The 115,343-nt window shown below is 70.5% G+C and carries 91 protein-coding genes, 2 tRNA genes, 1 pseudogene and 1 riboswitch; of the genes and pseudogenes, 49 read left to right on the top strand and 45 right to left on the bottom strand.

Translation table 11 applies throughout. The annotated features are described in order from the left end of the window. Positions 1-2: 2 nt before the first annotated feature. Both ACZ7L1_RS10925 and ACZ7L1_RS10920 read left to right on the top strand, forming a co-directional pair. Positions 3-893, top strand: a complete 891-nt coding sequence (locus ACZ7L1_RS10925; protein ID WP_471436058.1) for an NAD(P)-dependent oxidoreductase — start codon at positions 3-5, stop codon at positions 891-893. A gap of 89 nt (positions 894-982) precedes the next feature. Continuing rightward, a complete protein-coding gene (locus tag ACZ7L1_RS10920; RefSeq protein ID WP_471436057.1) occupies positions 983-1,264 on the top strand; it encodes a DUF1876 domain-containing protein in 282 nt (93 codons plus the stop codon). Between the two features lie 93 nt (positions 1,265-1,357). On the opposite strand, the gene ACZ7L1_RS10915 is transcribed toward ACZ7L1_RS10920, so the two are convergent. The 6 genes from ACZ7L1_RS10915 to ACZ7L1_RS10890 form a co-directional block, all read right to left on the bottom strand. Further along, a complete protein-coding gene (locus tag ACZ7L1_RS10915) occupies positions 1,358-2,515 on the bottom strand; it encodes a serine hydrolase domain-containing protein (RefSeq protein WP_471436056.1) in 1,158 nt (385 codons plus the stop codon). A gap of 88 nt (positions 2,516-2,603) precedes the next feature. Next, complete coding sequence (locus ACZ7L1_RS10910) at positions 2,604-3,050, bottom strand: organic hydroperoxide resistance protein (protein WP_471436055.1); 447 nt, start codon at positions 3,048-3,050, stop codon at positions 2,604-2,606. A 106-nt stretch (positions 3,051-3,156) separates the two neighbouring features. Continuing rightward, a complete protein-coding gene (locus tag ACZ7L1_RS10905) occupies positions 3,157-3,618 on the bottom strand; it encodes a MarR family winged helix-turn-helix transcriptional regulator (protein WP_471436053.1) in 462 nt (153 codons plus the stop codon). Continuing rightward, entirely contained in the window at positions 3,615-4,373 is a 759-nt protein-coding gene (locus tag ACZ7L1_RS10900; RefSeq protein WP_471436052.1) for an energy-coupling factor ABC transporter ATP-binding protein, read from the bottom strand. The genes ACZ7L1_RS10905 and ACZ7L1_RS10900 overlap by 4 nt, the downstream gene beginning before the upstream one ends. Beyond that, the gene (cbiQ, locus tag ACZ7L1_RS10895; RefSeq protein ID WP_471436051.1) at positions 4,361-5,122 is read right to left on the bottom strand and encodes a cobalt ECF transporter T component CbiQ; all 762 of its coding nucleotides are present in this window, start codon (positions 5,120-5,122) and stop codon (positions 4,361-4,363) included. The genes ACZ7L1_RS10900 and cbiQ overlap by 13 nt, the downstream gene beginning before the upstream one ends. 1 nt (position 5,123) lies before the next feature. After that, positions 5,124-6,203, bottom strand: a complete 1,080-nt coding sequence (locus ACZ7L1_RS10890; protein WP_471436049.1) for an energy-coupling factor ABC transporter permease — start codon at positions 6,201-6,203, stop codon at positions 5,124-5,126. A 185-nt stretch (positions 6,204-6,388) separates the two neighbouring features. On the opposite strand from ACZ7L1_RS10890, the gene ACZ7L1_RS10885 reads away from it, so the two are divergent. Further along, positions 6,389-6,733: an SsgA family sporulation/cell division regulator gene (locus ACZ7L1_RS10885; protein ID WP_471436047.1), complete on the top strand. Its 345-nt coding sequence runs from the start codon at positions 6,389-6,391 to the stop codon at positions 6,731-6,733. Between the two features lie 68 nt (positions 6,734-6,801). Here ACZ7L1_RS10885 and ACZ7L1_RS10880 read toward each other — a convergent pair whose 3' ends face one another. The 3 genes from ACZ7L1_RS10880 to ACZ7L1_RS10870 all read right to left on the bottom strand — a co-directional run bounded on the left by ACZ7L1_RS10880 (position 6,802) and on the right by ACZ7L1_RS10870 (position 12,216). Further along, the gene (locus ACZ7L1_RS10880) at positions 6,802-8,472 is read right to left on the bottom strand and encodes a penicillin-binding transpeptidase domain-containing protein (RefSeq protein WP_471436045.1); all 1,671 of its coding nucleotides are present in this window, start codon (positions 8,470-8,472) and stop codon (positions 6,802-6,804) included. A gap of 94 nt (positions 8,473-8,566) precedes the next feature. Next, a complete protein-coding gene (locus ACZ7L1_RS10875) occupies positions 8,567-10,195 on the bottom strand; it encodes a penicillin-binding transpeptidase domain-containing protein (protein ID WP_471436044.1) in 1,629 nt (542 codons plus the stop codon). 281 nt (positions 10,196-10,476) lie between these two features. Beyond that, entirely contained in the window at positions 10,477-12,216 is a 1,740-nt protein-coding gene (locus ACZ7L1_RS10870; protein WP_471436043.1) for a dolichyl-phosphate-mannose--protein mannosyltransferase, read from the bottom strand. A 170-nt stretch (positions 12,217-12,386) separates the two neighbouring features. On the opposite strand from ACZ7L1_RS10870, the gene rsmI reads away from it, so the two are divergent. The 6 genes from rsmI (at position 12,387) to ACZ7L1_RS10840 (ending at position 18,410) form a co-directional block, all read left to right on the top strand. After that, a complete protein-coding gene (gene rsmI / locus ACZ7L1_RS10865) occupies positions 12,387-13,262 on the top strand; it encodes a 16S rRNA (cytidine(1402)-2'-O)-methyltransferase (protein WP_471436042.1) in 876 nt (291 codons plus the stop codon). A 472-nt stretch (positions 13,263-13,734) separates the two neighbouring features. Next, positions 13,735-14,190, top strand: a complete 456-nt coding sequence (locus ACZ7L1_RS10860; RefSeq protein WP_471436040.1) for a hypothetical protein — start codon at positions 13,735-13,737, stop codon at positions 14,188-14,190. 57 nt (positions 14,191-14,247) lie between these two features. Next, positions 14,248-15,138: a TatD family hydrolase gene (locus ACZ7L1_RS10855; RefSeq protein ID WP_471436039.1), complete on the top strand. Its 891-nt coding sequence runs from the start codon at positions 14,248-14,250 to the stop codon at positions 15,136-15,138. Between the two features lie 129 nt (positions 15,139-15,267). Then, positions 15,268-16,587 carry a ubiquitin-like domain-containing protein gene (locus tag ACZ7L1_RS10850; protein ID WP_471436037.1) on the top strand — a complete coding sequence of 440 codons (1,320 nt, stop codon included), beginning with the start codon at positions 15,268-15,270 and terminating at the stop codon, positions 16,585-16,587. Between the two features lie 47 nt (positions 16,588-16,634). Beyond that, positions 16,635-17,516: a 16S rRNA (adenine(1518)-N(6)/adenine(1519)-N(6))-dimethyltransferase RsmA gene (gene rsmA / locus ACZ7L1_RS10845; RefSeq protein WP_471436035.1), complete on the top strand. Its 882-nt coding sequence runs from the start codon at positions 16,635-16,637 to the stop codon at positions 17,514-17,516. Then, entirely contained in the window at positions 17,517-18,410 is an 894-nt protein-coding gene (locus ACZ7L1_RS10840; protein WP_471436033.1) for a 4-(cytidine 5'-diphospho)-2-C-methyl-D-erythritol kinase, read from the top strand. Between the two features lie 9 nt (positions 18,411-18,419). Here the strand turns inward: ACZ7L1_RS10840 and ACZ7L1_RS10835 are convergent, their stop codons facing one another. After that, positions 18,420-18,572 carry a hypothetical protein gene (locus tag ACZ7L1_RS10835; protein WP_471436031.1) on the bottom strand — a complete coding sequence of 51 codons (153 nt, stop codon included), beginning with the start codon at positions 18,570-18,572 and terminating at the stop codon, positions 18,420-18,422. Between the two features lie 228 nt (positions 18,573-18,800). Between ACZ7L1_RS10835 and ACZ7L1_RS10830 the strand changes: the two genes are divergently transcribed. From ACZ7L1_RS10830 to ACZ7L1_RS10815, 4 genes are all read left to right on the top strand, one after another. Continuing rightward, positions 18,801-20,606, top strand: coding sequence for an ABC-F family ATP-binding cassette domain-containing protein (locus ACZ7L1_RS10830; RefSeq protein WP_471436029.1), 1,806 nt, complete (start codon positions 18,801-18,803; stop codon positions 20,604-20,606). A gap of 221 nt (positions 20,607-20,827) precedes the next feature. Then, complete coding sequence (locus ACZ7L1_RS10825; RefSeq protein WP_471436028.1) at positions 20,828-22,654, top strand: outer membrane protein assembly factor BamB family protein; 1,827 nt, start codon at positions 20,828-20,830, stop codon at positions 22,652-22,654. Positions 22,655-22,715: 61 nt separating this feature from the next. Then, positions 22,716-24,533, top strand: a complete 1,818-nt coding sequence (locus ACZ7L1_RS10820) for an outer membrane protein assembly factor BamB family protein (RefSeq protein ID WP_471436027.1) — start codon at positions 22,716-22,718, stop codon at positions 24,531-24,533. Between the two features lie 253 nt (positions 24,534-24,786). Continuing rightward, positions 24,787-25,497 carry a helix-turn-helix transcriptional regulator gene (locus ACZ7L1_RS10815; protein ID WP_471436026.1) on the top strand — a complete coding sequence of 237 codons (711 nt, stop codon included), beginning with the start codon at positions 24,787-24,789 and terminating at the stop codon, positions 25,495-25,497. A 158-nt stretch (positions 25,498-25,655) separates the two neighbouring features. Here ACZ7L1_RS10815 and ACZ7L1_RS10810 read toward each other — a convergent pair whose 3' ends face one another. Together ACZ7L1_RS10810 and ACZ7L1_RS10805 are read right to left on the bottom strand one after the other, a co-directional pair. Next, complete coding sequence (locus ACZ7L1_RS10810) at positions 25,656-25,964, bottom strand: hypothetical protein (RefSeq protein ID WP_471436024.1); 309 nt, start codon at positions 25,962-25,964, stop codon at positions 25,656-25,658. Between the two features lie 20 nt (positions 25,965-25,984). Further along, on the bottom strand, positions 25,985-27,664 hold the full coding sequence (locus ACZ7L1_RS10805; protein ID WP_471436023.1) for a sodium:solute symporter family protein: 1,680 nt from the start codon (positions 27,662-27,664) through the stop codon (positions 25,985-25,987). Positions 27,665-27,841: 177 nt separating this feature from the next. Between ACZ7L1_RS10805 and galT the strand changes: the two genes are divergently transcribed. Genes galT through galK form a run of 3 tightly spaced genes read left to right on the top strand, consistent with a single transcriptional unit; the run spans position 27,842 to position 31,011 of the window. Beyond that, entirely contained in the window at positions 27,842-28,903 is a 1,062-nt protein-coding gene (galT, locus tag ACZ7L1_RS10800; protein ID WP_471436021.1) for a galactose-1-phosphate uridylyltransferase, read from the top strand. Next, complete coding sequence (gene galE, locus ACZ7L1_RS10795) at positions 28,900-29,868, top strand: UDP-glucose 4-epimerase GalE (protein ID WP_471436020.1); 969 nt, start codon at positions 28,900-28,902, stop codon at positions 29,866-29,868. Before galT ends, galE begins: the two co-directional genes overlap by 4 nt. Then, the gene (gene galK / locus ACZ7L1_RS10790) at positions 29,869-31,011 is read left to right on the top strand and encodes a galactokinase (protein ID WP_471436018.1); all 1,143 of its coding nucleotides are present in this window, start codon (positions 29,869-29,871) and stop codon (positions 31,009-31,011) included. It begins immediately after the preceding gene. Here the strand turns inward: galK and ACZ7L1_RS10785 are convergent, their stop codons facing one another. After that, positions 31,012-31,479, bottom strand: a complete 468-nt coding sequence (locus tag ACZ7L1_RS10785) for a GNAT family N-acetyltransferase (protein ID WP_471436016.1) — start codon at positions 31,477-31,479, stop codon at positions 31,012-31,014. A 251-nt stretch (positions 31,480-31,730) separates the two neighbouring features. Between ACZ7L1_RS10785 and ACZ7L1_RS10780 the strand changes: the two genes are divergently transcribed. After that, a complete protein-coding gene (locus ACZ7L1_RS10780; protein WP_200420679.1) occupies positions 31,731-32,498 on the top strand; it encodes a LuxR C-terminal-related transcriptional regulator in 768 nt (255 codons plus the stop codon). Here ACZ7L1_RS10780 and tamR read toward each other — a convergent pair. Then, positions 32,457-32,954, bottom strand: a complete 498-nt coding sequence (tamR, locus tag ACZ7L1_RS10775; RefSeq protein ID WP_103837595.1) for a MarR family transcriptional regulator TamR — start codon at positions 32,952-32,954, stop codon at positions 32,457-32,459. The two genes, ACZ7L1_RS10780 and tamR, sit on opposite strands and share 42 nt — an antisense overlap. Positions 32,955-33,159: 205 nt before the next feature. Here tamR and ACZ7L1_RS10770 point away from each other — a divergent pair, with 205 nt between their 5' ends. Further along, on the top strand, positions 33,160-33,966 hold the full coding sequence (locus ACZ7L1_RS10770) for a trans-aconitate 2-methyltransferase (protein WP_471436014.1): 807 nt from the start codon (positions 33,160-33,162) through the stop codon (positions 33,964-33,966). A gap of 3 nt (positions 33,967-33,969) precedes the next feature. Beyond that, positions 33,970-34,356, top strand: coding sequence for a VOC family protein (locus ACZ7L1_RS10765; protein WP_471436012.1), 387 nt, complete (start codon positions 33,970-33,972; stop codon positions 34,354-34,356). Positions 34,357-34,536: 180 nt separating this feature from the next. Here the strand turns inward: ACZ7L1_RS10765 and ACZ7L1_RS10760 are convergent, their stop codons facing one another. Together ACZ7L1_RS10760 and ACZ7L1_RS10755 are read right to left on the bottom strand one after the other, a co-directional pair. Next, a complete protein-coding gene (locus ACZ7L1_RS10760) occupies positions 34,537-35,139 on the bottom strand; it encodes a TetR/AcrR family transcriptional regulator (protein WP_236041747.1) in 603 nt (200 codons plus the stop codon). Between the two features lie 84 nt (positions 35,140-35,223). Next, positions 35,224-36,216, bottom strand: coding sequence for an acyl-CoA desaturase (locus ACZ7L1_RS10755; protein ID WP_471436010.1), 993 nt, complete (start codon positions 36,214-36,216; stop codon positions 35,224-35,226). 310 nt (positions 36,217-36,526) lie between these two features. Between ACZ7L1_RS10755 and ppc the strand changes: the two genes are divergently transcribed. After that, a complete protein-coding gene (gene ppc, locus ACZ7L1_RS10750) occupies positions 36,527-39,259 on the top strand; it encodes a phosphoenolpyruvate carboxylase (RefSeq protein WP_471436008.1) in 2,733 nt (910 codons plus the stop codon). Positions 39,260-39,329: 70 nt separating this feature from the next. On the opposite strand, the gene ACZ7L1_RS10745 is transcribed toward ppc, so the two are convergent. From ACZ7L1_RS10745 to ACZ7L1_RS10710, 8 genes and pseudogenes are all read right to left on the bottom strand, one after another. Then, positions 39,330-40,025 carry an LPXTG cell wall anchor domain-containing protein gene (locus ACZ7L1_RS10745; protein WP_471436007.1) on the bottom strand — a complete coding sequence of 232 codons (696 nt, stop codon included), beginning with the start codon at positions 40,023-40,025 and terminating at the stop codon, positions 39,330-39,332. A 133-nt stretch (positions 40,026-40,158) separates the two neighbouring features. Continuing rightward, positions 40,159-40,662, bottom strand: a complete 504-nt coding sequence (locus ACZ7L1_RS10740; protein ID WP_471436005.1) for a hypothetical protein — start codon at positions 40,660-40,662, stop codon at positions 40,159-40,161. 42 nt (positions 40,663-40,704) lie between these two features. Further along, on the bottom strand, positions 40,705-41,307 hold the full coding sequence (gene pth, locus ACZ7L1_RS10735) for an aminoacyl-tRNA hydrolase (RefSeq protein ID WP_471436004.1): 603 nt from the start codon (positions 41,305-41,307) through the stop codon (positions 40,705-40,707). Positions 41,308-41,376: 69 nt separating this feature from the next. Further along, positions 41,377-41,973, bottom strand: a complete 597-nt coding sequence (locus ACZ7L1_RS10730; protein WP_471436002.1) for a 50S ribosomal protein L25/general stress protein Ctc — start codon at positions 41,971-41,973, stop codon at positions 41,377-41,379. A gap of 201 nt (positions 41,974-42,174) precedes the next feature. Continuing rightward, positions 42,175-43,155: a ribose-phosphate diphosphokinase gene (locus ACZ7L1_RS10725; RefSeq protein WP_471436001.1), complete on the bottom strand. Its 981-nt coding sequence runs from the start codon at positions 43,153-43,155 to the stop codon at positions 42,175-42,177. A 146-nt stretch (positions 43,156-43,301) separates the two neighbouring features. Then, positions 43,302-44,747: a bifunctional UDP-N-acetylglucosamine diphosphorylase/glucosamine-1-phosphate N-acetyltransferase GlmU gene (gene glmU / locus ACZ7L1_RS10720; RefSeq protein WP_471435999.1), complete on the bottom strand. Its 1,446-nt coding sequence runs from the start codon at positions 44,745-44,747 to the stop codon at positions 43,302-43,304. Between the two features lie 111 nt (positions 44,748-44,858). Continuing rightward, a tRNA-Gln gene (locus ACZ7L1_RS10715) sits at positions 44,859-44,933 on the bottom strand. A gap of 246 nt (positions 44,934-45,179) precedes the next feature. Beyond that, a pseudogene (locus tag ACZ7L1_RS10710) lies at positions 45,180-45,372 on the bottom strand (hypothetical protein); the annotation flags it as partial. A 108-nt stretch (positions 45,373-45,480) separates the two neighbouring features. Here ACZ7L1_RS10710 and ACZ7L1_RS10705 point away from each other — a divergent pair. Then, positions 45,481-46,800, top strand: a complete 1,320-nt coding sequence (locus ACZ7L1_RS10705; protein ID WP_471435998.1) for a sensor histidine kinase — start codon at positions 45,481-45,483, stop codon at positions 46,798-46,800. Position 46,801: 1 nt separating this feature from the next. Here ACZ7L1_RS10705 and ACZ7L1_RS10700 read toward each other — a convergent pair whose 3' ends face one another. Both ACZ7L1_RS10700 and ACZ7L1_RS10695 read right to left on the bottom strand, forming a co-directional pair. Next, positions 46,802-47,296, bottom strand: coding sequence for an SUKH-3 domain-containing protein (locus ACZ7L1_RS10700; RefSeq protein ID WP_471435996.1), 495 nt, complete (start codon positions 47,294-47,296; stop codon positions 46,802-46,804). 25 nt (positions 47,297-47,321) lie between these two features. Beyond that, positions 47,322-47,822, bottom strand: a complete 501-nt coding sequence (locus tag ACZ7L1_RS10695; protein ID WP_471435994.1) for a YwqJ-related putative deaminase — start codon at positions 47,820-47,822, stop codon at positions 47,322-47,324. 259 nt (positions 47,823-48,081) lie between these two features. Here ACZ7L1_RS10695 and ACZ7L1_RS10690 point away from each other — a divergent pair, with 259 nt between their 5' ends. From ACZ7L1_RS10690 to ACZ7L1_RS10680, 3 genes are all read left to right on the top strand, one after another. Then, on the top strand, positions 48,082-49,089 hold the full coding sequence (locus tag ACZ7L1_RS10690) for an SMI1/KNR4 family protein (RefSeq protein WP_471436395.1): 1,008 nt from the start codon (positions 48,082-48,084) through the stop codon (positions 49,087-49,089). Between the two features lie 9 nt (positions 49,090-49,098). Continuing rightward, positions 49,099-51,765, top strand: coding sequence for an SUKH-4 family immunity protein (locus tag ACZ7L1_RS10685; protein ID WP_471435992.1), 2,667 nt, complete (start codon positions 49,099-49,101; stop codon positions 51,763-51,765). Between the two features lie 204 nt (positions 51,766-51,969). Further along, the gene (locus ACZ7L1_RS10680; RefSeq protein ID WP_471435991.1) at positions 51,970-52,854 is read left to right on the top strand and encodes a cellulose-binding protein; all 885 of its coding nucleotides are present in this window, start codon (positions 51,970-51,972) and stop codon (positions 52,852-52,854) included. 27 nt (positions 52,855-52,881) lie between these two features. On the opposite strand, the gene ACZ7L1_RS10675 is transcribed toward ACZ7L1_RS10680, so the two are convergent. Both ACZ7L1_RS10675 and ACZ7L1_RS10670 read right to left on the bottom strand, forming a co-directional pair. Next, entirely contained in the window at positions 52,882-54,519 is a 1,638-nt protein-coding gene (locus tag ACZ7L1_RS10675) for a sodium/solute symporter (RefSeq protein ID WP_471435990.1), read from the bottom strand. Then, positions 54,516-54,959: a DUF485 domain-containing protein gene (locus ACZ7L1_RS10670; protein ID WP_471435988.1), complete on the bottom strand. Its 444-nt coding sequence runs from the start codon at positions 54,957-54,959 to the stop codon at positions 54,516-54,518. The genes ACZ7L1_RS10675 and ACZ7L1_RS10670 overlap by 4 nt, the downstream gene beginning before the upstream one ends. Before the next feature lie 226 nt (positions 54,960-55,185). On the opposite strand from ACZ7L1_RS10670, the gene ACZ7L1_RS10665 reads away from it, so the two are divergent. Beyond that, positions 55,186-55,485, top strand: coding sequence for a YciI family protein (locus tag ACZ7L1_RS10665; protein ID WP_471435986.1), 300 nt, complete (start codon positions 55,186-55,188; stop codon positions 55,483-55,485). A gap of 214 nt (positions 55,486-55,699) precedes the next feature. Here the strand turns inward: ACZ7L1_RS10665 and ACZ7L1_RS10660 are convergent, their stop codons facing one another. Further along, on the bottom strand, positions 55,700-57,670 hold the full coding sequence (locus ACZ7L1_RS10660; protein WP_471435984.1) for a ricin-type beta-trefoil lectin domain protein: 1,971 nt from the start codon (positions 57,668-57,670) through the stop codon (positions 55,700-55,702). A gap of 319 nt (positions 57,671-57,989) precedes the next feature. Then, complete coding sequence (locus ACZ7L1_RS10655; protein WP_471435983.1) at positions 57,990-59,492, bottom strand: MFS transporter; 1,503 nt, start codon at positions 59,490-59,492, stop codon at positions 57,990-57,992. A gap of 503 nt (positions 59,493-59,995) precedes the next feature. Here ACZ7L1_RS10655 and ACZ7L1_RS10650 point away from each other — a divergent pair. The 5 genes from ACZ7L1_RS10650 (at position 59,996) to ACZ7L1_RS10630 (ending at position 79,660) form a co-directional block, all read left to right on the top strand. Beyond that, positions 59,996-60,784, top strand: a complete 789-nt coding sequence (locus tag ACZ7L1_RS10650) for an ABC transporter ATP-binding protein (RefSeq protein WP_471435981.1) — start codon at positions 59,996-59,998, stop codon at positions 60,782-60,784. Continuing rightward, entirely contained in the window at positions 60,781-63,351 is a 2,571-nt protein-coding gene (locus tag ACZ7L1_RS10645) for an ABC transporter permease (protein WP_471435979.1), read from the top strand. The genes ACZ7L1_RS10650 and ACZ7L1_RS10645 overlap by 4 nt, the downstream gene beginning before the upstream one ends. Positions 63,352-63,609: 258 nt before the next feature. Continuing rightward, entirely contained in the window at positions 63,610-67,167 is a 3,558-nt protein-coding gene (gene mfd / locus ACZ7L1_RS10640; RefSeq protein ID WP_471435977.1) for a transcription-repair coupling factor, read from the top strand. 290 nt (positions 67,168-67,457) lie between these two features. Further along, positions 67,458-68,174 carry an HNH endonuclease family protein gene (locus ACZ7L1_RS10635; protein ID WP_471436393.1) on the top strand — a complete coding sequence of 239 codons (717 nt, stop codon included), beginning with the start codon at positions 67,458-67,460 and terminating at the stop codon, positions 68,172-68,174. Positions 68,175-68,563: 389 nt separating this feature from the next. After that, positions 68,564-79,660 carry a LamG-like jellyroll fold domain-containing protein gene (locus ACZ7L1_RS10630; protein WP_471435975.1) on the top strand — a complete coding sequence of 3,699 codons (11,097 nt, stop codon included), beginning with the start codon at positions 68,564-68,566 and terminating at the stop codon, positions 79,658-79,660. Between the two features lie 73 nt (positions 79,661-79,733). Here the strand turns inward: ACZ7L1_RS10630 and ACZ7L1_RS10625 are convergent, their stop codons facing one another. The 4 genes from ACZ7L1_RS10625 to ACZ7L1_RS10610 all read right to left on the bottom strand — a co-directional run bounded on the left by ACZ7L1_RS10625 (position 79,734) and on the right by ACZ7L1_RS10610 (position 83,485). Next, the gene (locus tag ACZ7L1_RS10625) at positions 79,734-80,618 is read right to left on the bottom strand and encodes a hypothetical protein (protein ID WP_471435973.1); all 885 of its coding nucleotides are present in this window, start codon (positions 80,616-80,618) and stop codon (positions 79,734-79,736) included. Between the two features lie 618 nt (positions 80,619-81,236). Further along, positions 81,237-81,764 carry a helix-turn-helix domain-containing protein gene (locus tag ACZ7L1_RS10620; protein WP_471435972.1) on the bottom strand — a complete coding sequence of 176 codons (528 nt, stop codon included), beginning with the start codon at positions 81,762-81,764 and terminating at the stop codon, positions 81,237-81,239. A gap of 468 nt (positions 81,765-82,232) precedes the next feature. Further along, positions 82,233-82,613 carry a hypothetical protein gene (locus tag ACZ7L1_RS10615; RefSeq protein ID WP_471435971.1) on the bottom strand — a complete coding sequence of 127 codons (381 nt, stop codon included), beginning with the start codon at positions 82,611-82,613 and terminating at the stop codon, positions 82,233-82,235. Positions 82,614-82,732: 119 nt separating this feature from the next. Then, entirely contained in the window at positions 82,733-83,485 is a 753-nt protein-coding gene (locus tag ACZ7L1_RS10610) for a hypothetical protein (RefSeq protein WP_471435970.1), read from the bottom strand. 433 nt (positions 83,486-83,918) lie between these two features. On the opposite strand from ACZ7L1_RS10610, the gene ACZ7L1_RS10605 reads away from it, so the two are divergent. From ACZ7L1_RS10605 to ACZ7L1_RS10540, 14 genes are all read left to right on the top strand, one after another. Continuing rightward, positions 83,919-84,746, top strand: coding sequence for a glycoside hydrolase domain-containing protein (locus tag ACZ7L1_RS10605; protein ID WP_471435968.1), 828 nt, complete (start codon positions 83,919-83,921; stop codon positions 84,744-84,746). Between the two features lie 34 nt (positions 84,747-84,780). Next, a complete protein-coding gene (locus ACZ7L1_RS10600; RefSeq protein WP_471435966.1) occupies positions 84,781-85,098 on the top strand; it encodes a hypothetical protein in 318 nt (105 codons plus the stop codon). 79 nt (positions 85,099-85,177) lie between these two features. Then, on the top strand, positions 85,178-85,813 hold the full coding sequence (locus ACZ7L1_RS10595) for a type 1 periplasmic-binding domain-containing protein (RefSeq protein ID WP_471435964.1): 636 nt from the start codon (positions 85,178-85,180) through the stop codon (positions 85,811-85,813). A 151-nt stretch (positions 85,814-85,964) separates the two neighbouring features. Next, positions 85,965-86,618 carry a SurA N-terminal domain-containing protein gene (locus ACZ7L1_RS10590; RefSeq protein ID WP_471435963.1) on the top strand — a complete coding sequence of 218 codons (654 nt, stop codon included), beginning with the start codon at positions 85,965-85,967 and terminating at the stop codon, positions 86,616-86,618. 114 nt (positions 86,619-86,732) lie between these two features. Then, positions 86,733-87,740, top strand: a complete 1,008-nt coding sequence (locus tag ACZ7L1_RS10585) for a nucleoside triphosphate pyrophosphohydrolase (RefSeq protein WP_471435961.1) — start codon at positions 86,733-86,735, stop codon at positions 87,738-87,740. Further along, a complete protein-coding gene (locus tag ACZ7L1_RS10580; protein WP_471435959.1) occupies positions 87,737-89,038 on the top strand; it encodes a cytochrome P450 family protein in 1,302 nt (433 codons plus the stop codon). Before ACZ7L1_RS10585 ends, ACZ7L1_RS10580 begins: the two co-directional genes overlap by 4 nt. Before the next feature lie 182 nt (positions 89,039-89,220). Then, positions 89,221-90,219, top strand: a complete 999-nt coding sequence (locus ACZ7L1_RS10575) for a LysM peptidoglycan-binding domain-containing protein (RefSeq protein WP_471435958.1) — start codon at positions 89,221-89,223, stop codon at positions 90,217-90,219. Positions 90,220-90,417: 198 nt separating this feature from the next. Beyond that, positions 90,418-90,584: riboswitch (cyclic di-AMP (ydaO/yuaA leader) on the top strand. Positions 90,585-90,588: 4 nt separating this feature from the next. After that, positions 90,589-91,284 carry a transglycosylase family protein gene (locus ACZ7L1_RS10570; protein ID WP_471435957.1) on the top strand — a complete coding sequence of 232 codons (696 nt, stop codon included), beginning with the start codon at positions 90,589-90,591 and terminating at the stop codon, positions 91,282-91,284. 393 nt (positions 91,285-91,677) lie between these two features. Then, positions 91,678-92,964 (top strand): phosphopyruvate hydratase, encoded by a 1,287-nt coding sequence (eno, locus tag ACZ7L1_RS10565; protein ID WP_200420638.1) that lies wholly within the window; start codon positions 91,678-91,680, stop codon positions 92,962-92,964. 119 nt (positions 92,965-93,083) lie between these two features. Then, on the top strand, positions 93,084-93,593 hold the full coding sequence (locus ACZ7L1_RS10560; protein WP_471435956.1) for an FtsB family cell division protein: 510 nt from the start codon (positions 93,084-93,086) through the stop codon (positions 93,591-93,593). Positions 93,594-93,667: 74 nt separating this feature from the next. Continuing rightward, positions 93,668-94,204, top strand: a complete 537-nt coding sequence (locus tag ACZ7L1_RS10555; RefSeq protein WP_471435955.1) for a DUF501 domain-containing protein — start codon at positions 93,668-93,670, stop codon at positions 94,202-94,204. Further along, positions 94,201-95,166, top strand: coding sequence for a Ppx/GppA phosphatase family protein (locus ACZ7L1_RS10550; protein ID WP_471435953.1), 966 nt, complete (start codon positions 94,201-94,203; stop codon positions 95,164-95,166). Before ACZ7L1_RS10555 ends, ACZ7L1_RS10550 begins: the two co-directional genes overlap by 4 nt. Before the next feature lie 617 nt (positions 95,167-95,783). Beyond that, positions 95,784-97,166, top strand: coding sequence for an NAD(P)/FAD-dependent oxidoreductase (locus ACZ7L1_RS10545; RefSeq protein ID WP_471435952.1), 1,383 nt, complete (start codon positions 95,784-95,786; stop codon positions 97,164-97,166). Positions 97,167-97,371: 205 nt separating this feature from the next. Next, positions 97,372-98,667 (top strand): class I SAM-dependent methyltransferase, encoded by a 1,296-nt coding sequence (locus tag ACZ7L1_RS10540; protein ID WP_471435951.1) that lies wholly within the window; start codon positions 97,372-97,374, stop codon positions 98,665-98,667. Positions 98,668-98,733: 66 nt separating this feature from the next. On the opposite strand, the gene ACZ7L1_RS10535 is transcribed toward ACZ7L1_RS10540, so the two are convergent. After that, the gene (locus tag ACZ7L1_RS10535) at positions 98,734-101,265 is read right to left on the bottom strand and encodes an ABC transporter permease (RefSeq protein WP_471435949.1); all 2,532 of its coding nucleotides are present in this window, start codon (positions 101,263-101,265) and stop codon (positions 98,734-98,736) included. Between the two features lie 178 nt (positions 101,266-101,443). Further along, positions 101,444-102,262 (bottom strand): ABC transporter ATP-binding protein, encoded by an 819-nt coding sequence (locus ACZ7L1_RS10530; protein ID WP_471435948.1) that lies wholly within the window; start codon positions 102,260-102,262, stop codon positions 101,444-101,446. A 366-nt stretch (positions 102,263-102,628) separates the two neighbouring features. Between ACZ7L1_RS10530 and ACZ7L1_RS10525 the strand changes: the two genes are divergently transcribed. Next, positions 102,629-102,712: transfer RNA gene (locus tag ACZ7L1_RS10525), tRNA-Leu, on the top strand. A gap of 112 nt (positions 102,713-102,824) precedes the next feature. Here the strand turns inward: ACZ7L1_RS10525 and ACZ7L1_RS10520 are convergent. Beyond that, positions 102,825-103,307, bottom strand: coding sequence for a hypothetical protein (locus ACZ7L1_RS10520; protein ID WP_471435946.1), 483 nt, complete (start codon positions 103,305-103,307; stop codon positions 102,825-102,827). Between the two features lie 316 nt (positions 103,308-103,623). Between ACZ7L1_RS10520 and ACZ7L1_RS10515 the strand changes: the two genes are divergently transcribed. Then, positions 103,624-104,799 carry a 4-hydroxybenzoate 3-monooxygenase gene (locus ACZ7L1_RS10515; RefSeq protein ID WP_471435944.1) on the top strand — a complete coding sequence of 392 codons (1,176 nt, stop codon included), beginning with the start codon at positions 103,624-103,626 and terminating at the stop codon, positions 104,797-104,799. Between the two features lie 285 nt (positions 104,800-105,084). Next, entirely contained in the window at positions 105,085-105,987 is a 903-nt protein-coding gene (locus ACZ7L1_RS10510; protein ID WP_471435942.1) for a Bax inhibitor-1/YccA family protein, read from the top strand. A 91-nt stretch (positions 105,988-106,078) separates the two neighbouring features. Here the strand turns inward: ACZ7L1_RS10510 and ACZ7L1_RS10505 are convergent, their stop codons facing one another. Further along, on the bottom strand, positions 106,079-106,306 hold the full coding sequence (locus ACZ7L1_RS10505) for a DUF4287 domain-containing protein (protein ID WP_200420627.1): 228 nt from the start codon (positions 106,304-106,306) through the stop codon (positions 106,079-106,081). A gap of 101 nt (positions 106,307-106,407) precedes the next feature. Here ACZ7L1_RS10505 and ACZ7L1_RS10500 point away from each other — a divergent pair, with 101 nt between their 5' ends. Continuing rightward, on the top strand, positions 106,408-106,719 hold the full coding sequence (locus ACZ7L1_RS10500) for a hypothetical protein (RefSeq protein WP_471435940.1): 312 nt from the start codon (positions 106,408-106,410) through the stop codon (positions 106,717-106,719). 117 nt (positions 106,720-106,836) lie between these two features. Here ACZ7L1_RS10500 and ACZ7L1_RS10495 read toward each other — a convergent pair whose 3' ends face one another. The 3 genes from ACZ7L1_RS10495 to ACZ7L1_RS10485 form a co-directional block, all read right to left on the bottom strand. Next, positions 106,837-107,634, bottom strand: a complete 798-nt coding sequence (locus ACZ7L1_RS10495) for a hypothetical protein (RefSeq protein WP_471435938.1) — start codon at positions 107,632-107,634, stop codon at positions 106,837-106,839. Positions 107,635-107,902: 268 nt separating this feature from the next. After that, positions 107,903-109,123 (bottom strand): acetyl-CoA C-acetyltransferase, encoded by a 1,221-nt coding sequence (locus ACZ7L1_RS10490; RefSeq protein ID WP_471435936.1) that lies wholly within the window; start codon positions 109,121-109,123, stop codon positions 107,903-107,905. A gap of 443 nt (positions 109,124-109,566) precedes the next feature. Beyond that, complete coding sequence (locus tag ACZ7L1_RS10485; protein ID WP_471435935.1) at positions 109,567-110,601, bottom strand: SGNH/GDSL hydrolase family protein; 1,035 nt, start codon at positions 110,599-110,601, stop codon at positions 109,567-109,569. A gap of 198 nt (positions 110,602-110,799) precedes the next feature. On the opposite strand from ACZ7L1_RS10485, the gene ACZ7L1_RS10480 reads away from it, so the two are divergent. After that, on the top strand, positions 110,800-112,188 hold the full coding sequence (locus ACZ7L1_RS10480; RefSeq protein WP_471435933.1) for a cystathionine beta-synthase: 1,389 nt from the start codon (positions 110,800-110,802) through the stop codon (positions 112,186-112,188). A gap of 468 nt (positions 112,189-112,656) precedes the next feature. Here the strand turns inward: ACZ7L1_RS10480 and ACZ7L1_RS10475 are convergent, their stop codons facing one another. From ACZ7L1_RS10475 to ACZ7L1_RS10460, 4 genes are all read right to left on the bottom strand, one after another. After that, the gene (locus ACZ7L1_RS10475; protein ID WP_471436391.1) at positions 112,657-113,082 is read right to left on the bottom strand and encodes a hypothetical protein; all 426 of its coding nucleotides are present in this window, start codon (positions 113,080-113,082) and stop codon (positions 112,657-112,659) included. A 250-nt stretch (positions 113,083-113,332) separates the two neighbouring features. Beyond that, positions 113,333-114,124 carry an ABC transporter permease gene (locus ACZ7L1_RS10470; protein WP_471435932.1) on the bottom strand — a complete coding sequence of 264 codons (792 nt, stop codon included), beginning with the start codon at positions 114,122-114,124 and terminating at the stop codon, positions 113,333-113,335. After that, on the bottom strand, positions 114,121-115,083 hold the full coding sequence (locus ACZ7L1_RS10465) for an ATP-binding cassette domain-containing protein (RefSeq protein ID WP_471435931.1): 963 nt from the start codon (positions 115,081-115,083) through the stop codon (positions 114,121-114,123). The genes ACZ7L1_RS10470 and ACZ7L1_RS10465 overlap by 4 nt, the downstream gene beginning before the upstream one ends. A gap of 31 nt (positions 115,084-115,114) precedes the next feature. Beyond that, a partial coding sequence (locus ACZ7L1_RS10460) for a DUF4097 family beta strand repeat-containing protein (RefSeq protein ID WP_471435929.1) occupies positions 115,115-115,343 on the bottom strand: 229 nt, incomplete at its 5' end.

Below are 115,343 nucleotides of genomic sequence, written 5' to 3'. Positions count from 1 at the left end.
TCATGACAGACAAGCTCACCGTGAGCGTCCTCGGTACCGGCATCATGGGCGCCGCGATGGCCCGCAACGTCGCCCGCGCCGGGCACACCGTCCGCGCCTGGAACCGCACCCGCGACAAGGCCGAGCCGCTCGCCGCCGACGGCGCGCAGATCGCCGGCACCCCCGCCGAGGCGGTGCGGGATGCCGATGTCGTCCTGACCATGCTCTACGACGGCGCCACCGTCCTGCAGGTCATGCTGGAGGCCGCCGACGCCCTGCGCCCCGGAACCGCCTGGGTGCAGTCCACCACCGCCGGGATCGAGGCCACGGGCGAGCTGGCCGCCTTCGCCCGGGAGCACGGCCTGGCCTTCTACGACGCCCCCGTGCTCGGCACCCGCCAGCCCGCGGAGGCCGGGCAGCTGACGGTCCTCGCAGCCGGGCCCGTCGAGGGGCGTGAGGCGGTGACGCCCGTCTTCGACGCCGTCGGCGCCCGCACGCTGTGGACCGGTCAGGACGGTGCGGCGGGCAGCGCCAGCCGGCTGAAGCTGGTGGCCAACAGCTGGGTGCTCGCCGCCACCGCCGCGACCGGTGAGGTACTGGCCCTGGCCAAGGCCCTGGACGTGGACCCGCAGAAGTTCTTCGACATCATCGCGGGCGGCCCGCTGGACATGGGCTACCTGCACGCCAAGGCCGATCTCCTCCTGAACGGCACGCTGAGCCCGGCCAGTTTCGCCGTGGCGACGGCCGAGAAGGACGCCCGTCTGATCGTCCGGGCCGGGGAGGAGCACGGAGTCCGCCTCGACGTGGCCGAAGCGACCGCCGAACGCCTCGCCCGCGCCGCCGCCCAGGGCCACGCCGACGAGGACATGGCCGCCGCGTACTTCGCCAGTTTCGACGAGAAGTCCGGTTCCTGAAGGTTCCGGAGGATTCCGAAGGCGCCCGCGCCGTGCATCAGGGGACGAGGAGGAGCACCCTGGAATCAGCGGTTCCGGAGGTGATCGTCATGTCTATGCACACCGCGGTCGGATGGCATGTGGAACTCGAGTTCGAGGAGGACGAGCAGCGGACGCGGGCGGCGGCGCTCGTCCGGCTCCCCGACGGCAAGGAGTTCCGGGCGCGCGGATACGCCAGCCGCCACCGCTCCGACTCGAATCAGCCGCGCGTCGGTGAGGAGATCGCGGGGGCGCGTGCGCTCAACGAGCTGGCGATGCAGCTGCTCACCAAGGCGCACGAAGAGATCGACGAGGTGTCGGGGCGGACGTCGCACCCGCTGACGTTCCACTGACGCCCACAGCGAGACAGAGGAGTACGGGCAGTACGGGTCCGCCCGCGGTGCCCGCACGTCGAGGCGTGCGGGCACCGGCGTAGCCGGGCCCGGCTACGCCAGGGCCGTACACACCGCCCTTACCAGCGCCTGTGCCCGGGGGTCCGCCGTCACGCTCTTGTGGAAGCCGTTCGTCACATAGCCGAAGGCGATGCCCGACTCCGGGTCCGCGAAACCCAAGGCGCCGCCGCGGCCGGGGTGGCCGAAGGAACCGGGGGCGAGCAGCGGGGACGCGCTGCCGTGGAGCATGTAGCCGAGGCCGAAGCGGGTGGGGACCACCAGCACGCGGTCCGGCCCCGCCGAGGCTTCCTGGCGCGCCAGCTCCACCGTCGCGGGGGAGAAGAGGCGCACGCCGTCCACCTCGCCGGTCAGCGCCGCGTAGAACCGGGCCAACGCGTCGGCCGTCGCGATGCCGTTCGACGCGGGCAGCACCGCCGCCCGGTAGGCGGGGTCGTTCTCGTCGGGCAGCGGGGTGATCGCCGCGAAGGCACGGCGGGTCAGGCTCGCCGGGTCCGCGTACGCGTCGGCGACCGCGCGTTTGGGGCGGGTACGCAGGGCGCCCTCCCTGGCCGGGGCTTCGATGGGGCCGACGCGGCCCACCCGGTGCGCCTCCGCCTCCGGCAGGCCCACCCACATCTCCAGGCCCAGCGGCCCGGCGATCTCGGTGGCGATCCACTCGCCGATCGAACGGCCCGTGGCCCGGCGGAGCAGCTCACTTGTCAGCCAGCTGTACGTCTGCGCGTGGTAGCCGTGGTCCGTGCCCGGCTGCCAGACGGGGGCCTGCCCGGCCAGCACCGAGGCCGCCAGATAGGGGTCGGCGGCCTCGGCCGGGGTGAGCGGGCGGTCCAGGACCGGTACGCCCGCCCGGTGCGCCAGGACGTGCCGCACCGTCGTGTGTTCCTTGCCCTGCGCCTTGTACTCGGGCCAGTGGTCGCCGACCGGCGCGTCCAGGTCCAGCTCTCCGCGCTCGGCCAGCATCAGCAGCACGGCCGCCGCGACGCCCTTGGTCGCCGAGCGCACGATCTGCGCCGTATCCCGCCGCCAGGGCGCCGTGCCGTCGACGTCCTTCGTGCCGCCCCACAGGTCCACGACCTTGCGGCCGTCCCGGTAGACGGCGACCGCCGCTCCGCGCTCGCCGAGCGCCTCGAAGTTGTGTACGAACGCCTCCCTGACCGGCTCGAAGCCCTCGGCCACAGCGCCGTTCACGTCCACGTCCGCACTCCCGTCCCGATCCTCGATGGTCGATCGCCTGCGACTATGGGCGTAACACGTGCCTCGAGCCTGTGATTCCTGGGGTTCCTCAGCCCAGCACAATCGTTACATCGATGTTCCCGCGGGTGGCGTTCGAGTAGGGGCACACCTCGTGGGCCGCCTCCACGAGCCGGGCCGCGACCTCCTGGTCGAGGACGGGCAGCGAGACGGTCAGGGCGACCGCGAGACCGTAGCCGCGCTGCTTGTTGGGGCCGATGCCGACCTTGGCGGCGACGGTGGAGCCGGTCAGGTCGTAGCCCTCACGGTTGCCGACGAGGATCAGCGCGTTGTGGAAGCAGGAGCTGTAGCCGGCCGCGAACAGCTGCTCGGGATTGGTGCCGCTGCCGTCGCCGCCCAGCTCCGGCGGCATGGCGACCTTCAGCGCGATGTGGCCGTCCTGGCTGGTCACGTACCCCTCCCGGCCGCCGTGCGCGGTGGCCTCGGCGACGTACATGATCTTCGTTGGACGGGTGTCGACAGCGGTGCCGTCGGACATGGTCGGCCTCCCCCGGAACAAGTGCGCACAAGTACATCGCGCACAAGGTACCGACTGGTAGGTGGACTGCCGTTGCCAGGGGGTGCCAACCGTCGGTAACCCGAGTTCAGCGGGTACGGGCCGCCGCGGCCTCCGCCTTCTCCGCCAGGCGCCACAGCTCCTCGCGCAGCCGGGCGGTCTCCGGGCCGTCGAGCCCGGTCGCCGTGAGCAGGGCGCCGGGCACGCGCGCCGCGCGCTCCCGCAGCTCCTCGCCACGCGCGGTGACCGCGACGAGCACCGACCGCTCGTCCCGAGCCGACCGCTCACGCCGGACCAGGCCCGCCGCCTGAAGGCGCTTCAGCAGCGGGGAGACGGTGCCGTAGTCGAGGCGCAGGGCGGCCGCCAGCTCCTTGACCGTCGTCTCGCCGCGCTCCCACAGGACCAGCAGGACGAGGTACTGCGGGTACGTGAGACCGAACTCATCGAGGAGCGGGCGGTACACGGCCGTCACCGCGCGCTGGGCCGCGTACAGCGCGAAGCACAGCTGGTCGTCCAGGAGCAGTGAGCCGTCCATCTCCGCGTTCGTCACGCGCCCATTGTCACGGACCGCGGATCGAAGCCGAAGGGCAGTTCCAGGCGGTGGGCGCGCATCAACTCGTCGTCGGCGAGCAGCTCGGCGGTCTTGCCGTCCGCGGCGATCACACCGTCGCTCAGGATCAGGGAGCGGGGACACAACTCCAGGGCGTACGGCAGGTCGTGCGTGACCATGAGCACCGTCACGTCCAACGACCTGAGGATGTCGGCGAGCTCGCGGCGCGAGGCCGGGTCGAGGTTGGAGGACGGCTCGTCCAGGACCAGGATCTCGGGCTCCATGGCGAGGACGGTCGCCACGGCCACCCGGCGGCGCTGACCGAAGGAGAGGTGGTGCGGCGGGCGGTCCTTGAACTCCGCCATGCCGACCCGCTCGAGGGCGCGGTCGACGCGCTGCTGAAGTTCCGCGCCCTTCAGCCCGGCCGCCGCCGGTCCGAACGCGACGTCCTCGCGGACCGTCGGCATGAACAACTGGTCGTCCGGGTCCTGGAAGACGATGCCGACCCGGCGGCGGATCTCCGCCATGTGCCGCTTGCCGACCGGCAGTCCCGCGACCGTCACCGTGCCCGTGCCGCCGGTCAGGATGCCGTTGAGATGCAGCACGAGCGTGGTCTTCCCGGCGCCGTTCGGCCCGAGCAGCGCGACCCGTTCGCCGCGCTCGATGCGGAAGTCGACACCGAACAGGGCCTGGTGGCCGTCCGGGTAGGCGAAGGCCAGCCCGGCCACTTCGAGTGAAGGTGTCACAGGGTCCATCCCAGCAGGCAGACGACGAGGGCGGCGAGGGGCAGGGCGAGAGCGTACGACCACTGCGTACGGGACGCGGTCACCTCGTCGATGACCGGCATCGAGCCGGAGTAGCCCCGGCTGACCATGGCCAGGTGCACGCGCTCGCCCCGTTCGTAGGAGCGGATGAACAGCGCGCCCGCCGACTTCGCGAGCACGCCCCAGTGGCGGACGCCCCGCGCCTCGAAGCCGCGCGACTCCCGCGCGATCCGCATCCGGCGCATCTCGTCGGTGATGACGTCGCCGTAGCGGATCATGAAGGAGGCGATCTGCACGAGCAGGGGCGGGAGCTTCAGGCGCTGCAGGCCGAGGAGCAGTTCGCGCAGTTCGGTGGTGGCGGCGAGCAGGACGGAGGCGGCGACGCCGAGGGTGCCCTTGGCGAGGACGTTCCACGCGCCCCACAGGCCGTTCACGCTCAGCGAGAGCCCGAGGACCTCGACGCGCTCGCCCTCCGCCACGAACGGCATGAGCACCGCGAACGCGACGAACGGCACCTCGATCAGCAGCCGCCGCAGCAGAAGACCGGCGGGCACGCGGGCCGTGCGGGCGACGAGGGCGAGGAGTACGGCGTACAGCGCGAACGCCCACATCGCCTCGCGCGGGGTGGAGACCACGACCACCACGAAGGCGAACGCGGCGGCGAGCTTGGTGTGCGGCGGCAGCGCGTGCACGGGGGAGTGCCCGTGCCGGTAGAGCCGATGGGCGTGGCCGGCGCCCATGTCAGCTCGCCTGTGAGGGTTCGGCCGTCCGCCGCCTGCGGACGGCCCGGAAGACCACGCTGCCCGCGACCACGGTGACCCCGACGCCGATCACTCCCGCGAGGCCGCCGGAGAGGCGGGCGTCGGCGATGTCTCTGACCCCGTAGTCGGCGAGCGGGGAGTCGGCCGCCGCGTGCGGCTCGGTCTTCCGGTCGATGCCCTGGTCCTTGGCGACCTTCTCCAGGCCGTCCGGGCTGGCGGAGGCGTAGAAGCTGACGAAGCCGGCGAGGACGAGAGAGGTGACCAGGCCGGTGACCCACAGCTTGCGGTGGTGGGGGTACCTCCCTGCTCGAGCGGAGTCGAGAGTTTGGGGGAGGGCGGCGGCCACCGGGACGGCGGGATCGGCGGCGGGCGCGTCGACCAGCTGACCGTTCACCCGCAGTTTGAGCTTCTGCTCCAGGCCCCGCGCGCCGTACACCAGGTCGGGCCGTACGGCGATGACGGCGCCGACCGTGAGCGCGGTGATCGCGGCCTCGCCGATGCCGATGAGGACGTGGACGCCGATCATCGCGGTGGCGACCTTGGACATGGCCACGTCGGTCGTACCACCCACGGCGTAGATCAGCGTGAAGGCGACCGCGGCGGCCGGCACCGAGACCAGCGCGGCGACGAAGGAGGCGACGGTGACCGAGCGCCGTCTGCGCGGCAGCACCTTCACCAGGCCCCGGAAGACGGCGTACGACACGACGGTCGTCACCACCGCCATGTCGGTGATGTTCACGCCGAGCGCGGTCAGACCGCCGTCCGCGAAGAGGATGCCCTGCATGAGCAGGACGACCGAGACGCACAGGGCCCCGGTGCAGGGCCCGACGAGTATCGCGGCCAGCGCGCCGCCCAGCAGATGCCCGCTGGTGCCCGCGGCGACGGGGAAGTTCAGCATCTGGACCGCGAAGATGAACGCGGCCACCAGGCCGGCCAGCGGGGCGGTGCGCTCGTCGAGCTCACGACGGGCGCCTTTCAGGCTGACGGCCAGGGCGCCGGCGGCGAGGACACCGGTCGCGGCGGAGGTGGGGGCGTTGATGAATCCGTCCGGGACATGCACCGTTCGAGGATAGCGGCTTATTGCGACCTCTTTGCAAGAGCTTGGGCGTCGTGAAAAGCGCACCGAAGCGCGCACTGTGGCAAGCGACACTCGCATCGGAGGCCGCTGGCGCCCATATGTGCGACATTGGATGGGTAGCGGATTCACAGCTTCTGCTCGGGTGACGCAGCGTGAGGAGTGGTCCGATGTCCGTGGTGGAACAGTACGCGCGAGCCCATGTCGTCACCGACTCCCCGGAAACTCCTGACGCCGTCCCCGTCGTCCTGCGCTACGACCCGGAGGCCGACCCCCGCTCGGTGCGCATCGGCCTGCCCGGCCCGCATGAGTGGGCCTTCTCCCGGGACCTCCTGGAGCAGGGCCTGAGCGCTCCGGCGGGTACGGGCGAGGTCCGCATCTGGCCGTGCGGCCGGGTCCAGGCCGTGATGGAGTTCCACTCGCCGCAGGGTGTGGAAGTGGTGCAGTTCGAGTCGAAGGCCCTGATGCGGTTCCTGCGCCGGACGTACACCGTCGGGGCGGGGCCGGGGCGGTAGGGCGTCCGCCGAGGGATCGGCAGCTCCCCGGGGGCAGCCTCCTGTGGCGGGACAGCTCCCCCCGGAACTCAGCTTCCCGCGCGCAGGAGCGCCGCCACGATGGGGCCCGCCGTGTCGCCGCCGTGGCCGCCTGCCTGGACCACGCCCGCGGCGGCCAGGTCGCCCTTGTAGGCCGTGAACCAGCCGTTCGGCTTCTTCTGGCCGTCGACCTCCGCCGAACCCGTCTTCGCGCCCGAGTCCGGGCCAAGCCCCGCCATCGCCTTGGCGGCCGTGCCGTACGCCGCCGTGTACTGCATGACCTCCTTCAGCTCGGCCTGGGTCTTCGCGGACATGGTGCGCGAGGCCTTCGCGAGCGTCCGGTCGTCCACCGTCGGGGACACCAGGTACGGCTGGTGGAAGACGCCGGTCGCCACCGTCGCGGCCACCGACGCCATGTTCAGCGGGTTCATGCGCACCCCGCCCTGCCCGATCAGCGACGCGCCCATCTGTGCGCCGCTCTGCACCGGGATCGAGCCGTCGAAGGTGGGGACGCCGATGGACCAGTTGTCCATGCCGAGGCCATAGACCTGCTGGGCCTCCTCGGTCAGGTCGCTGTTGGACAGCTTCGGCGCGAAGTTGATGAAGGCGTTGTTGCAGGAGGCCGCGAAGCTCAGCTTGAACGAGCCCTGCTTGATCTCGGAGTCGTCGTCGTTGTGGAACGTCCAGCCGGCCAGCTTGTACGTCTTGGGGCAGGGGTGCGACGCCTGGGGGGTGACGAGCCCCTTCTCGAACAGCATCGTCGACGTGATGATCTTCATCGTGGACCCGGGGGCCAGCGAGCCCTGGAAGGCGACGTTGAAGCCGTGGCTGGTGTTGGCGACGGCGAGGATCTCGCCGGTCGACGGGCGCATGACGACGACCGAGGCGTTCGCCTGCTTGGCGACCTGCTGCTCGGCGGCCGCCTGGAGCGTCGGGCTCAGCGTCGTCTTCAGCGTGCCCGGCGTGCCCTTGCTCAGCGTCACCAGCGTCTTGTCGGGCGTCTTCTCCTTGCCCTTCGCCGCCGCCCGGCGCACGATCCGCAGCTCGATGCCCGCCTTGCCGCCGGCCTTCTTGCCGTACTTCTCGCGCAGGCCGTCCAGCACCGTGCCCAGCGACGGGTACTTGGCCGCGGTGATCTCGCCACCGTCGCGGTCGGTCGCCTTGACCGGGGGAGTGCCCGCCTCGCCGGTCACCAGGCGGTCGCCGTCCGTCAGGTCCGGGTGCACCACCGACGGCTGCCACCGCACCAGCGGCACGCCGTCGTTCGCCCGCCGCACCACGGTCAGCTTCGAGTCGTACGTGAACGGCTTGCTCACGCCCTGGTACGACACCGTGGCCTTGACGGAGAACGGGAGCGTCGCCCCGGCGGCGGTGCCGGGGGTCAGCGTGACGCCCGTGATGTGCGCGTCCTTGCGGTAGCCGGTCAGCGCCGCGGTCGCGGCGGCCGAGTCGTCCGTGGCACCCGCCGCCTTCGCCACGTCGCCCCGCTGCCAGGCCGTGAGGAACGCGGTGGCCGTCGCATGGACCTCGGAGGCGGACGGCGGCCCGATCCTCACCAGCTTCCGGTGGCCCGAGGCCGCGTTGCGGTCGTCGGCCGCCGCGCCGCCGCCCAGCAGGCTGTAGGCGCCGACGGCGCCGCCCAGCCCGACGACGGCGATCAGCCCGCCGATCACCAGCGGCCGGCTGTTGTTGCGCCCGGCGACGCGCCTTCTCTTGCCCACAGCTCCCGGTCCTCCGCAGTCCCCAGGTCCCCCAGTGCCCTCACAGTCCTCAACGAGAACACCACACTAGAGTCCCGCGGTGACACGGGTGACTTCAGCTGCCCGTTCGTAGCACAGCTGCGACAATAGGACCGGCCGCGTCGCCGCCGTGCCCGCCCTCCTGGGTCATGGCCGCCGCCGCGATGTCGCCCCGGTAGCCGGTGAACCAGCTGTTGGACTTCGCCTGCCCGTCGACCTCCGCGGACCCGGTCTTCGCGCCGATGTCCCCGCTGAGCCCCGCCATCACCTGCGCGGCGGTGCCCTGGGTCGCCGTCAGCCGCATCATCGCCCGCAATTGCGCGACCGTGCTCGCGGACAGCCCCTTGGCGGTGGCCAGTTCGCGGTGGTCGAGGTCGGGGGAGACCAGGTACGGCTGCCGGAACGTGCCCGTGATCGCGGTCGCCGTGACCGACGCCATGTTCAGCGGGCTCATCTGGACCTGCCCCTGGCCGATCATGTTGGCCGCGGTGTCCGGGCCGCCGGAGGCGGGCACCGAGCCGTCGAAGGAGACGATGCCGGTCTTCCAGTTGTCCTGTCCGAGCCCGAAGCGGTCCTCGGCCTCCCGGGTGAGCGAGTCGACCTTCACCTCGTCCGCGTACTTCACGAACGCCGTGTTGCACGACCGCATGAAACTGTTCGCCAGCGTCGCCTTCTCGTTGGGGGCCATGTTCTTGAGGTTGTGGAACGTCTGGCTCTGCCACACGGCCGTGTCGGGGCAGGGAGCGGGGCCGTTCATGGCGGTGATGCCGTTGTCGATGAGCGTCGCCGCACTGATGATCTTCATGGTGGAACCCGGGGCGAGCCGCCCCTCGAACGCCGCGTTGAACTCGTCCCGGCGGTGGTTGGCGACCGCGAGCACCTCACCCGTGCTCGGCTTGACCGCCACCACGGACGACTCCGCGTACTTCTGGACGGCCCCCTCGGCGGCGGCCTGCGCGGTGGCGCTGAGCGTGGTGTGGAGCTTGCCGGGCTTGCCCTCGACAAGCGTCAGCAGGGTCTTGCCGGGCGTGTTGGCGTCGGCGCGCTCGACGGACAGCTCGATGCCGGGCGTGCCCCCGGCCGCGTCGCCGTACTTCTCACGCAGGGCGTCCAGGATCGGACCGAGGGAGGGGTACTTGTCCTTCGTCAGCACCGCCCCGTTGCGGTCCACCGCCTCGATCGGCGGGGCCTTGGCCTCCCCGGTGACGAGCGTGTCGCCCTTCTGCAGGGACGGATGGACGACGGACGGCTGCCAGTCGACCAGCGCCCGCCCGGTGGTCACGCCGCGCACGACGGACAGCCTGCTGTCGTAGGCGAGCGGCTTGGACTTCCCCTCGTAGGACACGGTCGCCTTCACGGAGAACGGCACCGTGTCCCCGCTGGGCGCGCCCGGCGTGATGTGCACACCGGTGATGTGCGCGCCGGCCCCGTAGGCGCTGAGCAATTGCCCCGCGGCCCCGGCGTTGTTCGTGTACGAGGCCGCGGTGGTCGCGTCACCCTTCTCCCAGGCGGCGAAGAACTTGCCGGTCGCCTCCTTGACCTCACCGGCCGACGGCGGCCCGGTCCTCACCTGTGCGGCCCCTTGGGAACCGCCCCCCGGACTCTCGTTCAGTGCACTCAGCACGTTGTAGGCGCCGTATCCGGCCCCTCCGACCATCACCGCGAACGCCCCGCCCACGATGACGACCTTGACCCCCTTGCGCATGGCAGACAGCCCCCTCCCCGTAGGTTTGGCACTGTAGGCAGCCCGAGGGACGGTTGGGGGCTGAGTGGTCGTTCGTTGTCCAAGAGTGATCAGAAATATGACCTGAACCCCTGTATTCAGCCACGTACGTGAATGCCGGATACGGGAGCGGGGCGGCGTGATCAACGACGCCGATGGGTGGACTCAGGGGCCGTCCGGCGGAGCCGGCGGCACCGTCGACGCCCGGCGACGACGACGAGGGCGCGGCCGGCCGGCCGCGCCCTCGTGATGCATCTACGCAGCTAGACCCAGGTATCCAGCCACATCCGCGCCCGCCACGAGTCCATCGGGATCGCCGTGCCCGTGTACAGGGGCCAGAAGTAGATGAAGTTCCACGCGATCAGCAGGACCAGGACGCCCGCGCCCGCCGCTCCCGCGATCCGTCGGCGTTCGTCCGCGCCGGGTGGGCCGAGGAGGGCGCCGATCATCATCGCGACCGCAAGGCACAGGAACGGCACGAAGACGACCGCGTAGAAGTAGAAGATCGTGCGCTCCTGGTACAGGAACCACGGCAGGTAGCCGGCCGCGACACCGCACGCGATGGCGCCCGCGCGCCAGTCGCGGCGGAACGCCCAGCGCCACAGCACGTACATGAGCGCGAAGCAGGACGCCCACCACAGCAGCGGGGTGCCGAGGGCGAGGACCTCGCGGGCGCACTTCCCGCCCGCGTCCGTGGGGCAGCCCGCCTCACCCGGGTTCGGGGACTCGTAGAAGTACGAGACCGGGCGGCCCACCACGATCCAGCTCCACGGGTTCGACTGGTACGTGTGCGGCGACGTAAGGCCCACGTGGAACAGGTAGACCTCGTGCTCGTAGTGCCACAGGCTGCGCAGCCAGTCGGGCAGGAAGGTCCAGTTGCCGCCCTTGCCGTCGGTGGCCGCCCAGTTGCGGAAGTAGCCGCCGGAGCCGTTGGCCGGGGACAGGATCCAGCCGGTCCAGGAGACCAGGTACACCGCGAGCGCGACCGGGACCGTCGCCAGGAAGGTCAGGCCCGTGTCCCGCTTGAGGACCGTGACGTACGGGCGGTGGGCGCCCGCGACCCGGCGCGCGCCGACGTCCCACAGCAGGGCCATCACGCAGAACGCGGCCAGGAAGTACAGGCCGTTCCACTTCGTGCCGATCGCGAGGCCGAGCATCAGACCCGCCAGCCAGCGCCACGGGCGCCACCCCAGGCGGGTGGTCTCGGCGGTGTGGGCGTCCGGGCGCACCCGGCCGTCGACGTCCGCCGGGAGGGCCGCCGCCAGCTTGGCCCGCGCTCTGTCCCGGTCGACGAGCAGGCATCCGAAGGCCGCGAGCACGAAGAACTCCAGCACGCCGTCGAGCAGCGAGGTGCGGCTCATCACGAACTGCAGCCCGTCCACCGCCAGCAGCCCGCCCGCCAGACAGCCCAGGAAGGTGGACCGGAACAGGCGGCGGCCGATACGGCACAGCAGCAGCACCGCCAGCGTGCCGAGCAGAGCGGTCATGAAGCGCCAGCCGAACGGGTTGAGGCCGAAGACCAGCTCGCCCAGGCCGATGACGTACTTGCCGACCGGCGGATGCACGACGTACGCGGCGTCCGTCGGGACCGGCACATGGCCGTGGTGCTGAAGGATGAGGTCGTTGGCGTCCTTGGCCCAGTTCGCCTCGTACCCGTTGTGGACGAGCGCCCACGCGTCCTTCGCGTAGTACGTCTCGTCGAATATCACCGCCCTGGGGCTGCCCAGGTTCCAGAACCGCATCAGCCCCGCGATCAGCGTCACGAGCAGCGGGCCGCCCCACGCCGACCAGCGCGTGATCCGGTCGGCGACGTCCTGCCGCAGGCCGATCGACGCCCAGATGCGCGGGCTGGGCCGGTTGTACGGCGGCACAAGCCGGTCGCGGACGTCGCTTCTCGCGCGCGCCGCGTAACCGAAACGGCGCAGCCGCTGCTGCCACGACGGCCGCGGCTCTTCGGTGGCCTGGCCCTGCCGGGTGTCCGTGGAGGACGCGGTACTGGTCACCGCGCCATCGTAGGGAACACGTCTGTGTGAGTCCCGCGCTTGGGCCCTACCCGATCGGCCGTGCCGGGTTTCCGGCGCTCCACCAGGCACGGCGCCCCGCGGCGGCAGCCGCTGGCGTCGACGTCGTCCCGGCCGATCGGGTAGGGGCCCGCGCCTGCGAGGATGGACAGGTGACAGTTGCACCTGGGACTACGACCGGAACCCTGGTCCTCGCCGGAACCCCCATCGGGGACATCGCCGACGCGCCGCCGCGGCTCGCCGAGGAGCTGGCCACCGCGGATGTGATCGCCGCCGAGGACACGCGCCGGCTGCGCAGGCTCACCCAGGCGCTGGACGTCCAGCCTGCCGGGCGTGTCGTGTCGTACTTCGAGGGCAACGAGTCCGCCCGGACACCGGAGCTGGTGGAGGCCCTGGTGGGCGGGGCGCGGGTGCTGCTCGTCACCGACGCGGGGATGCCGTCCGTGTCGGACCCCGGGTACCGGCTGGTGGCCGCCGCCGTGGAGAAGGACATCCGGGTGACCGCCGTGCCGGGGCCGTCCGCCGTGCTCACCGCGCTGGCGTTGTCCGGGCTGCCGGTGGACCGGTTCTGCTTCGAGGGGTTCCTGCCGCGCAAGGCGGGGGAGCGGCTGTCGCGGCTGCGGGAGGTCGCCGAGGAGCGGCGCACGCTGGTGTACTTCGAGGCCCCGCACCGGCTCGACGACACGCTCGCCGCGATGGCGGAGGTGTTCGGGACCGAGCGGCGGGCCGCGGTGTGCCGCGAGCTGACCAAGACGTACGAGGAGGTCAGGCGCGGCTCGCTGGGGGAGCTGGCGGCGTGGGCCGCCGAGGGCGTACGGGGCGAGATCACGGTCGTGGTGGAGGGCGCCGGCGAGAAGGCCCCCGGGGAGCTGGACGCGGCCGAGCTGGTGCGCCGGGTGCGCGTCCGCGAGGAGGCCGGGGAGCGCCGCAAGGAGGCCATCGCGGCGGTCGCGGCGGAGGCCGGCCTGCCGAAGCGAGAGGTCTTCGACGCGGTGGTGGCGGCGAAGAACGCGACCGCGACGGGCTGAGCCCGGGCGCTCCCCGCTGCCGGTCGGCGGGCGGTCCCGCTCCCCGCTGCCGGTCGGCGGGCGGTCCTGCTTCCCGCTGCCGGTCGGCGGGCGGTCCCGCTTCCCGCTGCCGGTCGGCGGTTCCGGCCCCTCGGCGCGGCGTTTCGGCGACGCCCGCCGCCATGATCGCCGGCCGCCCCTGTGAGGGGGCTCATACCCTCTCTGAGCAGGGCGCATCTCTCCTGAGCGTGCGCCCCATAGGGCGGCAAAGGGCTGTCGTCGAAGGCAAAGCCGGAGCGGGGCGATCGGGTGAGTTTGGCAAGCGAAGTCCAAATCGCCCCCAACACTCGACAGGTCCGCTCCCGCTCCCGCTCGTGAAGGCGTCCACTGGGGACAGGGACGCACCCGTCCCTCGCCACCGTGGGACCGCGCGGGGTTCCGGGGGGAAGCCCGCACCGCGGGGGCGCTTGTCCAGCGGACAAGAGGAGCTGGAATGAGTGAGATATCAGGGCGGACCGGCCAGGCCACGGCGGCCGGCCAGGTCACAGGGCAGCCCGACCGCAGCGCGGCGACCGCCGTCGTCCACGAGTCCTACTCCTTCGCGTGCATGCGCTGCGGGCACGGCTGGGAGCAGTCCTACGAGATAGAGCACCACCTCGACGCGGACGGCAACGAGTTCGTGATGTACGTGGCGAACGGCCGCGTCGTCCCCTCGCCGCTGAGCCGCCCGGCCTGCCAGAACTGCGACAGCCACGTGGTGCGCATCATGCGCCCGGGCCAGGTGTCCTCCGTGCAGAACTCCCTGCACCGGCACCACGCCCCGGGTTCGCAGGCCGACGGCGAGGACCGTGAGGCGCCGCGCACGCAGCCGGAGGCCACCGACGGCCACCACCACTGGCACCTGTCGGACCTGCTCCACCCGTTCCAGAACCACCGCAGGGCGGGCTGACGGCTCCTGCCGAAAGGCAGCTCCAGGCGCGGCATGCCCCTTTCGTAGGATCGGGGCATGCCTTCCCGAGCCTCCGACCAGTCCGCCAAGAACGCGCCGCCGCCGCTTCCCGCGCCCCTCGGGGTGCCCGTCGCCGACTCGCACACCCACCTCGACATGCAGTCCGGCACGGTGGAGGAGGGCCTCGCCAAGGCCGCGTCGGTCGGCGTGACGACGGTCGTGCAGGTCGGCTGCGATGTGCGGGGCTCGCGCTGGGCCGCCGAGATCGCCGCCGCCCACGACTCCGTGCACGCGGCGGTGGCCCTGCACCCGAACGAGGCCCCGCGCATCGTGCACGGTGATCCCGACGGCTGGTCCCGGCAGGGCGCGCGGGAGCCGGGCGGGGACGCGGCGCTGGACGAGGCACTCGCCGAGATCGACCGTCTCGCCGCCCTGCCGCAGGTCAAGGGGGTGGGCGAGACCGGGCTCGACTACTTCCGCACCGGGCCCGAGGGCAAGGCCGCCCAGGAGCGCTCCTTCCGCGCCCACATCGAGATCGCCAAGCGGCACGGCAAGGCGCTGGTGATCCACGACCGCGAGGCCCACTCCGACGTGCTGCGCATCCTCAAGGAGGAGGGCGCGCCGGAGCGGACCGTCTTCCACTGCTACTCGGGTGACGCCGAGATGGCCGAGGTCTGTGCGCGGAACGGGTACTTCATGTCGTTCGCCGGCAACGTGACCTTCAAGAACGCCCAGCCGCTGCGCGACGCCCTCGCCGTGGCGCCCCTCGACCTCGTCCTGGTGGAGACCGACGCGCCGTTCCTGACGCCCGCGCCGTACCGCGGACGGCCGAACGCGCCGTATCTCATTCCGGTCACGGTCCGCGCCATGGCCGCGGTGAAGGGCGTCGAGGAGGAGGCGCTGGCGGCGGCCGTCGCACGCAACACGGCCCGCGCGTTCGCGTACTGACCGGCCCGCCCGGCCGGGGTGTCCACGGGGGCCCGTGTCGCGACACCGAGTAACGGCGTTGCTTTGGAGAGTGACGGCCAGCCGCTAGGTTCTGGTCGCCGTGTCGGAACCTCTCTGGAGCGTGTCGTCGTGAGCAACCGGCAGTACTCGCCGTACGGGGCGTACCAGGACCGTGAGGCCCCCGGTCGCGCCCACCCGGACACCTACCGGCCCGCGTACGAGGCGCGCGCACGCGTGGCCGCGCGCGCCACGGAGATAACGGCCCGCCCGCCCCGTCGGCAGCCGGAGGCCACCCCGCGCCCCTCGGGACGCGCCCAGGCCCGGCACGCGGCGCGCGGCAGAAAGGGCGGCGCACGCCCCGACTCCATGCGCCGCCTGATCCCGCAGGCGCTCGTCGTCGCGTTCCTCGCCGGCGGCACCACCGCGTTCGTCGCCAACGACAAGGCCGTCGAGCTGACCGTGGACGGCCGCACCCGTACGCTGCACACCTTCGCCTCCGACGTCGGTGAACTGCTGGCCCAGCAGGGCGTGAAGGTCGGCGATCACGACCTCGTCGCCCCCGCGCCCGGAACACCGCTCATGAGCGGTGACGAGGTCGCGGTGCGCTACGGCCGCCCCGTACGGCTCGCCATCGACGGCATCCAGCGCGAGGTGTGGACGACGGCGCCCACGGTGGAGGCCGCGCTCCGGCAGCTCGGGGTGCGCGCCGAGGGCGCCTACGTATCGACCTCGCGCTCCCAGGGGATCGGCCGCGGCGGGCTCGAACTGGACGTCCGCACCGAGCGCACCGTGACGGTCCTCGCGGACGGGCAGGCCCGCACCATCCGGACCAACGCGGCGACCGTCCGCGAGGCCGTCGCGCAGGCCGGGGTCGTGCTCTACCGGCGGGACACGACGTCCGTGGCACCGGACAGCTTCCCGCGCGACGGGCAGACGGTGACCGTGCTGCGGGTGACGGGCTCCCAGGAGGTCCGTGAGGAGCCGATCCCGTTCGACGTACGGCGCACCAAGGACCCGAACCTGCTCAAGGGCACCGAGGTGGTCGCGCGCCCCGGGCAGGCGGGCGCGCGCCGGGTCACGTACGCCCTGCGCACCGTCAACGGCGTGAAGGAGAGACCGCGGCGGATCAGTGACGAGGTGGTGCGGCAGCCACAGGCCCAGCTCGTCCGGATCGGCACCAAGCCGCGCCCGGACCTGCTGAAGGGCGCGGAGCACCTGAACTGGAGGGGGCTCGCGGCGTGCGAGTCAGGCGGCCGCGCACACGCGGTGGACCCCTCGGGCACGTACGGCGGCCTCTACCAGTTCGACCGGCGCACCTGGCGCAGCCTCGGCGGCTCGGGCCGGCCGCAGGACGCGCCCGCGGACGAGCAGACGTACCGGGCGAAGAAGCTGTTCACGCGCCAGGGGACCAGCCCGTGGCCGCACTGTGGGTCACGGCTGTACCGGTGACGGTGCCACCGGCCGGGGGCCCGGGCGCCGCCCCGTAGGCTTGCCCCGTGAGCAGCCCCACCCCCGACGCCCTGCTGGGCCCCGCCGACGTCCGTGAGCTGGCGGCGGCCCTCGGCGTACGCCCCACCAAACAGCGCGGCCAGAACTTCGTCATCGACGCCAACACCGTGCGCCGCATCGTCCGCACCGCCGAAGTGCGGCCCGACGACGTCGTCGTGGAGGTGGGACCCGGGCTCGGCTCGCTGACGCTGGCGCTCCTCGAGGTCGCCGAGCGCGTCACCGCCGTCGAGATCGACGACGTGCTGGCGGCGGCGCTGCCCGCCACCATCGCGGCGCGCATGCCGGAGCGCGCCGAGCGGTTCGCGCTGGTGCACTCCGACGCGCTGCACGTCCGTGAGCTGCCGGGCCCCGCGCCCACCGCGCTGGTCGCGAACCTGCCCTACAACGTCGCCGTCCCCGTCCTGCTCCACATGCTCGACACCTTCCCGAGCATCGAGCGGACGCTGGTGATGGTGCAGTCCGAGGTCGCCGACCGGCTCGCCGCCCCGCCCGGGTCCAAGGTGTACGGGGTGCCGTCCGTCAAGGCCAACTGGTACGCCGAGGTCAAGCGCGCCGGAGCCATCGGGCGCAACGTCTTCTGGCCCGCGCCCAACGTCGACAGCGGGCTGGTGTCGCTGGTGCGGCGCGCCGAGCCGATCAAGACCGCCGCGTCGAAGGCCGAGGTGTTCGCGGTCGTGGACGCGGCGTTCGCCCAGCGGCGCAAGACGCTGCGGGCCGCGCTCGCCGGATGGGCGGGGTCGGCCGCGGCGGCGGAGGCCGCGCTCGTGGCCGCCGGCATCTCACCGCAGGCGAGGGGCGAGTCGCTGACGGTGGAGGAGTTCGCGCGTATCGCGGAGGCGGCGAAAGATGCGACAGGGGAGTCCGAGTAAGTGAGTGTCAGGGTTCGCGTCCCGGCCAAGGTGAACGTGCAGCTCGCGGTGGGCGGTGCCCGCCCCGACGGCTTCCACGACCTGGCGAACGTCTTCCTGGCCGTCGGCCTGTACGACGAGATCACGGTGACCCCGGCCGACGAGCTGCGCGTCACCTGCTCCGGGCCGTACGCGGAACAGGTGCCGCTCGACCGTACGAACCTGGCGGCGCGGGCGGCGCTGACGCTCGCGCAACGCCGTGGCCTTGATCCGGCCGTGCACATCCACATCGCCAAGGACATCCCGGTCGCCGGGGGCATGGCGGGCGGCAGCGCGGACGGGGCGGGCGCGCTGCTGGCGTGCGACGCGCTGTGGGGCACGGGAGCCGAGCGTGAGGAACTGCTGGAGATCTGCGCCGAGCTGGGCAGCGATGTGCCGTTCAGCCTGGTGGGCGGGGCGGCGCTGGGCACCGGGCGGGGCGAGAGGCTGACGGTGCTGGAGGTCGGGGGCACGTTCCACTGGGTGTTCGCGATGGCCGGGCGGGGCCTGTCCACCCCGGCGGTCTTCCGGGAGTTCGACCGCCTGAACGAGGGGCTGCCGATCCCCGAGCCCGTCGCGTCCCAGGAACTGCTGGAGGCGCTGGCGAAGGGTGACACGGCCGCGCTGGCGGCGGCGGTGTCGAACGACCTGCAGCCGGCGGCGCTGTCCCTGTTCCAGGAGCTGGCGGACACGCTGGAGGCGGGGCGCGCGGCGGGGGCGCTGGCCGCGCTGGTCTCCGGGTCCGGCCCGACGACCGCCTTCCTCGCGCGCGACGCCGAGTCGGCGGAGAAGGTGGCAGCAACCCTGCGGGTGTCCGGCACGTGCACGTCGGTGCGGACGGCGGCCGGGCCGGTGGCGGGGGCGACGGTCGTCTGAGGGCAGGGCTCAGAGGTTGTCGATGGCGGTCAGGTCGATGTCGATGTCGTAGGGCACGCTGACCTTGACGTGGTCGTGATAGATGCCGGTCCGCGTATAGGTGCCGGTGGCCTCGCCGCGTTCGTACAGCTGGACCACAGGGTGGTCGTCCCCTCCCGCCATCTCGACCAGCCGGAAGTGGGGAATGCCTGCTGCGGCGTACTTGTGCGGTGCTCTACGGACTCGGCACTCATGGTTCCTCCCCTGGACGGGATCCTGCGGCCTGCCTTCCCACCGTAGCCGTCGATCATGAACCACATCACCACAAAGAGTGACGACCCCCACGCGCCCCGCCCCCTCCCCCGGAGGCCCTACGCTTGAAGGCTGATCGATCCCCGCGTCAGGAGTGAAATGGCCGTCAACCTGGTCAATGTCGAGAACGTCAGCAAGGTGTACGGCACCCGTGCCCTGCTCGACGGCGTCTCGCTCGGCGTGTCCGAAGGGGACCGGATCGGGGTCGTCGGGCGCAACGGCGACGGCAAGACCACCCTGATCCGGATGCTCGCCAAGCTGGAGGAGGCCGACACCGGCCGCGTCACCCACTCCGGCGGGCTGCGCCTGGGCGTGCTCACCCAGTACGACTCCCTCGACCCGGCCGCCACCGTCCGTCACGAGGTCATCCGGGACATGGCCGACCACGAGTGGGCGGGCAACGCCAAGATCCGCGACGTGCTCACCGGCCTCTTCGGCGGGCTCGACCTGCCTGGGTTCCCCCAGGGTCTCGACACCGTCATCGGCCCCCTCTCCGGCGGCGAGCGGCGCCGTATCGCGCTCGCCAAGCTGCTGATCGCCGAGCAGGACCTGATCGTCCTCGACGAGCCCACCAACCACCTCGACGTCGAGGGCATCGCCTGGCTCGCGGCGCACCTGCGCGAGCGCCGCTCCGCGCTCGTGTGCGTCACCCACGACCGCTGGTTCCTCGACCAGGTGTGCACCCGCATGTGGGACGTGCAGCGCGGCGAGGTCTTCGAGTACGAGGGCGGCTACTCCGACTACGTCTTCGCCCGCGCCGAGCGGGAGCGCATCGCCGCCACCGAGGAGGCCAAGCGGCAGAACCTGGTCCGCAAGGAGCTGGCGTGGCTGCGGCGCGGCGCCCCCGCCCGTACCTCCAAGCCCCGCTTCCGCGTCGAGGCCGCCAACGAGCTCATCGCGGACGTGCCGCCGCCCCGCGACAGCAGCGAGCTGATGAAGTTCGCCTCCTCACGGCTCGGCAAGACCGTCTTCGACCTGGAGGACGTCACCGTCCAGGCCGGCCCGAAGGTGCTGCTCAAGCACGTCACGTGGCATCTCGGCCCGGGCGACCGGATCGGTCTCGTCGGCGTGAACGGCGCCGGAAAGACGTCCCTGCTGCGCGCCATGGCCGACGCCGCCCGCAGCGAGGGCGAGCAGCAGCCCGCCGGGGGCCGCATCGCCGTCGGCAGGACCGTCAAACTCGCCTACCTCTCCCAGGAGGTCGCCGAACTCGACCCCACCTGGCGGGTCCTCGAAGCCGTGCAGCGGGTCCGCGAGCGCGTCGACCTCGGCAAGGGGCGCGAGATGACCGCCGGGCAGCTGTGCGAGACGTTCGGCTTCACCAAGGAGAAGCAGTGGACGCCGGTCGGCGACCTGTCGGGCGGTGAGCGGCGGCGGCTGCAGCTGTTGCGCCTCCTCATGGACGAGCCCAATGTCCTCTTCCTCGACGAGCCCACCAACGACCTCGACATCGAGACGCTCACCCAGCTCGAGGACGTCCTCGACGGCTGGCCCGGCTCGATGATCGTGATCTCCCACGACCGCTTCTTCATCGAGCGCACCACCGACAAGGTCTACGCCCTCCTCGGCGACGCCACGCTGCGGATGCTGCCCCGCGGCATCGACGAGTACCTGGAGCGGCGCCACCGCATGGAGGAGGCCGCCGCGGCGGCCGCGGCACCGGCACCCGCCGTGGCCAAGCCCACCGCCTCCGCCGCCGACGCCCGGGCCGCGAAGAAGGAACTCCAGCGGATCGAGCGGCAGTTGGACAAGATTTCCGAGCGGGAGTCCAAGCTCCACGGGCAAATCGCGGAGAACGCCACGGACTTCGAGAGGGTCGCCGGACTGGACGCGGAGCTGCGTGAGTTGGCCGGTCAGCGCGAGGAGCTGGAGCTGCGCTGGCTCGAACTCGCCGAGGACGCCTAGGCGTCGGCGGGCGCCGAACGCGCCGTGAGCGGTGCGGGAAGGCGCGTAACGAGGGCATCACGGACCGGTCCTCCCTTGGGAACAGGGGCAGGACCGGTCCCGTGTTCGAGGACGTCCCAGTGATAGAAAGGTCCGTCTGAGAACAGCCTGAGTACCACCGGCGTGGCGGAAACGAGCACCACGGGCGTGGGGACACATCAGTTTTGAGGGGGAAAGCGCTGATGACTCAGCCGCCCAGCCGCCCGCCCCAGGGCGGCAGTTTCGGGGCACCGCAGAATCCGCCGCCACAGGGTGGTTTCGGCGCCCCGCAGGACCCCCGGCAGGCGACCCCGCCACCGCCCGTCCAGCCCCCGGCGACCCCACCGCAGCCCGGGTACGGCTACCCGCAGCCGCAGCCTTCCGGGCCGTACCAGCAGCCGGGCGCGTATCCGCAGCCGGGCCCGTACGGCGGGCCGGGTCCCTACGCCCAGCAGCCCGGCCAGCCAGGTCCGTACGCCCAACAGTTCGGCCCCTACCCGCAGCAGCCCGGCCCCTACGCCGCTCCCCACCCCGGCTACGGCTACCCGCAGCAGCCGCCCCGGTTCCCCGGCGCGCCCGTCCCGCCCCCCGGCGGCGGCTCCAGGAACCCTTTCAAGGGCAAGCCCGCGCTGGTCGTGGGCGCCGCCGTCGCCGCGCTGCTCCTCATAGGCGGCACCGTGTACGCGGTCGGCAGCGGTGGCGGGGACAAGAAGCCCACCGCCGACAGCGACCAGAGCTCCGTGCCGTCCTCCACCGCCTCCGCCCCGGCCGACGCGAGCGGTGGCAGCGGCGACGGCGGCGCGGACCCGGAGAACCTCAACCAGGACCGCAAGTCGGGCGAGGACAGGGTCCTTTGGTACCGGCAGGCGCCCGACGCGCCCGGTCACGGCGCCGACGCCCCCGGCATGTGGATCACCGGCAGGACGGCGGTGAAGGCCGCGTACAAGCAGGTCTTCGCCTACGACGTCGCGGGCGGCAGCCCCACCTGGAACCCGATCTCCTTCCCGCAGAAGATCTGTGCGGTCACTCCGCAGAAGACGGCGGACGACAAGGTCGTGGTCGCCTACATGAGCGGCGTGAGCGACAGCGCCAAGTGCAACCACATCCAGGAGATCGACCTCGACACCGGCAAGAAGGGCTGGAGCGCGCAGATCGCCGACGGTGCCCTCTTCGACAGCGCGCTCGCCGTCGACCTGACCATCACCGGCAGGACCCTGCTGGTCGCCCGCGCGCAGTCCGGCCTGGCGTACGACGTGGCCACCGGCAAGAAGCTGTGGGAGAAGCAGCGGTACGGCGCGGCCTGCTTCCCGACCGCGTTCGCGGGCGGCGCCAAGCTCCTCTCGGTCGCCTCCTGCGGCGCCGGCGGCTCGGACGCGCACGACGAGGTGCAGGAACTCGACCCCACGACCGGCAGGGCCAAGTGGACCAAGAAGATCCCCAAGGGCTGGTCGGTCGTCCACGCCTACTCCGTCGACCCGGTCGTCCTCTACCTCACCAACGAGGACAAGACGCGGTGGAACGTCTCCACGCTGAAGGGCGACGGCAGTCTGCGCTCCCAGCTGAACGTCGACGAGTCCTTCGCACCCCGGTGCGGCTGGGCCATCCTCAACCGTGACCTGCAGGGCTGCACGGGCGCCGTGGCCGACGCGAGCACCCTCTACCTGCCGACCGACGCGAAGAGCGGCCCGAACGAGATCGTCGCGATCAGCCTGGACACCGGCAAGGAGAAGTGGCGGGTGAAGTCCCCGGCGGACGAGTCGATGCTCCCGCTCAAGATGGACGGCACCCATCTGATCGCGTATGTCGAGCCGTCGTACGACACGGGCGGCCAGGTCGTCTCCATCGCGACGGCCGGCGGGAACCACACCGCGGCGAAGCTGCTGCAGAACCCGGCGGGTGCCGCGCAGGTCGAGAGCGGCTTCTTCGCCAAGGCGATCGACTACGTGGACGGGCGCCTGTACCTCTCCACGACCCGGCTGACGGGCGGTACCCGGTCCAAGGAGAAGCTGATGCTGGCCTACGGCAAGTGAGCGGTCCGCCCAGCCGCCCCTCCCCGCCCACTGTTCCTGTGTCCTTCGAGGTCCTCACGCCATGAGCCAGCCACCGCCCCCTCCCCACCAACCGCCCCCACCGCCCCACCAGCCGCCGCCGGGCGGTGGTTTCGGCGCCCCGCAGCCCCCGGCCCCAGGCGGTGGTTTCGGCGCCCCGCAGCCCCCGCCGCCCGGCGGCTTCGGCGCACCCCAGCCCCCGCCGCCCGGCGGCTTCGGCGCACCCCAGCCGCCGCCCCAGGCGCCCCCACCGCCCGCCCAGAGCCCGGGCCACGGCTACCCGCAGCCGCCGGCCCCGCCGCAGCCGGGATACGGGTATGCCCAGCAGCCCGGTTACGGCTACCCGAACCAGCACCTTGGCTACGGCCATCAGCAGCCGCCGATGGTTCCCGTACCGCCGCAGGGCGCCCCGGGCGGCGGCCCCAAGGGGCCGAGCGCCACGGTGTGGATCGTCGTCGCGGCGGTGGCGGCCATCGCGCTGATCGTCGGCGTCGGGGCCTGGTACGCGAACAGCTCTTCCGGCAGCGACACGGGCGGCGGCTCCGCGTCCCGCGCCGACAGCGGCAACGGCGGCCAGGGGAGCGGCACCGGCGGCTCCGGTTCCGGCAAGGAGAAGGTGCCGGCCGACCCCAGCGCCAAGGTCCTCTTCCAGATCCCGGCGCCGCGGATCACGGACAGACAGGAGCTCGACAACGTCGCGGGCTCCTGGCTCACCGACTCCGTCTACGCCAAGGCCGGCATCAACAAGATCGTGGGCTACGACCCGGACACCGGCGCGACCAGGTGGACGCTGCCGCTGAACGGCCAGACCTGCGCGGGATCCCCCGAGATCAGCTCCTCGGGGATCGCCGCGGTGGTCTCCGAGTCGGGCAAGCGGGCGAACGTGCGGGACCGCAAGCCGTGCAGCGACGTCACCGCGTTCGAGGTCGCCACCGGGAAGAAGCTGTGGACGAAATCGGTCAGCACCGGTGGCGCAGCGGTCCCGTTCGGTGAGGTCTCGATCAGCGGCACGACGGTCGCCGCCGGCGCCGGCCTCTACGGCGGTGCCGCGTTCGACCTGGCCACCGGCAAGGTGCTGTGGCAGCACGAGAGAGGCTCCTGCGCGGACGTCGGCTACGCGGGCGGCGATCAGCTCGTCGCGGTGCGCAGGTGCGGCCCCTTCGGCAAGGAGCTGTACGAGGTGCAGCTGCTCGATCCGAGGACGGGTGGCGCCAGGTGGAGCTACAAGCTCCCCCAGGGCATCGACAACGCCAAGGTGATCTCCACCAGGCCGGTCGTGTTCGGTGTGGACTCGGGCGGCATCACGGCCTCCGGCGCCACGGACGTCTTCTCGCTGGACGACACCGGCGAGCTGCGGACGAAGATCACGCTGGAGGACGGCAAGTACGAGCACCACTGCGGCGTCGGCAAGGTGCACGGCTGCCAGGCGATCACGGTGGGCAACGACAAGCTGTACGTCCCGACCAACGACCACGACGGCTCGGCCCAGGGCTCCCGGACCAACGAGATCATCGCGTTCTCGCTGGCCACCGGGAAGACCACCGGCGACCGGATCGACGCCGGCGACGGCTACGACATCTTCCCGATCCGCATGGACGGCGGGAACGTGCTGGCGTACAAGAGCGGCCCGTACAACAAGGGCGCCCAGGTGGTCTCGGTCGACGGCGAGTCCCTGAAGCAGACCCGACTGCTGGAGACCCCGGCCTCCCGGGAGGTGCTGGGCGCGATCATGAGCATGGTGCCGAAGACGTCCGAGCTGCTCTACACCGACGGCCGGCTCTTCCTCGGCAAGGACCTGGTCAGCAAGCCGTTCACGGCCGACCAGAAGTCGTACACCGCGCTCGGCTTCGGCGCGAAGTAGCGCGTACGCGGCGCACGGCGAAGGCCTCGCTCCTGTTCGGGGGCGGGGCCTTTCACGTACCCGTCATCAGCCGCCATTGGGCGGGATTTCGGTAATCCGGGGCACTTCTGGCCGGTAGGGGAAGCGCGATGTCGAACAAGCGTGTAGCTTCCGGGGGCATGAAGGGCGGGGGTTGCGCCGGGGGGCTTCTGTCCATGCGGGCCAGTGGGCATCCATAGTGGGCATCCACGGGGGGGGACTGGGGGGTTGCTCGATGGGAGTGCGGCTCATGGTGGTCGACGACCACCGATTGCTCGCCGAGGCGCTGGCCTCGGCTCTGAAGCTGAGGGGGCACCGGGTGCTCGCCGCGGCGGCGCCCGCCGCGGGGGCGGCGGACCTGGTGATCAGCAGGGCGCCCGAAGTGTGCCTGCTGGGCACGGCGGCACCCGCGGAGCCGGGTGCCTTCGACCCGGTGGTGCGCATCAAGCGGGAGCGCCCGCAGGTGGCGGTGCTGGTGCTCGGCCCGGTGCCGAGCCCGCGCGGGATAGCGGCCGCGTTCGCCGCCGGCGCCTCGGGCTACGTACGGCACGACGAGCGCATCGAGGGCGTCGAGCGGGCCATCATGAAGGCGCGGGCGGGTGAGGCTGCCGTGGCGCCGCAGCTGTTGCAGGGCGCGTTCGACGAACTGCTCAATCCGGCGGCGCAGCCGGACGACGAGGGCCAGCGCCTGTTGCAGATGCTGACCCCGAGGGAGGTCGAGGTCCTGGTCCGGGTGGCCGACGGCGAGGACACCCGCCTGATCGCGGCGGGCATGGGCATCGCCCCGTCCACGGCCCGCACCCACGTCCAACGCGTCCTGATGAAACTGGGCGTGGGCTCCCGCCTGGAGGCTGCCGCCCTGGCGGCACGGACGGGCCTCTTGGACCGGGCGGGGCCCGTCAAACCCGGGAGCGAGCAGCCGGGAGTGGGCGAGCGCCCGGCGTAGCTGCAGGCAGTCATGCCTCCCCCGGAGCCTCAACGACCTGGGGCACCCCCAGGGCGGCGGCACGGGTGGGCGCTGGGACTCCCCCCCCCGGCTCGAAGAGCTTCGGGGAGGCACCCGGTAGCCGCCGGGTCGCGCAGCCCACCCCGCCCGGCCGGGCGTTACTCCGGCTTCTCCCCCGCCCCCCCGTCAGCGGCCGGCGGAGCCATCGGCCTCAGCTTCAGCCAGAGCAGGAACAGCAGGCCCAGGATCAGCATCCCGAGGCCCGTCCACAGGTTGATGTTGACGCCCTCCGCCTTGCGGATCGCCGCGTCGGACGCCGTGAACCCGGCGATCATCACAATGACGCCGTAGAGCACGAACAGGCCGCCGATGATGCGGCGCAGATCGAAGATGCGTGCCGCGGTGGCGGACTTGCCTTCCAGCTCGGTGACTTGGCGCTGGGCGTCGTGTTCGGAGTACTCGGACATGGTCGGTCAATCCTCCGCGGTCAGAGCGAGAACGGGATGTAGCAGGCGGCGGCGAGGACGACCGCGCCCCAGCCGAGCAGGGCGGGCCTGCGGTACCAGGCGTCGTCGCCCGCGGAGGGCGGCTCGGCCATGCCGGGCGAGCGGGTGCCGTAGACGAGGCCCTGCAGCTGCTCAGCCGGCTTGGGCTTGGTGAACAGCGAGACCACGACCATCACGACCGCGCCGGCCACGAAACCGGCGATCGCGGAGACGAAGTTGGCACCCTGGTCGGTGGGGATGCCGATGATGCCGTGCTTGTAGATGACGAAGTAGTTGACCATCGCGGTCACCGTGCCGGCGAGCAGGCCCCAGAAGCCGGACTTCTTCGACGCGCGCTTCCAGAACATGCCGACGATGAACACCACGAACATCGGCACGTTGAAGAAGGAGAACAGCGTCTGCAGGTAGCTCATGATGTTCGAGAACGACGACGCGAGGAACGCCGTGCCGATCGACGCCAGCACGCCGATCGCCGTGATGAGGCGGCCGAAGCGGACGTAGTACGCGTCCTCGCGGTCCTTGACGATGTACCGCGCCCAGATGTCGTTGGTGAACACCGTGTTGAAGGACGACACGTTGGCCGCCATGCCCGCCATGAAGGCCGCCAGCAGACCGGTGACCGCGATGCCGAGGACACCGTTGGGCAGCAGCTCCTGCATCAGGTACGGGATCGCGTCGTTGTACTGCAGGGAGGAGCCGGGCGTGCCGATCTTCGGGACCAGGACGGCGGCCACCAGGCCCGGGATCATCACCAGGAACACGATGAAGATCTTCGGGAACGCGGCGATCAGCGGGGTGCGCTGGGCGGCGGAGAGGTTCTTCGCGGACAGGGCGCGCTGCACCTCGGCGAAGTTGGTGGTCCAGTAGCCGAAGGACAGCACGAAGCCGAGGCCGAGGACGATGGTCAGCCAGTTGGCGCCCAGCGGGTTGGCGTGCCCGATCCCGGTGCCGCCCCAGGCGGTGACGAAGTCGTGGCCGTGGGTCTTGGTGAGCTTGTCGGTCAGCCCGCCCCAGCCGCCGACCTTCTTCAGGCCGAGCACGGTGATCGGGATGAGCGCCGCGAGGATCACGAAGAACTGCAGCACCTCGTTGTAGATCGCCGACGACAGCCCGCCGAGGGTGATGTACGCGAGCACGAAGAAGCCGGCGACCACGATCGCCACCCACTGCGGCCAGCCCAGCAGCGCCTCCACGACGATCGCGAGGGCGTAGAGGTTCACGCCCGCGATGAGGATCGCGGCGAAGGCGAACAGGATCGAGCTCAGCAGGTGCGCTCCCTTGTCGAAGCGCAGCAGCAGGAACTCGGGCACGGAGCGGACCTTGGAGCCGTAGTAGAACGGCATCATCACGAGGCCCAGGAAGACCATGGCCGGGATGGCGCCGATCCAGTACCAGTGCACGGTGTAGGCGCCGTACTGGGCGCTGTTGGCGGCCATGCCGAGGATCTCGGTGGCGGCCAGGTTGGCGGAGATGAACGCGAGACCGGTGATCCAGGCGGGCAGGGAGCGCCCGGACAGGAAGAAGTCGAGGCTGGTCTTCACCGAGCGGCGGGCCGCGAAGCCGATGCCGAGGACGACCGCGAAGTAGATCCCGAGGATCGCGTAGTCGAGCCCGTTCGTGGGGAGTCGTAGCTCGGCTGCCAGATATGTGGGGGTTTGCATGAATACTCGCTTCGTTGCGTAAACCAATCAGTGCGGAACCGTACGCCCCCGCGTTCGATATTTGAACACTTCTGATGATGGTCTTTGTTGGATTGTGACGTTGACGCAGGTGGTGACTTGTGTTTTGGTGTGTTGGGTTATGTTTGAAGGGTGAGTGGCTCGAATGGAGAGTCGAACGTGAAGAAGACCTCGACCCGGCTGGCCGACGGTCGTGAGCTCATCTACTACGACCTGCGCGACGACGTCGTGCGGGACGCGGTCGACCGTCGGCCGCTCGAGCGGACCGTCACGACCTCCGAAATCCGCCCGGACGTGCTGCTCGGCGACTCGGTGGCCATCGCCTCGCACCGTCAGGGCCGCACCTACCACCCGCCCGCCGACGAGTGCCCGCTGTGCCCCTCCAGGGACGGCAGGCTGAGCGAGATCCCCGACTCGTCCTACGACGTCGTCGTCTTCGAGAACCGTTTCCCCTCGCTCGCCGGCGACTCCGGCCGCTGCGAGGTCGTCTGCTTCACCTCCGACCACAACGCCTCCTTCGCCGACCTGACCGAGGAGCAGGCGGGCCTGGTCCTGGACGCCTGGACCGACCGCACCGCCGAGCTGTCCCACCTGCCGGCCGTCGAGCAGGTCTTCTGCTTCGAGAACCGCGGCGCGGAGATCGGCGTGACCCTCGGCCACCCGCACGGGCAGATCTACGCGTACCCCTTCACCACACCCCGCACCGCCCTGATGCTCCGTTCGCTGGCCGCCCACAAGGAGGCGACCGGCGGGGAGAACCTGTTCGACGCCGTCCTGGAGCGCGAACTCGCCGACGAGCGGATCGTCCTGCAGGGCGAGCACTGGGTGGCGTTCGTGCCGTACGCCGCGCACTGGCCCTACGAGGTCCACCTCTACCCCCGCCGCCGCGTCCCCGACCTGCTCGGGCTCGACGAGGCCGCACGCACAGAGTTTCCCAAGGTCTACCTGGAACTCTTGAAGCGCTTCGACCGGATCTTCGGCGAGGGTGAGCCTCCGACGCCGTACATCGCCGCCTGGCACCAGGCGCCGTTCGGCACATTGGACGAGTTCGACGGCGTGACCAGGGACGACTTCGCGCTCCACCTCGAGCTTTTCACCATTCGCCGCACTTCCGGCAAGCTGAAGTTCCTCGCGGGTTCCGAGTCCGGCATGAACGTGTTCATCAACGACGTGCCGCCGGAGGCCGCGGCCCGGAGACTGCGAGAGGTAGCGAGTTCATGAGCGGGAAGTACCTGGTCACCGGCGGCGCCGGCTATGTGGGCAGCGTGGTCGCGCAGCACCTGCTGGAGGCCGGCCACGAGGTCGTCGTCCTCGACAACCTCTCCACCGGTTTCCGCGAGGGCGTGCCGGCCGGTGCCTCCTTCGTCGAGGGAGACATCCGCGACGCCGCCAAGTGGCTCGACGCCTCCTTCGACGCGGTCCTGCACTTCGCCGCGTTCTCGCAGGTCGGCGAGTCGGTCGTGAAGCCGGAGAAGTACTGGGACAACAACGTCGGCGGCACCATGGCCCTGCTCGGCGCCATGCGCGAGGCCGGTGTGCGCAGGCTCGTCTTCTCCTCCACGGCGGCCACCTACGGCGAGCCGGTGAACACCCCGATCACCGAGACCGACCCGACCGCGCCGACCTCCCCCTACGGCGCCTCCAAGCTCGCCGTCGACCACATGATCACCGGTGAGGCGGCCGCGCACGGCCTGGGCGCCGTCTCCCTGCGCTACTTCAACGTCGCCGGCGCCTACGGCGCCTACGGCGAGCGCCACAACCCCGAGTCCCACCTCATCCCGCTCGTCCTCCAGGTCGCGCAGGGCAGGCGCGAGGCCATCTCGATCTTCGGCGACGACTACCCGACGCCGGACGGCACCTGCATCCGCGACTACATCCATGTCGCCGACCTCGCCGAGGCCCACCTGCTCGCCCTGGACGCCGCCACCCCCGGCGCACACCTGATCTGCAACCTCGGCAACGGCAACGGCTTCTCGGTGCGCGAGGTCATCGAAACGGTGCGCCAGGTCACCGGGCACCCGATCCCCGAGGTCGTGGCCCCGCGCCGGGGCGGCGACCCGGCTGTCCTGGTCGCCTCCGCGGCCACGGCCCGCGAGAAGCTCGGCTGGAACCCGTCCCGCGCGGACCTCGCGGGGATCGTCGCGGACGCGTGGCAGTTCGCACAGAACATCGCAAGGGAGCAGTAGGTGGGCGTACGCGAGGGCTTCGGGGAGATCTACGGGACGGCTCCCGAGGGCGTCTGGGCGGCACCGGGCCGGGTCAACCTGATCGGCGAGTACACGGACTTCAACGAGGGCTTCGTGATGCCGCTCGCGCTGCCGCACACGGCGGTCGCGGGGGTGTCGCGGCGCACCGACGGTGTCCTGCGGCTGCACTCGGCCGACATCGAGGGCCCGGTCGTCGAACTGCACGTCGACGAACTGCAGCCGCTGACCAACACCAGCTGGGCCGCCTACCCGGCGGGTGTCGTCTGGGTGCTGCGCGAGGCCGGCCACCCGATCACCGGCGCGGACGTGCACCTGTCCTCGACGGTGCCGACCGGCGCCGGCCTGTCCTCCTCGGCGGCGCTGGAGGTGGTCGTCGCCCTCGCGCTGGACGACCTGTACGAGCTGGGTCTCACGGGCCCCGAGCTGGCCAGGATCGCGCAGCGCGCCGAGAACGACTTCGTGGGCGTGCCCTGCGGGATCATGGACCAGATGGCGTCGGCGTGTGCCACGGACGGCTACGCGCTGCACCTGGACTGCCGTGACCTGTCCATCCGGCAGATCCCCTTCGACCTGGCCTCGAAGGGTCTGACGCTGCTGGTCGTCGACACCCGCGTGAAGCACGCGCTGGGCGACGGGGCGTACGCCGAGCGGCGCGAGGGCTGCGAGGAGGGCGCACGGCAGCTGGGCGTCTCGCATCTGCGGGACGTGGCATACGAGGAGCTTGACGCCGCGCTCGCGCATCTGTCCGACGAGCGGGTGCGCCGCTATGTGCGCCATGTCGTCTCGGACGACCACCGGGTCGACCAGGTGGTCCGGCTGCTGGACGCGGGCGAGGTCCGGGCGATCGGCCCGGTGCTGACCGAGGGTCATGTCTCACTCCGCGACGACCTGCGGATCTCCTGCCCGGAGCTGGACCTGGTGGTGGACACGGCGAACGCCGCGGGCGCGCTGGGGGCACGGATGACGGGCGGCGGCTTCGGCGGCTCGGCGATCGTCCTGGTGGAGGCGTCGGACACGGACACGATCACCAAGGCGATCGAGGAGGCGTTCACCTCCGCCGGCTACACGGCACCTCGGGTGTTCCCGGCGGTGCCGTCGGCCGGGGCGCGCCGCCTGGGCTGATCACGCCCTGCCTCGGCCCAGCCGTTTCGTCAACGTGTACTCCGTGATCCCCGGCGGATAGTCGGGGATCACACACACCACCTCGTAGCCCTGCTTCCGGTAGAACTCCGGGGCCTGGAAGTCCCACGTCTCCAGGCGGCACGCCGTGCAACCGCGGTCCTCGTGGGCCGTCCGCTCCGCCTGCGCGAGCAGCCGGGTGCCGACGCCCGCGCCGCGGTGCCGGTCGTCCACCCACAGGTACGCGACGTGCAGCCACGTCGTCCAGGTGTGCCCGACCAGCCCGCCCGCCACTTCCCCCGCCGCGTCCAACGCCCACACATGGAGCGGAACATCGCGCTCCGCCGGTGTTCCGCGCAGGGCGCGCAGCACCGGGGACGCCGCCGAGTTCGTCTCGCGCAGCCGAGCCCGGAGCAGATCCCGCCGCTCCTTGTCGACTTCTGTCTCGATACGAAACATGGGCCTCACCATAAACGCGTCGGCCGACCAGTTCTGCAAATCGCCTTCCGCTCCAGGCCGGCGGCCCTACCCTGTGAAACAGCGCCGGTGGGGGCCGGTGCTGATCAGGGGGCGAGACAGTCGGGTACGGCGCCCGGGGCGGGGGTAGCAGTTCCAGCACGGCGGCGGCCGTGCCGCTGCGTTACCCGTCCCAGGTGAAAATCCGGGGAGCGCTCCGGGCGCCGTATCCGCGCCGGGCCGTCCCCCGAACAGTGGGGGTATCAGTGGTTCGCATCCGAGTTCTGGTCGTCGACGATCACCGCATCTTCGCCGAGTCCCTCGCCGCCGCCCTGGCGGCCGAACCGGACGTCGACGTGTCCGCGGCCGGCAGCGGCCCGGCCGCGCTGCGCTGCCTGGAGCGGGCGGCCGCGGAGGGCCGCAGATTCGACGTGATGCTCGTCGACGCGGACCTCGGGGGCAACGTCCTGGGCTCGCGCCCGGCGGTCCCCGTCCAGGACGGCGACGAGGACGGCCTCGTCGACGGCATCTCCCTCGTCGCCGGCGTCCGCTCCGGCCAGCCGAACGTGCGGACCGTCGTCCTCGCCGAGAAGGACGACCCGCGCCGCGCCGCCCTCGCCCTGCAGGCCGGCGCCTCCGGCTGGGTCGCCAAGGACTGCTCGCTGCAGCGGCTGCTCACCGTCATCAGGGGCGTCCTGCGGGACGAGACGCACCTGCCGCCCGCCCTGCTCACCGGGGTGCTGCGCGAGCTGACCGCGGCCCGCAAGCACCGCACCGAGAGCGAGCGTCTGGTGGAGTCCCTCACGCCCCGGGAGCGGGAGGTGCTGCGGTGCATGGTCGCCGGACTCGGCCGCAAGGCCGTCGCCGAGCGGCTGTTCCTGTCCCCGCACACCGTTCGCACGCACATGCAGAACGTGCTGGGGAAGCTGGGCGTCCACTCCACGCTCGCCGCCGTCGCCCTCGCCCGCCGCGCCGGGGTCGGCCCGGTCGACCTAGCCGGGGATGTTGTCGAACGGGGCGGTCAGCTGGCGTAGCAGCGCGGCCAGCTCACCGCGCTGGGCCGAGCTCAGCTCGGAGAGGATCGCGCGCTCCTGGTCGAGGAGTCCGGCGAGAGCCTGGTCGGCCCGGTCCCGGCCCTCGTCCGTGAGCCGCACCAGCACACCCCGGCGGTCGCTCGGGTCCGGGAGCCGCTCGACCAGGCCCTTTTTCGCGAGGCGGTCGATGCGGTTGGTCATCGTGCCGGAGGTGACCAGTGTCTGGGTGAGCAACTGGCCGGGGGAGAGCTGATAGGGGCTGCCGGCCCGGCGGAGCGCGGTGAGGACGTCGAACTCCCAGGGCTCCAGGCCGTGTTCCGAGAACGCCAGCCGGCGTGCGCGGTCCAGATGCCGGGCCAGTCTGCTGACCCGGCTGAGCACCTCGAGCGGTTCCACGTCGAGGTCCGGGCGTTCCCTGCGCCACGCCGCGACCAGCCGATCGACCTCGTCCTCCATGCGATCAGTGTAGTGGTTGTGTCGATGTGAAGTCTCTTGATGCGAGACATCTTGATATTGAGTCTCTTGACGTCGAGATAGTTGCGGTACGAGGATGGTGAGCCGTACGGAGGCGGCGTCAAACGGGGGCGACGCCTCCGTATGGCGGCGCCGTCCGCGCCGCGGCGCCCACTCGCCCCCCAGCCCGCCCCGAGGAGGCCCCGCCATGCCCGCCACCGGCCCCACCTGGGACCCCGCCCAGTACCTCCGCCACGCGGACCACCGCGCCCGTCCCTTCACCGACCTGCTCTCCCGCGTGCCCGAACTTCCCGGCGACCCGCCCCGCGTCGCCGACCTGGGCTGCGGACCGGGCAACGTCACCGTCCTGCTCGCCGAGCGCTGGCCCACCGCGCACATCACCGGCTACGACAACTCCCCGGAGATGCTCGCGAAGACCGACGCCTACGCGGGCCCCACGGTCGGCGGCGGCCGCCTGGACTTCGCGCACGCCGACGCCCGCACCTGGGCGCCGAAGGAGCCGTACGACCTGATCATCAGCAACGCCACCCTGCAGTGGGTACCCGGACACGCCGGGCGTTTCGCCGAGTGGGTGACAGCCCTGAAGCCGGGCGGCACATTCGCCTTCCAGGTCCCTGGCAACTTCGCCTCCCCCAGCCACCGGCTGATGCGCGAACTCGCCCACTCCGCCCGCTGGAAGGACCGCCTCGCCGAAACCCTGCGCCACGACGACGCGGTCCTCACCCCGGAGGCGTATCTGCACCACCTCACCGCGCTCGGCTGCGCGGCGGACGTCTGGGAGACGACGTATCTGCATCTGCTGCAGGGCGAGGACCCGGTCCTCGACTGGGTCAAGGGCACCGGACTGCGGCCGATCCTCACCGAGCTGGGGGAGGAGGCCGAGGAGTTCGTCGCCGACTACCGTGCGGCGCTGCGCGAGGCGTACCCGGCGACCGAGCACGGCACGGTGTTCCCGTTCCGCCGCATCTTCGCCGTCGCGACGAAGGGAGCCTGACCGGTGCTGACCGCCGTGGACCACGTCCAGCTCGCCGCCCCGCCCGGCTCCGAGGACCGGCTGCGCACGTACTACGTGGACGTCCTGGGCATGACGGAGATCCCCAAGCCGCCGGTGCTCGCCGCGCGCGGAGGCTGCTGGTTCCAGGCGGGGGCCGTGCAGCTGCACCTGGGGATCGAGGATGACTTCCGCCCCGCGAAGAAGGCCCATCCCGGGCTGCGGGTCACGGGGATCGAGGCGTACGCGGCGCGGCTCGCCGAACGCGGGGCGCCGGTCACCTGGGACGCCGACCTGCCGGGGCACCGGCGCTTCTACTCGGAGGATCCGGCGGGGAACCGGCTGGAGTTCCTGGAGCCGCTGGTCACGGCTCGTCGAGTGCGGCAGAGGTGATGTCGATCTCGAAACGGCTCGGCGAGTTCCAGCTCGTCGTGGTGGATGCCGGTGAGGGTGTAGCCGTTGCCGACGACCGGGTCCATGAACGGGATTCAACGGCCTGGGCACCCACGCCAGCCGCCGGAACCGGCAAAGGTCATCACGAAGGTCATCACAACGGGTGATCGGCTCCCGGCCTCAGCTCTTGCGGTGACCTATCAGCCGCGGCTTCGGCTCCAGCCCGTCCAGCCCGTGCCACGCCAGGTTCACCAGATGCGCCGCCACCTCGGCCTTCTTCGGGCGGCGCACGTCCAGCCACCACTGGCCCGTCAGCGCGACCATCCCCACCAGCGCCTGCGCGTACAGCGGGGCCAGCTTCGGGTCGAAGCCGCGGCTCTTGAACTCGCGGCCCAGAATGTCCTCCACCTGCGTCGCGATGTCGGAGATCAGCGACGCGAAGGAGCCCGTCGACTGCGGGATGGGGGAGTCCCGGACCAGGATCCGGAAACCGTCCGTGTACTCCTCGATGTAGTCCAGCAGCGCGAACGCGGCCTGCTCGCACAGCTCACGCGGGTGCCCGGCCGTCAGGGAGCTGGTCACCATGTCCAGCAGGCGCCGCATCTCGCGGTCCACCACCACCGCGTACAGCCCCTCCTTGCCGCCGAAGTGCTCGTACACCACCGGTTTGGACACCCCGGCCTTGGCCGCGATCTCCTCCACCGACGTGCCCTCGAAGCCTTTCGCGGCGAACAGCGTGCGACCGATCTCCAGCAGCTGCTGGCGGCGCTCAGCACCGGTCATCCGAGTACGGCGTGCGCGCCGCGGCTTGTCGCTGCTGGGGGTGCTGGAGTCGGTCGCCACCCCGCCATCATGCCGTGCCGGCGGTCACCTTCCCGAGTCGGGAGCCACTCCCGTCACCGTACGACGCGAATCGATACGCGAGCGTGACGGCCAGCGCACGTCGTACGCCCACCCCAGCTGCTCGAACCAGCGGATGATCCGCGCCGAGGAGTCCAGCTGGCCCCGCTCCACACCGTGCCGTGCCGACGTCGGGTCCGCGTGGTGCAGGTTGTGCCACGACTCGCCGCACGACAGGATCGCCAGCCACCACACGTTGCCCGAACGGTCGCGCGACTTGAACGGCCGCTTGCCCACCGCGTGACAGATCGAATTGATCGACCACGTCACGTGGTGCAGCAGAGCCACCCGTACGAGCGACCCCCAGAAGAACGCGGTGAACGCGCCCCACCAGGACATCGTGGCCAGCCCGCCGATCAGTGCGGGCAGCAGCAGCGACACGGTCGTCCACAGCGCGAACTGGCGGGAGATCGCCCGCATCGTCGGGTCCTTGATCAGGTCCGGGGCGTACTTGTCCTGCGGCGTCTGCTCCTCATCGAACATCCAGCCGAGATGGGCCCACCACAGGCCCTTCATCAACGCCGGAACCGTCTCCCCGTACCGCCACGGGGAGTGCGGGTCGCCCTCCGCGTCGGAGAACTTGTGGTGCTTGCGGTGATCGGCCACCCAGCGCACCAGCGGCCCTTCCACGGCCATCGACCCCGCGATCGCCAGCGCGATCTTCAGGGGCCGCTTCGCCTTGAACGAACCGTGCGTGAAGTGACGGTGGAAACCGATCGTGATGCCGTGGCAGCCCAGGTAGTAGAAGAAGACCAGCAGGCCCATGTCGAGCCAGCTCACGCCCCATCCCCACGCTAGCGGCACCGCCGCGACAAGCGCCAGGAACGGGACGGTGATGAACAGCAGCAGCGTGATCTGCTCGATCGAGCGCTTCTGCTCGCCGCCCAGCGTCGCGGAGGGCAGCGAAGAGTCGTCGTTCGCCTTCGGGGCGTCTTCGATCACATCGGAGCTCGTGGTCATGGGGCGTCCCCTGTGGGGTCGAGGGTCGAGGCAAATGCCCGGATTACGGCACCCAGCGTGCTCCCGCCACCTGACGGGAAACCCTACGGTTCCGTAACCTACGGCGTCGTAAGTATGGCAGTGCGTCGCCCGGCGGCAAGAGCCCGAAAGCCGACGCGTCCGCATCGCCACCTATCCTTGGAGTCGGTCGGACAGCGCGGTCCGCTCTGATTTCTTCCCGGATGCCCGGACCGTATGCGGCACCCGCCGCGCACGGCACCCATCCGGGTCCCCTCCCAGACGAGCTTCAACACTGCAAGGAGCCGCACCTGTGAGCAGTGCCGACGACCAGACGACGACGACCAGCAGTGAACTGCGCGCCGACATCCGCCGACTGGGCGACCTGCTCGGCGAGACCCTCGTCCGCCAGGAAGGCCCCGAGCTCCTGGAGCTGGTCGAAAGGGTCCGCCGGCTGACCCGCGAGGACGGTGACGCCGCCGCGGAACTGCTGCGCGGAACCGAACTGGAGACCGCCGCCAAGCTGGTGCGCGCCTTCTCCACCTACTTCCATCTGGCCAACGTCACCGAGCAGGTGCACCGCGGCCGCGAACTGCGCGCCAAGCGCGCCGCCGAGGGCGGCCTGCTCTCCCGCACCGCCGACCGCCTCAAGGACGCCGACCCCGACCACCTGCGCGACACCGTCCGCAACCTCAACGTGCGCCCCGTCTTCACGGCGCACCCCACCGAGGCCGCGCGCCGGTCGGTCCTCAACAAGCTCCGGCGCATCGCCGCACTCCTGGAAACCCCCGTCATCGAGTCCGACCGCCGACGCCTCGACACCCGGCTCGCCGAGAACATCGACCTCGTCTGGCAGACCGACGAGCTGCGCGTCGTGCGCCCCGAACCCGCCGACGAGGCCCGCAACGCCATCTACTACCTCGACGAACTCCACGCCGGCGCCGTCGGCGACGTCCTGGAGGACCTCACCGCGGAACTCGAGCGCGTCGGCGTCAAGCTCCCCGACGAGACCCGCCCCGTCACCTTCGGCACCTGGATCGGCGGCGACCGCGACGGCAACCCCAACGTCACCCCCCAGGTCACCTGGGACGTCCTCATCCTCCAGCACGAGCACGGCATCAACGACGCCCTGGAGATGATCGACGAGCTGCGCGGCTTCCTGTCCAACTCCATCCGCTACACCGGCGCCACCGAGGAACTCCTCGAGTCCCTCAAGACCGACCTGGACCTCCTGCCGGAGATCAGCCCCCGCTACAAGCGCCTCAACGCCGAGGAGCCCTACCGGCTCAAGGCCACCTGCATCCGCCAGAAGCTCGTCAACACCAAGCAGCGCCTCGCCAAGGGCACCCAGCACGAGCCCGGCCGCGACTACCTCGGCACCGGCGAACTCCTGCACGACCTCAGAGTCATCCAGACCTCCCTGCGCGCCCACCGCGGCGGCCTCTTCGCCGACGGCCGCCTCGCCCGCACCATCCGCACCCTGGCCGCCTTCGGCCTCCAGCTCGCCACGATGGACGTCCGCGAACACGCCGACGCCCACCACCACGCCCTCGGCCAGCTCTTCGACCGGCTCGGCGAGGAGTCCTGGCGCTACGACGACATGCCCCGCGAGTACCGCCACAAGCTGCTCGCCAAGGAACTCCGCTCCCGCCGCCCCCTCGCCCCCACCCCGGCACCGCTCGACGCGGCAGGCGCCAAGACCCTCGGCACCTTCGAGACCATCAAGCGCGCTCTGAAGGTCTTCGGCCCCGAAGTCATCGAGTCCTACATCATCTCCATGTGCCAGGGCGCCGACGACGTCTTCGCCGCCGCCGTCCTCGCCCGCGAGGCCGGCCTCCTCGACCTCCACGCCGGCTGGGCCAAGATCGGCATCGTCCCCCTCCTGGAGACCACCGACGAGCTCAAGGCCGCCGACACCATCCTCGAGGACATGCTCTCCGACCCCTCCTACCGGCGCCTGGTCGCGCTGCGCGGAGACGTCCAGGAGGTCATGCTCGGCTACAGCGACTCCTCCAAGTTCGGCGGCATCACCACCTCCCAGTGGGAGATCCACCGCGCCCAGCGCCGCCTGCGCGACGTCGCCCACCGCTACGGCGTCCGCCTGCGCCTCTTCCACGGCCGCGGCGGCACCGTCGGCCGCGGCGGCGGCCCCACCCACGACGCCATCCTCGCCCAGCCCTGGGGCACCCTCGAAGGCGAGATCAAGGTCACCGAACAGGGCGAGGTCATCTCCGACAAGTACCTCATCCCGTCCCTCGCCCGCGAGAACCTCGAACTGACGGTCGCGGCCACCCTGCAGGCCTCCGCCCTGCACACCGCCCCCCGCCAGTCCGACGAGGCCCTCGCCCGCTGGGACGCCGCCATGGACGTCGTCTCCGACGCCGCCCACGCCGCCTACCGCAAGCTCGTCGAGGACCCCGACCTGCCGACGTACTTCCTCGCCTCCACGCCGGTCGACCAGCTCGCCGACCTGCACCTGGGCTCGCGGCCCTCCCGCCGCCCCGGCTCGGGCGTCTCGCTCGACGGCCTGCGCGCCATCCCCTGGGTGTTCGGCTGGACCCAGTCCCGGCAGATCGTCCCCGGCTGGTTCGGCGTCGGCTCCGGCCTCAAGGCCCTGCGCGAAGCCGGCCTCGACAGCGTGCTCACCGAGATGCACGAACAGTGGCACTTCTTCCGCAACTTCATCTCCAACGTCGAGATGACCCTCGCCAAGACCGACCTGCGGATCGCCCAGCACTACGTCGACACGCTCGTCCCCGACAACCTCAAGCACATCTTCGACACCATCCGGGCCGAACACGAGCTCACCGTGCGCGAGGTACTCCACGTCACCGGCGAACAGGAACTGCTCGACGCGCATCCCGTCCTCAAGCAGACCTTCGCCATCCGCGACGCCTACCTCGACCCCATCTCCTACCTCCAGGTCGCCCTCCTCAAGCGCCAGCGCGACGCGGCCGCCACAGGCGAGGAACCCGACCCGCTGCTCTCCCGCGCCCTGCTCCTCACCGTCAACGGCGTCGCAGCCGGCCTGCGCAACACCGGCTGACACCGCCCCGGACACGACGGTGCCCCCGAGTCCGTACAGGACTCGGGGGCACCGTCACATCCCGCGGACGTCAGCCCCGGGCGGCCCTGCGGCGCCAGAGCACCAGACCACCACCGGCGGCCACCAGCGCCGCCGCCGCACCGGACAACAGCTCCACCGGAGCACCACTGCCCGTCTCGGCCAGGTCACCGCTGCCACCCTGCGCCGAAGGGGACGCGGAGGCCGACACCGACGCCCCCGCACCCGACGACGAACTCGGCGAGGCGCTCGCGCCGACCGTGCCCGACGCGGAGGCGGACGCGGAGGCCGACACGGAGACCGAGGGGGAGCCGGACGGCGTCGTACCGCCCCCGCCGGAGCTCTCGCACTCCGTCCAGAACACCTTGTGCTTGGCGGCACCCTTCTCGCCGTCGAAATTCCAGAACAGCTTGTAGTGCCCGTCGGGCAGCGTCATGTCGGCCGTCCGGCCGTGGCCGTCGGCGTTCAGGGTGACCGCACCGCTCTTCACGGTCTCACCCTTCGTGGCGGCGGTCGGGGCCCACGCCTCGATGTGCCAGTCCACCTGCTGCCGGCCATCGAAATTGAAGGCGTCCAGGTAGAACGAGCACACGTGCGGCTCGTTGCGCTGGTCGTACTCGTCCGTGGCGGACTTGTGGATCTTCACGTCGCCGTTGTCGCCCCGAGCCGAGGCATGGGCGGAGGGAGCGGTCAGCAACGCTGCTGAGGCGACGGCGACGTAAGCGCCGGCGCGCATGAGGGTACGCATGGGCAGTCCATCTTCGAGGAACGGAACGGAAGATGTGGAGGGGGCGGCTCAGCATCCGGCCCGCGAACACCGCAGGTCAATCACGAAGACGCAACAGACACTACATTCACAAACGCCAGGCAAACGCCAGGAGTCACAGCGCCACGAAGGCAGCCGTCATCAGCGCCACCCCCGACCCCGCCAGCACCCACCCCGCCCGCCTCAGCCGCAGCCCGCCCGCCACCACCACCGACGCCATCAACAACGCCCCGGCCAGCGGAAGCCACGCATACAGAACCCCCGCGGGACCCGAACGGACCACCTCGTCCGTGCCCGGCCTCACCACCACGGCGTACGTCCGCCCCCGCCGCACCGCCACCGTCTGCTCGATCGTCACACGGTCACGCGCCGCCGCCCCCGCCGACAACGGCCTGAACGGACCACTGCACACTTCCGCCCCACACCGCGTCACCTCGATCGTGCCGCGCTCACGACCCTTGGTCAGCATCACCAACTGCGCCGTACCCCAGGACCCCCACACCCCACCGACCAGAATCAGCAGGGCGACCGCCCCCATCACCACCACCCGCACCGACCGGAACGCAGCGGACGAGGCCCGGCGAGAGCGGGCGGCGGTGGCAGACATGGCGGGGATCATGGGACATCCCCACACACCCGGTCAACCCCGCAGGGCGGCACATCACGAGTTGTACGTACCCTGCGCCCGCTCCAGCCCATCGATCACCAGACACTCCACCGCATCCGCCGCCCGGTCCACGAAGTAGTCCAGCTCCTTGCGCTCCGCAGAGGAGAAATCCTTCAACACGAAGTCCGCCACCTGCATACGCCCCGGCGGACGCCCGATCCCGAACCGCACCCGGTGATAGTCCGACCCCAACGTCTTCGTGATCGACTTCAGCCCGTTGTGACCGTTGTCACCACCACCGAGCTTCAACCGCAGCATCCCGTAATCGATGTCCAGCTCGTCATGCACCGCGACGACATTCCCCACCGGCACCTTGTAGAAATCCCGCAGAGCGTTCACCGGGCCACCCGACAGGTTCATGTACGACATCGGCTTCACCAGGACCACCCGACGGCTCCCCGGACCCGGCGGCCCGATCCGGCCCTCCATGACCTGCGCCTGTGCCTTCCCGGCCCGCTTGAACTTCCCCCCGATCCGCCCCGCCAGCAGATCCGCCACCATGAACCCCACGTTGTGCCGGTTCATGGCGTACTCGGGCCCGGGATTACCGAGCCCCACGATGAGCCAGGGCGCACCTGGATCGGTCGTCACGTCCATGTCTCCTCGATACGCGCCAGCCGCCACTCCCGAAGGAGCAGCGGCTGACGAAACAGTGCCGGTGAGGGATCAGGCCTCGGCAGCGGCCTCTTCGCCCTCGGCCTCGCCCTCAGCGGCCTCCTCGGCCTGCGCGGCCAGCACCTGCAGGACCACCGTGTCCTCGTCCACGGCCAGCGTGGTGCCGGACGGGAGCGGGATGTCCTTGGCGAGGATGGAGGCACCGGCCGCCAGACCCTCGATGGAGACGGTGACCGACTCGGGGATGTGCGTGGCCTCGGTCTCGACGGGCAGCGTGTTGAGAACGTGCTCCAGGAGGTTGCCGCCCGGCGCAAGCTCGCCCTCGGTGTGGACGTAGACCTCGACGGTGACCTTCTCGCCGCGCTTCACCAGCTGCAGGTCGACGTGCTCCAGGAAGCCCTTGATCGGGTCACGCTGCACGGACTTCGGGATCGCCAGCTCGGTCGACTTGCCGTCGATGTCCAGCGAGATCAGAACGTTCGGCGTACGCAGCGCCAGCAGCAGGTCGTGACCCGGGAACGTCAGGTGCAGCGGGTCGGAACCGTGCCCGTACAGCACGCCCGGAACCTTGCTGTCACGGCGGATACGACGCGCGGCGCCCTTGCCGAACTCGGTGCGCGTCTCGGCGGCGATCTTCACCTCGGACATCTCTCACTCCTCGTAGTAGTACGTAGGACAAACGGTCGGGGTCACCCGGCCACGAACGGCCTGCTACGAAGAGCGCGTCGATAACGGACCGCCGCAATCGAAGAACGAGTGCGGCCTCCCTCGCCGAGCAACTGCAGCAGTTTACTCGCAGAAGGAGGCCGCACCCAAAACGATCTCCACCAGCCCCAGGGCCGGCAGGTACTACTGCTCGTCGAACAGGCTCGTCACCGAACCGTCCTCGAACACCTCACGCACCGCACTCGCGATCGTCGGAGCGATCGACAACACCGTGATCTTGTCCAGGTCCCGGCCCAGCTCACCCGGCGTCGGCAGCGTGTCCGTGAAGACGAACTCACTCACCCGCGAGTTCTTCAGGCGATCCGCCGCAGGACCCGACAGCACACCATGCGTCGCCGTCACGATGACATCCTCCGCACCGTGCGCGAACAACGCGTCCGCCGCCGCACAGATCGTGCCACCCGTGTCGATCATGTCATCGACCAGGACACACACCCGGCCCTTGACCTCACCCACGACCTCGTGCACCGTCACCTGGTTGGCGACGTCCTTGTCCCGCCGCTTGTGCACGATCGCCAGCGGCGCACCCAGCCGGTCGCACCAGCGGTCCGCGACCCGCACCCGGCCGGCATCCGGCGACACCACGGTCAGCTTGTCCCGGTCCACCTTCCCGCCCACGTAGTCCGCCAGCAGCGGCAGCGCGAACAGGTGATCCACCGGACCGTCGAAGAAACCCTGGATCTGGTCCGTGTGCAGGTCCACCGTCAGAATCCGGTCCGCACCCGCCGTCTTCATCAGATCAGCGATCAGACGCGCCGAAATCGGTTCACGCCCCCGGTGCTTCTTGTCCTGCCGCGCGTAACCGTAGAACGGCACAATCACGGTGATGGAACGCGCCGACGCACGCTTCAGCGCGTCGATCATGATCAACTGCTCCATGATCCATTTGTTGATCGGAGCCGTATGGCTCTGGATCAGGAAGCAGTCGGCACCCCGCGCCGACTCCTGATAACGCACATAGATCTCACCGTTCGCGAAGTCGAAGGCCTTCGTCGGGACAACCCCGACACCCAACTGCTGGGCGACCTCCTCGGCAAGCTCGGGGTGGGCGCGGCCGGAGAAGAACATCAACTTCTTCAGGCCGGTCGTCTTGATCCCGGTCACGACACTGTCTCCTCAGAGGTCATAACTCAGCTGGGCATCCAGAGGCCGCCACAGCCACAACGGCTGGAAACGGACGACCGTCTCAGCTGGTGGGGTGCGGGTGTGCACTTATCACGGTACGCCGTCACAGACGCACCTGATTCCGGTCAGTCCTCGCCATCCGACTCCCGGGAAGCCGCCTCCGCCGCCTTCGCGGCCGCACTCCCCGGACGCTTACGAGCCACCCAACCCTCGATATTCCGCTGCTGGCCACGGGCCACAGCCAGCGAACCGGGCGGCACATCCTTCGTGATCACAGAACCGGCCGCGGTGTACGCGCCGTCCCCGACCGTGACAGGCGCCACAAACATGTTGTCCGAACCGGTACGGCAATGGGACCCCACCGTGGTGTGGTGTTTGTCCTGTCCGTCATAGTTCACGAAGACGCTCGCGGCACCGATGTTCGTGTACTCACCGATCGTCGCATCACCGACGTAGGAGAGGTGCGGGACCTTCGTCCCCTCACCGATCGAGGCGTTCTTCGTCTCCACGTACGTACCGACCTTGGACTTCAGCCCAAGACGCGTGCCCGGGCGGAGGTAGGCGTACGGACCGACGGAAGCCTGCGGCCCGACCACGGCGCTGTCCGACACGGTGTTGTCGACCCGCGCCCCCGCACCGACCTCGGTGTCCTTCAACCGCGAATTCGGACCGACCTCGGCACCCTCACCGACGTGCGTCGAACCCAGAAGCTGCGTACCCGGGTGCACCACGGCGTCCTGCCCGAAGGTCACGGTGACGTCGACCCAGGTGGTCGCCGGATCCACGACGGTCACCCCCGACAGCATCGCAGCCGTCAGCAACCGGTCATTGAGGATGCGGCGCGCCTCCGCCAACTGCACCCGGTTGTTGATGCCGGAGATCTCACGATGATCGACCGCGACGGACGCCCCCACCCGGTGCCCGGCCTCCCGCAGGATCCCCAGCACATCCGTCAGGTACTCCTCACCCTGACTGTTGTCCGTTCGGACCTGCTTCAGCGCCTCGGCCAGCAACCGGCCGTCGAAAGCGAAGACACCCGAGTTGATCTCACGAATCGCCCGCTGCGCGTCGCTGGCGTCCTTGTGCTCGACGATCGCGGTGACGGCACCCGAGTCGTCCCGCACGATCCGGCCGTAGCCCGTGGCATCCGGGACCTCGGCCGTCAGTACGGTGACGGCGTTGCCGTCCGCACCGTGGGTCGCGGCGAGCCGCCGCAGCGTCTCACCGGTCAGCAGCGGGGTGTCACCGCACACGACCACCACGGTTCCCTCGACGGACCCGCCCAGCTCCTCCAGAGCCATCCGCACGGCGTGCCCCGTGCCGTTCTGCTCGGCCTGCACGGCCGTACGCACATCCGGGTCGATCTCGGTCAGGTGCGCGGTGACCTGCTCCCGGGCATGGCCCACGACGACGACGAGATTCTCGGGCTTCAACTCGCGCGCGGAGGCGAGCACATGCCCGACGAGGGAACGACCACAGAGCTCGTGCAGAACCTTGGGTGTGGCCGACTTCATACGGGTGCCCTCACCCGCTGCAAGAACAACGACGGCGGCCGGGCGGTTGGCGCTCACGGGGATGCCCTTCGGCTTCAAGGGGTGGGGTGGACATCCGCAGAATACCGGGACGTTTCTTGGGGGACATGCGAGCGGGCCCTGACGGGGATGTCAGGGCCCGGGTGCGCTTGGCTCCCCTGCCAGGACTCGAACCTGGAACAAATCATCCAAAGTGACCCGTGTTGCCAATTACACCACAGGGGAGTGCACGGATGGCCTAAACGGACATTTTGCTAGTCCCTTGCGGCCGCGGCACCTACTATGCCGCACCACCAGCCTTCGATGCGACGGTACAGCTCGGCGCTCTGGCGATGAACAACTCGCGGTCGGACGGCTCACCGATCTCCTGGGCGGCGGCCGCCTTCGTCTGTTGCCGCCTGTCGTCCCGGATTGCCGGCTCGTGCTCCCGGCGCTTCCGGGCTGCCGGCTTTGCTTGCCCCATCGGGTCGCGGCGCCCCGGTCTCGGTAGGTCCCGCACCCAAAGCGACACCGAGTTCCGGGAACACCCCGACTCCGCCTCGCTCTGGTCGTATGTCCAGCCCTGGAGCCGGAGCTCCCGTGCCCTCGCTCTGTGCCTGTGCCGTGGGCATAACCTCTGGGCGGAATCCGGCCTTCCGGGGTCGAACGGTGTGCGATTCAGCAGTTCGAGGGATTCCGGGGCGTTTCGCTTCTGTTCGGTTACGGGGTGTGGTGTGGCGCGGTCGTGGAAACTCGCCGGAAAAGCCGTGTGGGGCGCCCGTAGGCTGGAGCCATGACCACGTCGGGGGAAGTGCACACCGCGGCCGGGGGGCCGTGGTGGTGGGTGCGGTGGCGTAGTGCCGTGCTCGATATCGGGCTCGCGGTGGTGTCCGCCGTGGAGTGTGCGGTGGAGGGGCTTCAGTTCTCGCGGGATGCCGGGTTGCCGGCTCCGGTGGGGATGGTGTTCGGGCTGTTCGCGGGGCTGACGTTGTTGTTGCGGCGGCGGTGGCCCGTTGCTGTCGTGCTGGTGAGCATCGCCGTCACGCCGGCGCAGATGGGGTTCCTGATGGGGCTCGTCGGGTTGTACACCCTCGCGGCTTCGGAGTTGCCTCGGCGGATCATCGGTGCGTTGGCGGGGATGTCGTTCGTGGGGATGTTCGTCGTCACGTATGTGCGGGCGCATCAGGGGATGGTGCGGGGGGATCTGTCCATCGCTGGTGGGTTCATTCCTTTTCTGTCCGTCACCACGGCTCTTGGTATGACCGCCCCTCCCGTGCTCCTCGGTCTGTATGTCGGTGCCCGGCGGCGGCTGATGGAGAGCTTGCGGGAGCGGGCGGATTCGCTGGAGCGGGAGCTGATGCTGCTCGCGGAGCGGGCGGAGGAGCGTGCGGAGTGGGCGCGGAACGAGGAGCGGACGCGGATCGCGCGGGAGATGCATGACGTTGTCGCGCATCGGGTGAGTCTGATGGTGGTGCATGCGGCGGCGCTTCAGGCTGTCGCGCGGAAGGATCCCGAGAAGGCGGTGAAGAACGCTGCTCTGGTCGGGGACATGGGGCGGCAGGCGCTGACCGAGTTGCGGCAGATGCTGGGTGTGCTGCGGAGCGGGGAGGGGGCCGTGGCGCGGCCGGCTCGGGCTGCTGTGTCTCTTGCGACCGTAGGGGCGGCGGCTGCCGCTGCGGCGTTCCGGGCGGCTGATCCGGAGTCCTCCGAGGGTCCTTGCCTCGCCGAGTTGGAGGAGTTGATCGGGCAGTCCGCTGCGGCCGGCATGGTGGTGGATCTGTCGGTGGAGGGGGACGTGCGGTCGTATGCGCCGGTGGTGGAGCAGACGGCGTACCGGGTGGTGCAGGAGGCGTTGACGAACGTCCACAAGCATGCGGCGGGGGCGAAGACGCATGTGCGGTTGGCGCATCGCAGTGCGGAGATCGCGATGCAGGTGGAGAACGAGCCGCCGCCGGAGCCGGGTGCGGTGGTGGCGGCGCGGTTGCCGAGTGGGGGCAATGGTCTGCTGGGGATGAAGGAGCGGGTCGGTGCGCTGGGCGGGGTGTTCGTGTCGGGGCCGACGGACGCGGGCGGGTTCCGGGTGTCGGCGGTGATTCCGGCGGAGGTGGCCTGAGTCATCCTGCGGTGAGTCGTACGGGGGCGATTCCGGTGAGCAGGGTGGTGAGGCCGTGGTCGATGTCGGGGCCGAGGTACCAGTCGCCGGTGTGGTCGAGGGCGTAGACGCGGCCTTCGGCGTCGATGGCGATGAGGGTGTGGCTGTCGGTTTCCGCGCCGAGGGGGCTGACTTCGGTGTCGAGGGCGCGGCCGAGGTCGCCGAGGGTGCGGGCCATGTGGAGGCCGTGGAGGGGGTCGAGGTGGAGGGCGGCGGGGGCGAGTTGGCGGCCGGGGCCTTGGGCGGTGAGGTGGAGGCCGCCGAATTCGGCCCAGGCTTCGACGGCGGCGGGGAAGACGGCGTGCCGGTGGCCTGCGGGTGAGGTGTGGCTGCGGAGGGCGTCGGCCCAGATTTCCGCTTGCTTTATGTCCCAGCGGCCTGGTTGCCAGCCTGCGGCGCGTAGTGCGGCGTCGACGGGGACGGAGAAACGTGTGGTGGAGGTGCGGTCGGCGTGCATCTGTTCTTCGTTCGTCGGTGGGGTGTCAGTCCTGCGTGGTGGGGTCGATGATGCGGACGCCGAAGTGGGCGCTGAGTGCGGTGCAGGCGCGGCAGGGTGGGGCGAAGTTGCCGTGGAGGGGGTCGCCGTCCTCGCGGATGTGGCGGGCGGTGAGTTTGGCGTGTTTGAGGGCTTTGCGGGCTTCGCCGTTGGTCATGGGTTTGCGGGCGGCGCGTTTGCTGCGGGCGGCGTCGGCGGCGGCGATGTGGCGGGAGATGAGGATGGTTTCGGCGCAGCGTCCGGTGTAGCGGTCGCGTTGGCTGCTGGTGAGGGTGTCGAGGAAGTCCTGGACGAGGGGGTGCAGGGCGGGGGGTTGGTCGCCGCGGGCGGCGGTGCCGGTGAGGGTGGCGCCGCGGACGGAGAGGGCGGCGGCGACGGTGGGGAGGATGCCGTCGCGGCGGTGGCGGAGGGCGGGGGTGGGGGGCGCGTCGGTGGTGCTCCAGCCGATGCGCGGGTCGCCGGACGTGTCTGTCGGTGCGGTGTTCATGATCGTCTTCCCCTCCGTGCATCCCCCCGGTGGGGACACAGACTGCCAAATGCCGTGGCGGGTGCGGAAGCTGGGGCGCTGTGACACGCCCGGGTCGGGTCGTTCGGTGACGGTGGGGTGACGGCTGGTCATGGGCGGTGGTGGGCTGGTGTCAGGGGGAGTGGTGGGCCGGTGACCGGTGTCGTCGTACCGCATAGGCTGTCGGGGTCCGCGATCCGTATCGCCGTACAGGCCAGACAGAAAGCCGCAGGGGGCAACCGTGACGACAGGTCGGCTCGGGCAGCAGGCCGCGCCGCCGAACGCGGCATACGCCGGGCAGGTCGTGCACTTTCCGGACCCGGTGAGGGGGGCCCGGCATCCGAGGGGGGTGCGGGTCGACGAGTACGGTTATCCGGATTTCTCACCGTATGCCCGTGCGGCCGCTGAGATCGCGGATCCGCCGGAGGGTTTCGGTGTGGATGAGTTGCGGCTGACGGACTATGTGTCGGCGAACGCGGCGTTGGCGGCGTCGGGGCACGAGTTGTGGGACACGGTCGCGTCGGTGGCGACGCCGCATGGTTGGACGTGGCATCACGTCCGGGGTTCACGGCGGCTGGAGTTGGTTCCGGTCGAGGTGAAGGCGCTGCTGCGGCATCACGGGGGGATCGCGACGGCGAGGGTGGACCAGGGCAAGCGGGGGACGCGGCCGTTGCAGGAGACGCGGCCGGCGCACTTCGGGTTGCCGAAGTCGTCGGTGGCGGTGACGGAGTCGCAGGTGCAGGGGGTCGAGGAGGACCTGGGGTATCGGCTGCCGGGTGCGTACCGGTCGTTTCTGAAGGCGGCCGGTGGTTGTGCGCCGGTGGGTGCGGCGCTCGACGCGGAGTTGGGGCTGCTGGTGGACCAGCCGTTCTTCACGGTGCGGGACGAGGCGGCGGTCAATGACCTGGTGTATGTGAACAAGTGTCTGCGTGACCATCTGACGAAGGACTATCTGGGCGTCGGTTTTGTGCAGGGCGGGTTGCTGGCCGTGAAGGTGAAGGGTGACCGGCTCGGTTCGGTGTGGTTCTGCGCGTATGACGATGCGCGGGATGTGGACGCGTCGTGGACGCCCGCTGAGCGGGTGGAGCGGTTGTTGCTGCCGTGCGGTGACGACTTCGACCAGTTCCTGGGTCGGCTCGCGGGTGATCCGCCGGAGTTGGAGACCGTGGCGAATCTGATGGTGGACGGTGGGTTCGCGCGTGCGGTGCCGGTGTCGTCGGAGCCGTCGGCGTCTTCGGTGGGGGAGTGAGTTCGGGCGATGGTGACGTTCGCGCAGGCGCAGGAGCGCGCGGAAGAGTGGATCAACGGGGATGTTCCGGCGTATCTGCAGCGTGAGGTTCGGGTGCGGGAGTTCGAGCTCGGGTTCGTGGTGTGGGCGGAGGACCGGGACGGGGGGCCGCGTTCGGACGGGGGCGCTCAGCGGCTGGTGATCGCCCGGGACAGTGGTGAGGCGACGCTGTGGCCGGGGCTGCCGGTGGGTGAGGTGATCCGCCGGTACGAGGAGGAGTACGGGGCGCGGGACGCGGAGGCACCCGCGGTTGCGGCGCCCGGGGCCCGGGTGGATCTGAACCAGACGTCGTTCCTGTTGACGCCGCCGGAGTGGCTCCAGGAGGCGGCTGACAGGAGGGGGGTTCCGGAGCGGCGGACGTCCGGTGACGGTGCGTCGGACGGGGCGGGTTCGCGTCCGGCCGCGGCGGCTTCTTCGGATGCGTCGGGCACGGTGTGGCCTGCGGCCGGTAGTGGCGAGGAGGTGCCGGACAGGTCCGCGGGGGATACGCCGTGGGCGGGTACCGACACCAATGCGGAGGCGGGCGAGGACCGTTCGGTGCCGCTGCCGGAGACGGTGTTCCCGCCGCCGTTGAGCGACTCGGACGAGGGTGCCGCGCCGCCGGATGCGAAGGCGGCGATGATGCCGGGCGGTACGCCGCCGGGGGCTCCGCAGGTTCCGGGCGCGCCCGGCGTACCGGGTGCTCCGGGTGCTCCGGGTGCTCCGGGTGCGCCGGCGTACGGCTACCCGCAGCCTCCCGGTGGTGTGCCCGGTGCTCCGCAGGCGCCGGTTGCTCCGTCGTACGGCTATCCTCAGGCTCCGGGCCAGCCTGCGCCCGGCGTGCCGCAGGCTCCCGCGCCGAACGCCGCGGACATCGCGGATGCCGCGACCAGCAAGGCGGCGCCTCCGCGGGCTGCGCGCGCCGGTGTTCCGCCCCATCCGCCGGGCGCGCCCGGGGTTCCGGGTGCGCGGCCGGGTGCCGCGTCTCCGCCGCCTCCCCCGCCGCCGCCCGCACCGGGCGCTTCGGCGGGCGGGTATGTGCCGACCCAGCTCGTCTCGCAACTCGGCCCGGACGGGCCCGGGGGCGCGGCGGGCCCCGGCACGCCTCCGCCGGGAACACCGCCGCCGGGCGGCCCCCAGCCGCCGGGTGTGCCGATGCCTGCGGGGGTGCCGCATGCTCCGGGAGCGCCGACCCCTCCGGGCCCGCCCCCGGGCGGTGTGCACCACGCGGCCACCGTGCTCGCGGACCCGCACAGGCCGGGCCCCGGCACTCCGGACGCCCCCAACCCCGCGGGACCGCCGCGCCCTTCGCACCTGCCCGCGGCTCCGGGACAGCCCGGTGCTCCGGGACAGCCCGCGGCTCCCGGACAGCCCGGTGCCCCCGGCGCGCCGAATCCGTCGGGTGCTTCGCAGCCGCCGGGTGCCCCCGGTGCCGTTCATCGCGCCGAGACCATGCTGGCCGGGCCGCAGGCCGGAGGCCCCGGTGCGGCCCCGCCGCCTCCGGGTGCCCCCGGGATGCCTCCGGGTGCCCCGCAGCCGCCGGTGCAGCCCCTGCCCGGCCAGCCCCTGCCCGGACAGCCGGTGCCCGGACAGCCGGTGCCCGGACAGCCGGTGCCGGGGCAGCAGCCGCCCGGGCAGCCCATGCCCGGTGCGCAGCCGTCGTACGGTTATCCGCCGCAGGGTCCGCCGACCGTCGGCCCCGGCTATCAGGCCGTGCTGCGCTACCGCGCGCAGGACGGTTCCGAGCAGCAGCTGATCCGGCGTTCGGCGCCGGGCATGCCGCACCCGGAGTGGCAGATCTTCCATGAACTGCGTGCCATGAACGTGCCGCCCGACCAGGTGCTGGAGCTGCACACGGAGCTGGAGTCGTGCGAACTGCCGGGCGCGTACTGTGCGCGGATGATCCGGGAGAACTGGCCGCAGGCGCGGATCACCAGCATCGCCCCGTACGGCACCGACCACGCCTCCCGTCAGCAGGGCATGCGGCAACTGCTGGCGCATCAGGGTGAGTTGCACCAGGTGGCGGACGGTCCGGCGCGTCCGGGGCCGGTGCGTGCACCGCTGCCCGCGGTGCAGCCCGCGCCGCCGGTCCCGCCGGAGGGCATCGCGCAGGAGCTGGCGGGTTCCTTCGGCCCGGGGATCTTCCGGTTCGAGCAGGCCGCGGTGTCCCGGCAGGGTGTGCCCCCGATCGTGGCGCACACCCTGGTGGTGGCGGGACTGCCGTTCGACATGGGCCCGTTCTTCTGGGCGCAGGCCCAGCCGGGCCGCCCAGTGCCGACGCTGGCGGAGCTGGCGCAGGAGCGCGGGGTGCAGCCGGCCCCGGACGCGGGCTCGTACCTGGTCATGGGCAGCGACTTCGGCAAGGCGATCTGTGTGCAGTACGGGACGGCGAACATCGTCGCGGTGCCCGTGGAGGCGGGGCCGGGCGGTGCTACCGTGCCGCCGCAGTTCGTGAACACGGGCCTGCCCGAGTTCGTGCGCGCTCTGGCCCTGCTCGGCCGGATGTGGCGGCTGCGCTACGGCCTCAACCAGGAACAGGCGGGCCGCTGGACGGTGGACTTCCAGGCGCAGCTCGCCTCTCTGGACCCGGCGGCGCTGAGTTCGCCGGAGAGCTGGTGGTCGGTGCTGCTGGAGCAGATGTGGGACGGGTTGCTGTGAGCTCTTCCCCGATTCCTCGCTTCTGACGCCTCGTCAGTTCCGGGCCCGGTCGTACGGACGACCGGGCCCGGCCGCTTTTTCGGGTGGTCTTCGGGGCGATCCGTTGCTTGTGCGTGGAGTGTCGCGTTATGAACACTTCTGACTGATCCATCAAGATGTGCGCAAAATCATCGATTCGTGGGTCAGCTGGAGAGGGGTTCCACGATGAGCAGCGCATCGAGGTCGCCGTACGGCTTCGTGTCCGTGCGGCGCGGCTACCGTCCCGACCAGGTCGACGCCTACACCTCGGCCCTCTCACGGGAGCGCGACGCCGCCTGGGAGCGGGCCGCGCGGCTGACGGTGCTGGCCAAGGAGATGGAGGCCGGTCTGCTGCGGTTGCGGGAGAGGGCGGCGCAGCTTCCCGCGCAGACCTACGAAGGTCTGGGCGATCGGGCCGGCCGGCTGTTCGACCTGGCGCGGGAGGAGGCCGAGGCCCTGCGGGAGGAGGCGCGGCAGGACGCCGGGCGGGTGCTCGCGGAGGCGGAGCAGGAAGCGCGGCGGGTGCGGGAGGAGGCACAGGCGTACGCGGAGGAGGTGCGTGGTGAGGCCGAGGAGCGGGTCCGCACCCGGCTGCTGGCGGCGAGGGCCGAGGCCGACGACGTACGGATCACGGCGCGGCGTGAGGTGAAGGAGGGGCGCGGGGAGGCGCTGGCCGCGCTGCGGGAGGTGCGGCAGCGCACGGCGGCGCTGCTCGCCGAGCAGGAGCGGGAGCACGCCGAGCGCTGCGCGGACGAGGAGCGGGTGGCGGCCGAACGGGTCGCGGCGGTCGAGGCGTGGGAGGCGGAGCGGGTGGCGCGCGCGGAGGCCGCGCTGTCTCAGGCGCAGCAGGCGCTGGCCGAGGCCGAGGAGTCGGCCCGGCAGGCGCAGCGGGACGCCCAGGCGCGCGCCGCCGAGCTGGTCGCGGACGCGCGGCTGCGGGAGGACCGTATCGCCCGGGAGACGGAGCGGGTGCTGCGGGAGCACGGTGAGGTCTGGGACTGTGTGCAGGCTCAGATGGACCATGTGCGCAACAGCCTGGCCATGCTGACGGGCCGGGCTCCCGCGGAGTAACGGCCCCCGCGCGCGCCCGGCCGTTCGTCAGCCGCTCCTGCGGGTCGCCCCCGCCAGGATCCAGCCTTCGAGCGCCTCGTACTGCCGGCGCTGCTCGGCGGCCTTGGCGCGGCCGGAGGCGAGCGTGCCCAGCCAGCCGTAGGCGAAGCCGAGCGGGATGGAGACGAGGCCGGTGGTGGTGAACGGGAACCAGTTGAAGTCGGCGTCGGGGAAGGCCGCGGCGGGGGAGCCGGAGACCAGGTTGGTGCCGGTCATGAGCACGAGGGTCGTCACGGTGCCGCCGATCAGCGTGCACAGCAGGCCGGTTCGGGTGTAGCGGCGCCAGAAAAGGCTGTACACCAGGGCCGGTGCGATCGAGGACGCGCCGATGCAGAAGGAGAGCGTGGCCAGCGGCTGCAGGCTGCGGTGCTGGACGAGGGTGGCGAGCAGGACCGCCACGGCACCCACCGCCATCGCCGACAGGCGTGCCGTGGTCATCTCGCGTCGCGGGGGCATCTCGTGCTTCATGGCGGCGAAGACGTCGTGTGCGAGGGAGTTGGCGCAGGCGAGGATCATTCCGGCCACGGAGGCGAGGAGGGTCAGGAAGATCGCCGCCGTGACCGCGGTGAACAGCAGTGTCGCGCCTGTCGACACGTCCGTCCCGAGCGCGGCCCGGGAGCCCAGCAGATAGGCCGTACGGCCCTGGGGGTCGGCCGCCGCGATGGTGGCGCGCCCGATCAGGGCGGTCGCGCCGAACCCGACGACCGTGATGACGGGCACGAACAGCGCCACCGAAGGCACTGCCCAGGACATCGAGCGACGTACCTGCCGGGCGCTGTTCGCCGTGTACATCCGCATGGTGATGTGCGGCAGGCAGGCGCCGCCGAGCACCACCGTGAGCTCGGAGCTGATCATGTCGAGGCGGGGTGCCGGGCCGCCCGCGAACTCCAGGCCCGAGTGCAGGAAGGCTTGGCCGACGCCGCTGTTCTTCGCGGCGGCCGCGAACAGCGCGCCCGGGTCCCAGTCGAAGCGGTGCAGGATCAGGGCGGCGACGGCCGCGCCGGAGCCGAGCAGCATCACGATCTTCAGGATCTGGATGAGGGCTGTGCCCTTCATGCCGCCGATCGTCGCATAACTGATCATCAGCGCGCCGAGTCCGATGATGCAGCCCGTCTTCAGCGCGTCGTTGGAGAAGCCGAGGATGAAGGCCAGCAGGTCGCCGGTCCCGGCGAGCTGTACGAGCATCAGCGGCAGCAGCGCGGCGATGGTCACGGCGCACGCCGTCGTGCGCACCGCCCGCCCGGGCATCCGCCGTGCCAGCACGTCGCCCATGGTGAATCGGCCCGCGTTGCGCAGGGGCTCGGCCAGCAGGAACATCAGCAGCATCAGCGACAGTGCCGTGCTCAGCGCGAGGACGACACCGTCGTATCCGGCGAGGGCGATGATCCCGCCTGTGCTGAGTACGGTGGCGGCGGAGATGTAGTCGCCCGCGATGGCGAGGCCGTTGCGCATCGGGGACAGGGAGTTGTAGCCGGTGTAGAACTCGACGAGGTCGTCGCGGTCGGGTCCGGTCATCACGCACAGCAGGAGCGTGATCGTGGCGACCGTGGTGAACGCCACGAGTGACATGGCCTGTGCGGAGCTGCTGAACCCGGTGATGCCTCCCGGCAAGCTCGCCGTGGTCATCGTGCCGCCCCCCGCCCGGTGTCCGGTTCGGCCTGTCTGCGGATGCGGTCGGCGATCGGGTCGACGCCGTGGCGTGCCGTGTACTCGTACACGGCGATCGCGACGCAGGTGACGGGGAGTTGGAGCAGTCCGAGCAGCAGGCCCATGGTGAGGCCGCCGGAGACGGTGGCTGTCATGAAGGAGGGCGCGAACGCGGACAGCAGGAGGAACAGCACGAAGTAGCCGAGCGCGGTCAGGGTGGCCACGCGCCGCTGCCAGCGGTAGGCGGTGCGCAGGAGGCGCAGGTCGCTGTGGTGTCCGAGCGGCGGACGGTCCGGCATCCGTGGCCGGGTCGGTGGGGCGGGCGGCTGCTGCCAGGGGTACGTCGGGTACGGCGGTGGTGAGTGGTGCGGTACTGAGTACTCGGGGGACGAGTGCCGCGGTATGAACGCGTCGGACATCCCGGTTCTCCTTGCATGGCTCGGGTCCGGTGCGGCGGACCGCAGGGAGCGGGGGGTGAGCGACGCACGCTACTCGTGGGGACCGGGTCGCGTGGGCTTTTCGACAAACTGGCCGGTCGGTATGCGCTTACTACACTGACCTGTGACGTTACCGACGGTTACTTCGGGCTGTTTCACGGGTGAATGGCCATCGGGCCGGCGGGTGGGGGCGGATAGGCTGGCGGGCGTGTTCGTACTGGAACTGACCTACACCGCCCCGCTCGACGCCGTCGACGCCGTTATTCCGGCGCATGTCGCCTGGCTGGACGAGCAGTACACAGCAGGTGTCTTCCTCGCCTCCGGCCGCAAGGTTCCGCGTGAGGGCGGGGTCATCCTCGCCGCCGGCGAGGACCGCGAGGAGATCGAGCGCCTGACGGCGACCGACCCGTTCGTGGCGGCGGGCGTGTGCGCGTACCGGATCACCGAGTTCCTGGCGACGAAGACGGCGCCCGCGCTGGCCGCGTACCGGCAGCAGCTGCCCTCCTGAGGCGCGATGTGCGGCGCCTGACAGGAGTGGGTTACACTTGATCATGTGCTGGCCGCCGGGAACTCCCGGTGACCGGTGGTGCGTTGGTGGTCCAAGGAAGGACGCCCCGCTTCCTGCGGGGAGATGCAGGTGCAAGGCCTGCCCGGCGCTCTGAAGAGAACCCCCACTCCGCGCTCTGCGGGGTGGGGGTTTTTCCTTCCTGCGGGTGGGTCCGTTACGTCAGGGTCCACTTCTGGTTGTCGCCGCCGTTGCAGGACCACAGGACGAGATTCGTGCCGTTGGACGTGGCCGCGTTGTAGGCGTCCAGGCACAGGCCCGCGTTGACGTTCGTGATCGTGCCGTCGGAGTTGACGTTCCACTTCTGGTTGGCCTGGCCGTTGCAGTCCCAGATGACGACTTTGGTGCCGTTGGCGGTGCCGAGGTTGTAGGCGTCCAGGCACTTGTTGCCGTACACCACCAGCTCCTTGCGGGAGGTGTACGTCCAGGACTGGTTCTGGCCGCCGTTGCAGTCCCAGAGCTCCGCCTGGGTGCCGTTGGTGATCGTGTTGTTGTAGATGTCGGCGCAGCGGCCGGACTGCTTTCCGGTGATCAGGGAGCCGTTGGCGCCGGATGCCGGACGGACGGTGATAGAGCCCAGGCTCGGCAGCGAAGCTCCGGTCAGGGTGAGCGAATTGGCGGATCCCTTGGAGAGTCCGACCTCGACGGAGACCGTGCCCTGGGTGGCGCCCGTCGGCGGGAACGAGACGGTCGTCGGCGTCTGCCCGTTGACCTGCAGGGTCGCCGTGCGGGCGGTGGAGGACGTGTTGGTGTAGGCGACGCCGACGACGTGCACCCCGGTGCTCGCCGCGCTCACGCCGGTGTAGCGCCCGGTGGAGGTGGCGCCGTACGTGCTGCTCGCCGCCTCCGTGCCGCCGCTGACCTTCAGCATCACCGTGCCGCCCGCCGGGACGTTCGTGGTGTAGCTCGTGCCGAACGTGCCCAGGTCCTTGCGGGCCCACAGGTCGCGGACGGTGGCCGAGGCGTTCGTCAGGCCCAGGTCGGACCAGCGGACGGTGATGTTCTGCGCGGAGGAGGTGCGGTTGAGCAGCACGACGGCGCGGTTGCCGGTGCCGGAGAGGACCTTGCCGTACACCTGGAGACCGGTGGTGTCCTCGGCGACCTTGACGCCCTGGAGGCCGCGCGGGTCCTGGTCGACGTCGACGACCTCGGGGTTGGTGAGGATGGAGGCGGTCTCGGACGTCATCGTCGTCAGGTCGTTGCCGGCGAGCAGCGGGGCTCCGGAGATCGCCCACAGGGCCATGTGGGTGCGGTTCTGGGCGGCGGTGAAGCCGTCCATGCCGACCATCAGCATGTCCGGGTCGTTGTAGGAGCCGGTGTGCTGGGCCGAGGGATGCAGGGTCTGGTCGAAGTTCGACAGCAGGTTCGTCATCGACGGCTTGTTGCCGTAGTAGATGATGTCGGTGCTGGTCCGCCACATGGGCGCCAGGCCCGGTGCCCAGTTCCACGGGTTCTGCTTGCCCCAGTTGCACACGGACAGGGTGAGGGGACGCCCGGTGGTCGTGGACGCCTTGGCGACGGCGTCACTGATCGCCTTGTACGTGCCGGCGGCGTCCAGCCCTTCCACGTCACCGCCGCACCAGTCGACCTTCACGAAGTCGAAGCCCCACTTCGAGAACTGCAGCATGTCCTGGTCGTAGTGGCCCTCGCTGCCGGAGCCGGGCGCGGCGGGGCGGCCGGTCGGGTAGTAGTAGCCACAGCCGTCCTTGCCGGCGTCGGTGTAGATGCCGGCCTTCAGGCCCTTGCTGTGGATGTAGTCGGCGATGGCGCTCATGCCGCCGGGCCACTCACCGGTGTCCACGGTGATGTTGCCGGCGCTGTCGCGGGTGCCCTGCCACCAGCCTTCGTCGATGTTGACGTACTTGTATCCGGCGGCTGGGAGGCCTGCCGCGACGAACGCGTCGACCTGCTGCTTGATGACGTTGTAGTCGATCTTCGCGGCGAAGCTGTTCCAGGAGGCCCAGCCCATGGGGGCGGTGGGCACGGGGATCTGAGGGACCGCGGTGGCCGCCGTCGCGGGCGGGGGCTGGGCGAAGAGGAGGGCGGCCGTCGCGGTCAGGGCAAGGGCGAGGAGGCGTGCGGCGAGGGTTCTGGAGCGGTGGAGGAAGTGCCGTGGTGGGGGAAACATGCGGCTCCTAGCGTGATCGATCTGCCGAAATATCGAACGTGGATCGGTGAACCGAACGTGATGGCGCGCCGAACGTAGAGCCGGGGGAGAGCGAAGTCAACGGGTGGGACGGGAGCGGGAATTGTCGGAGTGTGCGGTTTACTCCGTGCCGGTGCCGGCGGTGTCGTGAGGAGCAGTCAGCGGGCGCCGGTAGCGGATGCCGGGGCGGCCGACGAGCGTGATGTCCGCGACGGCGGCGAATCCGTTGCGTCGAGGACGGTTCGGGACGCCGCGTTCTCGCAGGTGGTGAGCGCGGCGAGTCCGTACGGGTAGGGGCCGCTCAGTCCTTGAGTACCGGGAATGTCCGCGGGGCCGCGAACAGCAGCACCAGGAACGCCAACGCGGCCGCGCACGACGCGCCCAGGTACACGGCGTGCACCGCGTCCGCGATCGCCCGGCGGGTCGCCTCCGGCGTGGTGCCCGCGTTCAGGCCGCGCGTCACCGCGTCCAGGTCGCCCGACCCGCCCAGCCGGGACGCCAGCACCCCGTTGGCGACCGCGCCGAACACCGACGCCCCGATCGTCTGGCCGGTCTGACGGCAGAACAGGACGGACGCCGTCGTCGTCCCGCGCTCCGCCCAGCCGACCGTCGACTGCACGCCCACGATCAGCGGCAGCTGGAACAGGCCCAGCGCGCCGCCCAGCAGGAGCATCAGGAGGGCCGGCTGCCAGGGCGAGCCGGGGTAGGGCAGGAACGGGAACGCCAGCAGGAGCAGCGCGGCCAGGCCGATGCCCAGGATCGCCGTGTCACGGAAGCCGATGCGCCGGTACACGTGCTGGCTGAGCGCCGCCGACACCGGCCAGCTCAGCGTCCACACGGACAGGACGAACCCGGCCGTCACCGGGGCGAGACCGAGCACCGCCTGGGCGTACGTCGGCAGGAAGACCGACGGGGCCACCATCAGCAGCCCCAGCGCGCCGAGCGCCAGATTGACCGCGGCGATCGTACGGCGCCGCCACACCCACCCCGGGATGATCGGCTCAGCCGCCCGGCGTTCCACCGCCACCACCACCGCGACCGAGGCGAGCCCCGTCCCGAACAGCGCCAGCGACGGCACCGACAGCCACGGCCAGGCCACCCCGCCCTGCACCAGCGCCGTCAGCAGCACGCCCCCGCACGCGAACACCGCGAGGGCGCCCGCCCAGTCGACGCGGGGGCGCCGGCCCGACTCCCGGTTCGGCTCGTGCAGATGGCGGACGATCAGCCACAGCGCGACCGCCCCGATCGGCAGGTTGACCAGGAAGATCCACCGCCAGTCCGCGTACGCGGCGAACACCCCGCCGAGCCCCGGGCCCGCCACCGCGGACACCGCCCACACCGTGGACAGCTTCGCCTGGATCTTCGGACGCTCCTTCAGCGGATACAGGTCGGCTGCGAGCGTCTGCACCGTGCCCTGCAGGGCGCCGCCGCCCAGGCCCTGCACGATGCGGAACGCGATCAGCGCGCCCATGTTCCAGGCGAGCGCGCAGAGCAGCGAGCCCAGCAGGAAGACGGACGCGCCCGCGATCAGCACCGGCTTGCGGCCGAAGGTGTCGGACAGCTTGCCGTAGACGGGCAGCGTCACCGTCACGGCCAGCAGATAGCCGGAGAACAGCCACGAGAAGACGGAGAAACCGCCGAGGTCGCCGACGATCTGCGGTACGGCTGTCGAGACGATCGTCGAGTCCAGCGCGGCCAGCGCCATCGCCAGCATCAGCGCGGCGACGACGGCCCCGCGGCGCCGCGTCGCGCCCTGGGTGCGCCCGGCCGCAGCGGTCCGTATGCCCGTCTCCCCCTGGTCCACAGGAATCCTCTCCCCGGTCGTTTCCCTGTGCACGTATCTGCCGTACGACACCCTCTCACTCGCGGCCCCTGCCTGGGGAGAGTTGACCCTCACGCGACGTCAGGGTGGAGGGTGGGTGGGCCGACGGGTGGAGGCAAGCCCCGAGGCCGGTCCACCTCGAGGTGGAGGCCCCCTAGGGGTTCCTCCGTATCAGGGCTCGGGGAGGGCTCGTCCCACCGGAGGACGAGAGGGACCGGGCCCGTTCCTTAGCCTGGCTTTACGCCGCTGGGGAGCGGTCGGGGCGCACGGGGGTCGCGCCGGCCGCACCAGAGGGGGTGGGGTTTTCCCCAGCGGAGGACGGGTCCGGGCACCAGCGCGCCGGACCGTGCGTCGGCACCAGACTGACCGGCGTACTCATCACACCGATCGACCCGATCGACCCGATCGACCCGATCGGCACCGACCGACAGCGATCAGCGCACCCACGCGCATGTAATTCATTGATGGACCAAAGGGGATTCACCATGACATCGGCCGTGACCATTCCCAGGCACGGGGGCACTGGAGGGCGTACGGCCGTTGCCGCACGGGCTCGGCAGGTCGTGAAGGCGTACGGGGCGGGGGAGACGCGGGTCGTCGCCCTCGACCACGTCGACGTGGACATCGCCCGCGGCCAGTTCACCGCCATCATGGGCCCCTCGGGGTCCGGCAAGTCCACACTGATGCACTGCCTCGCCGGGCTCGACACCGTGACGAGCGGCCAGATCTTCCTCGACGAGACCGAGATCACGGGCCTGAAGGACAAGAAGCTCACCCAGCTGCGCCGGGACCGCATCGGGTTCATCTTCCAGGCGTTCAACCTGCTGCCCACCCTGAACGCGATCGAGAACATCACGCTGCCCATGGACATCGCCGGTCGTAAGCCGGACAAGGCGTGGCTGGACCGGGTAGTGGAGACCGTCGGGCTCGCCGGGCGGCTCAAGCACCGGCCCGGCCAGCTCTCCGGCGGACAGCAGCAGCGCGTGGCCGTGGCCCGCGCCCTGGCCGCCCGCCCCGAGATCATCTTCGGTGACGAGCCGACCGGAAACCTCGACTCCCGCGCGGGCGCGGAGGTGCTGGGCTTCCTGCGCCGGTCCGTGGACGAGCTCGGCCAGACCATCGTCATGGTCACGCACGACCCGGTCGCCGCCTCCTACGCCGACCGCGTGCTGTACCTGGCCGACGGCCGGATCGTCGACGAGATGCTCAAGCCGACCGCGGACACGGTCCTGGACCGCATGAAGGACTTCGACGCCCGGGGGCGCACGTCATGACCGTCCTGAAGACCTCGCTGCGCAACTTCTTCGCGCACAAGGGGCGCATGGCGCTGTCGGCCGTAGCGGTCCTGCTGTCGGTGGCGTTCGTGTGCGGCACGCTCGTGTTCACGGACACGATGAACACGACGTTCGACAAGCTGTTCGCGGTGACGGCGTCCGACGTGACCGTCTCGCCGAAGGTCGCCAAGAGCGACGAGACCCCGCAGAACGGCGTGCCCGAATCGCTGCCCGCCTCGGTGCTGGACAAGGCCCGGCACGCCGGGGGCGTCAAGTCGGTCGAGGGCGGCGTCAGTTCGATGAACGTGACCGTCGTCGACAGCGACAACGAGAACATGGGCTCCTCCACCGGCGCCCCGACGATCGCCGGCAACTGGACGAGCAACGACCTGCGGTCGATGGAGATCACGTCCGGTCACGCCCCGCGCGGGCCGACCGAGATGATGGTCGACGCCGACACCGCCGACAAGCACCACCTCAAGCTGGGCGACGAGCTGCGCACCATCGCGCAGACCGGTGACTTCCGGGCGCGGATCGTCGGCATCGCCACCTTCAAGGTGACCAACCCCGGTGCCGCGGTCGTCTACTTCGACACCGCCACCGCGCAGCGCGAACTGCTCGGGACGGCCGACCGGTTCACGAACATCAACGTCACCGCGGCGTCCGGTGTGTCGGACGAGCAGCTGAAGCAGAACGTCACACGGACACTCGCCGGGACCGGGTCCTTCAAGGTCCAGACCGCCAAGGAGAACGCCGACGAGAACCGCCAGGGCGTCGGTCAGTTCATGAACGTCATCAAGTACGCCATGCTCGGCTTCGCCGGGATCGCGTTCCTGGTCGGCATCTTCCTGATCATCAACACCTTCTCCATGCTGGTCGCCCAGCGGACGCGGGAGATCGGCCTGATGCGGGCGATCGGCTCCTCCCGCCGGCAGGTCAACCGGTCCGTGCTGGTCGAGGCGCTGCTGCTGGGTGTCCTGGGGTCGGTCCTCGGTGTGGGCGCGGGTGTCGGTATCGCGATCGGCCTGATGAAGGTCATGGGCTCGATGGGCATGGACCTGTCGACGCGGGACCTGACGATCAAGGCGACCACACCGGTGGCCGGCCTGGTCCTGGGTGTCGTCGTCACCGTCCTGGCCGCCTACCTGCCGGCCCGCCGCGCCGGCAAGGTCTCCCCGATGGCCGCCCTGCGGGACGCCGGCACGCCGGCCGACGGCAAGGCGGGCCGGGTGCGCGCCCTGATCGGGCTCGTCCTCACGGGCGCCGGTGCCGCCGCCCTGTACGCGGCGGCGAGTGCCAAGAAGGCGAGCGACGGCTCGCTCGTCCTCGGCGTCGGCGTGGTGCTGACCCTGATCGGCTTCGTGGTCATCGGCCCACTGCTGGCGGGCGGGGTGGTCCGGGTGATCAGCGCGGTGCTGCTGCGGGCCTTCGGCCCGGTGGGCCGCATGGCCGAGCGCAACGCCCTGCGCAACCCGCGCCGCACCGGCGCCACCGGCGCGGCCCTGATGATCGGCCTCGCACTGGTCGCCTGCCTCTCGGTGGTCGGCTCCTCGATGGTGGCCTCGGCCACCAGCGAGCTGGACAAGTCGGTCGGCGCGGACTTCATCGTCCAGGGCAACCAGCGGATCGTGCCGCAGGCCGAGAAGGCCATGCAGCAGAGTCCGCATCTGGCGCACGTCACCCGCTACAAGATGCTCGACGCCACCCTCACCTCGCCGGACGGCAAGGCCGACGACACCGGGGTCACGGCCGCGGACCCCTCGTACGCCGACGACCTGCGTCGCACGACCACGCAGGGCACCCTGTCCGCCGCCTACGGCGACGACGCCATGTCGGTCGGCTCCGACTACGCCAAGAAGCACGGCGTGCACGTCGGCGACACCATCACCGTCGCCTTCAAGGGCGGCCGGACGGCGAAGCTCAAGGTCGCGGCGATCACCAGCGACGACACCGCCCTCGACCAGGGCGCCCGCTACATGAGCATCGCGACCATGGAGAAGTACGTCCCGAAGAACAAGATCCCGCCGAACCAGATCATGTTCGCCAAGGCCGAGAAGGGCCAGGAGAAGCAGGCGTACGCGGCGCTGAAGCAGTCGATGAAGCAGTACCCGCAGTACCAGGTGCGCGACCAGACCGACTACAAGAAGGAGCTGAAGGACCAGGTCGGCCAGCTGCTCAACATGGTCTACGGCCTGCTCGCCCTCGCGATCATCGTCGCGGTCCTGGGCGTGGTGAACACGCTGGCCCTGTCGGTGGTGGAGCGGACGAGGGAGATCGGCCTGCTGAGGGCGATCGGTCTCTCCCGCCGCCAGCTGCGCCGCATGATCCGCCTGGAGTCGGTGGTGATCGCCCTCTTCGGCGCCCTGCTGGGACTCGGCCTGGGCATGGGGTGGGGCGCCACGGCCCAGAAGCTCCTCGCCCTGGAGGGCCTGAACGTCCTCCAGATCCCGTGGGGCACCATCACGAGCGTCTTCATCGCCTCGGCCTTCGTGGGCCTGTTCGCGGCCCTGATCCCGGCGTTCCGGGCGGGCCGGATGAACGTACTGAACGCGATCGCGACGGAGTAGCCGGGAGACGGGGGTTACGGGGACGGGCCGGGTCCGATGGAGTGAGTGCCAGCGGGCCCGGCCCCGCTTTCGCGCCCTGCCGGCCCCGCTTTCGCGCCCTGCGGCCGAGGTGAGGGACCATGACGGTGCCGCTCCTCGGCCGGGGTTGCCCACAGCCCCGACGACCACGCGCCCGGCGTCGTACGCTGGACAACCCCGGCCCCAGAAAATCTCGCGGCCGGGTGTTCGTGTTGCCCACCCCGGGACGGATGCCCCTCCATGAGCCTGCACGGTCTGCTCGACGCCGTAGTCAAGGACGCCGCACTCGCGGAAGCGGTCAAGGCCGCGACCGACGGCAACCGTATGCACGTCGACCTCGTCGGCCCCCCGGCGGCACGCCCCTTCACCGTGGCCGCACTCGCCCGGGACGCGGGCAGGCCCGTCCTCGCCGTGACCGCGACCGGCCGGGAGGCCGAGGACCTCGCGGCCGCGCTGCGGTCCCTGCTGCCGCCCGACGGCGTCGTGGAGTACCCGTCCTGGGAGACCCTCCCGCACGAGCGCCTCAGCCCCCGCAGCGACACCGTCGGCCGCCGCCTCGCCGTCCTGAGACGGCTCGCCCACCCGAGCTCCGACGACCCCGAGACCGGCCCGGTCTCCGTCGTCGTAGCCCCCGTGCGTTCCGTGCTCCAGCCCCAGGTCAAGGGCCTCGGCGACCTGGAACCGGTGTCCCTGAGAACCGGCCAGAGCGCCGACCTGAACGACATCGTGGAGGCCCTGGCCGCCGCCGCGTACTCCCGCGTGGAGCTGGTGGAGAAGCGCGGTGAGTTCGCCGTGCGCGGCGGCATCCTGGACGTCTTCCCGCCCACCGAGGAACACCCCCTGCGCATCGAGTTCTGGGGCGACGACGTCGAGGAGATCCGCTACTTCAAGGTCGCCGACCAGCGCTCCCTGGAGGTCGCCGAGCACGGTCTGTGGGCACCGCCCTGCCGGGAGCTGCTGCTCACCGACGACGTGCGTCGGCGCGCGGCCGCCCTCGCCGAGGACCACCCGGAGCTGGGCGAACTGCTCGGCAAGATCGCCGAGGGGATCGCCGTGGAGGGCATGGAGTCCCTCGCACCCGTCCTCGTCGACGACATGGAGCTGCTGCTCGACGTCCTGCCCGCGGGCGCCATGGCCGTCGTGTGCGACCCGGAGCGGGTGCGCACGCGCGCCGCGGACCTGGTGGCCACCTCGCAGGAGTTCCTGCAGGCGTCCTGGGCGGCCACCGCCGGCGGTGGGGAGGCACCCATCGACGTCGGCGCCGCCTCCCTGTGGTCCCTCGCGGACGTCCGGGACCGGGCCGGTGAGCTGGGCATGATGTGGTGGTCGGTGTCCCCGTTCGCCGCGGACGCCGACCTCACGGAGACATATGCCGCCGACGCGGCGGGGGACACCCTCACGCTCGGCATGCACGCGCCCGAGACCTACCGCGGCGACACCGCCAAGGCGCTCGCCGACACCAAGGGCTGGCTCGCCGACGGCTGGCGCACCGTGTTCGTCACCGAGGCCCACGGCCCGGCGTCCCGCACGGTCGAGGTGCTGGGCAACGAGGGCATCGCGGCCCGCCTCGACGCCGACCTCGGGGCGCTGTCCCCGTCGGTCGTGCACGTGGCGTGCGGCTCGATCGAGTACGGCTTCGTCGACCCGGCCCTCAAGCTGGCCGTGCTCACGGAGACGGACCTGTCCGGCCAGCGGGCGACCGGCCGCGACGGTGCCCGGATGCCGGCCCGCCGCCGCAAGACGATCGACCCGCTGACCCTGGAGTCCGGCGACTACATCGTCCACGAGCAGCACGGCGTCGGCCGCTACATCGAGATGGTGCAGCGCACGGTCCAGGGCGCCACCCGCGAGTACCTGGTGGTGGAGTACGCCCCGGCCAAGCGCGGCCAGCCCGGCGACCGCCTGTACATCCCGACCGACCAGCTGGAGCAGATCACCAAGTACGTCGGCGGCGAGGCCCCGACCCTGCACCGCCTGGGCGGCGCCGACTGGACCAAGACGAAGGCGCGCGCGAAGAAGGCCGTCAAGGAGATCGCCGCCGATCTCATCAAGCTGTACTCCGCGCGCATGGCAGCCCCCGGCCACGCCTTCGGCGCCGACACCCCCTGGCAGCGGGAGCTGGAGGACGCGTTCCCGTACGCGGAGACCCCGGACCAGCTCACCACGATCGCCGAGGTCAAGGAGGACATGGAGAAGTCGGTCCCGATGGACCGCCTGATCTGCGGCGACGTCGGCTACGGCAAGACGGAGATCGCGGTGCGAGCCGCGTTCAAGGCGGTCCAGGACGGCAAGCAGGTCGCCGTCCTCGTACCGACGACGCTGCTGGTGCAGCAGCACTTCGGCACGTTCTCCGACCGCTACTCCCAGTTCCCGGTGAACGTGAGGGCCCTGTCCCGTTTCCAGACGGACACGGAGGCCAAGGCGGTCCTGGAGGGCCTGCGCGAGGGTTCGGTGGACATCGTCATCGGCACCCACCGCCTGTTCTCGTCGGAGACCAAGTTCAAGGACCTCGGTCTGGTCATCGTCGACGAGGAGCAGCGCTTCGGCGTCGAGCACAAGGAGCAGCTGAAGAAGCTGCGCGCCAACGTCGACGTGCTGACGATGTCCGCGACCCCGATCCCCCGGACCCTCGAGATGGCGGTGACGGGCATCCGCGAGATGTCCACGATCACCACCCCGCCGGAGGAGCGGCACCCGGTGCTCACCTTCGTCGGGCCGTACGAGGAGAAGCAGATCGGCGCCGCGATCCGCCGTGAGCTGCTGCGCGAGGGCCAGGTCTTCTACATCCACAACCGGGTGGAGTCGATCGACCGGGCGGCGGCGCGGCTGCGCGAGATCGTCCCCGAGGCGCGGATCGCCACGGCCCACGGCCAGATGTCGGAGCAGGCGCTGGAGCAGGTCGTCGTCGACTTCTGGGAGAAGAAGTTCGATGTGCTGGTCTCCACGACGATCGTCGAGTCGGGCATCGACATCTCCAACGCGAACACGCTGATCGTGGAGCGCGGTGACACCTTCGGCCTGTCCCAGCTGCACCAGCTGCGCGGTCGCGTCGGCCGTAGCCGGGAGCGCGGCTACGCGTACTTCCTCTACCCGCCGGAGAAGCCGCTCACCGAGACCGCCCACGAGCGACTGGCGACCATCGCCCAGCACACGGAGATGGGCGCGGGCATGTACGTGGCGATGAAGGACCTGGAGATCCGCGGAGCCGGAAACCTGCTCGGCGGCGAGCAGTCCGGCCACATCGCGGGCGTCGGCTTCGACCTGTACGTGCGGATGGTCGGCGAGGCGGTCGCGGACTACCGGCGCCAGCTGGAGACCGGCGAGATCGAGGAGGAGGCGCCGCTCGAGGTCAAGATCGAGCTGCCTGTCGACGCCCACGTCCCGCACGACTACGCGCCCGGCGAGCGGCTGCGCCTGCAGGCCTACCGCGCGATCGCATCCGTGAACTCGGAGGAGGACATCAAGGCCGTCCGCGAGGAACTCGTCGACCGCTACGGCAAGCTGCCCGAGCCGGTCGAGAACCTCCTGCTGGTGGCGGGCCTGCGCATGCTCGCCCGCGCCTGCGGTGTCGGCGAGATCGTCCTGCAGGGCACCAATGTTCGCTTCGCCCCGGTCGAGCTGAGGGAGTCCCAGGAGCTGCGGCTCAAGCGCCTGTACCCCGGCACCATCGTCAAGCCGGCCGTCCACCAGGCCCTGGTGCCCCGCCCCAAGACGGCGAAGGTGGGCGGAAAGCCGCTGGTCGGGCGGGAGTTGCTGGGCTGGGTCGGGGAGTTCCTGACGTCGATCCTGGGATCGTGACGGGTCTGGCGGGCAGGCTCGGTCCTGACGGGCAGGATCGGGTCCTGGCGGGTCGGAGCGGTCGTATCGGGTCGCAGGGCGTGAGCGGGGCGGTTCTCGTACGCATGACGAAGGCGATGTGAGGGACACAACCCCTCGACGGCTACCGTGAGACCGGGAGAACGCGCCCGGCGTGGGCGGTACAGGCAAGGGGAGGGCATCGCGCGATGCGTACTGAGCGGCACGTCGGGAAGCGTGGTGGGAGGCGGCGGGGCCTGCTGGCATCCGCCGCGCTGCTGGCCACCGGCTTGATGGTCACCGGGTGCGAGGGCCTCGCCCCGCCCACGGACGGCGGACCCTCCGGTTCCGCCGTCCCGACGGCCGCCGACGGCCGCGCGGTGAACCCGCTGGACAACCCCGACGGGACGAAGCCGGGGCTGGCTGCCATCACTTCGAGCGCGGACAGGGCGAAGGCCCGGTCGCTGATCGAGAAGGTGGCGACGAAGGGCCGCGGCCCCAAGACGGGGTACGAGCGGGACAAGTTCGGCTATGCCTGGACCGACTCGGCCCCGGGTGGCATCCCCTTTTCCCACAACGGGTGCGACTCGCGAAACGATCTCCTGAAACGCGACGGCGAGAAAGTCCACTTCCGGACGGGCTCGGACTGCGTCGTCACCTCCATGACGCTGCATGACCCGTACACCGGGAAGACGATCGAGTGGACCAAGTCCCATGCGTCGACAGTGCAGATAGACCACGTCATGCCGCTGTCGTACGACTGGCAGATGGGTGCCTCGCGCTGGACCAAGGACAAGCGGGAGGACATCGCCAACGACCCGCTGAACCTGATCCCGGTGGACGGACCGGCCAATGGCGCGAAGGGCGACTCCGGCCCGGCGACCTGGCTGCCCCCGAACACACAGATCCGCTGCGCCTACTCGGTGCGCTTCGCCCAGGTGTCGCTGAAGTACGACCTTCCCGTGACGGCGGCCGACAAGCAGATGATGCTGCGACAGTGCGGCGGCTGAGGCGGCGGCCTCGCGGACGACTTCCCCTGTCGGCGGCGTCCGGCCCGGGAGGTACCCTACGCGTCCCGTCGCCGCCCACCTGGATTGGCATGGACATGGTCGTGAACAGCAGTCTCTCGGCACACCTCGAGTACCCCGGTGGCGAGCTGACCGACCGGGCGCCGGCCCCCGGCCGACCGCCGGACCATCAGGCGCACGGGTCAAGAATGTCCCCAAGCTGTAAAGGAGTTCTTAAAACGCAAACGGGCGAGCAGGGCCGACCCGGACAGGTTCATCGAGGACCGGTCAAGGCCAAGGCAAGATCATGTCCCTGATCTGTCCACGGCAAGTTCACAACAGGCAAGATCGGCACGCTTCTTGTGCCCTTCCTGACTGTTGGAGTCGTTGCTGTGCGCGTTCGGTTGTTCCGCCGCGTCCGCCCCGCTCGCCGTGTCCACCGAGCGCGTCGCCGCGTCGCCGTACTGCTCCTCACCGCGCTGGCCTTGTCGTTGACGACAAGTCAGGCCGTGGCCGAGGGTGTGGAGCTGGGCCCCGTCCAGATGCCCCAGCTCAGCCTCAGCTCCATGGCGCGCTGGTTCACCGACCCGCACTGGGGCGACCTGCCCCGTCAGCAGTCCGGTACGGCCGCGGGGCACGGTCACCATGTGTCGGCGAAGGCCACCGAGGCAGGCCGGGGCGCGGGCCACGCGCCCGGCAAGGGTCGCGGTGAACTGGCCGCCTACCACCCGCACCAGCCCGCCATCAAGCAGGGTCGCAGTCGCGGCGGCAGCTTCAACCCCCGGACCAGCAAGCGCGACGCCGCCAAGTCCTCGCGCACCGCGACGGTCTACGACAACGCCGACGGCTCGATCACCCGTCAGATGCATCTGTCACCGGTCAACTACCAGGTCGGCAAGGGCAGATGGGCGCCGATCGACGTGGACGTGCGGGCCGGCCCGGACGGCCGCTGGCACGAGAAGGCCAACTCCCTCGCCGTCGACTTCGGCGCCAAGGCCACCGACCCCGCCCTCGCCTCCCTCGCGACCGACTCCGCGCACCGCGTCGCCTACGCCCTCAAGGGCGCCGCTCCCGCCGAGGGCACCGCACACGGCTCCACCGTCACCTACGCGGGCGTCCTCGACGCCACGGACCTGAAGCTCGCCCCCACCGCCACCGGTGTGAAGGAGTCGGTCGTCCTGCACTCCGCGGACGCCGGCACCACCTGGACCTTCCCGCTGACCCTCAAGGGCCTCACCCCCGTCCAGCGCGACAACGGCTGGATCGACCTCGAGGACTCCGCCGGCAAGACCGTCGAGCGCATCCCTCCGGCGTACGCGTACGACTCGAAGGTGAACCGCCGCTCCGGCGACCCGGCCACCACCCACGACGTCACCACCGAGCTGGTCCACGACAGGGACGGCTACGCGCTGCGGGTGACCCTGGACAGCCGCTGGCTGCACGACGCGCACCGCGTCTTCCCGGTCACCGTCGACCCGACCGTGGACGACGGCTGGACCACCACCTACGCCGAGTCCGGATCCGGCAACAACGTCGACCACTCCTACGAGCAGACCATCAAGGTCGGCTCCTACGACTCCGGCACCCACTCGGCCAACAGCTTCGTCAACCACTGGGACACCGCCTGGGACGGCAGCAAGAACACCGTCACTGCCGCCAACCTGCACCTGTTCGACACCTGGGCCTCCACCTGCACGGCGGAACGTTTCGACGTCGCTCTCGTGACCAGCTCCTGGTCCCCCGAGTCCGTCACCAGCTACCCGGGCCCATCCAAGGGCTCCTCGATCGGCAACGCCACCCCGAGCGTGCCCAACGCCTGCGCCAACACCGCGGCCGACCGTAGCGTCGGCGACTGGGTGACCGTCGCGCTGTCCACCTCGGCCATCCAGGGCTGGTTCAACGGCACCACCAACGACTACGGCCTGGCGGTCTACGCGTCGACGACCGACACCCTGCACTGGAAGCAGTTCGGCTCCTTCAACGACCCGAACAAGGGCCCCTGGATCGAGGTCACCTACAACGGCAACACCGCGCCGCAGCTGTACGAGCAGTTCCCGAACGACAACGCGGTCGAGTACACCACCACCCCGGAGCTGACCGCATGGGCGGGCGGCGCCAACTCCACCAGCGGCAGCAGCAACCAGTACCTCTTCCAGGTCTTCGACTCCACCGGCGCCAAGGTCGCCGACTCCGGCCTTGTCTCCACCGGTGACTGGACCGTCCCCGCCGGGAAGCTGGCCTGGGGCAAGAACTACACCTGGGCCGTCCAGGCGTACGACTCCGCCACCAACCTCTACTCCACGGCCACCCCGTACGCGATGTCCGTCGAGGTGCCGCAGCGGGTGATCACCTCGGGTCTGTCGCAGAACAGCAGCGACCACGGCTTCGACGCCTCCATCGGCAACTACACGACGTCCGACACCGACGCCTCGATCTCCACGGTCGGCCCGTCCCTGGACGTGGAGCGCGACTACAACTCCCGCGACCCGCGCTGGGCGGGCGCGTTCGGCTCCGGCTGGTCGAGCATCTTCGACTCCAGGGCCACCGAGCAGTACAACGCCTCCGGCGCGGTCTCCAGCGTCTACATCACCTACCCCGACGGCTCCGAGGTCGGCTACGGCAAGAACAGCGACGGCACCTTCACGCCCGGCAACGGCCGCTTCGCCACGTTCAAGTCGGTCACCGGCGGCTACACGCTGACCGACAAGGACGACACCGTCTACACCTTCACCCAGTCCCTGGGCTCCGGCGCCTACGGCCTGACCTCGGTGACCGACGCCAACGGGCGGTCGGTGAACCTCACCTGGACCAGCGGCCACATCACCAAGATGACCTCCGCGGTCTCGGGCCGCTCGCTCAACCTGACCTGGTCCACGCCCACCGGCGCCCAGGCCGCGCACGTGGCGACCGTGGTCACCGACCCGGTCACCTCCGGCGACTCCTCCACCGTCCAGACCTGGACCTACGGCTACAGCGGCGACCAGCTGACGACGGTCTGCTCGCCGGTGTCCACCACCAAGTGCACGACGTACGGCTACACCAGCGGCTCCGGCTACCGCAACGCCGCTCTCGACCTGGACCCGCACACCTTCTGGCCGCTGTCGGAGTCCTCGGGCACCACGGCCAAGGACAGCGTCCTGGCCAACGAGGGCACCACCAACGCCACCTACGAGAACGTCACCCTGGGCCAGCCCGGCCCGCTGACCGGCTCCTCGGCGACCGCGGCCGGCTTCAACGGCACGTCCTCCGACATCTCCCTGCCGAAGAACCTCGGCAACGACACCGACTCCGGTGCGCTCTCCCTGTGGTTCAAGACCTCCCAGGGCCCCGGCGTCATCTACTCCTACGCCTCCCAGCCCATCGGCTCCGGCCAGGCCGCCGGCTTCTACACGCCGTCCATCTACGTCGGCACCGACGGCAAGCTGAACGCCGAGTTCTGGTACAGCGGCGGCGTCAACCCGATCGTGTCCTCCGCCTCGGTCGCCGACGGCAGGTGGCACCACGTGGTGCTGTCCGCGGCGGGCAACTCCCAGAGCCTGTACCTGGACAACACCAAGGTCGGCTCGCGCACCGGTTCCGTCTCCATCAAGAGCGCGACCGCCTTCGGCAAGAACCAGTCGTTCAACTACCTCGGCACCGGCTTCCTCGGCGGCAGCTGGCCCGACGAGCCGAACTACTCCACCTCCTCCGGCTACGGCTACCCCACCTACTTCAACGGCTCCATCGCGGACGCCGCCTGGTACAGCCGCCCGCTGCAGGCCGCCGACGTCAGCGAGCTGTACAAGTACGGCACGCACAGCACCAGCCTGCTGACCTCCATCACGCGCCCGTCCGGCAAGACGTTCGCGGCGATGACCTACGACTCGGCCACCACCCTCACCCAGCTCACCGACGAGAACGGCGGCGTGTGGAAGCCGGGCGCCCCGACGGTCACCGGCTCCAGCAACACCTACCGCGGCGCGGTGCTGGGCGCCGCCCCGAACCAGTACTTCCGCTTCGGTGAGGCGGCCGGCGCGTCCCAGGCGCTGAACGAGGTGCGCGGCGGCACCGGCACCTACAACGCGGTCACGCTCGGCGCCTCGGGACCGTTCAGCGACCACACCACGGCCTCGTTCAACGGCAGCACCTCGTATGTCAGCCTGCCGAACGGCGCCGTGCCCGGCTCCGGTTCGGAATCGGTCGGCCTGTGGTTCAAGACCTCGACCGCGGGCGGGGTGTTGCTCGGCACCTCCCGGGACCCGCTGAGCTCGGGGACGACGCCCGGCAACTACACGCCCGTGCTGTACGTCGGCAGCAGCGGCAAGCTCTACGGCGAGTTCTGGTTCGCCGGTGGCGCCGGCAAGCCGCTCGCCTCCTCCGCCGCCGTCACCGACGGCAAGTGGCACCACGTGGTGCTGTCGTCGTCGGCCTCCAGCCAGTCGCTGTACCTCGACGACACGCTGGTCGGCACCCAGAGCGGCACCGCCGCCATGAGCAACCAGCCGTACCTCTCCGTCGGCGCCGGCTACATCGGCGGCTCCTGGCCCGACGAGGCCCACGCCAGCAGCACGTCCAACACCGGATACGTCACCTACTTCAACGGCTCGGTCGCCGAGGTCGCCACCTACCGGTCCGAGCTGTCCGCGGGCGACGTGAACGGGCAGTTCCAGGCGGCGACGAACTCCACCGGCCTGCTGCCCGTCGAGACGGTCAGGGTCACCACGCCGACCAACGCGACGCTCACCTACACCTACGACGTCACCCACGGCAACCGCGCCCTGACCGAGACCGACGCCCTCGGCAACAGGACCAGCTTCGGCTACGACACCGCCGGCTTCGAGCACACGGTCGTCGACCCCAACGGCGCCATGACCGTCACCGGCCATGACGTGCGCGGCAACATCGTCTCCTCGACGACCTGCCAGGACCAGGCCGCGAACAGGTGCAACACCGAGTACTACACGTACTACCCGGACGACACCACGGCCCAGCTGACCACCGCCGACCCGCGCAACGACCAGGTGCTGACCGCGCGTGACGGCCGTTCCTCGTCCGCCACCGACAACACCTACCTGACGTCGTACACCTACGACTCGGCGGGCAACCAGACCGCCGTCACCGGCCCCGCCGTCCCCGGCTTCCCCAGCGGCCGCACCACCACGACCGTCTACAGCGACGGCACCAGCGCCTACCCGTCCGCCGACGGCGGCGTGGTGCCCAAGGGCCTGCCGGTGAAGACCGTCAGCCCCGGCGGCGCGGTCAACCAGGTCTCCTACTTCTCCGACGGCGACGTGGCCTCCACCACCGACGCCATCGGCCTGGTCACCCAGTACACCTACGACGGGCTCGGCCAGGTCACCAGCCAGAAGGTCGTCTCGGACACCTACCCAGGCGGCCTGACCACCACCTACAAGTACGACGCGGCCGGCCAGGTCACCGAGGAGCACGACCCGCAGCTCACCGACCGGGTCACCGGCGCCACCCACTCCGCCGTCACCACCACCGTCTTCGACGACGACGGCAACGTCACCTCGCAGTCCGTCTCCGACGGCAGCGGCGGCGACCAGGCCCGCACCAGGACCTGGACCTACGACGACTACGACCACGTGGCGACCGAGTCCGACGCCAACGTCGCGGCGGGCGCGTCCTACGGCAACACCACGACGTACTCGTACGACACCTCCGGCAACAAGACCAAGGAGGTCTCCAGCGCGGGCAACGAGATCGACTACACGTACGACGCCGAGGGCAACCTGCTCACCCAGGGCCTGATGTACAAGGGCGACCCGGTCAACCCGCAGACCCCGAGCCTCCTCGTCGAGTCCTCGCGCGCCTACGACCCGTCCGGACGCCTCGCGTCGGTGACCGACGCCATGGGCAGCACCACGTCGTACACGTACACCGACGATGGCCTGCTCGCGACGGCGACCAAGAAGAGCGCCGACGGCTCCAGCGCCTACGTCCTGGAGTCCAACACCTACGACGCCGCCGGCAACCTGGTCTCCAAGACCACGGACAACGGCGAGAACGTCACCGACTACGCGGTCGACGCGGCCTCCCGCACCACCTCCACCACCATCGACCCGACCGGCGTGGACCGCGTCACCACGGTCTCGTACACGCCGGACGACCAGGTCGCCAGCCAGAACGACCACGACTCCTCGGGCTACGACCGCACCGTCACCAGCACCTACGACGACATGGGCAACCTGCTCAGCGAGACGCTGTACGGGGACGCCTCCGGTCACCCCGCGGGCTGGTGGAAGCTGAACCAGACCTCCGGCACCAACGTCACCGACGCCTCCGGCAGCGGCAACACCGCCACCGCCGGAGCGGGCGTGACCTGGTCCGACGACGCCGCCCAGTTCAGCGGCGACACCTCGGGCCACGGCGACGTCGTCGCCACGAACAGCCCGGTCCTGGACACCACCGCCTCGTACACCGTCTCGGCGTGGGTGAAGCTCACCGACACCTCCACCTACCGCACGTTCGTGGCGCAGGGCGGCACCAACCGGGCTTCCTTCTACCTTCAGTACTCCAAGGCCGACAACGCCTACCGCTTCCACATAGCCGGCCAGGACGCGACCTCCCCGTCCGCGTTCTACGACGCCAAGGCGTCCACTGCACCGACGCTGAACACCTGGACGCACCTGGTCGGCACCTTCGACGCCGCCACCGGCGCGATGAAGCTGTACGTCGACGGCGCACTCGCGGGTACGGCCACCGACACCACGCCGTGGACCGGCACCGGACCGCTGTCGATCGGCGGAACGAAGACCGCGGGCGGCACGGTCTCCGACGTGGTCGCCGGCGCGGTGTCCAACACGCAGGTCTACCAGCGCGCCCTGTCCGCCTCCGACGTCTCCTCCCTGTACGGCAAGGGCCGCACCGGCGGCACGGTCGGCTCGTCCGACGAGCAGACGACGAAGTGGACGTACGACAAGCGGGGCCTGCCGACGTCCATGACGGACGCCGAGCAGAACACCACCACCTACCAGTACGACGAGGCCGGCAACCTGGCGGTCACCACCGCGCCGGCCGTGCAGGCGGAGGCGGACGGCACCAACCCGGTCACCGTCCACCCGGTCACCACCTCCGGTTTCAACACCTTCGGTGAGGCGGTCGAGGAGCAGGACCCAAACGGTCTGACCACGACGACGGCGTACGACGCGGTCGGCAACAAGGTCTCCGAGACCCTGCCTCCGTACACGCCCGCCGGCGCCTCGACGCCGAACGCGGGCACCACGGTGTGGACGTACGACAGCGAGGGCAACCAGACCTCGGTGACGACGCCGGGTGGCAGGACCACGTCGTACCTGTACGACCAGATGGGCAACGTCGCCCAGATCACCGAACCGGACGGCACCAAGACCCACGCCACCTACGACACCAACGGCGACGAGCTGTCCGCGACGGACGGCACGGGCGCGCAGACCCAGGCGACGTACGACTTCCTGGGCCGCCCGCTCACCCAGAGCACGCTGGAGCGCTACCCGTCGACGAAGACGCTGACGACCACGAACTCCTACGCGGTCACCTCCGGCAACCCCTACGGCGCGCACCTGGCGTCGACCACCACACCCGGCGGTGTGCAGACGTCGTACGCCTACAACCGGGCCGGTGACATCACCTCGGTGACGGACGGGGCGGGCAACACCACCCGGTACACGTACGACTTCGAGGGCAACCGCCAGAAGACGATCCTGCCGGACGGCACCTCGTCGGAGACGGACTACAACGCCTCCGGCGCCCCGGTGCAGAGCACCCAGTACGACGCGAACAACAACGTGTTGGCGCAGACGTCGCAGAGCTACGACGGCAACGGCAACGTCATCTCGGCGACGGACGCGAACGGACACAGCAGCCACTTCACGTACGACGCGGCGGGCACCCTCACCCAGGAGATCCAGCCGGTCGACGCCTCCACGTCGATCACGACGACGTTCGGCTACGACGCGGCGGGCCAGCGGACCCGGTTCACCGACGGCCGCGGCAACTCCTGGCGTTACACGTACACGCCGTGGGGCCAGCAGGAGAAGGTGATCGAGCCGACGACGGCGAAGTACTCCTCGGCGGCGGACTCGACCACGACGTACGCGTACGACGCGGACGGGCAGCTGACGAACGTGACGCAGCCGGGCGGCACGACCACGTCGATGACGTACGACACGCTGGGCCAGCTGAAGCAGATGTCCGGCACGGGTGCGGACGCGGCGACGGCGACCCGGAGCTTCACCTACGACGCGGACGGCCGCGTGCTGAGCGCGGACACCACCGAAGCCGGCACCACCGGCGCGGCGGACCACCAGGCGGCCACGCACGACGCGTTCACCTACGACGACCGCGGTGACCTGCTCACGACCTCCGGCTCGGCGGGCTCGTCCAGCTTCTCGTACAACGACGACGGCCAGGTGCTCTCCCGCACGGACGCGGCAGGCACCACGAACTACGGCTACGACTCGGCGGGCCGCCTGGCCTCCCTGGACGACGCGGCCACGGGCACGCATCTGACGTACGGATACGGGGTACTGAACGAGCTGAAGTCGATCAAGTACGGATCGACGGGCCAGACCCGCACGTTCACCTACAACAGCGCGCACGAACTGACGGGCGACACCCTGGTCCAGGGCGCCTCCACGCTGGCGAGCTTCTCCTACGGCTACGACAAGAACGGCAACCTGACGTCGAAGACGACGACGGGTGTCTCGGGCGCGTCGTCGAACACCTACACCTACGACTGGGCGGACCGCCTTACGTCGTGGAACAACGGCACGACGACCACGCAGTACGCGTACGACGCGTCGGGCAACCGCATCCGCAACGGCTCGAACGTGTACACGTACGACGAGCGTGACGAGCTGACGTCGGACGGAGTGAACTCCTACGACTACTCCGCGCGCGGCACGATGACGCAGCAGTCGTCGGCGAGCGGCACGATGGCGTTCAGGACGGACGCGTTCGGCGACCAGATCGTGGCGGGCACGCAGTCCTACACGCTCGACGCGACCGGCCGGAACATCACCGACACGGACACCACGATCGGGTCGTCGCGCACCTTCCAGTACTCGGGCGCGGGCAACACGATCGCCTCGGACGGCGACAACACCTACACCTACGACCCCTCGGGCGGCCTGGTCGGCATCAAGCCGGCCGGCGGCACCGGCGTCCTGGCCCTGACGGACCAGCACAACGACGTGGTGGGCACCTTCACCTCGGGTGCGACGGGGCTGGCGGGTTCGGTGTCGTACGACCCGCTGGGCAAGGTGGTCTCGCCGACGAACACGATCGCCGGGCATCTGGGCTTCCAGTCGGGCTGGACGGAACCCGGCACGGGTGACGTGGGCACGGCCTCACGCTGGTACGACCCTGGCACGGGCCAGTTCCGGAACAAGGACAGCTTCTCGCCGAACCCGGTGCCGAACTCTGCGGCGGCGAACCCGTTCGCCTACGTCGCGGACAACCCGATGGAGGGCACGGACCCGTCCGGTCACTGCTCCTGGTGGACGGGGTCGTGCGAGGTGCAGGCGGCCAAGCACGTGGTGAGCAAGGCCAAGAGCGCCTGGCACGCGGCGAAGAAGGCGGCGACCCACCTGTACCACCGGGCGCGCCAGGCGGTGCACCACGCGGTGAGCGCGGTCAAGCACGCGGCGCACCGGTTCGTGAGCCATGTGCGGGACGTGTACCGGGCGACGGTGCGCTACACGCGGCGGATCTATCACTACGCCGCACGGCATGTCAGACGCTGGTATCGCCATGTGGTGCATGCGGTGCACTCGGCCTATCACCACGTCTCGAGTGTGGTGCACCGGGCGTGGCGGGCGGCCAAGCACTACGCGCACGAAGCGGTGAGCGTGGTGAAGAAGGCGGCGCACAAGGTCGCCTCGGTGGCCAGGACCGCGTACCACGCGACGGTCTCGGCCGTGAAGACGGCGGCGACGTACGTCAAGCACCACGCGGCGGCGATCACCTCGTTCGTGGTCTCCACGGCGGTGTTCGCGGGCTGTGAGGCGGCCACCTGGGGCGTTGGCACGATCGGCTGTGCGGCGCTGGCGGGCGCGGCCGGCTCCCTGGTGGAGCAGGGCTTCAAGTGCGCGCAGAACGGCGGTGGCGACTGCAGCGTGGGCGCGTTCGCGGGCTCGGCTCTGGAGGGCGCGGCGGCTGGTGCGCTGGGCGGTGCCATGGGCGAACTGGGCGGCAAGCTGCTGGCCAAGGTGGCTCCCAAGGCGATGTCGGTGGTGGGCGGCCTGTTCGGCAAGGGGGCCACGGAGGCGGCTGATTCAGCGGCGGCGGACGCGACGGACCAGGCTGCCTCGGCGGCGGAGTCGGAGGGGGCCGGGACTCGGGCTCAGTCGCATTCGGATGAGCCTGGGGGGTCCGCCGAAGACGAGTGTCACAGTTTTACTGCAGGCACAAGGGTTCTGATGGCGGATGGCACGACCAAGGCCATCGACCAGGTGAAGGTCGGTGACACCATCGCCAACTCGGTGCCGGGCGTTGCGGGCACGGAGGCCCACAAGGTCACCGCGGTCATCGTCACCCACACCGACCACGACTTCGTCGACCTGACGGTCAAGGCGACGGCCGAGTCCGGTGCCAAGCAGGCGGTGAAGGATGGGACGAAGTCCGGCCTGAAGGCGGGGGCGAAGTCCCTGGCCAAGAAGGCGGCACGCAAGGCGGCCTTCGGCCTGGCGGCCTCGGCTGCGGTACTGGGCGCCCTGGCGGCGGGCCACGGTCACGCCGACCAGTCGGCAACGGCTCCGGTGGCAGCGGTCAGCCCGGTCTCGACGACCCAACATGCCAAGTCCGACGCGGGTGAGAAGGACGCGCAGGGCGCGCACCTGACGACGACCTTCCACCACCCGTTCTACGACGAGACCCGGTCGGCGTTCATCGAGGCCAAGGACCTCAAGGCTGGCGACGTCCTCCAGACCCCGACCGGCACGGCCCAGGTCACCGGTGTCCGCCTCTACCACGCGCACACCACGACCTACGACCTCACCATCGGCACCCTCCACACGTACTACGTGGAGGCCGGGGACACCCCCGTCCTCGTTCACAACTGTTTCAAGTCCAAGGCGATTGCTGCCCAAAAGCGCGCCCAGGAATTGAGGGACCAGTGGGGCAAGGGTCACGGTTGGTCGACGGTCGCTGTCATCGGTGTGCGCCACAAGGTGACTGGTGAAATCAGTGAGAAGATTTCACTGGCTGGCGGCAAGGATATTAGTGTAATCGGTGAAAACGTCCTGAAGGAGGGCGAGGAATTCATTCCTGGCCAGCTCGTTCCTGGTCGAGTCACCAAGGACGGAAACCCGGCCTATGAACATGCAGAAGAAGCCATATTTAACTGGGCGGACAAGAATGGTTACGACGTGGTCTACGGAGGAACCTCGAGGAATGTCTGTCGGGGAATCTGTGCGCCATTGGTCGAGCAGACCATGACCCTCGCAGGGCAGACGTTCAGGGGGGCGGCTGACAAGACCCGGTTCAGAACGTTCTGGCTCGATGAATGAATTACGATCCTGAGCCGACATGACTGAGCCTGGCCCACCTGCCACATTCGGTGGGCCAGGCTCAGTCATGCGATCAGGTATGCTTCGCCAGTTGCCAGAGGTGAACAACTGTTCTGTCTTTGGAGACGGTGTACCAGGTGCCGCCTCCTGCAGAGCGTACGGGGCCAGACACAGGGAAGGGGTACGTAACCTCGCCATTCAATGTCATCTCACGGGCATTGAGCACCCAGTGGCGGGTTGTTCCATGGCGCGCATCACATTCGGATGTGCCAGCAATGATGGTGTCCTCGTCTGTAAATGCAGCTTCATAATCCCAGTACACCCTGTCGCCGCCAGGGCTCATCGGGTGTTCTGGCACAGTGCCTGCAGCGTCCAGCTTCTGTTGGACAGAGCCGTCCTGGGCGTCGTGGATGGTAAGAGACCACTGCCCGACAGGTACGGTCAGGAGGCGGTGGCCACTTGGGCTCACATCGAGCAGAATCCGCTCCATGCCGACTTGGTCAATCGTCAACTCATGACCGTTCCATCGCCCCCACAGAACAGGAGAGCCTTCTTCGCCTTCACCGATACTCAGTCCCATCTGCTTGGGATCTGGATGTGGAGTGTGCTCAGAACTGGAGGCCGTGGTCATGGTTTCCATGCGGCTGAGCACCCTACCGTTCCTGGCATCCAGCACCACCCACAGTTCTTGCTCAGCTTCAGCGTCCGGGTCGTTGGCCAGCGGGCCGAGGACGTGTGCCCAGACGAGCAAGCCATCAGAGCTGAATGCCGCTGAGCCGCCATCGGCATGAGCGTGGTCATCGTCACTTGAGTACTCGTTAAATGACAGATGACTCTGAGAGCAGCCACCCCAACAGCCATGCTGTACCTCCCACCGGGTTCCACCAGTGGCTTCCACCAATTGCACCCCGTGAACACCGGAGAAAACCGCAGCATCTTGTTGGGGCGACACCGTCACCGTTCCGAACCGGCGTGGCCAAGGTGCAGGAAAGCGGACTTCTGGCGTCGAACTCCCGCTAGGCTCCCGCAGGTCAAGAGTTACCAACTCAGTGTCACTGCGCTGTATCAGTAGCCTGCGGTCAGGCCAGTGAAGCACCCTCGGCGCGTCGGCTGACGTCGGATTGAGTGGAGCAGCAATGGTGGCGACGAGACGAGCGAAACCTGCCACTCGGTCCTCCTGGTGCAGTTTGAGCAGAGCTTATGGATGCAAGGCCATGGTTGATTGTGTAGTTCCATCACAGTACACAAACGAGCGCACTCCTCGCTTGCCCTGGCGGTTGCGAGATTCGGCTGATCCTGCCGACCTACGCTCCCAAGGCCAGCTAACGGCACGTTGACGGCAATGCCGGCGGACGCCCGACGCCGCTTGCTAAAAGTTTTCAACTGGAAGCCACTGGCTGATGGTGAGTTTTTGCGAGAGGAGACGGGCGAACAAATCGAAAGGGTTATTTTCCTTGCCCGAGAGTTGGCTGATTGTGTCGACAGATACATGGAGAGCTCGCTCGCTGCGATTGAAGGAGAAGAGGTCCGTGAGCATTACCTTGCTGGCATCGATGAACGCCTCCGGTGTTACGGCCTAAGCGCTGTCCCGTGCCACGGTGAACACACACCGGAACGTCTCCGCCAGGCATTCGTAGGCCAGCCGCTGCTCCTCCCCAGTACTGGTGTGCACGGCCTGCACTGACTCGTCGATCAGCACGGGCAGGTCGCGCACCATGTCCGTGTACTGCGCCTGACGGCGCTGCTCTAGAGCCTGCTGGACATCTGCCCAGATCAACGCGGCCGGGCGCGGAGCCGTCTGCCAGTCCAGAGCGATGTCCCAGTTCTCCAGCCCCTCACGGATCGGCTGGATCAGGGCGTCCATGCGGTCGCGCCGTAGTTCGTCGGCGTACGGCTGTCCCAGCAGATCGGATGTGGAAACACCCAGTGCACGGGCACAGGCGGCGACAAGAGCCGGAGAGGCGGGCTTCTGGCCGCACTCGACCTTCGACAACAGCGACTTCGACAGGTGCGCCCGCATCGCCAGCCCCTGCTGCGTCAGGCCGCGCTGCTTCCGAATACGGGCGATCCGAGCGCCGGTGTGCTCCTCGATGCTCTGCGACACGGCGAACTCCGCTCTGCGACAACACTCAGACGGTACCCCCGCCACACGGCTTCGGACCGGCCGAAGAGTGATCACTCCGACTGCCCGCAGGACCACACCGCGCCGGTCCAACGGGTTCGGACCACACTCCAGCCGGACGACCAGCCGACGCCCACGGCGTACCGCCGAAGCGGGATGCGTCCAAACTGGCGATCCACTGACGCGGGTCGCGCGCGGCACGGCCGCCCACCCGGCCCGCTCTCGGCTCCGCCACCGAGCGACCAGGGCGCGCGGAAACGCGTAGCGGACCACCGGAAGCGCGGAGTAAGCCGGACGCGCCGGCACAGCGAACGCCAAGCCGACGGCGAGGCGACGGCTGGGAGTTGGCCGGGACGGAGGAGACCCGGAAGTCGGGTCGGTCGGCTCCATGGGCTTTACCCACCTCCCCGGGCCGGGGCCCGCGTCAGTGACCGGGCGTACGGCGCCGGGCTACCGCATGTACGGGTTCCGCTGCATCGGTTGCGGTTGCGGTTGCGGTTGCGGTGGCGGCACCGCCCCGTACACCGCCACCGGCCTCGGCGTCCGCCTGTCGAACAGGGCGAACAGCAGCAGGCCCGTCGCCGTCAGCAGGCCCACCGTCACGACCACGCCGAGGACGGGGTCGCCCGCGCCCTGGCCCTCGTTCGCCGCCCACGGCAGGGTCACGCACTCATAGAGCATGAACGACCCGAAGGCGCCCCAGTCCGACGGCCGCCTGCGGCGGATCGCCACGTACAGGAACGGCACCCACACCAGCAGCCCCAGCGATCCCCAGACCAGGACCGCCCAGGCGATCCGCTGGAACCAGCCGGCCTCCGCCCGTCCTTCCATGTGAACCCCCCCAGCTCTCTCGACCCCCGGCTCCCCGCCGCACGAGGCGGAGAGCGCAAGGGGGCAAGGGTAGAGCAGCGGGTCCGCGTGGAGGCGGACCCGGCGGGACCAACCGCGTCTCAGGCGGGGTTCTTCGCCGCCTTCTTCAGGGACTCCACGATGTGCCGCACGACCTTCGTCGCGGTGGCGACGCCGTTGTCGCTGCCCGCGGTGGAGAGGACGGTGGCCACGGCGGTGCCCTCGCGGACCGCGATCAGTGTGGTGCCGTTTTCCCAGGCGCCGCTGGTGAGCGTGAGGGTGTACGCCTCGTCACCGAGCCCGGCCGTGGACCGGCCCGAGACCTTCACCGTGGCGTGCCCGTCGGTGTCGGTGAACGCCGGGCACGTGGTCGTGATGCCCCGCACGTCCTTCATGGCGGTCTCCGCGGTCGTGCCCGGGAACTCGTCGACCTCCTGGGCTATCTCCGCGGTCTTGCTCTTGTCCATGTAGTCGTCGTTCGCGAAGGAGACGCCCCCGCTGCTGCCGGTGACGGTCGTCCAGGCCGTGGTCTCCAGCTTGGTGCAGTCGGGCTTGGCCTTGCCGGCAGCGCTCGGAGTGACGAACTGGCTGCCGCTGTCCGAGGCGCCCTGCGGGACGGGGACGAACCCCGCCGGGAACAGCGACGCCGGTGCCAGGGCCTTCTTCAGCTGCGTACCCGTCAGGAGACCGGCGTTCGGGTCCTTGGTCGCCGACGCCGATGCCGACGCCGAGGGGTCGGGCTTCACGGCGGCATCGTCGGAGTCGGAGGGACCGGAACCGCAGGCCGTCAGGGCCAGGGCCAGGGGAAGAGCGGTGAGAGCGAGTGCCTTCGCGGCACGCGACGGGGTGCGCATGAGGTCCTCTCGGGAGGAAAGAAGCGTCGGGGAAACGGCAAAGGGCCCGTCTGCGGGGCGCCGCGCCGACCGGACCCTACGCGGATCGGGTCATGCACAGGTCACGCACAAATCTGTGCTTGCCCAAGTGATCGCCAAATCGGGCGGGGGTGACGCGGTGGGCCGGGGTGCCGTTCCCCGGAACCGATGGTTTTGCCGTTCCGTGAGAGAATCTTGTGGCGGTCAAGGGGACCCGTTTCCCAAGCGGAAGGACGCCGTCGGTTACGGTGCGATCCGCTTCGGACGCTCAAGTCCCGTGCGCCTGCGTACGTTTCCCTGTGGATCCCGAAAGGTCCGTACAGACGTCGCCGTGCCGGACCCGCGTCGCTTCAGGGGCTCAGAAGACTTTCCGGCGGACGCCGCACGCGTCCGCCTGTCGTGAATTGGGGTGGGGATGGCCGGCCATCGGCAGTCGAAGAAGTTCAGGTACATCACCTGGTCGGTGGCGGGCGCCGCCGTCGTCGCGGGTGCCGGGATCGCGGCGCAGACGTCGATGGCGGCCACGACCTGGCCCGCCCAGAAGACGTACACCGGACACGCCTTCGACACCTGCACCGCGCCCTCGGCGGCCGCGATGAAGGCCTGGAACACCGGTTCCTACGGGGCGGCCGCCGTCTACGTCGGCGGCAAGAACCGCGGTTGCAGCCAGCCCAACCTCACCGCGTCCTGGGTGAAGTCCGTCAGCTCGATGGGCTGGAAGCTCATCCCGATCTACGTCGGCGCCCAGCCGCCCTGCCAGAGCGGCTCCAACCCGGAGAAGCTCACCGCCACGACCGCGGCCACCCTGGGGACGAGCGACGCGAACGACGCGGTGGCCAAGGCGTCGGCGCTCGGCATGAAGGCCGGCAGCCCCATCTACCTCGACATGGAGCCGTACGACATCACGAACACGTCGTGCAACAACGCCGTGCTGACGTACGTCCGCGCCTTCGACAAGCAGCTGCGCGCCAAGATCTACCGCGCCGGGTACTACGGCTTCAGCAGCTCCAGCGCCAAGGCCATCGCCACCGCGACCAACAAGACCGACCTGCCGGGCAACCTCTGGTACGCGCTGTGGGACAAGCAGTACACGACGACCACGGACTGGCCGTGGGGCTCCACGCAGTACACCAACCACAGCCGGGCCCACCAGTACATGGTGAACAGCAAGGAGACGCGCAACGGTTACACGATCACCGTGGACCGTGACGCCTGGGACGCGCCCGTCGCCATCACCGGCTGACCCGGCAGCCCTGCCACGACACGAGGGGCGGTACATGAAGGTCGTCGCCATACCGGCAGTCCGGCTGTTCGCCGTGCGGGCGGGGTTCGCCGCGCTGCCCGTCGTCAGCCTGGGGCTGCTGTGCCCCGTGCCGTCCCTCGTGCTCGCCCTGCGCCGACGCAGGGCGACGGACTGGTGGGCCTTCGCGGCGTTCAGCGCGGTCCTCGCGGCCTGGGTCGCCGAACTGGAGCTGACGCCGGACACGACGCACGGGCCGCTGTTCGCGCTCGACGTGCTGCTGATCCTGCTGTCGATGGCAGGCGCCTCGATCCACACCTGGAAGGTCTGGCCGGGGCGGGCCGGCGGCCGCTGACAGGACGTCGGCGGGAGAGCGGACACACACGTACGGCAGGGGACCAGACACCGACGTACGGCAGGAGAGCGGGGAACCGGTGGCCAAGCAGGTCAGGCAGGTGGCGCAGGCGCGCCCGGGGAAGGCGGGGCAGGCGGGATCCGGAGGGGGGCCCGCCGCGGTGGGGCGCGCCGTCGTCACCTGGCTGCGCTCGCTCCGCGGACGCACCATCGCGCTGACGGCGGGCTCGCTGGCCGTCGTCGCCGCGGTGGTCGTCGCCGGCACGCTGTTCCTCCGGCACGACGACCGGCCCGCGATACCGGACACCCGGGCGAGGCACTACAACGACGTCGACGCCTGCCTGCTCACCGACGCCAAGGGCATCACGGCGGGGACCACCGCCGCCGAGGTCTGGCAGGGCATGCAGGACGCCTCTCTCAAGACGCACGCGCGCGTGAGCTACGCGCCGGTGACCGGGGAGCAGAGCGCCGCCAACGCGCGCCCGTACCTCAACGGTCTGCTGCAGCGCTCCTGCGACGTGGTGCTCGCCGTCGGCCCGCCCGAGATCTCGGCCGCCGCGCAGACGGCACCGCGGTACCGGAAGGTCGGCTTCGTGCTCGTCGGCAGCGGGGGCGGCGAGACCGCCGGTGCCAATGTGACCAGGCTCGACACCGGCGACAAGCTGCGCGCCGACGTGGCCGGGGCGGTCGAGCGAGCGGTGGACGGGCGGGCCTGAGCGGCCGGACGGGGGCTCACCCGGGGCGGGCGGTGCCCGAAGCGCCGGTGAATCGTTGGTCGAATGGGTTGGCCGGAGCCGATCCGCTCCTTACCATCGATCACCGCAAGACCTTGTGCACCGTCGCACAATCCCCCACTGGGAGGTCACTTTGCACCGCCGTCGCCCCGCGATCGCCCTCAGCGCCGCCCTGGTCGCGGCCCCTTTCCTCACCGCGTGCGGCGGCACCGCGCATCCGGGTGCCGCGGCCGTCGTCGGAGGTGAGCGGATCACGGTCGCGCAGCTGGAGAGCCGGGTGGACGAGGTGCGCACGGCCCAGCGCGCCGCCGCCACGGACGACGCCCAGTACGAGCAGGCGGTCGCCCAGACCAGCAGCCTCACCCGCGACACGCTGCACAGTCTGGTCCTGGACCGGGTCCTGGACCGCGCCGCGAAGAACGCGGGCGCGAGCGTCACCGCCAGGGACGTCGAACAGATGCGGGCGAACCTTCAGGCGCAGGCGGGCGGCGCGAAGGAGCTGCAGACCGTGTGGCTGCAGCAGTACGGGGTGGCCCCCCAGCGCCTCGACGACAGCCTCCGCACGGAGGTCGAGGCACAGAAGCTGGCCTCCGCGCTCGGCGCCGACATGAGCACGACCGAGGGCAAGGCCGCGTTCTGGAAGGCCATGTCGCAGGCGTCGCGGGAACTGCACGTCGACCTGAACCCCCGCTACGGCACCTGGGACGTGCAGAAGAGCAGCCGGGCCGACGCGAAGACGCCGTGGGTCAAGGAGGTCACGGCGGCGGCTGCGCAGCAGACGGCGTAGGCGGGCGGTTCGCGGCCGGGGCGGTGCTCCGGGCCTGTGGACGACTCCAGGGACGCTGGTCCATGCCTGTGGACAACTCCGGGGGCCGAGCGTGGCGTGCGTTACGTTCGGAGGGTGAACGCAACCAGCTTCGAAGCGGTCCCGGGACCGGAGGCGACCGCCGAGCCCGGCCGGATCGTCCTGCTCACCACCAGCCACCGGGTCGCGCCCGGTCTCCTGTCCTGGCCCGCCTGGCAGGCGCTGCACGCCGCCGACCGGGTCCTGTGCGCGGACGGCGCGCACCCGCAGCTGCCCTATCTGCGCGAGGCGGGCATAGCGGTCGAGGAGGCCGCCCCGAGCGCGCAGGAGCTGGTCGACGCCTGCGCCGGCGGCCGCACGGTGGTCGTCGTCGCCACGGGTGAGGGTGAGCCCACGCTGACGGACGGCCTGGCGCGCCTCGCCGGATCGGGTCGCGTCCACATGCCGGAGCTGGAGCTGCTGCCCGCGTCGTACGACCTCCCGGGCGCCCGTCTCCTGGACCTGGTGCAGGTCATGGACCGCATCCGCGCCGAGTGCCCCTGGTCGTCCCGGCAGACCCACCTGGGCCTGGCCAAGTACGGCATCGAGGAGGCGTACGAGCTGGTCGAGGCCATCGAGGCGGGCGACCGCGAGGAGCTGCGGGAGGAGCTGGGCGATGTCCTGCTCCAGGTCGTCTTCCACGCCCGGATAGCCGAGGAGCACCCGGACGCGCCCTTTTCCATCGACGACGTGGCGGGCGGCATCGTCGCCAAGCTGATCCACCGCCACCCGCACGTGTTCGGGGACGAGACCGCGACGACGCCGGAGGAGGTCAAGGAGCACTGGCTGCGGACCAAGGCGGTCGAGAAGCGGCGCACGTCGGTGACGGAGGGCATCCCGCTCGGCCAGCCGGGCCTCGCCCTCGCCGCGAAGCTGCACTCCCGGGTCCGCACCGCCGACCTCGACGTCCCGCTCCCGCAGGGCGACGGCATCGGCTACGAGCTGCTGGCGCTCGCCGCGCGCGCGGAGGCGGAGGGCGTGGACCCGGAGGCGGCCCTGCGCGCGGCGGCACGCGCGTACCGGGACGCGATCCGGGAGGTGGAGAGCGGGGGCTCGGAGCAGTGAACGGCCAGACCGCCTCCCCCGCCCCCGAACTGTTCACCTGGGAGTTCGCCGCCGACCCGTACCCCGCCTACGCCTGGCTCCGCGAGCACGCCCCCGTGCACCGGACGAGGCTGCCGAGCGGTGTCGAGGCCTGGCTGGTCACCCGGTACGCGGATGCCAAGCAGGCCCTCGCCGACCAGCGGCTGAGCAAGAACCCGGCGCATCACGACGAGCCCGCGCACGCCAAGGGCAAGACCGGCATCCCCGGCGAGCGCAAGGCCGAGCTGATGACGCATCTGCTCAACATCGACCCGCCGGACCACACCCGGCTGCGCAGGCTCGTCTCCAAGGCCTTCACGCCCCGGCGTGTCGCGGAGTTCGCGCCGCGGGTCCAGGAACTCACCGACCAACTCATCGACCGGTTCGCGGGCAGGGGTGAGGCCGACCTCATCCACGAGTTCGCCTTCCCGCTCCCCATCTACGCCATCTGCGACATGCTCGGCGTCCCGCGCGAGGACCAGGACGACTTCCGCGACTGGGCCGGGATGATGATCCGGCACGGGGGAGGACCGCGAGGCGGCGTCGCGCGGTCGGTGAAGAAGATGCGCGGCTACCTCGCCGACCTCATCCACCGCAAGCGCCAGGCGCTGCCCGCCGAGCCCGGCCCCGGCGAGGACCTCATCTCAGGACTCATCCGTGCCTCCGACCACGGGGAACACCTCACGGAGAACGAGGCGGCCGCGATGGCCTTCATCCTGCTCTTCGCCGGGTTCGAGACCACCGTCAACCTCATCGGAAACGGCACGTTCGCGCTCCTCGGTCACCCCGGGCAGCGGGCCCGTCTGCAGCGGTCGCTCGCCGCCGGGGACCGCGACCTGCTCGAGACCGGCGTCGAGGAGCTGCTGCGCTACGACGGCCCGGTGGAGCTGGCCACCTGGCGGTTCGCCACGCGGCCGCTCACCATCGGCGGGCAGGACATCGCCGCCGGCGACCCCGTCCTGGTGGTCCTGGCCGCCGCGGACCGGGACCCGGCGCGCTTCGCCGACCCGGACGTCCTCGACCTCTCCCGCCGCGACAACCAGCACCTCGGGTACGGGCACGGCATCCACTACTGCCTGGGCGCTCCCCTGGCCCGCCTGGAGGGACAGACGGCGCTCGCCACGCTCCTGACCCGCCTGCCGGACCTGCGGCTCGCGGTCGACCCGTCCGACCTGCGGTGGCGCGGCGGACTCATCATGCGGGGCCTGCGCACGCTGCCCGTGGCGTTCACACCGGTACCGGAGAAAGGTCACGAAGCTCCCGCCGACATCCGGACATGACACGGCGAACACGCCGGTGGTCACAAGAAGGTGACAGGATCTCACCTCTGTGATCTTCACGTGATCTACGCTGCATTAACTTGTGACAAGCGATCCAGTGCGGATACGTTCACGCAGCAACGCGGCGGTCCGCACGCCACGGCCGTCGCGTCGGTCGATGCTGTCGTGTGAAAGGCAACCGCATGCTCTCCGGGAACGGTCGTCACCGTCGCCCCCGTCAGGCTCCGGCTCTCCTCGTCGCGGCAGGGGTGACCGGATCAGCGATCGCGATTCCGCTGCTCGGCGCCACCGGCGCGAGCGCGGCCACCGGCGTCACCTGGGACCAGGTCGCGGAGTGCGTCAGCGGCGGCTCATGGAGCGCGGACACCGGCAACGGTCACTACGGCGGGCTGCAGTTGACGCAGGACGACTGGGACAGGTACGGCGGTCTCGACTACGCGCCGAGCCCCGACCAGGCGAGCCGCTCGCAGCAGATCGCCGTCGCCGAGAAGGTCCTGGCGGCCCGGGGCGTGGGGGTCTGGGGCACCTGCGGCCTGCTGAACGGTCTGAGCAAGGACTCCGGCTCCGCCGGTGTCGACACGGGTGTCGCCGGGGACTCGTCGTCCGACGGCGGATCGTCCTCCGATTCCGGTCTCGGGTCCGGTCTTGACTCCGGTCTGTCCGACTCGTCCGGATCATCTGCGTCGACCACTCCGTCGCCTTCTTCATCCTCTTCGTCCCCTTCGTCCTCCTCGTCCTCACCCTCGTTCGGGGCGTCGACCGCCGACGCCGCCAACAGCGCACAGGGGTCCGGTGGTGCTCCGGCGGCCACGACGAAGAGCGATGGGTCGGACAAGTCGACACAGGACGATGCCTCGTCCGGGGCGAGTTCGCCCGAGACCTCGAGCGCCGGTCGTCATCGCGGCGACGGCGCCGACGAGAGTGCGGCGGACGGCCGTACGTCGGACGTGTCCGGCCGGCACGCCTCGCGCGGCACCACGGACGCGCGTGACGCCGTCGACGGTTCGTACACCGTCCGCCCCGGGGACAATCTGTCGTCCATCGCCGACTCCCTTGACCTCAGCGGCGGATGGACGGCGCTGTACGAGGCGAACAGGCAGACGGTCGGCGCCGACCCGAACCTCATCCTCCCCGGTCAGAGCCTTGCGCTCGGCGCCGACCCGACCGGCGACTCGTCCTGAACTGCCCCTTCCGTGGCGGAAGTTGACGACCCACTTCGCGCTGAATGTCCTGTTTGGTGAAAGTGAGATATGGGTCTCATAAGCCCTGATCGTCTTTGAAATTCCGGCGATCGACTGCTTACGGTCGTGATCGCTCGCCACAGCGAGCCCCGGCGGTCGCAACGCCGAATCCTGCCAGCGGCCGTACGGGAACAGTCGTCGCGTCAAGCGCCGTAGGCAGGAGCGGGGGACCCAAGGTAGGCGCCGCATCCGGGAGTTGACCGGAAGCGGCTCGGGGTGAAGCCGTGTTCCGCAAGGGGCACGGCCGGGCAACTCAACCGGCCCGAACCCGACAGCTCACCTCGCAGGCGTCGGTGAGGGGAATGAACCATGCTGTGTTCCGGCAACGGTAAGCACCGCCGCCCGTCCAAGGCCACCCGTGCCATCGCGCTCGCCGGTGTCGCCGGCGCTGCCATCGCCGGCCCGCTCCTCGCGGCCGGGAACGCCTCCGCGGCCACCGCCGCCCAGTGGGACGCCGTCGCCCAGTGCGAGTCCGGCGGCAACTGGCACATCAACACCGGCAACGGCTTCTACGGCGGTCTGCAGTTCACGAACTCCACCTGGGCCGCGTACGGCGGCACCGCCTACGCCTCCCGCGCCGACCTGGCCACCGAGGGCCAGCAGATAGCCGTCGCCGAGAAGGTCCTCGCGGGCCAGGGCAAGGGCGCCTGGCCGGTGTGCGGCAAGGGCCTGACCAGCGCCGCGTACAACGGTTCCGCGGCCACGGGCTCCTCGAGCGGCGCGAAGAGCACCACCACGAAGAGCACCACCACCCGCTCGACCGAGCGGCAGGCGGCCAACCGCTCCGCGCAGCGCCCGGCTCCGCAGAAGACCGTCACCACCCCGACCGGCCAGAAGGTCAAGAAGGGCGACGGCGAGTACAAGGTGGTCAAGGGCGACACCCTCAGCTCGATCGCCGCGACCCACCACGTCCAGGGCGGCTGGACGAAGCTCTTCGACCTGAACAAGGACATCGTCCAGGACGCCGACCTGATCTACCCGGGCCAGCAGCTGCACCTGAAGTGACAGCCACCCGGTAGCCGGGCCGCAGGCCCCTGCCAGGCGTGACCCCCACCGCGGGGGTCGCGTGAGGGCCCACCCCCGTCCCCACGGGCTCCCCGCTCCGGTGCGTGTTCCCCCGTGCGCGCCGGAGCGGGGTTTTTGCTGTCCGCCCTGTTCGCTGTCCCGCCCGTTCGCTGTCACGCCTCTTCGCTGTCCGGCCCGTTCGCTGTCCGGCCGTGCGGATTTCACCCGACCTTTCCCCAGCCCTTTGTTCCGGGCAGGAACAATGTGTACCGTCACCCTGTCCACGGGACGGTCGGTAGGCCGGCCGACAGCCCGGGGCGGTTAGGCTCTAGTCGCAAGGCACAGCCGCAAGGCAGACAGCCCCGCACTTCCAGCGTCACATCCAAGAAGGAGATGCTCGTGCCGTCCATCGACGTCGTCGTAGCCCGGGAAATCCTGGACTCCCGAGGCAACCCCACGGTCGAGGTCGAGGTCGGCCTCGACGACGGCAGCACGGGTCGTGCCGCCGTTCCGTCCGGCGCCTCCACCGGCGCCTTCGAGGCCATCGAGCTCCGCGACGGTGACCCCAACCGCTACCAGGGCAAGGGCGTCGAGAAGGCCGTTCTCGCCGTCATCGAGCAGATCGGCCCGGAGCTGGTCGGCTACGACGCCACCGAACAGCGCCTGATCGACCAGGCGATGATGGACCTGGACGCCACCGACAACAAGGGCTCCCTCGGCGCCAACGCGATCCTCGGCGTCTCCCTCGCCGTCGCCCACGCCGCCTCCGAGGCCAGCGACCTGCCCCTGTTCCGCTACCTGGGCGGCCCGAACGCGCACCTGCTGCCGGTGCCGATGATGAACATCCTCAACGGCGGCTCGCACGCCGACTCCAACGTGGACATCCAGGAGTTCATGATCGCCCCGATCGGCGCGGAGTCCTTCTCCGAGGCGCTGCGCTGGGGCACCGAGGTCTACCACACGTTGAAGAAGGTCCTGAAGAGCAAGGGCCTGGCCACCGGCCTCGGCGACGAGGGCGGCTTCGCCCCGAACCTCGGCTCCAACCGTGAGGCCCTCGACCTCATCCTGGAGGCCATCAAGGAGGCCGGTTACGCCCCCGGCCAGCAGATCGCCCTCGCGCTCGACGTGGCCGCCTCCGAGTTCTACAAGGACGGCAAGTACCTCTTCGAGGGCAAGGAGCGCTCCGCCGCCGAGATGACGGAGTACTACGAGGAGCTCGTCGCGGCCTATCCGCTCGTCTCCATCGAGGACCCGCTGTTCGAGGACGACTGGGCCGGCTGGAAGGTCATCACCGACAAGCTCGGCGACAAGGTCCAGCTGGTCGGCGACGACCTGTTCGTCACCAACCCCGAGCGCCTGGCCCGTGGTATCGAGGAGGGCGCGGCCAACGCCCTGCTGGTCAAGGTCAACCAGATCGGCTCGCTGACCGAGACCCTGGACGCCGTCGAGCTGGCCCAGCGCAACGGCTTCAAGTGCATGATGTCCCACCGCTCCGGCGAGACCGAGGACGTCACCATCGCCGACCTGGCCGTCGCCACCAACTGTGGCCAGATCAAGACCGGCGCCCCGGCCCGCTCCGAGCGCGTCGCCAAGTACAACCAGCTGCTGCGCATCGAGGAGATCCTCGACGACGCCGCGGTGTACGCCGGCCGCTCGGCCTTCCCGCGCTTCAAGGGCTGAGACGAGGCAAGCCGCTGGGGCAAGCCCGGGCAAGGCTTGGCCGGTCGTACGTACGTCCCCGTACTCGGTCCCGTACCGTGTGCGGGGACGTACGCGCGTGTGAAGGGGAGGCGGGAGACATGGCCGGGAAGGACCGCGACCGGTTCTCCACCGCGACCAGGCTCAGGCTGCTCGGCGAGCAGACGGCCGCCCGGGTCTACCGCTCCCAGACCCGGCGCCAGGCCCGCCGCTCCCGGCTCACCGGCCGGGCCGCGCTCCTCGCCCTCGTCCTGTGCTCGCTGATCGTGGCACTGGCCTACCCGATGCGGCAGTACGTCTCCCAGCGCGGCGAGATCGCCGACCTGGAGCGGCAGCAGGAGGAGGCCCGCAAGCGCGTCGAACAGCTGCGTGACCTGAAGGCGCGCTGGCAGGACGACGCCTACGCGGAGCAGCAGATCCGCCAGCGGCTGCACTATGTGATGCCGGGGGAGACCGGCTACATCGTGATCGACCCGGACGCGGTCAAGCCGTCGCGCGCGGACCGGAGCACGGCCGTACGCCCCTGGTACGCCGGCCTCTGGGACGGGGTGGACAGGGCCGACGCGGCGGACAGGGCCGACGGTCCGGCCGGTGAGCGCACCGCGCCCTGACGCGCCCGTCACGCACCCGGACGCATCCCGACGGACCTGACGCACCCATGAGAAAGACTGTCTGAAAGAGAGCCATGGAAACCCCTCCGCCGCCCACCCCGCGCACCGAGCCGACGGACGCGGACGTCGAGGCCGTCAAGCAGCAGCTCGGGCGCCCCCCGCGTGGGCTGCGCGCGATCGCGCACCGGTGTCCCTGCGGGCAGCCGGACGTCGTGGAGACGGCGCCGCGGCTCCCCGACGGCACCCCGTTCCCGACGACGTACTACCTGACGTGCCCGAAGGCGGCCTCCGCGATCGGCACGCTGGAGGCAGACGGCGTCATGAAGGAGATGACGGAGCGGCTGGCCACGGACCCGGAACTGGCCGCCGCCTACCGCGCCGCGCACGAGGACTACATCTCCCGCCGTGACGCCATCGAGGTCCTGGAGGGCTTCCCCAGCGCGGGCGGCATGCCGGACCGGGTGAAGTGCCTGCACGTCCTCGTGGCGCACTCCCTGGCCGCAGGACCGGGCGTCAACCCGCTCGGCGACGAGGCGATCGCGATGCTGCCGGAGTGGTGGCGCAAGGGGTCGTGTGTGGAGGCCGAGGTTTCCGAGGAGGACGGCAAGTGACACGGGTCGCCGCCATCGACTGCGGTACGAACTCCATCCGGCTCCTGGTCGCGGACGCCACTGTGTCCGACAGCGCCTCCGGCGCGGGCGCCACGGGTGAACTGGTCGACCTGGACCGGCGGATGACCATCGTCCGGCTGGGGCAGGGCGTGGACCGCACCGGACGTCTGGCGCCCGAGGCCCTGGAGCGCACGTTCACCGCCTGCCGGGAGTACGCCGAGGTCATCAAGAAGCACGGCGCCGAGCGGATCCGGTTCGTCGCCACGTCCGCCACCCGGGACGCGGAGAACCGGGACGAGTTCGTCCGGGGGGTGGCGGACATCCTCGGCGTCGAACCGGAGGTCATCTCGGGCGACCAGGAGGCGGAGTTCTCCTTCACGGGGGCGACCCGGGAGCTGATGGGCCGTACGGATCTGGCCACGCCCTTCCTGGTGGTGGACATCGGCGGCGGCTCCACGGAGTTCGTCGTCGGCGACGGGCACGTGCGCGCCGCACGGTCCGTGGACATCGGCTGCGTCCGTATGACCGAGCGGCACCTCGTGCGGGACGGGGTGGTCGCCGACCCGCCGACCGAGGAGCAGATCGCGGCCATACGGTCCGACATCGAGGCGGCGCTGGACCTGGCGGAGCAGACGGTTCCGCTGCGGGAGGCGCACACGCTGGTGGGCCTCGCGGGGTCGGTCACCACGGTCTCGGCGATCGCCCAGGACCTCCCGGAGTACGACTCGACGCGGATCCACCACTCCCGGATCTCCCGCGACCGGGTTCGGGAGATCACAAGTGCGCTGCTCCACTCCACCCACGCCGAGCGCGCGGCGATCCCGTCGATGCACCCGGGCCGCGTGGACGTCATCGGCGCGGGCGCCCTCGTACTGCTGGCGATCATGGAACGGACCGACACGACGGAGGTCGTGGTCAGCGAACACGACATCCTCGACGGCATCGCCTGGTCGATCGCGTAACCACCGCCGCCCCCTGAACGCGACCCCAGGGGACGGCTCCGGGCCGGGCGCCGCAGCGCGGCCGGCCTTGTCGCCCGGCGGGGCCGGGAGGCGGTGACGGGGTTCCCGGGCGCGCGGCAGCGCGCCGCATCGGCCTGGAGGGGCGGGAGGCGGCGGGGTGCACGCGTCCTCATACCGAGATTTTCCTACCCGCCGGTAGCCTCTCTTGAGCAGGTTGGGTAACGTATGAGCGCCGCCCCAGGGGCCTCCCCGGCCCCTGGTCGACACGCCGCCGGAAAACTTCGTGAAGTTCTTCACAAGAGAAACGCCCCTGCTGGGCGACGATTCGCGGACGTTGGGCCGTCCGTGTGGCTCATCGGGACTCCGAGGCTGCTCGCACGAGCGCGCCGAAGGGTGTCCCGAGGGGGCTCGAGAGGCCCTGCGCGGGGTCTCGGTGGGGCGCTGCGGAACCCGGAAGGGCAGCTCACGCGGCCTTGACAACGGACAGTTCCCCCCGGAGCCCACCACTCGGCGCCATGACCTGGGTCACGTGGGCGGCGTAGTGTAGCAGACACCCCAACCATGCTTGTGAAGGGGCGCACGAGCCACCCCCCTGAGGCGGGTGGATACTCGATGGCATGAGCACCACGGAGCGTCCCAGGATCCTCGTAGTAGGCGGTGGGTACGTAGGCCTGTACGCAGCTCGTCGCATTCTGAAGAAGATGCGCTACGGCGAGGCGACCGTCACGGTCGTCGACCCGCGCTCGTACATGACCTACCAGCCCTTCCTCCCCGAAGCCGCCGCCGGCAGCATCTCCCCCCGGCACGTCGTCGTCCCGCTGCGACGCGTGCTGCCGAAGGCGGAGGTCCTCACCGGCCGGGTCACCACCATCGACCAGGACCGCAAGGTCGCCACGATCGCCCCGCTGGTCGGCGAGGCGTACGAGCTGCCCTTCGACTACCTGGTCATCGCGCTCGGCGCGGTCTCCCGCACCTTCCCGATCCCCGGCCTCGCCGAGCAGGGCATCGGCATGAAGGGCATCGAGGAGTCCATCGGCCTGCGCAACCACGTCCTCGAGCAGCTCGACAAGGCCGACTCCACGACCGACGAGGAGATCCGCCGCAAGGCGCTCACCTTCGTCTTCATCGGCGGTGGCTTCGCCGGTGCCGAGACCATCGGCGAGGTCGAGGACATGGCCCGGGACGCGGCCAAGTACTACAAGAACGTGTCCCGCGAGGACATGCGCTTCATCCTCGTCGACGCCGCCGACAAGATCCTCCCCGAGGTCGGCCCCAAGCTCGGCCAGTACGGCAAGGAGCACCTCGAGGGCCGCGGCGTCGAGGTCTACCTGTCCACCTCCATGGAGTCCTGCGTCGACGGCCACGTGGTGCTCAAGAACGGCCTCGAGGTCGACTCCAACACCATCGTGTGGACCGCCGGCGTCAAGCCCAACCCGGCGCTCGCCCGCTACGGCCTGCCGCTCGGCCCGCGCGGTCACGTCGACTGCGAGCCCACGCTCCAGGTCAAGGGCACGGACTACATCTGGGCCGCCGGTGACAACGCCCAGGTGCCCGACCTCGCCGCCCGCAAGGCCGGTGTGGAGAACGCCTGGTGCCCGCCCAACGCCCAGCACGCGCTGCGCCAGGCCAAGGTCCTCGGCGACAACGTGGTCTCCGGTATGCGGGGCTTCCCGCAGAAGGAGTACAGCCACGCCAACAAGGGCGCGGTCGCGGGCCTCGGCCTGCACAAGGGCGTCGCGATGATCGTCATGGGCAAGATGAAGATCAAGCTCAAGGGCCGCCTCGCCTGGTACATGCACCGTGGCTACCACGGTCTGGCCATGCCCACCTGGAACCGGAAGATCCGCGTCTTCGCGGACTGGACACTCGCCATGTTCCTCAAGCGCGAGGTCGTCTCGCTCGGCGCGATCGAGTCCCCGCGCGAGGAGTTCTACGAGGCCGCCAAGCCGGCCCCGGTCGCCGCCGCGCTCAAGTCGGAGGAGAAGGCCAAGGCCTCCTGACCCCCGGTCACCGACAGCGCCCGAAGGGGCCGCCCGCCATCCGTGGTGCGGGCGGCCCCTTCGGCGTAGCCGGGCCCGCACTCCTTCCGTGGTGTGCGCAGGCATTTTGCACAGCCGTAACGCCAACGGGGGACTGCGGCCGAGCCCCGCAGGTGTTTACGTGGTGTCGGACATTCCGGGATCCCCCGTCACGGAGGTGTGCACCATGGCAGACGCCGCGCCGCGGTTGAAGAGCCTCGTCGAACAGATCGTGGGAGCCCCGCTCCCCGTGCGCGTCCGCGCCTGGGACGGCTCCGAGGCAGGGCCTCCGGGCGCTCCCGCCCTCGTCGTGCGCAACCGCCGCGCCCTGCGCCGCCTGCTGTGGAAGCCGGGCGAACTGGGCCTGGCCCGCGCCTGGGTCGCCGGGGACCTGGGCATCGACGGCGACCTGTACACGGTCCTCGACCTCATGGCCGGCCTGATCTGGGAACGCGGAGAGGACGCCCGCACCCTCACCCAGGCGCTCCGCGACCCTGACGTCCGCGCCGCCGTCCGCGGGCTCGTGAAGCTGGCCGGGCCCTTCCCGCCGCCCGCGCCGCCCCGTGAGGAGGCCCGCCGGGTCCGCGGCCACCTGCACACCCGGCGCACCGACAAACGCGCCATCAGCCACCACTACGACGTCGGCAACGACTTCTACGAGATCGTCCTCGGCCCGTCCATGGTGTACTCCTGCGCCTACTGGGAGTCGCCGGACGACACCCTCGAGAACGCCCAGCGCGACAAGCTGGAACTGGTCTGCCGCAAGCTCGACCTGAAGCCCGGTCAGCGCCTCCTCGACGTCGGCTGCGGCTGGGGCTCCATGGCCATCCACGCCGCCCGCGAGCACGGTGTGAGCGTCGTCGGCGTCACCCTCTCCCAGGAGCAGGCCGCCTACGCCCGCAAGCGGGCCGCCGACGAGGGCCTCACCGACCGCGTCGAGATCCGGGTGCAGGACTACCGCGACGTCGCCGACGGCCCCTACGACGCCATCTCCTCCATCGGCATGGCGGAACACGTCGGGGCGGAGAGATACCTGGAGTACGCCCGCGCTCTGCACGCCCTGCTCAAGCCCGGCGGGCGGCTGCTCAACCACCAGATCGCCCGGCGCCCCGAGCAGGACGAGTCCGCGTACTCCGTCGACGCGTTCATCGACGCCTACGTCTTCCCCGACGGCGAACTGGCGCCCATCGGCACCACGGTGACCCAGCTGGAGCGCGCCGGGTTCGAGGTCCGCGACGTGGAGTCGCTGCGCGAGCACTACGGCCTCACCCTGCGCCGCTGGGTCGCCAACCTGGAGGCCGAGTGGGTGCGTGCGCAAGCGCTCACCAGCCCCGGCCGGGCCCGCGTCTGGCGCCTGTACATGGCGGCCTCCGCCCTCGCCTTCGAACACAACCGCATCGGCGTCAACCAGGTCCTCGCGGTGCGGACACCGGACTCGGGCGCGTCCGGGATGCCGCTGCGGGCGCGCACCTGGGGCGCGTGAGTCCCGCCAGTACGACGAAGGGGCCCCGTTCCGGCGCGGAACGGGGCCGCCCCGGCGCACATACCGCTACTCCGACTTGATCGCCGTCAGCATGTTCAGACGCGCCGCGCGCCGGGCCGGCCACAGCGCGGCCAGGACGCCGACCACCGCCGCCAGCAGGAGGAACAGGGTCATCCGGGCCCAGGGCAGGACCAGTTCGTACGTCGCCATCTTGGTGCCGAGCAGTTCACCGGCCGCCCAGCCGAAGAACACACCGAGCCCGATGCCGAGCACCCCGCCGAACAGCGAGATGACGAGGGACTCCAGACGGACCATCCGCTTGATGCCCTTGCGGTCCAGGCCGATCGCGCGGAGCATCCCGATCTCCTGCGCACGCTCGAAGACGGACATGGCGAGGGTGTTGATGACACCGAGGACGGCGACGATCACCGCCATGCCGAGCAGGCCGTAGAGGATGTTCAGCATCAGCGTGAAGACCTGCGCGACGCTGTTGGAGATGTCCTTCTTGTCCTGCACCTCGATGGCCGGGTTGTCGCCGAGGGCCTTCACCAGCCGGTCCTTGGCCGAGGAGGAGGCGCCGCCGGACGTCTTCACCATCACCTGCATGTCGGACGGGTCGCTCTGGTGCGGGGAGAGCGTGGCGTTGTCCAGCATGATGCCGCGCATCATCGCGGTGCCCTGGTAGACGCCGGCGATCGTCAGCTGCTGCTTCCTGCCGTCCTCGTACGACACCGTGAACCGGGACCCGGCCGTCCAGTGGTGGGACGTGGCGGTGTCGTCGTCGACGACGACCTGGGTGCCGCCGACCCTGAAGGTGCCCTCGTCGAGCTTCAGATCCGTCAGCTCGCCGATCGTGGCGCCGTTCACGCCGGACAGGTACTCGGTCTGTCCGTCGATTCGGGAAGGAGCGTTGCGCAGCGGGCTGGTCGCGGTGACGCCTTCGGTCGACTTCAGGGTCTTCTCGACGGCGGGAGAGAGCGGGTAGCGGTTCGCCATGGACACCACGTAGTCCGCCTTGATCGCGGAGGACGCCATCTTGTCGATCGCGGTCTGCAGACTGCCCGCCATCACGGTCAGACCGGTGATCAGGGTCAGGCCCACCATCAGGGCGGAGGCGGTGGCCGCGGTACGGCGCGGATTGCGCACCGAGTTCTGCCGGGCCAGCCTGCCCGCGACACCGAAGACGCGCAGGACGGGAGCGGCGGCCGCGATCAGCGGGCGGGACAGCAGCGGCGTGAGGACGAAGACGCCGACGACCAGGAGGGCCGCGCCGAGGCCCATCGGGGCCTGGGCGTCCGAGGTGTTGTCCAGCGTGGTGGCGTACAGAACCGTGAGGACGCCGCCGGCGGCCAGCAGGGCGCCCAGCGTGTTCCGCAGGACCAGGGACTTGGTAGTGGCCTTCGCGTGGACGCTGCTCATCGCGGCGACCGGGGGGATCTTCGCGGCGCGGCGGCCGGGCAGCCAGGCGGCCAGCATCGTGATCAGGACGCCGACGGCGAGGGCGGTGGCGACCGTGCCCGGGGAGATGACGAGCGGCCCGTCCGGAACGCTGCCGCCGAGCCTGCCCATCAGGGACCGCAGGCCCGCGCCGATGCCGATGCCGGCGACGAGCCCGGTGACGGCCGCGACCGCGCCGACCACGAACGCCTCGATGAGCACGGACCGGGTGACCTGACGGCGGGAGGCGCCGACCGCCCGCAGCAGCGCCAGCTCCTTGGTGCGCTGGGCGACCAGCATCGTGAAGGTGTTGGCGATGATGAACGTGCCGACGAACAGCGCGATGCCCGCGAAGACCAGCAGCGAGCTGCGCAGGCTGCTCGTCTGGTCGGCGATCCGCGTGGCCTGGTCGTCGGCGAGCTGCTTGCCGGTGGTGGTGGAGGCGACGTCCTTGGGCACGATGGCGTCGACCGCGTCCTGCAGCGTCGTCTGGCTGGTGCCCGGGGCGGCCTTCACATCGATCTCGTCGTACGCGCCGGCCTTGTGGAACAGCCGCTGGGCGGTGGCCGTGTCGAAGAGGGCGAGGCTGCCTCCGGCGGCGACGTTGCCGTCTTCGGTGGTGAAGATGCCGGCGATCCTCGGCGTCAGCACGGGACCGTCGATGGAGAGCCGCACGGTGTCCCCGACCTTGAAGCCGGCGCGCTGCGCGGTGTGGGAGTCGATGAGGACCTCGTCCTGCCCCTTCGGCGCGTGCCCGCTGACGAGCGGGTACCGCGGGTCCTTGTCGCCCCAGTAGTTCCCGCCCTGGGACTGGAAGCCGCTGCCGATGAGCTTGCCGTCCTTGCCGGCGACGGCGGTGAAGCCGCTGACGACCCCGACGGCACTGTCCGCACCGCGCACCTCGGCGACCTTGCCGAGCAGCGCCTGTGCCAGCTTCGGCTCCTTGCCGACGGTGTCGCCGGTGTCGTTGCGGCCCTCGGGCTGGATGGCCACGTCCACATGGCCGAAGCCCTTGGCGGAGCTCTTCTGGTAGGCGTTGGAGATGGTGTTGGTGAACACCAGGGTGCCCGACACGAACGCCACGCCGAGCATCACGGCGAGCACGGTCATGAGCAGCCTGGCCTTGTGCGCGAGCACGTTGCGCAGGGCGGTACGGAACATGTGTCTGTCCAGGGCTTGGTTGCTGGTGGTTCAGCCCGTCCTGGGCCCCTGCTCGCAGAGCTCGGGGGAGTTCCAGGACGAGGCCGCAGGCCGATCGGGGGTCTGGGGAGGCCGCAGGCCGATCACGGGTCGAGGGGGGAGCCCCGGAGCGGGAGCCCCGGAGTGGGGCGCGGCAGGGTCAGCTGGTGCGGCCCTTCGCGTCGAACCGCTTCATGCGGTCCAGCACCCCCTCCGCGCTCGGTCCGTGCAGTTCGTCCACGATCCGCCCGTCCGCCAGGAAGATCACCCGGTCCGCGTACGCCGCCGCCACCGGGTCATGGGTGACCATCACCACCGTCTGCCCCAACTCCCGTACGGAGTTGCGCAGAAAGCCCAGCACCTCGGCGCCCGACCGGGAATCCAGGTTCCCGGTGGGCTCGTCGCCGAAGATGATGTCCGGCTTGGACGCGAGCGCCCGTGCCACCGCCACGCGCTGCTGCTGACCACCGGACAGCTGTGCGGGCCGGTGGCTCAGCCGGTCCGACAGGCCGACCATCCGGATCACGGTGTCCAGCCACTGCTTGTCCGGCTTACGGCCCGCGATGTCCATCGGAAGGGTGATGTTCTCGAGCGCGGTCAGCGTCGGCAGCAGGTTGAACGCCTGGAAGATGAACCCGATCTTGTCCCGCCGCAACTTGGTGAGCTGCTTGTCCTTCAGCGCTCCCAGCTCGACGTCACCGATGCGCACGGAACCCGAGGAGAAGGAGTCGAGCCCGGCGACGCAGTGCATCAGCGTCGACTTGCCGGAGCCCGAAGGCCCCATGATCGCCGTGAACCGGGCCTGCTGGAAGTCGACGGTGACCCGGTCCAGGGCCACCACCTGGGTCTCGCCCTGGCCGTAGACCTTCGACAGGTCCGTGGCGCGGGCGGCCACCGCGGTGGTCCGGTCGGCGAGGGAGGTGCTGGTCACGGAAGCGGCTCCTGTCGGGAAGGCGACGGTGAAGAGGACGTGTCCCATCGTCGCGGCGCGTCGCCGCCGTGGAGTCAGCCGCTGTTCCGGTTCCCGAGGCAGCCTTCGGTCGGACCGCCACGGCCCGCGTCATACCTGGGGATGACACGGTCCCCTGAGCCGCCGACCGTGGAAAGCGGTTGATCACCCGAAGTGGAATCGCTTCATCGCCCCTCCTTCAGGGCGGTGAAATTCCGTCATTTCGCATACGACGGCCGTGCTTCCCCGAAAGGCTATTGGCAAGTGCGGATGGCCCGTACCGGGTGCTGATGCTCCCTCAGACGTCAATAAAATAAGACAACATCGCGTCCCGGGCCCGCTGTTCGGGGGATGCGCCCCGATAGGCTCGGAGCGCTCGATGCGGAGCCCAGGCCTGCCCGGATGGTGGAATGCAGACACGGCGAGCTTAAACCTCGCTGCCCCTTCGCGGGCGTGCCGGTTCGAGTCCGGCTCCGGGCACTTCCCTGACGACCTCAGCGGCGACGGCCGCGAGGACCTCATCTACCGGGGACCGGGCAACGGCCCGCTGCCGGAGAGCGACCGACGGCGAGTGGTGGGGCCTCGACCGGCGTCAGAGAAACGTCTCGTCGAGGTGGGTCGCGGGCTTCGTGGTCTGTGCTCCCGGCAGCCGCAGCGAGAACCAGCCGACGATGTGGCCGAACAGCCAGACGAGGCCCAGGTACAGGTTCGGGGCCACCTGGCGCACCTCGTCCCGTACGCCCATGGCCAGCAGGGACGTCCGCGAGTAGTCGATGACGATGCAGTCCTCGCCGTCCAGCCGGCTCGGCCCCACTCCGACCCTGGCGACGACGGCGAGCACGTCCAGCGGCGTCAACCGGTTGCTCAGATGGCCGTCCGGACTGAAGACCTTGCCCCGCCACAGGCCGAGGCTCACGAACACGGCGAGGAACCGGGCTCCCACCGTTCCGGCCCACGGCAGGATCGCCGTGCCCTCCAGCGGACCCCTCGGGATCTCGCCGGCCGGACTCGCACGGAAGATGTCCTCCAGCCGCTGCTCCCCAGCCTTGAGCAGCTGGACCTCATCGAGTACCACGCGCGTCCTCCCGGCCTCGGCTCCCTGCCCATGTCCCCGCCAGCTCCACCTTGGGCGCTGCCGGACCGGCCCACCACTGCTGATGAGCCGAACGGCGGTTGCCCGGCTCAGGTCAGTTCCTGCTCGGTCCAGATGGCCTTTCCGCCGGCCGTGTACCGGGTGCCCCAGCGATGGGCGAGCTGTGCCACGAGGAACAGGGGAGGGGCGGTCGTTGACAGGGGGGCGGTCCGGTCGGAGACTCTTCCCATCGAAATTGTGAATTAATTTTCACCTTGCGAACAAACGATCACTCATACGAGCGCGAAGGGGCGTCCGGATGCGTACCACCGTCGGCATCATCGGAGCGGGACCCGCCGGGCTGCTGCTCGCGCGGCTGCTGCACAACGCCGGCATCGGCTCCGTCGTGCTGGAGGCCCGCGACCGTGTCTACGTCGAGCGGCGCCAGCGGGCGGGGATCCTGGAGCAGGGGTCCGTCGACGTGCTGCGGGCCGCCGGGGCGGGCGAGCGCATGGACCGTGAGGGGCTGCGGCACGACGGGATCGAGCTGCGTTTCGCGCGCCGCCGCCACCGCGTCGACTTCCCCGCGCTCACCGGCGGCCGCTCCGTGATGGTGTACGCGCAGACCGAGGTCTGCAAGGACCTCATCGCGCTCCAGCTCAAGGAGGGCGGCCCGCTGCTGTTCGAGGCCGAGGCGCTCGCCGTCGAGGGCGCCGACGGCGACGGCCCGCGGGTGCGCTTCCGGTACGAGGGGAGCGAGGACGTCCTGGAGTGCGAATACGTCGTCGGGTGTGACGGCTTCTGGGGCGTGTCCCGTAAGGCGGTTCCCGCCGGACTGTCCCGCGTCTTCGAACGTACGTACCCGTTCGGCTGGCTCGGCATCCTCGCCGATGTCGCACCCTCGCACGACGAACTCGTCTACGCCCGCCACGACCGCGGCTTCGCCCTGCTGAGCATGCGCTCCCCGTCCGTCTCCCGGCTCTACCTCCAGGTACCCGAGGGCACGGATGCCGAGGACTGGGCCGACGAGGAGATCTGGGACGAGCTGGAGCGCCGCTTCGAGACCGCCGACGGTTGGACGCTCGCCCGGGGTCCCATCACCTCCAAGTCGGTGACCCCCATGCGCAGTTACGTCCACGAGCCGATGCGCCACGGCCGGCTCTTCCTCGCCGGGGACGCCGCCCATATCGTGCCGCCCACCGGCGCCAAGGGGCTCAACCTCGCCGTCGGCGACGTCGTCACCTTCGCGCGGGCGCTGACGCACCAGCAGGAGACGGGCTCCGGCGAGCTGCTCGACGCCTACTCCGAGACCTGTCTGCGTCGCGTCTGGCAGGCCGAGCGGTTCTCGTACGAGATGACCACGCTGCTGCACCGCGCCCCGGACGCCACGCCGTTCGACGACCGCATCCAACTGGCCCGGCTGGAGCGACTCACCACCTCGCGCGCCGCCGAGACCGACCTCGCGGACGGGTATACGGGCTTCCCGCTGGGATGACGTCCGGGGGATGACGCCTGCCGGCCGACGTCACGGGCGACGCGGATGGCGTCACCCGTCCGGGCGAAGAAGGCCTTGGTCGTTCGCCCGGAATGATCAGTGGCCGGTCTCGACTCTGTACCGGCTTCGTCATGGATGAGACGGATCCTCGCCGGGAATCACACCAGCGCGTAGCGTGTTGCCTGCGATGAGGAGGGGAAGATCCTCCTCAAGCAGTACGGCCAATTCTTTGCCTGTCTATTACTCTTGAGCCAAGGCCACGCAGGGTGGTCATGGAGGAGTGAAATGAGGAGCAGCAACCCGGTCTTCTCGCGACGGGGGTTCAGCCGCGACAACGGCTACGCGGGCTTCAACACCGCGCCGCAGGCCGGGGGAGCCGCCGTCGGCACGCAGGGCAACCCGTACGCGCAGAACCCTCACGCGGGCGGCAACCCCTACGCGCAGAACCCCTACGCGCAGAACCCGTACGGACAGCAGACGCAGTACGGCGCCCCGCCGCAGGCCCCGGCCGCCCCCGGCCGCATGACGATGGACGACGTCGTCATGCGCTCGGCGATGACGCTCGGCACGGTCGCCGTCGGCGCGATTCTCGCCTGGGCGCTGCTGCCGGTCTCGTCCACCAGCTTCGGCCTCGCGTTCGGTTCCGCGCTGGTCGCGTTCGTCCTGGCGATGGTGCAGTCCTTCAAGCGCACGCCGTCGCCCGCGCTGATCCTGGGATACGCCGCCTTCGAAGGCGTCTTCCTCGGCGTCATCAGCGAGATGTACAACGCGCAGTGGCACGGCGCACCGTTCCAGGCCGTGCTCGGCACGATCGCGGTCTCGGGCGCGACCCTGCTCGTCTACAAGGCCGGCTGGATCCGCGTCACCGCGCGGTACGCCCGGATCGGCATGGCCATCGCCATCGCCTTCGTGCTGACCATGGCGGTCAACCTGCTGCTGGTCGCGTTCGGCGTCGCGCCGGACGGCGGGCTGCGCAGCATGGGCCCGCTGGGCGCACTGGTCGGTGTCGTCGCGATCCTGCTCGGCGCGTTCTTCCTGACCCTCGACTTCAAGCAGATCGAGGACGGGATCGCGTACGGGGCGCCGCGCGAGGAGGCCTGGCTGGCGGCGTTCGGCCTGACCATGACCCTGGTGTGGATCTACGTGGAGATGCTGCGGCTCGTTGCGATCTTCAGTAGCAACGACTAGTCGCTGCTTGGCGCTCCTGGTGCTCCTGGCACTCCCGGCGCTTTGAAGGGCCCGTGAACCGTGGTTCACGGGCCCTTTCACTGTGCGCGGCTCACATGAGCTTGCGCGCGGCCCTCCTCAGGTCGTACTCGTGGATGATCGCTTTCGCATGGCCGTACGCGAGATTGTGCTCGTGCCGGAGCCAGCTGACCTTCTCCTCGAAGCAGAGAGCGGGGCCTTCGTCGACGGTTCGCAGCCAGTCGGACACTTCACGACCGGTGCAGTGGGGGATGCGGGCGAGCAGATTGCGATGGGTCTCCTCGGAGAAGACTTGGGACATCGGCGCCTCCGGACGCACTCGATGAAGCCGGTCCTTCAGGTCACCGTGCCTGAGCGTTCGCCTGTTGGCAACAGTGCTGCCGTGACGCGTACGCTCGCCGCGTGCTTGATACGACGCCTTTGACCCGGGCCGTGGATCACTTCGCCGACCGGTTGCGGGCCGCTCCGCAGAGCCGGCTGCAACGGGGCGCGGCGGCCGAAGCGCTCGCGCTCGCCAGGGAGTTGGCGCGTCGCGCCCAGCTTCTGGAGGACCCTTCGGCCGAGCCGCGGGAGATGCCGGACGCGGGCATGTTCGCGGCCGCCGACCAGATCACGGTCGCCGGGCATGATCTTGCCGTCGTCCTGCGGGACGAGAGGGAACTCGCCGAGGCCGTGGCGCTGGTGGGGGAGGCGCAGAAGCGCGCCGGGGTGTGAGGAGCGCCAAGACGGGCCGGGGTCGAGCAGGCGCCGGATCGCGCCGGGGTGGGGCGGCCGATTCCCGCTCCCCGGCGCGGCCCCGTGCTGTGACGGCATGAGGGCGTCGTGGCGTGACTACAGGGACGCGATGACGCGGTCCGCGAGGACGTAGACGGTCTCCTCGCCGCACGCGAACGTGAGGGCGTAGGCGCCCGAGACACCCGAGCCGCCGAGCAGGACCGGGGTGTGGCCGGCGGTCAGGGCCGCGGCCAGGCGCTCCGCGGTCTCGCGGTGGCCAGGGGTCATGCACAGCGTCGTACCGTCCGCGAAGACGTACACGTCCAGGGTGCCCAGCGGACCCGGGCGGACGTCGGCGAGTTCGGTGCCGGCGTCGGCCAGCCTCTCCAGACAGGCGACCGTGCGTTCGTGGTCGCCCGTGACGGGCGACGGGGCCGGGACGAAGTCGGGGTGCGAGGGGTGACGGCGGCGGGCGGCGGCCAGTTCGGGGGAGTCCCCGGGAAACTCGGTCTCGTCGGCGCCGGCCTCGGTCACCGGTTCCAGGCTGTCGTGCTCCAGGCCCGCGAAGTCCGCCGGACGGGGCAGGAACAGCTCGTTGTCGGGCAGTCCGAACAGGGTGGGGGCGTCAGCGATGTCCCGGGCCTCCTGGGCCGCCCAGAAGGCGCGCGCCTCGGCCAGCTCCCGCTCCCGTTCCTCCGCGAGCGCCTCGGCCACGGCGGCGCGTATCTCCTCCGCGTCGGCGGCGGTGCGGGCGGCGGGCACCAGCCCGCGCGCCTGCACGGCACGGCTCTCGGCGAGTTCTGCGTGCAGGGCCGCGACCTGCCGGCGCAGCGCCCGCACGCTGCACAGGACGGCGACGCCCACGCCCGCGGTCGCGGCGGTGGTGAGCAGCAGAGCTATCGGCATGGCGCTCACTGACGTACTCCTGGTTCAAGGTCGGCCCCCGACTTCCTACATCAGCTTGAAGGGTGGACTAACCAGCTGTCAGTGCGTAACGTCACGAAACGGACATGAGGTTGCCCTCAATGTTTACCAGAGGAACTGCTGTGACCTGCGGAAATCCCTCGCCGAGGGAGATAGGTCACATCCTGGGGGAGATTGGGTTACAAATCGGCCCGAAGCTCTGCCGGATTCTGGGAGCGGCGGAGCTCCGGGCCGTCGCGCGGGTGGCGCGGGCGGAGGGTCAGCTGAGGCGCTCGATGACCATGGCCATGCCCTGGCCGCCGCCGACGCACATCGTCTCCAGGCCGAACTGCTTGTCGTGCCACTGCAGGGAGTTGATCAGGGTGGTGGTGATGCGGGCGCCGGTCATGCCGAAGGGGTGGCCGACGGCGATGGCACCGCCGTTGACGTTCAGCTTCTCCAGCGGGATGTTCAGGTCGCGGTAGGACGGGATCACCTGGGCGGCGAAGGCCTCGTTGATCTCGACGAGGTCGATGTCGTCGATGGTGAGACCGGCGCGCCTGAGGGCCTGCTTGCTGGCCTCGACGGGGCCGTAGCCCATGATCTCCGGCGACAGGCCGGACACACCCGTCGAGACGATCCGCGCGAGCGGCGTGAGCCCCAGCTCCCGGGCCTTGGTGTCGCTCATGATGACCAGGGCGGCGGCGCCGTCGTTGAGGGGGCAGCAGTTGCCGGCGGTGACCCGGCCGTCGGGGCGGAAGACGGGCTTGAGGCCGGCGACGCCCTCCAGGGTCACCCCGGGGCGCGGCCCGTCGTCCTTGCTGACGACCGTGCCGTCCGGGAGGGTCACCGGGATGATCTCGCGCTCCCAGAAGCCCTTGGCGATGGCCTGCTCGGCGAGGTTCTGCGAGCGGACGCCGAACTCGTCCATCTCCTCGCGGGTGACGCCCTTCAGCCGGGCGAGGTTCTCGGCGGTCTGACCCATCGCGATGTACGGGTCGGGGAGCAGGCCGTCCTCGCGCGGGTCGTGCCAGTCGGCGCCCTCGGACTCGGCGACGGCGGCGGTACGGGCCTCGGCGTCGGCGAAGAGGGGGTTGTGGGTGTCGGGGAGGCCGTCGGAGGTGCCCTTGACGCTGCGGCTGACCATCTCGACGCCCGCGGAGATGAAGACGTCGCCCTCACCGGCCTTGATGGCGTGCAGGGCCATGCGGGAGGTCTGGAGGGAGGAGGAGCAGTACCGGGTGATCGTGCAGCCGGGGAGGTGATCCATCCCCATCTGTACGGCGACGATACGGCCGAGGTTGTGACCCTGCTCGCCGCCGGGGAGGCCGCAGCCGAGCATCAGGTCGTCGATGTCCTTCGGGTCCAGGGCGGGGACCTTGTCGAGGGCGGCCTGGATGATCGTGGCGGTGAGGTCGTCCGGGCGGAGGTCCTTCAGGGAGCCTTTGAAGGCACGGCCGATCGGGGAACGGGCGGTCGAGACGATGACGGCTTCGGGCATCACGGCTCCATTGCGCGAGGGTGAGCAGGGCTGTGGGGGAAGTTACCCGTACGTACCGTGGAGGTCACGGGCATGGGCGTGTGACTCGGGCCGCAATTTTCTAAGCGCTTGCTTGGGCCTCCGGCGGTACGGCCGGAAAAGGTGCGGGTGGGGGCGGGCACGCCGTCGCCGGTGGCTGCGCCCCCAGGGGCCCGTTTTCGGCCTGTGGCCCGGTGGATCGAACGCCGGACGGGCTGAACGTTGCGGGGCTGCGCCGCTCGCACATCGGGCGAGCCGGGTGGGGTGGCAGGTACGGCGGCTGCGGGCTGTGCGTGGCTGGTCGCAGTTCCCCGCGCCCCTTTCGGGGCGCGGCCCCGGCCTGGGGGACCCCGCGTGGGACGGGTAGGGGCGGCGGGGCGAGGAACCGCCCCGGCGTCACACCGGGGCGGGGCACGCCCCCGGCGTCATAGGGATGGTTCCGGGGCCGTGGTAGGGGCCGCCTCCGGTGTCGGCAGGCGGCGGCGACGGCGGCGCTTGAGCAGGGCCCACGGCCCCCGCGGCCCCGTCGGCATCGCGGCCGTGACCTCGGTGCCCGCCTCGTCCGCAGCCTCCGCCGCGGCCCGGGCCACCGGCAGGAAGCCCTCGCGGCGGGACGCGTCCGGGCGCTCCTCCTCCGCCGGCCACAGGCCGAGCGCGGCGCACACCGTCGGCAGGACCGCCATCGCGGCCGTGGCGTACCCCTCCGCCGAGGGGTGGTAGTTGTCGGGGCCGAACAGCTCGCGAGGGTTCGCCTCGAACTCCGGACCCAGCAGATCGCCCAGCGACACGGTCCGGCCTCCCTGCTCCACGACCCCGATCGTCTGGGCCGCGGCCAGCTGCCGGGAGGCCCGGCGGGCCAGCCACCGCAGCGGCTGCTGCACCGGCTCGATCGTGCCCAGGTCGGGACACGTGCCGACGACGACCTCCGCGCCCGCCGTGCGCAGGCGCCGCACCGCCGCCGACAGATGCCGCACGGACCGCGTCGGCGGCATCCGGTGCGTCACGTCGTTCGCGCCGATCATGATGACGCAGATGTCGGGAATCCGGTCCTGGTCCGCGAGCGTCAGTGCCACCTGACGGTCCAGGTCGTCCGACTGCGCCCCGGGAAGGGCGACGACGCGCAGCTCCACCGGCCGTTCCGCCACCGCCGCCAGCCCCGACGCCAGCAGCGCCCCCGGCGTCTGCCGGGAACGGTGCACGCCCTGCCCCGCGGCGGTGGAGTCGCCGAGCATCACCAGTCTCAGCGGTGGTTCGCCGAGGGCGCTGTAGCCACGTCCGTACAGGCCGTCCGCGCTCGGTGGATGCGGGCTGTGTCCGTTGCCCACATGGCGCTTGGCCAACTGCACCTCGGCGACCAGCAGCCCGACGGCGGCCGCCCCGACCAGGCCGATACCGCCACCGCCGTACGCCGCGCCCGCCGCGATGCGCCGGGCCGCTCTCGCCCTCGACATGCTCGACATGCGTCGCCGCCACCTCCTCGTAGCCGTACACCCACTGCTTGCCCCGTACGCCCTGTCGCCCAATCTCAACGACGCGTGAACGCCCGGGACGGCCCCTGCCCGAGGGCTCCTTCGCCCGGCGCACCCGCCCGGGCGCTACGAGCGCTTACGCTGGCGGAACCATCACGACCACTTCCTGTGCAGCAACCGGAGACAACGGTGCAATTCCACGACTCGATGATCAGCCTGGTCGGCAACACCCCGCTGGTCAGGCTCAACCGCGTGACCGCCGGCATCCAGGCGACCGTTCTCGCGAAGGTCGAGTACTTCAACCCCGGCGGTTCCGTCAAGGATCGCATCGCCCTGCGCATGATCGAGGCGGCCGAGCAGAGCGGCGAGCTGAAGCCGGGCGGCACGATCGTGGAGCCGACCAGCGGCAACACGGGCGTCGGCCTTGCGATCGTGGCCCAGCAGAAGGGCTACAAGTGCATCTTCGTCTGCCCGGACAAGGTGTCCACCGACAAGATCAACGTGCTGCGTGCGTACGGCGCCGAGGTGGTCGTGTGCCCGACCGCGGTGGCCCCGGAACACCCGGACTCCTACTACAACGTCTCCGACCGGCTCGTCCGTGAGACCCCCGGCGCCTGGAAGCCGGACCAGTACTCCAACCCCAACAACCCCCTGTCGCACTACCACTCCACCGGCCCCGAGCTGTGGGAGCAGACGGAGGGGAAGATCACCCACTTCGTCGCCGGAGTCGGCACCGGCGGCACCATCTCCGGCACCGGCCGCTACCTGAAGGACGTCAGCGACGGCCGGGTCAAGGTCATCGGCGCCGACCCCGAGGGGTCCGTCTACTCCGGCGGCTCCGGGCGCCCGTACCTGGTCGAGGGCGTCGGTGAGGACTTCTGGCCGACCGCGTACGACCCCACCGTCGCCGACGAGATCGTCGCCGTCTCCGACAAGGACTCCTTCCAGATGACCCGGCGGCTGGCCCGGGAGGAGGGCCTGTTGGTGGGCGGCTCCTGCGGCATGGCCGTCGTCGCCGCCCTGCGGGTCGCCGAGCGGCTCGGCCCGGACGACGTCGTGGTGGTGCTCCTGCCCGACAGCGGACGCGGCTACCTCAGCAAGATCTTCAACGACGAGTGGATGGCCGACTACGGCTTCCTCGAGGACACGGGCCCGAGTGCGCGCGTCGGTGACGTGCTCAAGGACAAGGAGGGCGCCATCCCCTCCCTCGTCCACATGCACCCCGACGAAACCGTCGGCCAGGCCATCGAGGTGCTGCGCGAGTACGGCGTATCGCAGATGCCGATCGTCAAGCCGGGCGCGGGCCACCCGGACGTGATGGCCGCCGAGGTCGTGGGATCCGTCGTCGAACGCGAGCTGCTGGCCGCCCTGTTCACCAAGCACGCCTCCCTCGACGACCCGCTGGAGAAGCACATGTCCCCGCCGCTGCCGCAGGTCGGCTCCGGTGAGCCGGTCGCGGACCTGATGTCGGTGCTCGGTGCGGCCGACGCGGCGATCGTCCTGGTCGAGGGCAAGCCGACCGGGGTGGTCAGCCGGCAGGACCTGCTGGCGTTCCTGGCCAAGGGGGGAAAGCAGTAGCGAACGTCCGGTGAACCGGGCGTGTCGCCGGGGAACTTCCGGTGACGCGCGGGAAGAGCGGCTTCTCGGAAGTGGTACGAGCGCGTCACGTCCACGCAGCACCCGCTTAACACGGGTCCGGCACATTAGTGGGTGTCGGCAGGGGTGGGAGCGGCTCCCCGCTCCGGCCGGCAGCGAACGGCGCCAAGGACCTCCGGAGCGGCTCCCGGACCTCCATGGACGCCACGGACGCGCAAGCCCGGCCCTGACCCGGCCCGCGTCCCCCGCGGGGACCGCCGTCGTCCCGCCCCCCGGTCACGGGGGTGCGGCGGTCCCCGCGCACACCCCTTTGCGCCTGAGCCGGCGCAGTTTTTGCGCCTGAGCCGGCGCCGCTCTCGCGGACCTGGTGCTCGCCCTCGTGGTTGCTCAATTGATGGCTGCGGTGGTCGTCGTTTTTTCCTTCGACCGATCCTCAGAATGCGAGCAGGGTCAGTCCTCCCACTCGGCGTCCTGCCGTGACTTGCGGCGGCGGGCGAAGAGGGCCGGGTTGGTGCGGGCGGCCTGGACCACGTTGACGCCGACGATGCCGAACCAGGCGGCCACGAGGCCGGACATTCCTCCGAAGGAGCCGCCGATCGCCGAGAGCGGGATCGCCACCACCAGCGACACGATGCCGAAGCCGAAGCGCTCGCCCCAGGAATCCGTCGCGCGGGGGGACCGGACGCCGCGGGCCACCACCATCCGCTGCTCGGCCAGTTGCCGCCGCACCCGGCGGCCGATCGCGCCGTCGATGCGCTGGTCGACCTTCTCCAGGAAGGATTCGACCAGTGCCGACTCGTACTCCTCGCCCAGTTCCCTGCGGGCCTGCAGGGTGGCGTTGAGTTCCTTCTTCAGATCGGCGTCGCGCGCGTCCATTCCGGTCATGCGCACAACGGTAGGGAAGCGGCGACCTCCCCGCACTGGGGACAACCCCCCGTTCTGCCGGGGGACTACCGGCCGCAGGAGCAGTCCATTCGGTGGGGGACCCGCGGTGCCGGGTGCGGACAGCGCCGGTCCGGCGGATGGCCGAGAACGCCGACGGGGCGGCGTACGCCGACGCGGTGTCGATGTACGCCGCCCTCGGGCGCGATCGGGTTGCGGGAGGGGACCCGCGTGCTCATGTCGGCTACTTCGGGTCGCGGTTGAACACCGACTTCGACCACAGGTAGCCGAGGACGGTCAGCGCCAGGCACCAGGCGATCGCGAGCCATCCGTTGTCGCCGATCTCGGTGCCGAGCAGCAGCCCGCGCAGGGTCTCGATGGCCGGCGTGAACGGCTGGTACTCGGCGATCGGCTGGAACCAGCCCGGCATCGCGTCGACCGGGACGAAGGTGCTGGAGATGAGCGGCAGGAAGATCAGCGGCATCGCGTTGTTGCTGGCGGCCTCGGCGTTCGGGCTGACCATGCCCATCCCGACCGCGATCCAGGTGAGCGCCAGGGCGAACAGTGCGAGCAGCCCGAACGCCGCGACCCACTCCAGGGCCGTGGCGTTCGTGGACCGGAAGCCGATGGCCACGGCGACGGCCCCCACGAGGACCACACTCATGATCGACTGCAGCACGCTGCCGACGACGTGCCCGACGAGCACGGACCCGCGGTGGATCGCCATCGTGCGGAAGCGGGCGATGATGCCCTCAGTCATGTCGTTGGAGACGGACACCGCGGTACCGATCGTGGTGCTGCCGATGGTCATCAGCAGCAGGCCCGGCACGAGGTAGGCGATGTATGCGGAGCGGTCGGCGCCGCCGCCACCGATGCCCGCGCTCATGGTGTCGCCGAAGATGTAGACGAACAACAGCAGCAACATGACCGGGGTGAGCAGCAGGTTCAGGGTGAGGGACGGGTAGCGCCGGGCGTGCAGGAGGTTACGGCGCAGCATCGTGGACGAGTCGCGCACGGCGAGGGAGAAGGAGCTCATCGGACGTTCTCCTTGGGCTGGTTGGGGATGTTGGCCGGGCCGGTCAGGGCGAAGAAGACGTCGTCGAGGTCGGGGGTGTGCACGGTCAGCTCGTCGGCCTCGATGCCGGCCGAGTCCAGCCAGTCGAGGATGGAGCGCAGCTCGCGCTGGCTGCCGTCGCTGGGGAGTTGCAGCGTCAGTGCCTCGTCGTCCCGGGTGACCTCCCGCAGGGCGAGGGCGGCACTCTGGTACGCGGCCGGGTCGGCGAAGCGCAGCCGCACGTGTCCGCCGGGGATCAGCCGCTTGAGCTCCTCGGCGGTGCCCTCGGCGGCGATCCTGCCGTCGTTGAGCACGGCGATACGGTCGGCGAGCTCGTCCGCCTCATCCAGGTACTGGGTGGTGAGGAAGACGGTGACGCCGTCGGAGACCAGCTCCCGGATGATCTGCCACATGTTGTGCCGGGAGCGCGGGTCGAGGCCGGTGGTCGGCTCGTCGAGGAAGATGATCCGCGGATTGCCGACCAGGGTCATGGCGATGTCCAGGCGGCGCTTCATGCCGCCGGAGTAGGTGGAGGCGGGCTTCTTCGCCGCCTCGACCAGGTCGAAGCGCTCCAGCAGCTCGGCGGTGGTGCGCCGCCCCTCGCTGCGGGAGAGGTGGTGCAGGTCCGCCATGAGGAGCATGTTCTCCTCGCCGGTGATCAGGCCGTCGACGGCGGAGAACTGCCCCGTGACGCCGATCGCGGCGCGCACCGCCTGGGGGGCGGCGGCCAGGTCGTGGCCGCCGATGTGGATGTCACCGGTGCCCGGGTCGGCGGAGATGAGGGTGGAGAGGATCTTCACGGCGGTGGTCTTGCCGGCGCCGTTCGGGCCGAGCAGGGAGAAGATCGTCCCTTCGGGAACGGCCAGGTCGACGCCGTCGAGCACGACCTTGTCGCCGTAGGACTTGCGCAGCCCGTTCGCCGCGATGGCCAGGTTGGTCATGAGAGGTGCCCCCTATTTACTGACTGCGGATCTACAGGCTGTGGGCGGTGATGTCGCCGTGGGAGGTGGTGGCGCGGATGTCGAGTTCGGTGGTGCCGTCGTTCTTGAGGGCGTTGCTGATGCGGCCGTGGCCGGTGCCGGCGTCCAGGGCGGCCGAGACGCCGCCGGCGGCGACAGAGATGTCGCCGGATTCGGTGCGCAGCACGACCGTGCCGCGTCCGGCCTCGGCGATCCGGATGTCGCCCCGTGCGGTGCTGATC

This window comes from Streptomyces sp. NPDC107546 (assembly GCF_055639175.1).
This window is presented reverse-complemented; position numbering and strand designations above follow the sequence as displayed.

Coding starts and splice junctions, on each gene's coding strand:
- mfd (WP_471435977.1), top strand. CDS start 63,610: ATGAGCCTGCACGGTCTGCTCGACGCCGTAGTCAAGGACGCCGCACTC.
- ACZ7L1_RS10785 (WP_471436016.1), bottom strand. CDS start 31,479: ATGGTGAGGCCCATGTTTCGTATCGAGACAGAAGTCGACAAGGAGCGG.
- ACZ7L1_RS10540 (WP_471435951.1), top strand. CDS start 97,372: ATGGCAGACGCCGCGCCGCGGTTGAAGAGCCTCGTCGAACAGATCGTG.
- ACZ7L1_RS10925 (WP_471436058.1), top strand. CDS start 3: ATGACAGACAAGCTCACCGTGAGCGTCCTCGGTACCGGCATCATGGGC.
- ACZ7L1_RS10885 (WP_471436047.1), top strand. CDS start 6,389: ATGTCCGTGGTGGAACAGTACGCGCGAGCCCATGTCGTCACCGACTCC.
- ACZ7L1_RS10695 (WP_471435994.1), bottom strand. CDS start 47,822: ATGAACACCGCACCGACAGACACGTCCGGCGACCCGCGCATCGGCTGG.
- ACZ7L1_RS10820 (WP_471436027.1), top strand. CDS start 22,716: ATGAGCCAGCCACCGCCCCCTCCCCACCAACCGCCCCCACCGCCCCAC.
- ACZ7L1_RS10465 (WP_471435931.1), bottom strand. CDS start 115,083: ATGACCAACCTGGCCATCGCGGCGAACGGGCTGCGCAAGTCCTACGGC.
- ACZ7L1_RS10910 (WP_471436055.1), bottom strand. CDS start 3,050: ATGTCCGACGGCACCGCTGTCGACACCCGTCCAACGAAGATCATGTAC.
- ACZ7L1_RS10610 (WP_471435970.1), bottom strand. CDS start 83,485: ATGCGCACCCCGTCGCGTGCCGCGAAGGCACTCGCTCTCACCGCTCTT.
- ACZ7L1_RS10660 (WP_471435984.1), bottom strand. CDS start 57,670: ATGTTTCCCCCACCACGGCACTTCCTCCACCGCTCCAGAACCCTCGCC.
- ACZ7L1_RS10530 (WP_471435948.1), bottom strand. CDS start 102,262: ATGGGACACGTCCTCTTCACCGTCGCCTTCCCGACAGGAGCCGCTTCC.
- ACZ7L1_RS10855 (WP_471436039.1), top strand. CDS start 14,248: ATGCCTTCCCGAGCCTCCGACCAGTCCGCCAAGAACGCGCCGCCGCCG.
- ACZ7L1_RS10805 (WP_471436023.1), bottom strand. CDS start 27,664: ATGCAAACCCCCACATATCTGGCAGCCGAGCTACGACTCCCCACGAAC.
- ACZ7L1_RS10575 (WP_471435958.1), top strand. CDS start 89,221: ATGCTCTCCGGGAACGGTCGTCACCGTCGCCCCCGTCAGGCTCCGGCT.
- ACZ7L1_RS10535 (WP_471435949.1), bottom strand. CDS start 101,265: ATGTTCCGTACCGCCCTGCGCAACGTGCTCGCGCACAAGGCCAGGCTG.
- ACZ7L1_RS10545 (WP_471435952.1), top strand. CDS start 95,784: ATGAGCACCACGGAGCGTCCCAGGATCCTCGTAGTAGGCGGTGGGTAC.
- tamR (WP_103837595.1), bottom strand. CDS start 32,954: ATGGAGGACGAGGTCGATCGGCTGGTCGCGGCGTGGCGCAGGGAACGC.
- ACZ7L1_RS10670 (WP_471435988.1), bottom strand. CDS start 54,959: ATGTCCGACGCGTTCATACCGCGGCACTCGTCCCCCGAGTACTCAGTA.
- ACZ7L1_RS10770 (WP_471436014.1), top strand. CDS start 33,160: ATGCCCGCCACCGGCCCCACCTGGGACCCCGCCCAGTACCTCCGCCAC.
- ACZ7L1_RS10760 (WP_236041747.1), bottom strand. CDS start 35,139: ATGACCGGTGCTGAGCGCCGCCAGCAGCTGCTGGAGATCGGTCGCACG.
- ACZ7L1_RS10470 (WP_471435932.1), bottom strand. CDS start 114,124: ATGAGCTCCTTCTCCCTCGCCGTGCGCGACTCGTCCACGATGCTGCGC.
- ACZ7L1_RS10685 (WP_471435992.1), top strand. CDS start 49,099: ATGGTGACGTTCGCGCAGGCGCAGGAGCGCGCGGAAGAGTGGATCAAC.
- ACZ7L1_RS10740 (WP_471436005.1), bottom strand. CDS start 40,662: ATGATCCCCGCCATGTCTGCCACCGCCGCCCGCTCTCGCCGGGCCTCG.
- ACZ7L1_RS10485 (WP_471435935.1), bottom strand. CDS start 110,601: ATGTCGAGCATGTCGAGGGCGAGAGCGGCCCGGCGCATCGCGGCGGGC.
- ACZ7L1_RS10555 (WP_471435955.1), top strand. CDS start 93,668: ATGGAAACCCCTCCGCCGCCCACCCCGCGCACCGAGCCGACGGACGCG.
- cbiQ (WP_471436051.1), bottom strand. CDS start 5,122: ATGGGCGCCGGCCACGCCCATCGGCTCTACCGGCACGGGCACTCCCCC.
- ACZ7L1_RS10475 (WP_471436391.1), bottom strand. CDS start 113,082: ATGGACGCGCGCGACGCCGATCTGAAGAAGGAACTCAACGCCACCCTG.
- ACZ7L1_RS10505 (WP_200420627.1), bottom strand. CDS start 106,306: ATGTCCCAAGTCTTCTCCGAGGAGACCCATCGCAATCTGCTCGCCCGC.
- ACZ7L1_RS10920 (WP_471436057.1), top strand. CDS start 983: ATGTCTATGCACACCGCGGTCGGATGGCATGTGGAACTCGAGTTCGAG.
- ACZ7L1_RS10700 (WP_471435996.1), bottom strand. CDS start 47,296: ATGCACGCCGACCGCACCTCCACCACACGTTTCTCCGTCCCCGTCGAC.
- ACZ7L1_RS10900 (WP_471436052.1), bottom strand. CDS start 4,373: ATGGACCCTGTGACACCTTCACTCGAAGTGGCCGGGCTGGCCTTCGCC.
- eno (WP_200420638.1), top strand. CDS start 91,678: ATGCTCGTGCCGTCCATCGACGTCGTCGTAGCCCGGGAAATCCTGGAC.
- ACZ7L1_RS10650 (WP_471435981.1), top strand. CDS start 59,996: ATGACATCGGCCGTGACCATTCCCAGGCACGGGGGCACTGGAGGGCGT.
- ACZ7L1_RS10860 (WP_471436040.1), top strand. CDS start 13,735: ATGAGTGAGATATCAGGGCGGACCGGCCAGGCCACGGCGGCCGGCCAG.
- ACZ7L1_RS10825 (WP_471436028.1), top strand. CDS start 20,828: ATGACTCAGCCGCCCAGCCGCCCGCCCCAGGGCGGCAGTTTCGGGGCA.
- ACZ7L1_RS10815 (WP_471436026.1), top strand. CDS start 24,787: ATGGGAGTGCGGCTCATGGTGGTCGACGACCACCGATTGCTCGCCGAG.
- ACZ7L1_RS10705 (WP_471435998.1), top strand. CDS start 45,481: ATGACCACGTCGGGGGAAGTGCACACCGCGGCCGGGGGGCCGTGGTGG.
- ACZ7L1_RS10635 (WP_471436393.1), top strand. CDS start 67,458: ATGGTCACCGGGTGCGAGGGCCTCGCCCCGCCCACGGACGGCGGACCC.
- ACZ7L1_RS10600 (WP_471435966.1), top strand. CDS start 84,781: ATGAAGGTCGTCGCCATACCGGCAGTCCGGCTGTTCGCCGTGCGGGCG.
- ACZ7L1_RS10490 (WP_471435936.1), bottom strand. CDS start 109,123: ATGCCCGAAGCCGTCATCGTCTCGACCGCCCGTTCCCCGATCGGCCGT.
- ACZ7L1_RS10510 (WP_471435942.1), top strand. CDS start 105,085: ATGAGGAGCAGCAACCCGGTCTTCTCGCGACGGGGGTTCAGCCGCGAC.
- ACZ7L1_RS10675 (WP_471435990.1), bottom strand. CDS start 54,519: ATGACCACGGCGAGCTTGCCGGGAGGCATCACCGGGTTCAGCAGCTCC.
- pth (WP_471436004.1), bottom strand. CDS start 41,307: ATGGACGTGACGACCGATCCAGGTGCGCCCTGGCTCATCGTGGGGCTC.
- ACZ7L1_RS10560 (WP_471435956.1), top strand. CDS start 93,084: ATGGCCGGGAAGGACCGCGACCGGTTCTCCACCGCGACCAGGCTCAGG.
- galE (WP_471436020.1), top strand. CDS start 28,900: ATGAGCGGGAAGTACCTGGTCACCGGCGGCGCCGGCTATGTGGGCAGC.
- ACZ7L1_RS10645 (WP_471435979.1), top strand. CDS start 60,781: ATGACCGTCCTGAAGACCTCGCTGCGCAACTTCTTCGCGCACAAGGGG.
- ACZ7L1_RS10515 (WP_471435944.1), top strand. CDS start 103,624: ATGCGTACCACCGTCGGCATCATCGGAGCGGGACCCGCCGGGCTGCTG.
- ACZ7L1_RS10835 (WP_471436031.1), bottom strand. CDS start 18,572: ATGGCGGGAGGGGACGACCACCCTGTGGTCCAGCTGTACGAACGCGGC.
- ACZ7L1_RS10810 (WP_471436024.1), bottom strand. CDS start 25,964: ATGTCCGAGTACTCCGAACACGACGCCCAGCGCCAAGTCACCGAGCTG.
- ACZ7L1_RS10755 (WP_471436010.1), bottom strand. CDS start 36,216: ATGACCACGAGCTCCGATGTGATCGAAGACGCCCCGAAGGCGAACGAC.
- ACZ7L1_RS10745 (WP_471436007.1), bottom strand. CDS start 40,025: ATGCGTACCCTCATGCGCGCCGGCGCTTACGTCGCCGTCGCCTCAGCA.
- ACZ7L1_RS10680 (WP_471435991.1), top strand. CDS start 51,970: ATGAGCAGCGCATCGAGGTCGCCGTACGGCTTCGTGTCCGTGCGGCGC.
- ACZ7L1_RS10875 (WP_471436044.1), bottom strand. CDS start 10,195: ATGCGCAAGGGGGTCAAGGTCGTCATCGTGGGCGGGGCGTTCGCGGTG.
- ACZ7L1_RS10605 (WP_471435968.1), top strand. CDS start 83,919: ATGGCCGGCCATCGGCAGTCGAAGAAGTTCAGGTACATCACCTGGTCG.
- ACZ7L1_RS10615 (WP_471435971.1), bottom strand. CDS start 82,613: ATGGAAGGACGGGCGGAGGCCGGCTGGTTCCAGCGGATCGCCTGGGCG.
- ACZ7L1_RS10730 (WP_471436002.1), bottom strand. CDS start 41,973: ATGTCCGAGGTGAAGATCGCCGCCGAGACGCGCACCGAGTTCGGCAAG.
- ACZ7L1_RS10570 (WP_471435957.1), top strand. CDS start 90,589: ATGCTGTGTTCCGGCAACGGTAAGCACCGCCGCCCGTCCAAGGCCACC.
- ACZ7L1_RS10830 (WP_471436029.1), top strand. CDS start 18,801: ATGGCCGTCAACCTGGTCAATGTCGAGAACGTCAGCAAGGTGTACGGC.